The organism is Amycolatopsis sp. NPDC043887 (assembly GCF_056435665.1).
In genome coordinates this window covers 396,237-509,957 of sequence record NZ_JBWKEB010000004.1, presented here as the reverse complement: position 1 = coordinate 509,957, position 113,721 = coordinate 396,237, and the positions used below count along the sequence as shown (strand labels likewise).

Sequence of the window (113,721 nt, the reverse complement as noted above, 5' to 3'; positions counted from 1 at the left end):
GCACTCGGTTCGCTGCTGGCGCGTTTCCCGGACCTTCGCCTCGCGGTCGCGGAAGACGAACTCGACTGGAGCGTCGGGCTGGCGTTCAGCAGGCCGGACGAGCTCCCGCTCGCCTGGTGAAGTCCACAACAGACGGTAAGGGGGAGCACGAATGGATCTCGGGCTCGCAGGCAGGTCGGTCCTCATCACCGGCGGCAGTGGTGGTCTCGGCGGAACGATGGCGCAGGTCTTCGCTGCCGAAGGAGCGCGCGTGGCGCTTACCTATCACCGCAACAAGAATGCCGCGTCAGCGGTTGTCGAGACGGTCGAGAAGGGCGGCGGGCAAGCCTTGGCCTTGCCGTACGACCTCGGTGACGAAGAGTCGATCCGATCGGCGACCGACGCCGTGACCTCCGCCTGGGGCGGTATCGATGTCCTGGTCGTCAACGCGTCGCCGGCTCGAGGGCCGGATGGACACCGCGGCCCTTTCGAGACGGTGCCGGCCGAGCAATGGCGAGCGCAGCTGCGCGAAGAGGTCGAAGGCGCTTTCCATACCGTCCAGGCGGTACTGCCGGGTATGAAGGCCCGTGGCTGGGGCCGGATCGTGCTGATGTCCGCCAGCATCGTCAACCGCGGGATGCGCGGCGAGGAGGCATACGTGGCGAGTAAAGCGGCACTGCATGGGCTGAACCGGACGTTGGCCACCGAGCTGGTGGGTCACGGCATTCTCAGTAACGCCGTGGCGCCCGGGCCGACCGTGACGGCCAATCTGCTGCCGAAGGTGCCCCCGGAGATCCGGGCCACTTTGGCCGGGCTGAGCCCGGCGGAGATCCAGAGTGTGCTCAACGAGCGGATCCCGCACCTGCGGTTCGGTCTACCCGAGGACGTGGCGAACGTGGTGGCGTTCTTGGGTTCCGACGCGAACCGCCACGTGACCGGCAGTGTGGTCAACGTCGCGGGCGGCCATTGACGACGGAGGCCGTGTGGCGGTGTCGCCGTCACACGGCCTCCGTCGTCATTCGCGCTCGGCGGCCAGCTTCTCCAGCACGTGTACCACGTCCGCGGGTGGCGGCCGGAGCCGCGACTCGGTGGCGAGCGCCGCAGCCGATTCACGGTGACCTGACTCCGCGAGCAGCGCGGTGACCGCCTCACGGACCGACTCCGGCTCGGCGTCCTCCTTCGCGATGACCCGCCCGGCGCCGGTAGCGGCCAGTTGCCTCCCATGCAGCGCGTGGTCGGGCAATTGCGGAATCACCAGCTGGGGTACACCGTGGGTCATCGCGGTGAGCGTCGTCCCGGCGCCGCCGTGATGCAGCACCAGATCGCAGGACGGCAGCACCAGGTCCAGTGGTACTCCGGTCAGGACCCGCACGTCGTCGGGTAGCCCGGTGAGGAGCTCCATGTGCTCCTCGGCGATCGCGACGACGATCTCGGCGTCCAGGACAGCCACGGCTTTCGCCATCCGCTCCGCGAGCATTCGCCGCGATTCGAGTTTGGCCATCGTCGTTCCCCACGTCACACAGACCCTCGGTCTCGATCCCCTGTCCGGTATCGAGGACGGAACCGTGCCGGCACCGTTGTACGGGACATAACGGATCTCCTGTGGACGGTATCCGGTGGAGACCTGTAGCCGCGGTGGGCAGGGATCAACGGTCAGCCCGCCGTGGACGTCCACTTCCGGGAGGCCGAGCCGTTCGGCGAGTGGGCCGATCGCGTCCGGCAGGAAGCCGGCCGCCCGCTCCAGAAGATCTACGCCGTAGAGCATGCGCACCGCGGGCACACCGATGGCGGCGGCCGCGAGCGGACCGGCCCAGGTGGTCAGCTCGTAGACGATCACGTCCGGCCGCCATCGTTTGGCTTGCCCGACCAGATCGTCCACCATCGCATCGGCCAGCTCGACCAGCATGTCCAACGCTCGAGGCCTGCCCTGTGGCCGGCCGCCCGGCCGCAGCACGTATTCGCGGACGAATCCCGGCACGTCGACGTCGCGTCCGACCGAAACCGCGTCCAGACCCGCTTGGCGGATCACCGGCATCAAGGCGGGCTGGCTCGCGACTCGCACCTGATGCCCGGCCGCGCGGCAGGCCCAGGCGAGCGGGACCATGGGAAAGAGATGGGACTGCCAAGCCCAGGTGCAGAACAAGATCCGCATTCGCTCACTCCCCGACGATCGCTTCGATCAGGCGAAGCGGCGTTCCGGTCTCGGTGACTCCCCGGTAACGCAGTCCGGCCCGTTCGAACAGCTCGGCGTACTCGTGTGCGGTCCGTTCCCTGCCGTCCATGACCAGCAGCATGTGCAGGTCCATCAGAGCGTCCCAGGGGTTGGCGGGCGGATCGGAGATCAGCTGCTCCAGCAGGATGACCCGGCTGCCCGGTTCGGCTGCCTTCGCCACGTTGCTCAACGCCCGCACACACCTCTCGTCCTCCCACATGTGCAGTACCTGACGGAACAGATAGACGTCGGCCTTCGGCACCGTCACCAGGCAGTCCCCCGCCTCGAGGTCGCATCGGTCCGCGAGCGCGCCGGTACTGAGCACCGGATCCGCGTGCTCGATGGTGTGCGCCCGATCGAAAAGGATTCCGCGCAGGGCGGAGTTCGCCTCCAACAGCGCGCGCAACAACGAGCCGTGTCCGCCACCCACGTCGACCACCGTGTGGGTCTCGGAGAGGTCCAGTGCGCCGATCAGCGCGGGGTGCATGGCGACGGACTGCGCGGCGTAACCGCGCAAAGTGGCCGCGCCTGCCTCGTTGTCATCCTCTGCGAAGTAGCTGAAGAGGTCCTTGCCGTAAGTGGCCCGGAACGCGCATTCGCCGGTGCGAACGCTTTCGTCGAGCTTCGCCCACATCTGCCAGCCCCAGTACGAGCCGGTCAGCATCACGTCCCCGATTCGCACCGGCGCGTCGGAGCGCATGGCCCTGGACGCCTCCGTGTGTTCGTAGCGCCCGGGCCCGAGCTGGCGATAGACACCGTAGGCGGAAAGCGCGCGCATCAGCCTCGACAAGGCGCCCGGATCCGCACCGATCTCGTCCGCCAGCCGATCGACGTGCACCGGCTCGTCGCCGACGAAGTCCGCGATCCGGAGCTTCGCCGCGGCCTGGATCACGCCGCTCGCCCACATGCCCCAGGCCAGCTCCATCACATTCTGGACAGCCGGCGGGCCGAGCACCGGAGCACCGTCGAAGGCTGTCGTCCGCACGGTCTTCAGGTCAACGTCACGCATGATCATCACCTCGGAATCGATCGTCGGATTCCGCCGTCCTTCGCGGACGGCGGACGGTCGTCGGCCGCGGTGGCGGGCACCCCACCCGGCGGGAGCAGGAAACTCATCACGAAACTGGCGAAGAACAACGCCACGCAGACCCAGAGGCAGGCCTCGATCGCCTGCCGGTGATCCCCGGTGCCGGTGAGCGAACCGAAGAAGACCGTGCCGAGCACCGCGATGCTGATCGCCGAACCGACCTGCAGAGCTGTGGTCATCAGCCCGGACGCCGCACCGGCGTCCTGGACGGGGACCTTGCTCAGCACGATGTTCACCAGCGTCGCGCTGACCATGGCCATGCCTGTCCCGAGGACGATCGCGCCAGGCACGAGCGCCCACGGGGTCAACGCCGGCCCCAGGACATGGATCGGGTAGATCACGCCGACCACCCCGGCGATCTTGACCAGTGCCGCGATCGACACCACCCGCCTGCCCAGTCGCGGGGCCAGCCGGATGGACAGCATCGAGCCCGCGATGATGCCCAGCGAGGAGGGGAACAGCGTGAGCCCGGTACGCCAGGACGAATAGCCGAGGCCTTGTTGCAGGTAAAGCGAAAACACGAAGGTGTGGCCAGTACCCGCGAAGAAGATCAACGCGAGCGGAAGCCCCGCGCGCAGGCTGCGATGACGTGACATCCGTGCCGGGATGAGCGGTGTCCCCCCGCTGCGTTCACGGAATCGCTGATGCCACAAGAAGAACAGAAAAATCGGCATCACCGCGGCGAACGAAAGAAATGTCCACAGTGGCCACCCGGTCTCGTGACCTTGTACCAGCGGGTACATCACCGCCACCAGTGCCGCCGTCACCAGCAGCACGCCGACCAGGTCCAGTTTCGGTGCCGTGCCGGATCGCGATTCCGGCATGAGCCGCAGCGCGCCGAGCAGGGCGGCGGCCCCCACCGGAAGATTGATCAGGAAGACCGCACGCCAGCCGAGCCCGGCGATATCGGCCTGGATCAACAGGCCACCGAGCACCGGGCCGGTCATCCCGCCCAATGCCAGCGATATCCCGTACATCGCCAAGGCCCGCGGCCGTTCCGGTGAAGGGAACTCGACCTGGATGAAGCTGAGCACCTGCGGGATCATCATCGCGGCCGCGGCCCCTTGCAGGACACGGGAAACAACCAGCGTTTCCGGGTTCCTCGCCAGGCCGCACAACACCGAGGTGAGCAGAAAGACAGCCATCCCAGCGACAAAGGTCCGCTTCCGGCCGTAGATGTCCCCGACCCGGCCACCGGTGATCAGCAGGACAGCGAACGCCAGGGTGTAACCGGCGGAGGTCCATTGCAGCGTGGCCGGGCCCGCTCCGAGGTCTTCTTCGAACGCCGGCAAGGCGACCGTGACGATGGTCGCGTCGAGCAGATCCATGTAGCAGGCGAGCAACGCGGGAACCAAGGCCGCCCAGCGTCGCGGATGGTGGATCCTAGGGGTGGTACGAAGGTCCAAGGGAGTCATCGGCCGACTTTCCTGAGGCGTCAGCGTGCTGACCGATGCTCAGGGGACGGCCTGGGATCGTGCTGGAACCTCGGTGGACCACCCTCGTCTTCAGCCGGCCAGACCCGCACGGTGTGCGAGGATCGCGGCCTGCACCCGGTTGGTCAGCTTCAGCTTGCTCAGGATGCGGCTGACGTGGGTTTTGACGGTCGCCTCGCTGAGATACAGCCTGTTCGCGACGTCGGCGTTGGCCAGCCCCTCCGCCAGTGCGACGAGAACCTCACGTTCCTTGTCGGTCAGCACGTCCAACTGTTCCAGCGCCTTCGCCTGACGGGACGGCTCACGTTCGGTGAAGGTGTGCAGCAGTCGGCGAGTGATGCTCGGTGCGAGCATGGCATCGCCGGCGGCGACCGCCCGGATCGCGGTGATCATGTCGTCCCCCGCGGAGTCCTTGAGCAGAAAGCCGACGGCGCCGTTGCGGAGTGCGGTCTGCACGTACTCGTCAAGATCGAACGTGGTGAGAACGATGACCCTCGGCGGCCGTGGCAAGGACTGCAGGCGTGCTGTCGCGGCGAGACCGTCGGACTCCGGCATCCGGATGTCGACCAGCGCGACGTCCGGCTGGTGCCGTTCGGCCTCTTCGACGGCCGATATCCCGTCGGACGCCTCGGCCACCACCGACATGTCACCCGCCGCCTCCAGGATGGTGCGCAGCATGGAGCGCACCATCCATTCGTCGTCGACGACCATCACCCGGATCATGAGCCGGTTCCCGTCGATGGAAGCGGAATGACCGCCTCGACCTCGTACCCGCCGTTGAGGGTCGCCCCGCAACTGAGCGTGCCGCCGATCAGCCTGATCCGTTCTTGCAGGCCGATGATCCCGAAGCCCCCGCCAGGGAGAGAGTCCGGAGCAGGCGACGATGGCGGTCTCTGATTGGTGATGATCAGCCGGAACTCCTCCGGACCGTGGATCATGCGGATGCGTGTATCGGCGTTTCTCGCATGCTTGTGCACGTTGGTCAGTGCCTCCTGGGCGACACGGTAGCTTGCCTGTTCGACGATCGAAGGCAGGGGGCGAACCTCTCCGACGGTCTCCACGTCGACCTGGACCCCCGCTGCCCGGGACTGGGCGGCGAGCCCGGCGATGTCCTCGATACGGGGCTGGGGCGACAGTGGCGCGTCACCGACCCGCAACACCTCGAGAACCTGGCGGAGCTCGCTGAGCGCGTCCCGGCCGATGGACCGGATCTTCTTGGTCAGCTGGAGCCTTTCCCGATCCCCCGAGACCTCCGCGGTCGCGGCGTGCAACACGATAAGGCTCACCCGGTGCGCGACCACATCGTGCATGTCGCGGGCGATGCGGGTGCGCTCCTCGGCACGAGCCTGTTCGGCGAGCAGATCGCGTTCGCGTTCGAGCCGGGAAGCGCGTTCGAGCAGGTTGCCGACCAGCTTCCGATGGGTGAAGCTCCACAACCCGAGCAGCGTGGGTGCGAGGCACAGCGCCGTACTGATCGGGACACTCGCATCGAAACCGCCAAGGCGCCAGAACGGGAATCCGACCGTCACCAGTGCGATCGCGGTGATGACGGCCATCATTCGTCGTGACGTCTCGAAAGCCGCCAACGCGTACAGGCCGAAGACCACACCGGCGATCGCCGAGAGCATCGTCCAGCTCGCCAGGCTCACGATCACCAGAAAGACCGGCTTGCGCCTGCGCACCATCGCCGCGGCGCCCGTCAGCAGGGCGAGCGGGATCGAGGCGATCAGCCGGTTGTCGCTGCCGAGGAGAGGAAACCCGAAGTCGGGGGCGAACTGCTGTGGCCCCGACCAGACGAAGGTGCCGATCACGCACGCCAGTGCCACCGCCGAATCGATGATCACGTGACGTCGTTCCGATGGTTTCCACGCCCACCACCGTGGGGTGGAGCTCGGCGAGGTCATTCTCGAAGTCTAGAGGAATGATCAAGTGGAGCCGGAGCATACTGCCCGCTCTCACCTGATCGGTCGCCCTCTGGAGTCAGCTCCCAGTGTTCCGAGATCCCCCAGGAAGACGCTGCGCTGACCCGGCGGCGGTGCGAAGTATCGATCAGGAGGGGACATGTCCGAGGGAGCGCCAGTGGATCCTGCCGGAACGGCGAGGAATCCCACGCTTTGGCAGGCGGGCGTGGTCATCGCGCTGGCCGCGCTGACGATGACCGCCCTGGCCGTCCCGGTGTTGCGGGGAGCACCGCTCTGGATGGCCGACTTCCAGGTTTATCACGAGGTCGCACGAGCGGTATTCGACGGCGTTCCGCTCTACGAGCTGCAAGTCGATACCGCGGCTTTGACAGGAGTCGCGTTCACCTATCCCCCTTTCGCCGCGGTGATGTTCACACCCTTGTCGTGGCTGCCTGCAGGCTTGGGGGAGGTTCTCTGGACGTACACCTGCTTACTCAGTCTCGGTGTGCTTCTTTGGGTTTCGCTCGGTCTCGCGGGGGTCAAAGCGCGAAATCGACGGCTCCGGCTGGTGGCGCTGGGAATGGTCGTCACGCCGCTGCTCACGCCGGTTCTGATGAATCTCATGCTGGGACAGGTCAACATCTTCATCGTTCTTCTCGTACTACTCGACTTCTCGCCGCTGATGCCCGCGAGGTGGCGGGGTCTGCTGATCGGAATCGCCGCCGGGGTGAAACTCACCCCTTTGATCTTCGTGGGCTATCTGCTGTGCACCGGACGGCGGATGAGCGCCTTACGCGCCACGGCTGCCTTCGCTGGTACGATCGCCGTCGGATTTCTCGTCCTGCCCCGGGAATCAGGCGCGTACTGGCTACAGGGCCTGATACTGGACACCGGCAGGGTGACCGATATCAGCGCAGTGGTGAATCAGTCGTTGCCCGGCCTTTTCGCGCGGTTGGCCGGTACCACCACGGCACCTGGCTGGTGGTTGCCGGTCTGCCTGGTGGTCGTCCTGCTCGGCCTGCTCGCCGCGAGGTGGGCTCATGGCCTTGGCCACGACCTGGCAGGCGTGCTGGTGGCGGCGTTCACCGGACTGGCGGTCGCGCCGATCTCGTGGCCCCATCACGCGATTTGGATCGTGCCTGTGCTGGCGTGGCTCTCGGTGGTCACCTGGCGAACGAAGTCCACGGTGCCGAAGTTGCTCTTGGCAGCGGCGACCCTCTGGTGGCTGGTGCCCGTTTACTGGCTGTTGGCACCCGACAAGGCCACTCCTGATCTGACCCCCGGTGACCATTTGCTGCTCGCGCTGACGGGCTATCTAGCGGTGACCGCGCTCGCGGTGGCACTGCTGCCTGTATGGCTCCCCCGCGTTCGAACTGCGTCGTCCGAGCCAAGGATCAATCGATCGATGTAGGCGACGGCGGTATTCGAACTACTTCCGGCCCATAGGTGAAATCACTTCGTGCGACGCGGACACCGCCGCCCCGCTCCTAGATTCGAATCCACAGGCCAACGGACCACGAGACGACTTACGCCTGGGACGAGAACGGAGAGGTGACCAGCATGGACCCCGCGAACAGGACGAGCGCCGATGTCCCGGCACGGCCGGCGATCGCTCCAAGCGGGCCGGGACTGACCACCCGGCAGACGCGAGCGCAGTGGGCGTTCGCCGTGTTCTCGGTCCTCAACGCCGTGGTGATCTTCCCCGGCGAGAACGCCATCCTCCCGCTCATCCAGAGCCTGGGATTCGCGGGCTATCTCCTCGCCGCCGGGATCACGGCCTATTGCGCACTGCGCTCCAGGACCTCGCGGGCGCGCGGAATCTCTATCGTGTTCCACCTGCTGTTCGTCCCTGTGCAGTTCCTTTTCAGCTTCCCCGGCCCGCTTCCGCTCGCCGGGATGGTGTTCTCCGCGGTGATCCTCGGCCTGCTGCGGCCGACTTTTCCGAGGTTGTCACCCGGAAAACGGAAACTCTGGGTGATGCTGCATGTCGGGCTGTCGGTGAGCTGGCTCGGTATCGCGGTGTCCATGGTGGTTCTCAGCACCGTGGGCTACACCACGGAAAACGCCGGATTGCGCCATGGCGCCTACGAATTGATGCACGTCTTCGATCTGTTCATCGTCATTCCGACGATGATGCTGTCCATTATCACCGGCCTGGTGGTCTCCCTGGGCAGTAAATGGGGCCTCGTCAAACACTGGTGGGTGCTGCTCAAGCTCGTGATCGCGCTGGGCATTCCGGCGGTCGCCATCGTGGAAAGCCAGTGGGTCCAGGAACTCGCCGAACGAACCCTCGACCCGGCCGCCGAACCCGGCGCCACAGGACTGACGCTGATGATCTGCATGATCGTCTTCTCCGCCGCGTTGTGGACGGCGACCTACCTGTCCGTCTTCAAACCCGGCGGCAAGACCCGATGGGGGAAAAAGGACATCGAACGCGAACGCGCCATACGGGCGGGCCGGTCGGCGGCCCCGACCGCAGAACGAGCAGCAGGTCAGCGTGTCGGCGGTCCGGAGTACGACGCTGCCGAGCACTATCGAGGAGGAAAGAACTGATGGGGGAACCGAAACCGCCTGCCGCACGAGCCCGCGCGCTCGTGAAGGTCTACGGCCAGGCGAGCGCGAGCGTGACCGCGCTCGACAACGTGAGCCTGGACATCCAGGCTGGGAGATTCACCGCGATCATGGGGCCCTCGGGCTCTGGCAAGTCCACGTTGATGCATTGCCTCGCCGGCCTGGACACCCCTACCAGCGGCCAGGTCTTCGTGGGCGACACCGAGCTGACCGGTCTCGACGACGATCGGCTCACGGTGCTGCGCCGCACAGAACTGGGGTTTATCTTCCAGGCCTTCAACCTGGTGCCCACCCTGTCGGCGCGCGAGAACATCGTGTTGCCTTTGACGATCGCGGGACGGAAACCGGATCCCGGTCACTTCGCCGATCTCGTCACGGCCTTCGGGCTCGCCGAACGGCTCGATCACCGGCCTGGGCAGCTTTCCGGCGGCCAGCAACAGCGGGTCGCCTGTGCGCGCGCGCTGATCACCCGGCCGAAGGTGATCTTCGCAGACGAACCCACCGGAAATCTGGATTCCCGCAGCAGCGGGCAGATCCTGCGATTCCTGCGGAGCGCGGTCGACGAGTTCGGGCAGACCGTCGTGATGGTCACGCATGATCCGCTTGCCGCCGCCTATGCCGATCTAGTCGTCTTCCTCGCCGACGGTGTGTTGCTGGATCGGCTGGAGGCACCGACGGCCGAGCGTGTCCACGCGCGGATGCTCCAGTTCGATCACGGTGCCGGGGCGGGTGCCGTGTCGTCGGCCGCACGGACCATCAGGGCGTTCTGACCATGTGGCGAACCGTATTGGCGACGTTGCGGGGAAACTGGTCCCGCCTGGTACTCACCTTCATCACCGTGCTCTTGGGTGCGACCTTCGTGTCGGGCGCACTGGTCGTGAGCACGAGCCTGTCCGAGGGGCAGCAACCGTTGAGGGACGGTTTGGACGCCTTGGTCACGCCACTGGGCCGTGGTGTGGGCGAAGACGAGGCGCAGCTCAGCCAAGGTGGGCAGAACCGGGTACTGCTCGACGAGGGCCAGCGCGCGACACTGGCCGGGCTTCCCGGCGTCGCCGCCGCGACCGGGGTCGTGGAGGGTTACGCCGCGGTAGCGGGCGCGGACGGCAAGGTACTGGTGTCCCAAGGCTTCGAAGTCAGGATGACCGGGAGCAACTGGACCGGGACGGACCGGATGTCGCTGGTCACCGGCCGTGCCCCGGCCGGGCCGACCGAGGTGGTTCTCGCGGAGTCCGTCGCCACCGATGGCGGTATCGCCGTCGGTGATACGACGACCGTGCTCTACGGCGGCGGGAAACTCCAAGCCGCGGTGGTGGGCGTCTACGACTACCAGCCCCATGGCCGGGAAGCCGGCTCCTCCCCCACCGTGGCGTTCGACACCGCGACGGCGCAGCGGTTGTTGCTGCGCCCAGGGAGCTTCACCAGCGTGGAGGTCACCGCGACGCCCGGAACACCGGAAAGCTCGCTGACGATGGCCGTCTCGGCGGCCATGCCCGCCGGTTTCGCCACCGTCGACCGGGCCGAACTCAACGCCACACTGCGCGCGGCGACTTCGGAGATCACCTCGGCGCTGTCCGCCACCGTGCTGGCCTTCACCGGGATCGCACTGGTCGTCGGGATCACGTTGATCGTGAACACCTTCTCGATGCTGGTGGCTCGTCGCGGGCGTGAGCTGGCGCTGCTGCGGGCGGTCGGCGCGACCCGTCGGCAGGTCCGGCGATCGGTGCTCCTGGAAGCCGCCGTGGTGGGAGTACTCGGTTCGATGACCGGCCTGGTCATCGGCAGCCTGCTGGCCCTTCCGGTGGTGACATACGCGGCGGAGCTGAACCCCGCCTTGGACGGCGGCGTGGTGATCGGCCTACCCGCGGTACTGGGGACGCTCCTGGTCGGGACGGGTACCACGGTGGTGGCGGCCTGGCTGCCGGCGCGTCGTGCGGCGTCGGTACCTCCGGTCGCGGCGCTGGGCGGTGAACAGCTCGAGGAGGAAAAAGGCTCTCGGTGGCTGCTGCGGTCCGGGCTCGCGATGGTGAGCCTTTTACTTCTCCTGCTGATCGTCGCCGCGGTCGGCGAGGGCACCGCGAGCCGGGCGTCCGGCATGCTCGGGGCGCTCGGGCTGTTGCTGAGCGCGGTGATCTGTGCCCGCTGGCTGAGCGGACCGGTCATCGGCCTGCTCAGCAAGCCACTGCGACGCGGGACGCTCGGCGGGATGGCGGTCCGCAACACTTTGCGCAGTCCCCGGCGGACGGCCGCGACAGCGACGGCCTTGACGATCGGCGTGGCCATCGCCATCGGCATCACCATCTTCTCCACGACCATCTCGACGATCAGCGAACGCGATCTCGGTGGCGCCTTCGTCGGCAGGACCGTCGTCACCAACGTCGCCGGCGGTCAGATCGGCGAGGACACCCGGCGGCTGGTGGAGGCGGTGCCGTCCGTGACCGCGGTCAGCACGTTGCGCACCGACCAGGTTCTCCTCGACGGCAAGGAAACTCGCGCAGGCAGCACCGACGTCTCCGCGCTCGGTCGCACCGTCGACGTGAAACTCGAGCAAGGCGGCACCGCGGATCTGACGCGGGGTGTGTTCGTCGCCAAGCCGGTCGCCGAAGAGCGGGGCTGGTCGCTGGGACGGCAGGTCACACTGACGTCGCCCGGCGGTGGCAGCACTCCGGTCGAGATCACCGGGATCTTCACCGAAGCGACCGTCCTGGGCCAGGTCGTGTTGCCACCCGCGCTCGCCGACGTGCATTTTCGGCCGGGCGATGGCAACCCCATGGTGGTGGCGACCGCGCCGGGCACCGACGGCGCCGCTGTGGAAGAAGCCTTGCGACAAGCACTCGCCGCCCGCTCCGATCTCGCCGTCATGAGCGCACCGGAGTACGTGCGCAGCCGTATCAGCGAGGTGGACGTGTACCTCGGTGCCGTTACCGGACTGCTGGGACTGTCCGTGTTGATCGCCTTCCTGGGCATCATCAACACCTTGTCGCTCTCGGTACTGGAGCGTGGACGGGAACTGGGCCTGCTCCGCGCGACCGGGATGACCCGGCGGCAGATCCGCGGGCTCATCCGGGTCGAATCCGTGCTGATCGCCGCGCTGGGCGGGTTGATCGGAGTGGTGGTCGGCGTCGTACTCGGCGCGATGATGCAGAACTTCATCTTGTCGCGAGGAGTCTTCGACCTCGTGGTGCCACCTACGATTCTGCTGGCACTGGCCGGGATCTCGCTGGGTGGCTTGCTGGCCGCCGCGTGGCCGGCCCGCCGGGCGGCACGGGTGAACGTGATACGCGCGATCACCGTCGACTGACGGTGCGTCCGGACGAGTTCGCGTCGCGAACCGAAATCAGTTGAGGAGCGGTCCTGTGACCTATGTGATTACCAGTCCGTGCACCGACGTCAAAGACCGGTCGTGCGTGAACGTGTGCCCTGTCGACTGTATCCACGACTCGGGAGCGCAGATGGTGATCGACCCGGTGGAATGCATCGACTGCGGCGCCTGTGTGCCGGAATGCCCAGTGGAGGCGATCTTCTTCGAGGCCGACGTGCCGGACGGCGAGCGGGAATCATTGGCTCGTGCCGAGTCGTTCTTCGACCAAGGGACCGGATAGCGAAACCGCTTCCGGACGGGCGTTTCGCACGCCCGTCCGGAAGCCGCCGGTTCAATAACGCTCGGCGGTCACCGTCGTCTCCGAGACCCGCACTATCTGCCCATCGGCGTCCACTGCCGTACCGGTTCCATGCGAGGTGAATGTGTCCCCCGACGTAAGCCTTCCTTCGTGGTCCACGTGCACGTCGAAAGCGAACTCGTTGTCGTCGTCGAAGGCCTGCTCGCGGAAGGTGAACCGGAACCCCTCCCTGGTCCGCCTCCATTTTCCGATCCCGGTGGTCTGACTGCCGGTGTTGGTCTGGATGAGCAGCCCTTCGGCGGCGAAGGCGAACAAGCCGCGTTCGTTCCGCGTCCCATCCGCGAAAGTCACTCGCACCGCCCAGGTCCCTTCCGGACTCTGTGGGCGGGTTCTCAGATCAGTGTCGGCTTCCGCCTCTCTCGCCGGCGCCAGATCCTCTTCCTGAGTGGACATATCCCCTCCGCGATCACTGGTGATAATGGTTCGTGCCCCTGCATGGCCCAATTTAGCAAGGCGCCGAGGACTCGGGCGCACTTCAAGGGTTTTTCAGGAACTCGAACCAACCGCCGGAGGAGTGCGTGATTCATTGACGGTTTCGTGTCACCAACGCACCGGCAAACTCGCCAGCGCACGGGCCGTCAGTCCGGTCTTGAGTTCGACCTCCGCCGGCGCCACCGCCAGCCGAAGGGTGCCCGGAATATTGCGCATAAGTGCGTAAAGAGCCTCTTGCATCTCCAGTCTCGCCAGTTGTGCACCGAGGCAGTGATGGATTCCGTAGCCGAAGGCCATATGCGGATTGTGCGACCGAGTCAAATCGACACGGTCCGGCCGGTCGAATACCTCGGTATCGTGGTTGGCCGAGCCGAGCGCGGCCAGTACGGCGTCTCCGGCGCGGATCGTGACGTTGCCCAGCCGAACGTGCTCGAGTGCCACCCTCAGCTGAGTACCGGTCAGCGCGAAAGTGTTGTGCCGCAGCAGTTCTTCTATGGCGCTCGGAACGAGGTCGGGCTGGGCGTACAGTCGCGCCATCTGCTCGGGCAGGCGGAGCAGAGTGAACAGTGCGGTACTCAACGTGCTCGCGGTACTCATATGGCCGACGGTGATCAAGATCAGCGCGAAGCTGACCAACTCGGTTTCGGACAGCTTGTCCTGCTCGTCGCGAGCGGCGATCAGGACGCTGAGCAGGTCGCCGGCCGGGTGAGCGCGCTTTTCCGCGACCAACTCGACGAGGAACCGCTCGATACTCGCTCGCGCCGCCCCCACCTCGTCGCGAGAGTGCGAGGACAGGCTGAAGATCACGTCAGTCCAGCCATGCAGCGTCCCGAAATCCGAATAGGGCACACCGAGCAGTTCGAAGATGACTTTGCTCGGCAGCGCGGCGGTGAACTGCCCGAGCAGGTCGGCGGACCGAGGGCCACTCGCCACCTCGATCATCAGGTCGTTCGCAAGTTCTTCGACCCGGGGCCGCAAAGCCTCGATCCGGCGGGTGGTGAAAGCCGGCGCGACCAGCCGGCGCAGCCTGGTGTGATCGGGCGGGTCCATACCGAGGATGGTTTCCGGGCCAGGACTGGTGTTCCCCATCCGCGGGCCACCTGGCAGTTCGGCGGCCGCGCGGCTGAACCTGGCGTCCGCCAGAACCTTGCGGACGTCCGTGTACCGGGTGACCAGCCAGGCCCGGTCCCCGGACGGCAGGGTCACCTCGGTGACCGGTTGCCGCGCGCGTAACCGGGTGAACTCGGCGGGCAGGGTGAAGTCGGGTGGCTGCGGGAACGGGAACGTGAGCCCGGTGAGTTCCGTGGACATGGCGCACTCCTTTACGAAGGCGGTCAGGCGAGCCCTGCGTGGTCCAGCGCTTCAGCGGCGACACGCAAGATGGACTGTTGTTCCTCGATCGCGCGCGCGAACGGCGACAAGGCCAGTGTGGTCACTCCCGCCTCGGCGTACGCGGTCATCTTTTCCGCGATCCGTTCGCGGGGCCCGAGCAAGGCCGTCGCGTCGATGAACCCGAATGGCACGGCTGCGGCGGCACCTGCGTGATCACCGGCGCCATACCGATCGTGCACCTCATCGGCCTCGTTCGGGTACCCCATGGTTTTCATCAGGCTGTGGTAGAAGCTGTGTTCCTTGCTACCGAGGCTGACGAACCGTGCGATGTAGTGCCGGACGGCGTCCGCCGCCTCGTCCGGCGACCGGCCGACGACGACGGGTACCGAGGGAGCGACCTCGAATCCCTTGTATCGCAGACCCGCCTTGTCCCGCCCCGATCGGATGTGGGGAAGCGATTCGGTGATCCGGTCCGGTGAGCAGAACACACCGAACCAGCCATCGGCGACCTCGCCCGCCAGTTCGAGGCTGCGCGGTCCGATGGCCGCCAGGTAGATCGGTACGGCCGCAGCGTGCGCCGAGCCGAATTGCTGAAAGGGTTCACCTCGTGCATCCGGAAGCGGCAGTTCGTTGAGTTCGCCTCGATATCGCACGGGCTCGTCGTTCAACGCGAGCCGTACGATCTCGATGTACTCCCTGGTACGGCGGAGCGGGCGATCGAATCGGACACCGTGCCATCCCTCGGAGATATGCGCGTTGGAGATTCCGAGCCCCAGCCGGACACGCCCAGGGGCCAAGGTCTCCAAAGTGGACGCCGTCATCGCGGTCATCACTGCCGAACGCGCGGGAATCTGGAGTACACCGGCTGCGAGACCGATCCGTTCGGTTCGCCCGGCCAGCATACCGAGCACGCTGATGGCGTCCGTACGGTAGCCCTCGGGAACGAACGCGACGTCGTAGCCGAGCCGTTCCGCGGCCGACGCCACCGCCGGTGCGCCGTTCGGCGCGATGTTCACCCCGAGCTTCATCGGACTTCCTCCAAACGCGTCAGTGTGATCAGGCGATGGTGACAGCGACTGCGGTGCACGCCAGAGCGAGCATCGCCAGCGCGGTGCGCAGGAAATGCCATCGGCGCCACAGGGGTCGCGGATCATGCCAGTCGTCGGGCATCCGATCCGGATCCAGTTCCCTTGTCTGCCGGTTGATCGGCACGTTGCACCAATGGGAGACCACGGACACTCCGAGCAGCGAGACAGCCGCGCCACCGAATAGGAGAACCGCGGCCGTTCCCGGCATCAATACAGCGAGCACGATTTCGATCAGGGTCGAGCTCAGCACCAGTACGGGCATGGTGGGGTCCCAATTGCGCCCGAGCAGTTTCTGCGCGTAGACGTAGCGGCCGGGCGGCATCGCGATCAACGCGGGCAAGGTACTCAGGGCGACCGCGAACAGCACGCCGGCCACCGTTCCGCTGCCCATCAGGGCAAGCACGCTGAGCAGGTCGGCCACCGTGGCGGGCATCAAGGGACGTCTGGCTTGTCGGCCGAGAGCTGGGAAATGCAGCGCATGGTGCTCCTCTCGAAGGTCTTGGTGAATCCTTCGACCGATCCCGTGTCTCTCGGCCGGGCGAGATAGGGCTTGAGTTTGCGCTCGACCTCGCGCACTCCAGGCTGAGTCGCCATGAATCGCGCGATGTCGGCAAGTTCACCTTCGTATTCGACGAATCGCACCATGATGTCGTTCTCGATGAACACAGCGGTCGACAAGATGCGCCCGACTTCGTTGCCATCGTCGTCGAGCACGACTGGCGAGCCAGTACGTTTGAAGTCGGCGAAGATCTCGGCGATCTGCTCTTCGCAACCGGCCTTGATACCGTATCTGATCGCTGTGATGGGCATTGTGGACTCCTTTGTTCGGGGTCAACTCGCCGACGTGACGGAGACATCGGCCATTCGTTCCAGCAATGAAGTGTCGTGAGTGCCTTCACGAAAGGACGGGTTCCGGATGATCTCGCGAAGCGCGTCCCTCGTCGTGTGGATACCAGGACCACCGATCCGGAACTCGGCCAGCGCGCGGTCCATCCTGGCGAGCGCCTGTGCCCGATCCGGCGCCCACACGATCACCTTGGCCAGCAAGGAATCGTAGTCCGGCGGAACGCGCCAGCCGGGATAGGCATGTGTGTCGACCCGGACGAACGGGCCGGCGGGCGGGGAGAATTCGACGAGCTTGCCGGGGCAGGGGGCGAAGTTCCGGCTGGGGTCCTCCGCGTTGATCCGGCACTCCACCGCGACGCCACGCGGTTTCACGTCTTCTTGCCGAAGGGAGAGCGGCAGGCCCGCCGCGACCAGGATTTGTTCGCGGACGAGATCAATACCGGTCACCATTTCGGTCACCGGATGCTCGACCTGTATACGCGAGTTGACCTCCATGAAGGCCGCCTCTTCACCGGAGACCAGGAACTCGAAGGTGCCCGCGCCGGTGTAGCCGACCGCTCGCGCCCCTCGGGCCGTGGCTTCGGCGAGTATTCCGGACAGCCCTGCGGCCAAGCCGGGTGCGGGGCTCTCTTCGACGAGCTTCTGGTGACGCCGCTGCACCGAGCAGTCCCGCTCGCCGAGGCAAACGACGTTGCCGTGCTCGTCGGCGAGCAGCTGGATCTCGACATGCCTGGCGTTTTCCCAGAAACGTTCCAGGTACACCCGCTCGTCGCCGAACACCGCCCGTGCGGTCGCCCTGGTCGACCGATAGGTCGGCAGCAACTCCGCCCACTCTCGGACGATCGCCATTCCCCGGCCGCCCCCGCCCGCCGATGCTTTGATGATCAACGGCAGGCCGATTCGCCGTGCCTCGGCGAGAACCTCGGCCGACCCGTTCACCGGTTTCGTCGTCCCGGGAAGCAGCGGCAGGCCGGCCTCGCTCATCAGGCGCCTGGCCAAGGACTTGTCCCCCAGCCGGGCCATTACTTCGGGCCGCGGGCCGACGAAGGCGAGCCCGTTACTCACACAGATCTCCGCGAAATCCGGGTCCTCGGACAGAAAACCGTAACCGGGATGAACCGCTTCCGCCCCGGTCCGCAACGCGACCTCGATGAGCGCGGGTGGATACAGATAGCTCTGTTTGGCCGCACCCGGGCCGATCTGGACCGCCTCGTCGGCGGCGAGCACGGCGGCCGACTCCTTGTCGACCGTGGAGTGCGCGACCACCGTGCGGATGCCCATCTCGCGGCAGGTCCGAACCACCCGGAGAGCGATTTCGCCCCGATTGGCCACCAAAAGGGTCTTGAAGACGGGTTCGGTACGCCGATTCCCGATCGGCCGCGGCAGCGAGCTCATTCCGGCACCTCGGGTTCGATGGCGATCAGTGCTTGGTCGTACTCGACCGGCTCGGCGTCGGCGACGAGGATCCGCGTCACCCGCCCCGCTCGGTCCGCGACGATCGGGTTCATCAGCTTCATCGCCTCCACGATCGCCACCTGCCGACCGCGTTCGACCACGTCACCGACGGCCACGAACGGCTTCGCACCGGGTTCCGGCGCGAGGTAGCAGGTGCCGACCACCGGCGTGCGTATCGTCGGAGTTTCGGTCGCAGGTGACGCCGCGGCGGGCTTCGCCGGCTCCACGTCGGAAGGTGGTCGCCCGCCTTCGACGACCGGCCATTCCACATCGATGGTCGCGCTGCCCAGCCGCACCCTCGCGCGCTTCGGCACCCGCTCGGTCGAGGTGACGACCTCGGCCAGGCTGCGGCAGAGGATCTCCATCGCGTCCTCGGCGCCGAGCTTGAGCATTTCGGTCTCGAACCCCAGCACATCCGACAGATCCCGGCTCGCAGTGAACTCGGGATGCCTTTCGATCATTTCACCGTCTCCCTGGTCTTCGGGCGGACCTCGGCCGAGCCGAATCGCCGGAACCTTGCACGCCTCGCCGCCACCAGAGCGTCGCTGTCCCGCCCGTGCAGTTCACGCAGCGCGCAGACCACTGCGTCACGTACGAGCGCGCTGGCAGCCGCCGGATCCCGGTGCGCGCCACCCGGCGGCTCGGGCACCACTCCGTCCACCACCCCCAGGGACAGCAGCGACTTCGCCCCCACCTGCAGCGCCTCGGCGGCGGCGGACACGGCAGGCGTGGCAGAGCTGCGCCAGAGGATGGCGGCACACCCCTCTGGACTGATGACCGAGTACGTGGCGTTCTCGCACAACAGGACGCGGTCCGCGACGGCCAGCGCCAGCGCTCCGCCGCTGCCGCCCTCCCCGGTGATCACGGTGACCACCGGCACCGGGAGCCCGCCCATGACCCGCAGGCATTCGGCGATCGCGTTCGACTGCCCGGTCCGCTCTGCCTCCGGCCCCGGATGTGCGCCAGGGGTGTCGACCAGGGTGACCACCGGTATCCCCAGTTTGGCGGCCAGCCGCATCAAGCGGATCGCCTTGCGGTAGCCGGCCGGGGACGGCATCCCGAAATCTCGCCGCACGAGTTCTTCGGTGGTACGGCCTTTCTGGTGGCCGATCACCATCACCGGCAGGCCGTTGAGCTCGGCCGGCCCGCCCACGATCGCCGGGCTGTCGTGCCCGGCGCGATCCCCGTGCAGTTCGACGAAACCGTCGGTCCAGTTCGCGAGATGATCGAGTGTGGTCGGTCTGCCGAGGACGCGGGCACGCCGGACCACCTCGTCGATGGCCGGAGAAGACAGGGTTTCCGGGTCTCGCAGCACAGGGTCCGGTACACCGTCACTCCAGCCGTCCGCAGGCGGCGCCGCCGCGCCCACCAGGACCGCCAACAGCTGCGGCAGTTCCTTCCGAGGCGAGACGCCGTCGATCAGACCATGCTCGAACAGGAACTCGGCGGTCTGGAACGACTCGGGCAGGCTCTCCCGGATGGTCTGCTCGATGACCCTGCGCCCGGCGAACCCCATCCTCGCGCCTGGTTCGGCGACGATCACATCCGACAAGGTCGCGAACGACGCCGCCACCCCGCCGAAGGTCGGGTCGGTGACAAGGGTGAGGGTCAACAGGCCCGCTTCGTCGAGGGCGGCCATGGCGTTGCTGGTTCTCGCCATCTGCATCAGGGAGAGAGCGCCCTCCTGCATTCGTGCCCCGCCAGACGCGGTGATCACGAGCAGCGGCATCCTGCCTGCCAGCGCGGTTTCCGCGGCGGTCACGATCGCCTCTCCCGCGGCCGAGCCGAGACTGCCGCCGAGGAACCGGAAGTCCATCGCCGCCACGACGAGCGGGCGACCGCTCAACGTCGCCGACACCACCTGGACCGCGTCCTCCAGACCGGTTTCCCGCCGGGCACGGTCCAGCCGTTCGGTGTAGGGCACCAGGTCTGTGAAAGCCAGGGGATCGTGAACCGCCGCCGCAGGTTTCACCGGCCTCGCCGATCCTGGATCCAGTAACGAATCGAGCCGATCACGCACGGTCAGCCTGCTGTGCCAGCCGCAGCCGGGACAGACCTTGGCCGACCGCGCGAAGCGCTTGCCGTACAACAGCATCCGGCACCGTGCGCAGGACACCCACTCGGGTTCCGGCTCCCGCTGTACGCTGTCGGCGGCATCCATGGTGGCCGTCATGAGGTCCTTCCCTCCCTTGAGACCCGGGCCGATGACGGTTCATCGCGGTCATCGGACGGGAGTACGAGTCCGCCCATGCAGCCGCCAAGGGTCCCCAGCGACCACACCAACATCCCGCCTGCCCTGCTCCACGCCCGACGGGATCGTTGTTCCCGCTCGCGGCGCTCGGGTACGGGTGACCGCATGACGGCTCTCCTGCTCAGTAGGTGGCTCGCACCTGGTAGATGTCGAACGGCCTGGACAACCGCGTGTCCCGGAACGGACGCAGCGGTGCGGTCTGGGCCCGGTGCTCCGGTCCACGCTCCCACTCCTCGAAGGCGGTGACATCGCTCCACGAACTGACCACCACGAACCCGCTCGGGTCCGAAGTGGACCGCAGCAGCTCGTTGCCGAGCAGTCCGGGGACGCCGGCCAGCCGGACACTGGCCTCGTGGTAGGCGGCCTCGATCCGGTCCGGCTCCTCGGTCGCGTGGTACAACAGGACCCGCACTCCGCCGCTCACCGCGCTCGTTCCCAGTCGTGAGGAGACTCGGTGCTCGCCGTGCCCGGCAGGTACGCCACCACGCGCATGGTGGTCATCGAGCCGCCGGAGCGGAACGGGTGCAGTTTCCGCCGATGCTCCAGATGGCGGTCGCTGGTCTCGAACTCACGGAACAGCGCCTCGCTCACCCAATCGCTGACGATGTAGTAGACGCCTTCGTCCTCGGACCGGGACAACCACTGTCCGAGGTTGGCGGGGTGGGAGGTCACAGAATCGCCTATCTCCAGCCAAACCCGCTCGAAGTCGCCTTCGGCGCCGGGGTTGATCTGCATCCGCAGCATCACGCGGAAAGCGTCGCCCGTCACGAGATCCCTCCGTCCACCGGGATGACGCCACCGGTTACGTACCTGGCCAGATCGCTGGCCAGGAACCGCACCACGTCGCTGACCTCTTCCGGAGAACCGAGCCTGCCGAGCGAAGTCTTCTCCGAGTAGCGCGTGACCATCGCGTCGCGTTGCTCGGCAGGCAGAGCCTCCAAGGCTTCCGTGTGGATCATGCCCAGCGACAGGACGTTGAACCGGATTCCCTGCGGACCGAACTCCCGCGCCAGTGTGCGGTTCAGGCCGTGCAACGCCGCCTTGGTGGCGGTGTAGTGGGCCCGTAACGGGATGCCGACCTCGATGGACTTCGAGCTGATCCCGATCACCGAGCCGCCGGCGGTGAGTAGCGGCAACGCCTGCTGGACAACCAGGTGTACCGCGGTCAAGTTGGTGTCGACGATGCGCTGCCATTCGGCGACGTCCAGTTCCAGGTACGGGACGTGGCTGATCGCGGCGGCGTTGTTGACCACGATGTCCAGCCTGCCCAACCGCGACTTGCATTCGCCGATCAGATCGGTGACCTGCGCGGGATCAGCGAGGTCCGCGGGCAACACGTGGTGCGCACCGCCGATCTCCTCGAGTGCCCGTTCGAGCGAGGCGGCCGCTTCCTTGTCCTGGCGGAAGCACGTGACGACGTCGACGCCGTCCCTCGCGAGAGCCAGCACGATGCCGCGGCCCACTCCCCGGGTTCCCCCGGTGACGAGCGCCTTCTTGCCTTTCAAACCGAGATCCATCTTCCCCTCCGCGTCCTGATCGGATCGATGATCTTTCACAACAGCAGCCCCACCGCGGCGCAGTTGGCCAGCAGCGCCGACGTCGCCGACACGGTCCGGGCGCGGTTCCAGCCACCCCAATGCCGTCGCGGATCCCTTTCCGCGAAGTCGTCCGGCAGGTTCTCGGGGTCCAACGTGCGAATCCACTTGTTGACAGGGACGTTCTTCGCCAGGGAGATGACGACCGTGCCCGCTGCCAGCAGGCCTGCCGCACCGAACAGCACCTGGGCGCCTGCCGGATCCGCCGTTAGTGCGAGCACCCCATCACCGAGCACCGTGCCGAGGAAGCAGAGGGGCATGAACGGGTCATAGCGTGTCGAGAAGAACCCGTGCGCCTGCACATAGCGCGCGGCGGGCAAGGTATCGAGCAAGGGCCAGCCACCGAGCTGGGTGCCGACCAGCACTCCTGCCGCCAACCCGTTCGCGAGCAGAACCACCGGAATCACGATCTCGAGCACCGCGCACCTCCAGCCGACGTGGTCGGGTCAGCCGACGGCGGCACCGTCGCGTGCGGCCGCTTCCACCTTGTCCTTGATCAACCGCATCTGCACCGGTGTGTTGCCATCCAGTCGCTCACGCATCGCCTCGTCACCGATCGGTGCCTGCGGCTTCATCTCAAAGTCCTGCACCCAGCGCATGCGGACACCCCGCTCGGTCTGGAGGTACTCCCAGAAGATCCACATGTACTTGAATGGACCGGTTTCCACACGCTGAGAACGCACCGTCCTGGTCGCCGCGTCCGGTGTTCTCGCCGAAACCCAGCTCCACACCTTCCCGCTCTCGTCCGGATGCAACGAAAGCCGGAAGATGACGGTCTCGCCACGTCGTTCCAGGATGGTCGCCTCCGAGTACTCACTGAAGAGCCGCGTCCATGATCCGATGTCATTGGTCATTTCCCAGACGAGGTCCATGGGTGCGTCGATGACGATCTCGTTCTCGGTGTGCCCTGCCATTTCAGATCCTCGCCTCCACGAACTGGGCATTGATGAATTCGACGGCCTTCGCCGGCGTGGGCATCTCCGCGATCGCGGAGTCCGGAATCGAAAAGCCGTAGCGGCGCTCCACCTGCCTGGCGAACTCCAGTACGGCGAGCGAGTCGTAGCCGAGTGCACCGAATTCGACATCGGCGATATCACCATTCAGATCGACTTCTTCGTCGACTCCCCCGCTCGCGCGCAGGATCTCTTTCAATTCCTCGAAGGTGAACCTGTCCGTCATCTTCTCGTCCCTTTCACTGTTCACAGCGCCTTGGCCCTGGGGAGATCCGTGAGTACGAGTGCCGCGTTGAAGCCACCGTGACCGCGCGCGAGGACCAACGCGGTACGCACCCTCCCGTCCCGGGGCTGGTTGGTCACCAGATCGAGATCGCAGCCGGGTGCCAGCCGGGCCGAGCCGACCGTGTGCGGGATGACGCCGTCCCTGATCGCGAGCAGCGCCGTGGCCACGTCCAACGATGCGCCTCCGCCGTACAGCCGTCCGGTCAACGTCTTCGGTGCCGTCACCGGCACCCCACGCGAACCGAAGACCGCGCTGATGGCCTGGGCTTCGGAAAGATCATCTGCCCGCACGCCCGCGGCATCGGCGAAAACGACGTCCACCTCCTCCGGATTGACGCGCGCGTCCGCGAGTGCCCGCTCGATCGTGCGCCGTAGTGCCGGCGGCCGTGCCGACCCCGGAGGGGGGTCGAAACCGGCGGCGTGGCCCGCAATCGCACCGTAACCGGATCCCTTGTCACGGTCCTGAGCACTCCGCGCGCTTTCCACGATCAGGATGGCGCCGCCTTCGCCCGGCAAATAGCCGCTCGCTTCGGCATCGAATGGCAGGTAGGCGCGATTTTGATCATCCACAGTGGAGAGCTTCCCGGTCGAAAGCTGAGCGACCAGGCCGTAGGGGCAAAGAGAAGCGTCGGTGCCACCACTGACCACCAGACGAGAACCACCGTGAACGAGTCTGCGGGCCTGGTTCAACGCGTCCAGACCACCCGCCTGTTCACAGCACAGCACGCCGCTGGGACCACGCATGCCGAAACGGATCGAGATCTGTCCCGTGGTCGCCGCGTAAAACCAGGCGATCGACTGATAGGCCCCGACACCCGACGGACCGTCGAGGTACAGGCGCTCCATCTCGTGCTGGCCGAATTCGGTTCCGCCGGACGAGCTCGCGGTGACGACGGCCATCTCGTAGTCAGGAAACTCCGCGGGTCGCACGTCGGCGTCGGCCAGAGCCGCTTCGGCCGCGGCGAGCCCCAGATGTGTCCAGCGGTCCGTCTGTGGGATCAGCCTGCCGGGTACCCGCTCTTCGGCGAGGAAGTTCGGCAGCTGCCCGGCAAATCGGACCGGGTAGTTCGAAGGGTCGAACCGGGTGATCCTGGTGACGCCGGATTTGCCTGCCAGAACCGATTGCCAATGTTCCGCAATGCCGATACCCGTCGGCGCCACCACACCGATACCCGTTATGACCGGGCTGGTGGCCGCACCAGATGCGTTCATCGAAAGACCTTTCCGAATATCGGTCCCGCGTGTTTTCCATCGCTTCTCAAGACTGGTCGACCTGCCTGGAAACTCCCTCCAAGCCCGCTGAACGGCCGAAATCGCGAGGTCTCATCCCGCCGCGGGGTGCGACTCCACGGAGAACTGGGAGATGACCTGCATGGTGGCGTCACGGAAGTAGGCGCCGAAGGCAGCCGGGGTACTCGTGTCCCGTGGCGTCTCGAGATAGGGTGCCAGTTTCTCTTCGATCAGGTGGACACCACGCTGACTCGCCATATGCCCGGCGATCGCGGAGAAGTCACCTTCATAGTGGATCACCCGGACCATCACGTCGTCCTTGATGAACACGGCGGTCCCGAGCAGTCGCCCGGCCCGCCTGTCGTCCGCGTCCCGGAACCGGGGGTCGTCCACTCGCTGGAATGCGGCGAAGATCTCGGCGATTTCGGTCTCATGGCCCGGTTTGACCCGATAGGTGATAGCGGCGTACATCAGATCCCTCCATCCACGTTCAAAGTCGCCCCGCTGATGTAGCGGGACGTGTCTCCGCTGAGGAAGAGCACAGCGCCGGCGACGTCCTCAGGACCGCACAACCTGCCGAGCGCGGTCATCCCGGTGATGCGGTCCACGACGGGTGCGGGCAGGCCCGCACCCGGTTCGGTCTCGGTCAGCCCCGGTGCGACCAGGTTCACGCGAATACCTTGTGGGCCAAGGTCTTTCGCGAGGGCCCTGGTGAATCCCGTCAACGCGGACTTGGAGGCGGAATAATGCACTCCGTTGACCCGGCCGCGCTGTGCCACCGAAGATCCGATGTTCACCACCGCGGCACCGGCCCCCAGCAGGCCCAGCACGGCTTGGGTGACCAGGTAGGCGGCGGTGACATTGTGCTCGAAGACACGGTGCCATTCCTGTTCCGGGAGCTCTTCGAAAGGCGCAGATCCGTCCACACCGACGTTGTTCACCAGAACGTCGAGTCCGCCGAGCGTATCCGCCGCGGCTGTTGCCAGGGCGGCCGCTCCCGCACGCGTGGTGACGTCGGCCTGAACCACTCGATGCCCGGCTCCACGCTCCTTGAGTTCCCGGGCCAGGCTCTGCGCGTCTTCGTCTTCCGTGCGGTGGCCCGCGACGACCGTCGCACCGACGTCGGCGAACGCCAGCACGGTGGCCCGTCCGATTCCTTTGCTGCCTCCGGTCAGCAGCACCCGTTTTCCGGACAATCCCTGATCCACCATCATCTCCTTGACTTATTGAGGGGAAGGGCGAACGTGGCGTGGTCGGCGCGGGGTGGTCGTGAGTGGCGTTTCGGGTTCTAACCCGAAACGCCACTCACGACCTCCGCGCAAAGCGCCCAAAGCGGGCACACGGGGGTGTTTTTGTGTCCCTTGTAGACAGTGGGGACGCGATCAGCCCGGCAGGCCGGGCCTCCAGCACGCAGCATTTGACCTTCCCCTCAACAGGAACCCAGAGGTTCACGAATTCGCGGTGAGTCGCGTCAGGACAAACCGCGTGTCAGTGCGCGGCGCCCCACCCAGAAGGCGACCCCGCAAAGGATCGCGGCCGAGCCGAGAAGCGAGTAGTAGAGCGGTTCCGGCATGACCGTGCTGAGCCGGACCACGCCACTGCCGATGCCGCCGCCCAGACCGGCGAACAGCCACAGCATCCCCAGTGTTCGCCCCAGAAATCCCGCGGGCAGCACGTCCGCCGCGGCGGAGATCGTCACCGCCGCGATGATCACTTCCCCGCACGCGTGCGTCAGATAGACGAGCACCATCCACCAGGGCGAGATCTTGGTGCCGTCGGCGCTCACCAGCGAAGTGGCCACCGACATGACCAGGAAGCCCGCGCCCACAAGAAGCAGGCCGACACTGAACTTGGTGCCGACATTGTGCCGTCCTCCCCAACGTGGCAACGCCGAGGCGATCACCGGCGCCAACAGGAGAATGAACAACGGGGTCGCCGCCTGCAACCAGCTCGCGGGCATGACGAACCCGAGCACCTCGAGGTCGACGTGATCCCTCGCGAACAGGTTCAGGAGTGACGCGGCATGGGCGACGATCATCCAGAACAGCGCGGAACCCAAGTATACGAACAGAAAGAAGGTCAGTCGCCTGCGGTCGTCCGATTCCAGCGCTGGATCGGCTCGTAGCCGGACATAGCAGATGATCGGTGTCACCACGCTGAGCAGCCCGATCAATCCGATCGCCACGACGGCGCTGAGCAGACCAGCGATCGCGAGCCCCGCCAGTACCACCACGATCGCCGGGCACAACAGGGCCAGCCGCCGTATCAGCGTCCGACGCTCCGGCGCGTCGAGCGGCCGGATCGCCGTGGCACCGACGCCGTGGAACTGGGCGGAGGTCACCCGGAGCTGAACCGTGGTGGCCAGGAGCACCAAGGCGATAGCCAAAAAGGCGAGATGCCAGCTGACCCGCTCGCCGAGGTAGCCGGCGATCAACGGTGCGAGCAGCGCCGACACCTGGGAAGCGACGTACATCAGCGAGATGCCGGCCTCCCTGCTCCGGCTGCCACCGAACATCATGTTGATCATCGCCTGGTGGTTCGGCTTGTAGACGGCGCCCCCGATCGCCAGCATGGGCAGCGCCACGGCGGCCGTCCATCCGGCTGGAATGGACAGGAGGAGGTAGCCGACGACATTCACCGCACAGCCCGCGAGCAGCGCGGTCCGGTTGCCGAGCCAGCGGTCACCCACCCAGCCGCCTGCAAGCGACAACATGAACATCAATCCGATCCATGCCCCGAACAAGGCCGCCGCGTCCGCCATGGCGAGGCCGAGGCCCCCACGCTCCGCCGGCGCCGACGCATACAGCACGAGAATCGCCTGCAGACCATAGAAACCGAACCGCTCCATCGCATCGCTCGTGAACAGAGTCACGTACCAGCGAGGCATTCTCCTCACGCCGACCGGTCGGTCGTCCCGCGTCCCGCGCTCGGCCCGTGTGGTGGGCACCGCCGCGTCGTCCACACCCTGTCCCTCCGCCGGAAGCCATGCGAAGAAAGGGATACCGACGAGGCCTGGGGAATCCCTGGGTTCCTGATCCGCCCCGGTGCCCGGCTCCACCACGGCACCAGCCGCGTCTCACACTTCCAGGCCATGGTGTTCCGGACATTCAGTCAGGTAGTGAGGAGCACCATGGCCGAACAACGCACCGCCTTGGTCACCGGAGCCAACCGAGGGCTGGGGCAAGCCGTCGCCGCCGAACTCTCCCGGCGGGGGCTGAGGGTCGTGCCCACCGCACGACAGGCCGGAGGGACGAACGGGGCCCAGGTGCTGGACGTCACCGACGCCGAGAGCGTACGAAGGGCTGCGGAGCAGGTCGGCGCGGTCGATGTACTGATCTGCAACGCGGGTGTCCTGCTCGACGGCGGCACAGATCCGCTGTCCGTGTCGCTGGATCTCGTCGAACGCACCCTGGCGGTGAACCTGCTGGGCGGCTGGCGGGTGGCTCAGATTTTCGTCCCGGGGATGATCAGCAGAGGATGGGGCCGAGTGGTCTTCGTCTCGAGCGGGACCGGAACCTTCGACGGAGGGCTCTTTACCGGCGCACCCGGCTATTCGGTGTCGAAGACAGCGGTCAACGGGCTGACCACGATGCTGGCAGCGCACACGAAGGACACCGGGGTGCTCGTGAACGCGGTGAACCCAGGGCCGACGCGGACCAGGATGATGCCGTCGGCGCGACGATCCGTGAAGGAGTCCGCGGACGACATCGTCCATGCCGCAACGCTTTCCGACGACGGACCTTCCGGGACACTCCTCCGGAACAGACGGCCAGCCCCCTGGTAGCACCCGCGTGTCGAGCGCGACTTCAGATGTTCCCCACCGCCTCTGGGAATCATCGGCTGGTCCGCGAAATCCGATCAGAAGGGACGACCGTGCACCGCACCTTGATCGTGGCGAAGCTGCGGACCGACAATCCACAGCAGATCGCAGCCGCCTTCGCCGAATCCGACGCTACCGAACTGCCGCACATGATCGGTGTGTCACGACGAACGCTGTTCACCTTCCACGACCTGTACTTCCATCTCGTCGAAGCCGACGAGGACATCTCGCCCAGCCTGTACCAAGCCCGCAAACACCCGCTGTACCAGAAACTCAACACCACGCTCGCCGAACTGGTCTCGCCGTACGACCCAGGCTGGCAGGAGCCGAAGGACGCGATGGCCGACCCGATCTACGTATGGACCGCCGAGAAGGGGCAGACCACGTGACGACGACCCAGCCGACGAAGGTGCGCGCCGAGGATGTCGCGTCCAATCGCAAACGCGGTGGTGACATCCGTGTCACCCTGAGTCCGAAGACCGTGGGATCCACCTCGGGTTTCGGCGGCTTGCTGTGGCTGGCCGCCGGTGAGGTGGTCACCGAGCACTACCACCCCTATTCCGAGGAGTTCCTGCACGTCATCACGGGCGATCTTGAGATGAAGTTGGACGGCGAGGCGGTACGGCTCGCCGCAGGGGAATCACTTCTCGTGCCGATCGGCGTGCGTCATCGGCTGGTCAACGTGGGCGAGACCCCGGCACAGGTGGTGTTCCACTTGTCACCACTGGCTCCGAGACCCGACCTCGGCCATGTGGACACCGAAGCACCGGCACATCCGGATCAGCCGGGCCCCGACGTCGGAGCGGCCCGATGAAGAGGACGCCCGTCATCACCGGTATCGGCGTCGTGGCGCCCGGCGCGTTGGGCAGCACCGCGTACTGGGACCTCCTGTCCGGAGGACGGACCGCCACGCGCCCGATCTCTCTGTTCGATGCCGGCGGTTTCCGGTCCCGGATCGCCGCGGAGGCGGACTTCGACCCGGCCGCGGCCGGACTGTCCGCCCAGGAGATCCGGAGGATGGACCGCGCCGCCCAGTTCGCGGTCGTGTCGGCCCGGGAGGCGGTGGGAGACAGCGGGTTGCGCTTGGACGCGCTCGAGCCGGAACGGGTGGCTGTCGCCATCGGCAGCGCGGTCGGCTGCACGATGGGCTTGGAGGAGGAGTACGCCGTGCTGGCCGACGACGGCAGGCGGTGGCTGGTCGATCACACCTATGGCGTTCCTCATCTCTACGGCTACATGGTTCCGAGCACGCTCGCCGTCGAGGTCGCACAGGACGTGGCCGCCGAGGGGCCTGTGGCACTGATCTCGACGGGGTGCACCTCGGGTCTCGACGCCGTCGGGCACGGAGCGGCGTTGATCCGGGAAGGCTCGGCGGACGTGGTGCTCGCGGGTGCCACCGACGCTCCGCTGTCACCGATCACGTCCGCTTGTTTCGACGCGATTCGTGCCACGTCGGCGAACAACGACGACCCTGCTCACGCCTCGCGCCCCTTCGACGCGCATCGGGACGGCTTTGTGCTCGGCGAGGGAGCCGCTGTACTGGTTCTTGAGGACAAGACCGAGGCCCGCCGCCGTGGAGCGCGAATCTATGCCGAGGTATCGGGTTTCGCCAGCCGCAGCAACGCTTTCCACATGACCGGGCTGAAACCCGACGGTGCCGAGATGGCTGAGGCGATCACACATGCGCTCCGGCAGGCCGAAATCGACCCCACCGACGTCGGATATGTCAACGCGCACGGATCCGGCACGAAACAGAATGACCGCCACGAGACCGCCGCGTTCAAACGCAGTCTCGGCGCCCACGCGTATCGAGTCCCGGTGAGCTCTATCAAGTCGATGATCGGACACTCCCTCGGGGCCATCGGCTCTCTCGAATTGGCGGCCTGCGCGCTGGCTTTGGACCATCAGGTCGTTCCTCCGACCGCGAACCTGCACAACGCCGACCCCGAATGCGACCTCGACTACGTGCCGAACACGGCGCGGGAGCACAAGATGGACGTGGTGCTGAGCGTGGGCAGCGGATTCGGAGGCTTCCAGAGCGCCGCCGTCCTGACCAAGGTGTGAAGGCCTCCCCTGAACGAGAACAAGTCGACACCGCGCTGCCACCGCACGGTGACTGCATCGCGGAGTGCGGCGACACTCGACTCGATGTCGAACTCGGCGACCGGACGCGGGCCGCGTCGACCACCACAACAGCCTTGCAGAACACCCCCATTGAAGTATCCGCGCCGCGCCATACATTGCTGCGTGAGGCTGGCTTGCCACCGCTCCCACCTTGGCAGGGCCGGCGAACATCGGCGATTAAGCCTGGATTCCAAGCCAGGCGCCTTATCGACACCAGTGTGGCGGACACGGCACACATAGCGGTCGCCCTGGGCACGCTCACGTTGAGCGACATTTGTCCAAGACCGGATGGTCGGTGACCATGCACCATCCTCGTATGAGTGAGAACGGTGATGAGCATTCGCAGGGGATACACGTGGTGCACGACGGCCCGCGGCAGGCGCCGCCGCTGTTGCTCATCCACGGATCGGGGGCGTCGGGCGCCTTGTGGAGCCCGGTGGTCCCGGCCCTTGCCGGCCACCACCACGTCATCCGGGTCGATCTCCCGGGCTGTGGCCAGTCCCCACCCTCGCCGTCTTACGACGTGCCCGCGCAGGCGAGCGGAGTGGCGGCGGTGCTCGACGAGCTCGGCCGGGGTCCGGTCACCGTTGTCGGGCATTCCAGTGGCGGTTACGTCGCCACCGCCCTCGCCGAACAGCGCCCCGACCTGGTGCGCTCGGTCGCGTTGATCAGCTGCGGCCCGCATCCCGGCGCGCTGCTTCCCCAGCCGTTGATCCTTCGGATCCTGCTGGGCCCGCCGTTCGGCCCGCTGATCTGGCCGAGGCGTTCGGACGCGATGATTCGCAAGGGAATCGGGGCAACGGCCGCTCGCCCGGTGGACGTACCCGACGACGCGGTCGCCGATCTCAAGCAGATCTCGTACCGCACATTCAGGACGATTTTGCGCCGAAACACCGAGTACATCGCCGAGCGCGGTGTGCCCGATCGTCTCGCCGCCCTCACCGTTCCGGTGCTGGCGGTCTTCGGTGCCGCCGACCCTCGCTGGGACCCGGCGTCGGTGCGCCAGTACGAGGTGGTGCCCAACGCTCGGATCGAACTGCTGTCCGGCGTCGGACACCTCCCCACGTTCGAGGCGCCCGAGGCGATCAGCGACCTACTGCTGAGCTGGACCTCGCGGGAACGGACCGTCGACACCCCGCCCAAGGTCCCCGATCCCTAGACTGGTCGTGTGCTGTCGACTGGAACACCGCCGGACTGGAAAGCGGTGGACATCGCGGTTCCGCGCCGGTGGGATCGGCTGCCGGGGATCAGCATGGCCGGGTTCCGCCAGAGTCTCCCCGCTTCCGTGGACATCGCCATGGTCGCGCACCCATCCGTCACCGTGCTCATCGACCTGAGCGAGGGAGAGGGCGTCGTCTGCGACAGCGGCGGCCGGCGCGAGTGCGGCAGTGTCGTCATCGGGCTCATGCCCGGCGATCTGCGGGCAGGTGGCCGCGTGGGCGAATGTCTCCAGATCCGCCTGGAGCCGGACGTGGCGGCCGGGGTGCTCGACGCGGCACCCGATCTCAGCGGGACGATGGCGCCCCTGGCGGACGTCTGGGGTCGCGACGCCGGGCGGATCGAAGACCGGTTGCGTGCCGCCGCGTCATGGGATGAACGGTTCAGGATCGCGGCGGAGGTCGTGGGCCAACGGATGCGCGCCCGCACGCCGGTCGAACCGGGAGTCGCCCACGCCTGGCGGCGGACGCTCACGAGCCGCGGGCGGATACAGGTCGACAGCCTGGCAGGAGAGGTCGGCTGGGACCGCAAGCGCCTGTGGTCCCGCTTCCGGTCCCAGCTCGGAATCAGCCCCAAACGCGCCATCAGACTGGTGCGGTTCGACCACGCCGCCCACCTCCTCGCGGCCGGTCGTACCGCCGCGAGCGTCGCCGCCGAGTGCGGCTACGTCGACCAGTCCCACCTCCACCGCGAGGTCAAGGCGTTCACCGGGCTCACACCCTCGGTCGTGACCGTCGCGCCGTGGCTCGCCATCGACGACGTCGCGTGGCCCGCATCATCACCGACCCGCAACCCTGCAACAGCCGGCGGCGCTGTCCGCCGATGACCGCCGGATACTGATCAAGTTGTTCTGCCGGATGCGGTCACGTCAGGGCTTCCGCAACGACCTCACCACCCGACGCGACGGCGCGGGAAAGTCGCACAACCCACCTTGGTGATCGCGAGCCGCCACGACGGATCCGTGCCCTTCGCCCACGCCGAAGCCCTCGCCTCGACGATCCAGCACAGCACCCTGATCGAGAGCGAAGCGGCGAGCCACTTCATCTGGTCGAGGCGAGACTGGGCGGCGATCAGTGGCAAGATCCACGACTTCCTCGCCACCTGAAACCTCGGTGGGGCGAGACCAGCACCTGGTCCCGCCCCACCTTTCGTGACGAATTACCCGGCCGTCGCGACCTGGTTGTCGGCCGGAAGGAGCTGGTCGAGCAGGTCGTGGAGGGTGACCAGGCCGATCGGCTCGTCTTCGGTGCCTACGAGCGCCAGGTGGTTGCGGGTGTCGCGCATCGTGCTCAACGCCGCGTAGACCGGCGTCTCCGCCGGCAGGGTCAGCACCGGCCGCATCAGGTCCGCCGCGGTCGTCCCGGCGGGCGGGGTCAGCGCGTCGCGGACATGCACCACGCCCACCGTCCGGTCCTGATCCCGTACGACCAGCCGGAGATGGCCGCTCGTCCGCGCGGCCGTCTTGATCTGCTCGGCCGTGCTCTGGGGCGCCACCACCGCGACGTCTTGGATCGGCCGCAGGACCTCGCGCAGCGGGCGGGTGTTGAGTTCCAGCGCGGTGGCCAGCCGGTCATGCCGCCCGGCGTCCAGCGCGCCCGCCTGCGCGGAGTGATCCAGCAGTTGCCGCAGCGCGTCCGGGCCGCGGCCGGCGCTGACCTCGTCGACCGGCTGCACACCGACCCGCCGCAGGCACCAGTTCGCGACGCCGTTCAACCCGACCAGCACCGGGCGGGTCAGCCACATGAACCCGCGCATCGGAATCGCCAGCAGAATCGCGGATTTCTCCGGATGCGCGATCGCCCACGACTTCGGCGCCATCTCACCGACCACCAGGTGCACGAACGTCACCACGATCAGCGACAGCACGAACGCGACCACGTCCGCGGTCACCGCGGGCAGGCCCCACCCCTCCATGACCGGGGTCATCATCTCGTGCACGGCCGGTTTGCTGATCGCACCCAGCGCCAGCGTGCACAACGTGATCCCCAGCTGTGATCCGGCCAGCAGCAACGACAACTCCCGCGCGCTGCGCAACGCGGCACGTGCCGCCACCCCGGTCTCGGCCGCCTGTTCCAGCCGGTTGCGGCGGGCGGCGACCAACGCGAACTCGATCGCGACGAAGAACGCGCTCAAGGCGACGATCAACGCCGATAGGGCCAGCGCCGCCCCTGTGCTCATCCCGGTCATCGGGCCACCTCCTGGGCCTGCAGCAGCCGCAGCGTCACCGTGTGCGGGACATGCCGCTCGACCGAGCGCACGGTGATGACGACCTGCCGATCCGGTTCGTCGTCCTCGGCTCCCGCCGTCCGGGGCAGGTCCACGGTCACGCTCTCACCCGGTTCAGGCAGCCGTCCCAGCGTGGTGATGACCAGCCCGGAGACAGTCTCGTACTCGCCCTCAGGCAGATCGTGCCCCAGTAACCGCTCCACCTCATCGACATGGGTCGCTCCCGGCAACGTCCACCCATCCGCACCGACGGTCGCCTCGTCGGCGCCCGCCGGGTCGTGTTCGTCGGTGATCTCCCCGATGAGTTCCTCGGCGATGTCCTCCAGGGTGATCACCCCGGCCAGCCCGCCGTACTCGTCCACCACGCAGGCGAACTCCTCACCCTCCGCCCGCAACAGCTCCAGCACACTCGGCAGCGGCAGCGATGAGGGCACCATCACCGTCGGACGGGCCACCTCCCGCGCCGGCGCCCCCGCCGCGGCCTCGGTGTCCAACCTGAGCACATCACGCAGGCAGATCACCCCGATCACGTCATCGATGTCCTCTCCGACCACCGGCAACCGGGAATGCCCGCCGGCCATCAGCAAAAGCACCTCGCTGACCGGCTGGTTCGCCGCCACCGTCGTGACCCGCGGCCGCGGAATCATCGCGTGCTCGGCGGTGCGCTCATGCAGATCCAGAGTCCGGTCCAGCAGAGCCGACAACTCCACCGGCAGATCCCCGCTGTCACGCGACTCCGCCACGATGTGCTCCAGATCCCGCGGCGTGGCAGCGTGCTCCACATCGTGCACCGGCTCGATCCGCAACATCTTCAGCAGCAGGTTCGAGGCATGATCGAACAACCGGATCAGCCACCCGAACAGCGCGAGGTACAGCTTCGTGGACCACGCCAGCCAGCGCGCGACCGGCTCCGGCCGCGCGATCGCCAAATTCTTCGGGAACAACTCCCCGAACACCATCTGCACCACGGTGGAGAACAGCAGCGCCAGCACCGTGCCGACCGCGACCCCGACCGCCTGCGGCACACCGACCCCACCCAGCAGCTCACCGATCCCGGCACCGACCAGCGGCTCGGCCACATACCCGACCAACAGGCCGGTCACCGTGATCCCCAGCTGCGCACCCGACAACATGAACGAGGTCCGCCGCGTGATCCCCAAGGCCCGCTCGGCACCCACATCACCGGCAGCCGCCGCGGCCTTCAGCCGAGACCTGTCCACCGCCATATAACCGAACTCCTGAGCGACGAAATAGCCGGTCAGAGCGGTCAGGAGCAGCACCACGACCATCCCGAGCAGGATGGTCAACACCGTCATCATCGCGCCGTCACCACCAGGAAACGGTCACCGGGAGGGCGCGTGCGGCAAACAAGAATCAGCAACTTCGAAGGGCAGCGTCCGATAAGGACGCTGCCCGTACTTCGGGAGGGGTCCATGTTCCTCTCACTTCGGATGTCAGTCGAGTTCGGCCGGCACCCAGTATGACGACTGAGCGTTTTGCGAAGTTCCGCCCCGCATCCGTCGGGGGAGGCGGCGCACCGTGAGGTGAGGCGAAAGGCCCCGTCGCTCGACGGCCATCGTCCCTAGTCCGGGCCGGTACCAGCCCGCATCATCGGAACGAGCCGGGTAAACAGGCGTAGCACTGGGCACCACCGATCTCCCGTCGCGGCGCCATCCACAAAGGACCGGCTCGAGGAGAGGACTCTGATGACTGATGCTGCGAATCGGCCGGTCGTGGTCGGGGTGGATGGATCGGCCTCGGCCGGGCGAGCCGTGCGCTGGGCCGCACGCGAGGCCGTCCGACGTGACACGACGCTGCTGATCGTGCACGTGTGCGCGCTCGTTCCCGTCGCGGTGCCGCACGCGATGGCACTCGGGCCCTACCGGCACGCCCTGGAAGAACAGGGCCGCGAATGGCTCGCGGAGGCTGCCAGCGCAGCCCGCAAGTCAGCACCCGACGTGGTGGTGAGTACGGAAATGACCGGCGGCTGGGCGGCCGAACAGCTGATCGGCCACTCGGCCTCGGCCGATCTGGTGGTACTCGGCTCGCGCGGACTGGGCGGTTTCACCGGGTTGGTGGTCGGGTCGATCGCCGTCGCGGTCGCCACGCACGGGCACTGCCCCGTCGTGGTCGTTCGAGAACCGGCCCCGCACAGCGAACCCCCACAGGACGGCCCGGTCGTGGTCGGCGTCGACGGGTCACCGGCCAATCAGGCGGCGATCCCCTTCGCGTTCCAGGCCGCCTCCTCTCGGAACGTGCCGGTGGTGGCTGTGCACGCCTGGAGCGACCTGCCCATCGCAACGGCCTGGGAACTGACAACGGATTGGCAATCGCTCCAGGAACAAGAGTCGAAATTACTGAGCCAGTGGCTGGCCGAATGCCAGGCACGCTATCCGGATGTGCCGGTCGAGCAGGTCGTGGCCCGCGACCGCCCGGCCCACATTCTGCTCGACCACGCCACAAGCGCCCAACTGGTCGTGGTCGGATCCCGCGGCCGCGGAGGGTTCCGCGGCCTGCTGCTGGGCTCCACCGGTCAAGCCCTGATCCACCACGCTGCCTGCCCAGTGGCGGTTGTCCCACCGCACCGCTAGCCCACTCGTTCTTCGCACGCCGGACATGGTCACGAAGTGTTTGGCAGGCCCGCTCGAATGCCTTCCGTGATGGAGTAACCGAAAGGAAGCGATCCGTGTTTCCCTTTCCCACGTGGAAACTCGCTACGGTGGGCAATGAATCGTGAGGCTGCTCAGGCCGAGTGGAACCGGCCAGGCACGCGGTCTCAGGCGGGCCGACCGGGATCGAGGCGAGCCGTACACCTGCCAGCGGCATGTCGTACTCCCCTGCGGGTTCATTCTCCTGAGTTCACAGGTGCCCGCAGTTCAGCGCCTCCGTGGTCGGGAGCCCAAGCGAAAGGGTGGCTCCGTTGGCCACTACCGACCGTGAATTCGTTGTCGCCGAAGCCGTCCTCAACCTGGTGGACCGCGGAGACGACTTCGACCCGCTGGACATGCTGCATGACCTGACCACGCACGTGGTAGCCCTGCTGCCCATCCGGTCCGCGGGAATCACCCTCCTGGACAAGCACGGCCAGGTCGACTACGTGACCGCGTCCGACGAGATATGCCGCCGGCTCGAGGAAGACCAGATCAAGCTGGGCGAAGGACCCTGCGTGGACAGCACCCGCACCGGGACCGCCCTCGCCCCGACCACCCTGCACCGGTACGGGCCCGCCCCACAGCGCTGGCCCCGGTTCACCCCGCGCGCACTCCGCGCCGGCATCACCAGCGTCGCCGCCGTGCCCTTGCGTGACAACGACACCGTTATCGGTGCCCTCAACCTCATGATCGCGGCCCCCTCGATACCCACCCGCCATGACCTGCGCCTGGCGCAAACGCTGGCCGACACCGCCGTCCTCTGTCTGCGGCAGCGACGCGTCCTGCTCGGCAAAGACGCGATCATCGACCAGCTCCAAACCGCGCTGGACAGCCGCATCGTGATCGAACAAGCCAAAGGGTTTCTCGCGGCACACTGCCAGATCACCGTCGACGAGGCCTTCCTCCGACTACGCAGCCACTCCCGCAACAACCACCACAAACTCAGCGATCTCGCCTCCCAGATCGCCCAAGGAACCATCCCCACCCACTTCGGACCGCCACCCTGACGGACCCGGCCCCTCGATCAGGGTGCCGTGCTGGATCGCCGAGGCAAGTGTCTCTTCCCTACGCTGTCTCGTCGGGCGGTGCGGTCGTTGCGGAAAGCCCTGACCGGATCGCTTCCGGGGGAACAACTCGATCAACATCCGGCGGTCTCCGGCGGACAGCGCCGCCAGAACCCGCGAGGCAGGCGGAACCGCCAGCATGCGCACACCGGAATTCGGGGCTGCGCGCGGGATCGCGCGCACCCCGAACCAGGTGATGCGCTCGGTCGCCGGAGCGACCGCCATGACCGTCCATCGGTGCCGGCGTGCGCGGACGCGCTCCCTTCGGCGGAACACCACGGGGCCTCCGTCGATGTCGATGTCGCCACGTAGACCAAGATTCTCAGCTCAGTGATCTTGTGGCGCTGATGAGCATCGCGGTGTGCACGGCCAAGTACACCGTCCCTGTCCATGCGAGGTCGCGTCATCGGAGTGATGATCTTGGTGCGGGCGGGTGCTCCATCACGGTGATAGTGACGAACAATTCGGTCATGGGCACCAAAGCGGACCACGCGTCGATAGGGTGGTGTCGTCATAATCGACAACGTGTGTGAAGGGATGGCACCAGTGGCTGTTTCCGTGGACCTGGCCAAGCAGTTGGACAAGGCGTACGAGGAGCTCTCAGTATCCGAGGTCCTCGACGCGCCCGTCGCGGCACTGGCAGGGGTCAGCGAAGGCGACGCGGAGAAACTGGCCGCGGCCTTCGGGGTCAAGACGGTGCGCGACCTGGGAACCAACAAGTACTTCAAGCTCGCCGCGACGCTGGCCGAGCTCGACCAGGCCACCAAGTAAGCCCTCGGGCACAGCCGTCCTGACGGGGTGTGGGCGCTTCCAGCCCACACCCCGTCAGCTTTGTCCAGGTCGCCGGGATCGCGCCGGACGGCCGTGCCCGGACTCGACGCGCGGCCGCTGACGGAACAGCCGGTCGCGAAGAAGAGACCAAGCAGGTTTACCCGGGACGTCAATCACTGCCAGTCACCCAGTGCGCTCCTCGCCATCGCTAATGGCTAATCAGCGGGTTCGCGGCTGTCCGGCTAGTAGAAGCAACTCTCAACTTTGACCGCTACAATGCGCAGCTCCATCGAAACCCATCTGTTGTTGTGGCACTGCTGGCCACTGCCTTTCTTCGCCGCTCAGAGCACGTTTTCCAGATAGCGGGAACGCGCCCATTCGACATCGTGAACCACCTCGGCTCCTGGCTCGCCGGGAACACGCTCACCCGCCCGGCCATGAAATGGCTTTGCGGCCACACGATCGCCCGCCTCCACCACCGTCTCAACGCCGAAACCGACCTCGCCTGCGGCATGTGCTACCCGGACCGATGGGCCCTTCTTCACCGGCCAGACACACCAGGACCAGTCCCCTGCCTTTGCCCGCGGACGCCTGAACAGGCTCGGTTTCCGTCGTCGCCATACCGGCAGCATGTCAAAGAGGTGCACAACCGACTGCTTCGGTAAGCGACCCTCCTCGGTGCTGGGAATCTGCGAGGAGCCTGCAAGGCCGGGCCCTTACGTTCTGTCATGTGGTCGCCCACGCGGCCACGCACTGTCGTCTCATCACAGGAGGTCATCCGTTGAAGCGTCTCGCAACCGCCATCCTCATCGGCGCCGCGGCGGTCGCCCTGCCCGCCACCGCCGAAGCGGCACCCGCGTCCGCGCTGATCACCTGCGGTACCCACAGCGAGGACCGGGGCGACCACACGGCCTACTTCTACGGCAACTGCAACAGTGGCGGCAGGGAGGTCGTCGTCCAGGTGTGGATGAATTGGAACGGCGTGCAAGACATCTACCAGCACGACATCTGCGTCGCGCCGCACGAGGTGGGGCATCTCGGGAACTCGCCCAAGGACGCCGCGCCTTCGTACAGCTACTTCGGCAAGAACACCGGCCGGGCCTGCTGACCGGTGCCGCCACGAGCTTAGCCTCGATTCGACTCGGACTTCGGTGACAGTTCGTGGAGATGACCGCGTACGACGTCCGCCATCGGGTCGGCGAGAATGCCGAGCACCGGGAGGGCTTCTTCCCAAGCGTTCCTGGCCTGTTCCGGATCTTCGTCGGCCCTGCGGGCGTACCCCAGGTCTACGAGTGCCGCCGCCAGTTCGAGCTGATCACCGCTTTCGCGCAGTGAGGCCACCGCCTCGTCGAAGGCGGCGAGCGCCTTTTCGGGACGGCCCATACAGCGGTACAACCGGCCGAGATTGGTGAGGGTGACACCTTCTCCCCAGCTGGAGCGAAGTTCACGATGCAGGCGCAGCGCGTCGGTACAGCAGCGCAGCGCCGAGTCATGCTCGGCCAGTACCCGATGGGCGCCGCCCAGGCTGTTCAACGCGACCGCCTCGCCCCAGGTATCCCCGAGCGCGCGCGAGGACTCGACGCAACGATGAAACACCTCGACGGCGTCCTCCGGTGTTCCCGCGGTCACGAGAACCTCGCCGAGGGTGTGCAGGATCGCGCTCTCACGGCGGTGTTCGCCGGTCTCGCGGCACTGTGTCATCGCGTGCCGCAGTGTCCGCTTCGCGTCCTCGCATCGGCCGATCCAGTATTGAAGTGTTCCCAGGGCGTGCAGAATCCGCGTCTGGCCGGGCTGTACGGGTCCGCTCTGTCCGGTGGGCGGGCGACCGGGGCGGAGCAGCTGCACCCAGTCCTCGAGCGACACCCGGCCGTGGTGTGTCGCCGTATCCGTGTTCGGTGTCAGGCTGAGACTCGTCTGATCGACGTGAGACCAGTCGACGAACTCCTCGTAACCGCTGAAGGTACGGACGAGTCCCTTCGGCATGGCGAGGCGGACGCCGGCCCGGTCGCCGGGAAAGAACCGCCGATAAGCCGCCGTCATCGTGTTCACGTAGTACTCCAGCACCCGCGACTGCGCCCGCTTGCGGTCCGGCTGTGACTCGCTCGCGAGTCCCTGTTCGCGCGCATAGGCACGCAGCAGGTCGTGGAACTGGTACCGCTCGGCCTTGACCTGCTGGATCAGGCTCGCGTCGACCAGGGACTCCACGTGCCGGTCGGCGTCGTCAGGTGAGGTGCCGAGAAGCGCGGCCGCCTCGAAGCGATCCACATCCGGACCCAGATGGAGGCCGAGGAGGTGAAAGGCCCGCCGCGAGTCCGGCGGAAGCCGGTGATACGACAGGGCGAACGCCGCGGCGACACTGCGGCTGCCCGAACGCAGCCGCGGCACGATGTCGCGTTGGTCGCTGAGCCTGCGGCGCAGTGCCGTCACCGGGAGGGACCGGGACAGCCGGGCTCCGGCGATCCGGATGGCCAGCGGCAGTTCGCCGCACAACCGAACGGTTTCGGCGATCGCCGCGCGGTCCGACTCGGCGCCGCGGGCGGTCGCGATCCGGGTGAGCAGCTGACCCGCGTCGGCGGGCGAAAGCGGATCAAGGGTGAGCTGGCACGCCCCGTCGAGGTCCAGCAGGCGATGCCGGCCGGTGATCACCACGGCACAGCCCGGTCCGGCCGGGAGCAGGGATTCGACGCGCACGCCGTCTCCCACGTTGTCCAGCACCACGAGCGCCCGCCGCTCGGCAAGGGCGTCGCGCCAGAGCATGGCCCGCGTCTCCGTGTTCTCCGGTATCGCCTCCGCGGGGACGCCGACGGCACGAAGCAATACGTGGAGCGCATCGTGGGCGTCTCGCGGTTGCAGACCCGGCGTGTGCCCGTACAGGTCGATGTAGAACTGCGCGTCGGGGAACCGGTCCGCCAGTGAATGCGCCAGATGGACCGCGAACGCCGTCTTCCCGACCCCGGCCATCCCGTCGACGGCGACCACCACCGGCGACGTCCGGTCGGCGCTCGCCGAACACAGTTCCGAGATGAGGCTCGTCTCGGCATGGCGTCCGGTGAAGTCCGCGACATCGGGCGGCAGTCCGCGCAACCCGGCGGTCCTGGGACCCCACGCTCCGACTTCGTCCCTCGGGGATTCGTCCTGTAGCCGTGGCACCGGGTCGGCCTGCTCCAGCACCCTCCGATGTGCCTGCCGCAGCCGCGCTCCCGGCTCGACCCCCAGTTCCGCCACCAGGAGTTCACGGGTCTGGCGGAACACGTCCAACGCCGCGGCCTGCCTGCCTGACCGGTACAGCGCCACCATGAGCTGCTCGCACAGCGACTCCCGCAGCGGGTGGGCGGTGCGCAACCGCTGCAGTTCGGCGATCACCTCGGCGTGGTTTCCCAGTTCCAGTTCGACCGCGAGGCGTTCCTCCTGCACCGCCAGCCGGGTCTCCGCCAGCGCGTCGGCGTTGGTCCGGGCGAACGGTCCCGGCACTCCCGCGAACGGGCTGCCCCGCCACAGTTTCATCGCGGAGTCGAACTCGACCACGGCTTCCGCCAACCGGCCGGCCGTGACGGCTTCGCGCCCCAGCGCGACATGGTCGTCGAACACGTCGAGGTCGAGTTCACCCGGGTCGACCCGGATCCGGTAGCCGCCCGCTTCCGAGACCAGCCTGTCACCGCGTTCGGCTGCGGCGAAAGCGCGCCGGAGGCGGGACACGTAGGTGCGCATCGTGTCCACGGCCGTGGGCGGCGGCTCCTCGCCCCAGAGGGCATCGACCAGCGATCCCAGTCCGACCACCCGGTTGGCGTTCACCAGCAGCGCGGCCAGCACGGCCTGGGAGCGCGGCCCGCCCAGCTCGATCCGCCCCAGCGTCCCCCACGCCCCCACCGGACCGAGAATCCCGAACCGCACCGCGCCCCCCAAGACACCGCCGAAGACTCCTCTATACCGCAGCCTCGCAGGAACGCACAAATGGATTAACGCGGGCGTGGGGCCGCCAGTGAGATCGAGGTCGCGCTTGCTACCTCCTTTCCATTCCGGTGCAATGCCGCCGTTTTACCGTTGCCGACACGACCGAGGGCTTTTCTCGTCCGAAAGGCGACTCACCTGAATGCCACTGCACATCCATTTCTCGGCCGCCGATCTGGCCCGTGTCACCCTCTCCACCGAGCCGGATCCGTTATGGGAAGTGCTCCTGAGTCTGCATGTCCTGCAAAGCCCGACGGTGGAGCCGCGCCATGAACGCTGGCGCGCGGGGCTGACGCTGAGCCCCGCCATGCGAGCCCTGTTCCACTTGGCGCCACCACGGGGCTATTCACCGGATTTCCTCACACCGGCGGAATCGGCGGTGGGCCTCGAAAGCGGGCTCGCCGCACTGCGGCGCACGCCGCGTCATCGCCTGCGGGCCGAACTCGCGCGGCTCGCCGGGCGCGCGATGCCGTCACGGTGGGCCGCCAGGCTGGCCTCAGGTGACCACGCCGCCCTGACGGACCTCACGCGCGGACTCGCCGACTACCACCGGACGGCGGTGGAGCCATCCTGGACGCGGATCGAGCACCACGTACGTGACGACGCCGCCGCCCGGACGCGGGTCCTGGTGTCGAAGGGGACGGGCGGGCTGCTGGCATCCCTGCATCCGGCGCTCACCTGGCGTGGTGACGCGCTCCGACTGGACGGCGACCACCTCGTCCGGGACCTGTGGCTCGGCGGGCGGGGATTGCGGTTGCTGCCGTCGTTCTTCTGCCACGGACGGCCGACGGTGCTCGCCGACCCCGCCCTGCCACCCGTGCTCGTCTTCCCCGCGACCACACGTCCGGCGCCGGTCACCTGTCCTGCTCCGGCGGGTGTCACGGACGCGAAGCCGCTGGAAGATCTGCTGGGGCCGACCCGCGCCGGGGCGCTCCGTGCCGTCGGCGACGGCTGCACGACGACGGAGCTGGGCCGACGGGCGGGCGTCACCGTCTCCGTGGCCAGCTATCACGCGTCGATCCTGCGCTCCGCCGGGCTGATCACCACCGAGCGGGCCGGACCGGCGGTGCGTCATCGGCTGACCCGCTTGGGAGCGAACCTCCTCGGCCACCGATTCCCGGCGTGAAAAGCGCGGGGCCGCCTCCGCGGTCTTGGAGGCGGCCCCTGGTTCACGCTCAGTCGATGTTCACCTTGTAAATGGTGCAATCGCCGAGCGATTCACTCTGCCACGCGATGAATCGCTTGGCAGGATAGTGCGTCCCGTGGCATTCGTACCAGAAGTATCCGGTGTTCGCTCCCGACTGCCAATGAACGGTGTTGAACGAGCGCGCGAGACTCGACCCGGAGTTCGCGTAACACGTCCAGGAGCCGTTCTTGTTCTTGGCCGCGAAGAAATCCGCCGGGCCCGCACAGGGCCACGCGTCGGTCTGCACCCCGGCCTCGGACGCCCCCGCCGGAGCGGCCGCGATCGAAACCGCGGCGAAAAGCGCCGCGGCACCGGCGACGACCCCCGTCATCCGCCTGCTCGGAACCTTCATTTTCCATCCTTCCCTCGGTTGCCCTTGCCGACCGAACATAACCGGACGGAGAATCCCGATCCAAGCCTTTCCACGACCGTTCAAAAGCAGGCGGAAATCGCCAGCCTCAATGGCGCTGCAAGGAATTTGCCATGTGCGCGTCGTAAGGTTTCGCGAACGCCAGGGAATCATCGTCGTTTTATGAGGAGCTGCTCATGAGGATTCTGGTCACCGGTGCCACCGGTACCGTCGGCCACCGGATCGTGGCCGGCCTGGTCGAGACCGGCCACGAAGTGCGGGCGTTGACCCGCGACCCGGCGAAGGCCGGCTTCCCGCTGGGGGTGGAAGTCGTCCGGGGAGATCTCACCGAGCCCGACAGCGTCGCCGGTGCCCTCGATGGCGTCACCGGTTTGCACCTGACCACCTTCGGGGGCGATGACGGCGCCCCACTGGAAACCGGCCCGCAACTGGTGGAACTCGCCCACCGGACCGGAGTGAACTGCCCTGGACTCTTCTGCTGCCGGTGGAATTCATGGCGGGGATCGGTGGTGCACGAGTCCGACATCGCCGGCGTGGCGGTGGCGGCCCTGACCGGTGACGATCATGCCGGGAAGGCCTATCCGATCACCGGGCCGGAACCGATCACGCCCGAACGGCGCGTCGCTCTGATCGCCGAGGCGATCGGCAGGCCCATCCGGTTCGAGCAGTTGTCCGATGAGCAGGAACGCGCTCGTCTCTCGGCGTTGGGCTGGGGGCCGGACGACGTGGAGTTCGGCATCCAACTCGGCCTGAACCCACCCGAAACGGGTGCCGCGGCCGAGCCGACCGTGCGGGAGGTCACCGGCAGACCACCGCGTTCCTTCGCCCAGTGGGCGGCCGAGAACGCGACCGGTTCCGGTAGCCGCCGGCAATCCGAAGGAGGAAGCGATGAACGCCTTGGGCCCCGCCGACGCGCTGCGGCTCGGTGCGCAGATCCAGGTCTCCAAGACCGTCAGCCGGCTGCTCGGCGGGCTCGGTGACCTGCTCGTACAGGTGGAGCATCCGAAATGGCGGGAAGACCCGTATCCGTTGTACGAGCGGATAAGGGCGAAAGGCCCGCTGTACCGCGGTTTGAGCGGGTCGTGGGCCACGGCTTCCTTCGCGCTGTGCGATCAGGTCCTGCGGGATCGCCGGTTCGGCATGAAGTACGCGGACGGCACGCCCGCGCTCACCGGCGCGCTGGGCATGGTGTCCCAGACCTACCCGGAGAGCTTCCTCGACCTGGATCCACCCGATCACACCCGGCTGCGCAGGCTCGCCGCGCCCGTGTTCAAGCCCGGGCGGGTGGACCACTACCGGCCGACGGTGCAGGCGGCGGTGGACTCACTCCTGGCCAAGGTGGCCGGACAGGAGACCTTCGACCTGGTCAAGGATCTGGCCGCACCGCTCCCGATCACGGTGATCAGTGACCTGCTCGGTATCCCGGCCGCCGAGCGGTCGGTCTTCGCCGAGTACGGCACTTTGATCGGCGAAGGCCTCAGCGGTGTGCACTCGGTCCGGCAAGCCGAACAACTGATCACCGTCGGCGAGGACCTGGTCGTGTTGTTCGACCGGCTGCTTCACGAGCGGACGGCGATTCCCGGTGACGACGTGATCAGCGATCTCGCGGCCGCCGTCGGGGACAAAAGGATGACCGCGCGGGAGCTGCACGGCACCGCGTTGCTGTTGCTGATCGCCGGTTTCGAGACCACGGTCAACCTGATCGGCAACGGCGTCCGGGCGCTGCTGGACCACCCCGGACAGTGGGAGCTGCTGTGCTCCGATCCGAGTCTCGCCGCCGCCGCGGTGGAGGAGGTACTGCGCTACGACCCCCCGGTGCAGGCGTCGCTGAGGATCGCGCACACCGAGGTGGAACTGGCCGGGCGCACGATCAGGCCGGGCCAGTTCGTCGCCGTGCTCCTGGCCGCGGCCAACCGTGATCCGGAGGTGTACGAAAGGCCGGGCGAATTCGACATCACCCGCTCCGGCGCATCGGACCACCTGGCGTTCTCCAGCGGAATACACTATTGCCTCGGCGCCAGGCTGGCGCGTATCGAAGGCGAAATCGTCTTCCGCACCCTCGCGGAGCGAATGCCGCTCCTGCGCCAGGCAGGTCCGCTTCGACGCCGGGAAGGCAATTCCATCCGAGGCCTGAGCCACTTTCCCGTCACGACCTGAGTTCGCTCCTCTCGTCGGCCGGACGGTTGCCGAAATCATCGACGACATTCGGAGGACGCGACCATGGACCGAACCCTGATGAGATCCAAGATCCACCGAGCCCGAGTCACCCAGGCAGGACTATCGGCGTGGACGGCGCCGCCGCCCGGCTGATCGGCGTCGGCGATCTGGTGATCATCATCGCTTACGGGATGGTGCCCGACGTCGAGGTCCGACCCGTCAAGCCGCGCGTCGTGCAGGAAAGCGCGGGCCCGGCCGATACGAGCCCGGCGCGAGGTGACATGGCAAGTTGAGGGTCAGCCAACGAGGAAAGAAGCCGTTTCGTGCCTGATGCGACCACCCGAACCGAGACGGGGGCATCGAGTCTCGGCGCCCGGTCCGCCACGGCGGCGGCCTGTCTGCTCATGGCGGCGCCGGTCTTGCCCGGCGCGCCATGGTTCTCCTTTGCCGTCGCCGCCGGGCTCGTGGCATCCCTGGTGGCGGCCGTGCGGAGCCGCTCGGCGCCAGGCATCCGCGCCGCGACCGTCGCCACTGCCGTCTCGGTCGTGTTCCATGTGACGATCCTGCTGGACTGGCCGCCGGCCGTGCGGATCGCGCTCGCGCTCGTCGTCGTGTTCGGCTTGTCGGCCGGACTCGGCAGGCTCCCGTCGATCTGGACGGCGTTCGGCTGGGTCGAACCGGGCCGCCTGACCTGGCCGCTTGCCGCTTCCGTCGTGGTGCTGATCGTGGGCACCACGGCGGCACTCGTCGTCTGGGCACGGTTCACGGATCCGGTGCTGCCCGGCTACATCGTCGCGGCCAAGGACAGTCCGCTTTGGCAGGTAGCACTCGCCGTCATCGCTTTCTCCCTCTTCAACGCGGCACTGGAAGAGAGCCTGTTCCGGGGTGTGCTGCTCGACGAGATGGCCGCGATCTGGACGGTACGAGCAGCCCTGATCGTGCAGGGTGCCGCGTTCGGTCTGTTCCACTTCAAGGGGTTCCCATCCGGCTGGACCGGAATGGTGATGGCAGGCGTCTGGGGCTACCTTCTCGGCGTCTTGCGTGTGCGGAGTCGCGGGCTCCTGTTGCCGTACATCGCGCACATCGGTGCCGACGCGACCATTGCCGTCATCACGGTGGCCGGCTTGTCGGGCCGACACTTGTAAGCACTGTTCGACTGTCCTGCATTTGTGTTCACAAAACCAGTTGGACTAATTCTGATCGGTCGCATAAGAATATCCCGCCACATACGGTCGAGGGGCGCATAAGTTTTGACAGATGATCACTCCAAGCCGCCGTCGAAAGCCGTGCCGTCATCGGCATGACCAAAGGCATTCTCATGCTCCACCACTGCCTCACCCTCCAAGCCTTCCAGCTTCTGGTCGAGTCCTCGGCAACCGGCGACGGGGCCGACCGGCCCGGTCATTGAGGGGTAAGGCAAACGTGTCGGGTGCGATGGGCGGTCCGCTCATGGCCGCCTTCGATCGTGTCGCGAAAGCCACGTCGACGGCGTAGCGAAGGGCCCCTTCCCTACCTTCAGGGTAGGCAAGGAGGCCTTCACCACCACCTGGGTCGATCACTTTGAACTGACGGTGCGAAAGTGGCTTTCGCAACACGCCACATTTGCCTTACCGACTCAATAGCCGCTGACCGCAGGTATAGTCCGTCGTATGAATACGCATCCCGCGCATGGATGCCACGAACAGGTGCTCGAGTCCCTCGGACACATCACTACCCCACGCCTCACTCAAGATCACTTGAGCGAGGCGTTTGTCTTTGGCCCTCGTCCAGCATCCGACGAGAGAGGTCGCATTCGGGTGCGAGGGTCACTCCCCCGCTGTCGCAGACCACTATCGACCCGCTAGCCCGGAGTTCCGCGGCAACAAGACAGGTGCGCACGTGACCCCGGGCATCGTGATCGTCCAGGTCGCCGAAGTGCGCGGCGATGCGATCGATCAGACGGTCTTCACGACGGTAGATCGTCTTCGGACGTCCGGCGGTGGACTGTCGGGCGCTGGAGTGGCCGTGGCGGCAGCGATAGCCGGGTCGGTCGTGCACCCAGTGCGAGTCCATCCGCCGCGCGCAGACCCCACACCGCACCAACCCGGCGAGAGCGTAACTGCGGATCGCGCCGTCCTTCGCGGCGCGTTCACCCTCGGCTGCGGCGACCCCGAACTCGGCAGCCACCTTCCGGCGCCGGTGGCACTGCACCCGGGAACACCCACGGTGAAACCGATACTCCGCTGATCGGGAACACGTTCCTGAGCGGTGGGCCTCCTTCGGTGGCGCCCGGGCCAACTGTGTCCTGGCCGTCGACCGGAACGACCTGGCAGGCGGTCGCACCGCCCAGCGACAAACCCCGAGAAACACACTGTCGGAAAGCCATCGTCCCGAACAGGCTCACCAACCGCCGTCCGGAAAAACGGTGCGTCACCTTCTTTCACTATTCCAGGGGGCTGTCCGCGTGCTCCTGCCTCAATAACATGAAAGATCGCCGACATTTCCCCGAGTGAGGGATGGCTATGACGACCTCGGAACAGACCTGGCCCTCGACCGACTGCAACGGTATTACGCTGGTCGATCCCGTCGCTCTCACTCTCGCGGGAACAGTGGTGCTACTCGCCCGAAAAGCCGCCACGACGGTCGGTTCGCTGTACTACAACGTACGTGTCTCCGGGACGGATCCCGGTGTTCCCCAGGAATGGGCGGGCTGGAACGAACTGCGGCTCACCGGGAGAACCGCCGGGTCGGCGGACGACCGTCCACTGTTGCGGATCGCCGGCATGGACCTGATCACCGTCGATTCGGCCGCCGCCGCTCCGAAGCCCGCGGACGCGCCTTTCCGGGCCGTCACCGACGGCAGGTACATCTCGTGCTTCCGCCAGTCCGCCACCGGCACTCTCTACATGGATCGCTTCGCGCTCGTGCGGACTCCGCCACAGCGGACCAGCGGCTCGCGTGACGGTGAGAACCAAGGCGGCTGGCGGATGGAGCGGGTGTGGGAGGTGCGGTACCGGCGCAGTGAACGCCGCGACGCACCGGCGGGCCCCGGCGACGAACTCGGCTTCCGCAACATGATCGACGAGCCGTTCCCGGAGCCCACCATCGAACTGTCGGCGCTGTCCGGTATCACCGGCGGCCGTTTCGACGTCGTTCTCGCGCCCACTTCGGACGCCGATGTCCGCCGCTGGCACATCATCGCCGTCACCGGCGAAGTCCTCACCTTCGTCTCGTATCCGCAGAACAGCACGGGCGGCATCGAGGTCGATCCGGCGCTGGCACGTACCTTCACGATCACCCCCACGCTCTGGAATTCGGGAAAGAGCACCCCGTTGACCCCGACCGCCGGTGTCGGCGCGAGCCTGTACGCCGAGCAGGAAAGGACCGGCGCGGAGCCGGGTCTGCCGTCGAGCCTGCGCCGGGCCGTCCGGCTGGGCGTCACCGTCCCGGTCGCCAACGCCGGGGCCGGACTGCCGGGAGCGCTGGCCGTCTACGACTTCGGCGTGCTGCCGGACGGGACCATCCCGACGTTCCCGGCGGGGATCGGCTGTGTGCTGATCGACGGCACACTCAACGGCGGTGGTTTCACTCCGGGCACCGGCGACCACCCCGTCCCAGCCAAGGCGGTGCGCTCGGCCGGTGCCGGCACGGTGAGCGCGGTCCTGCTGGGCACGCCGAGACCGGCCGCCGCACCCGCCGTCCTCGACAGTGCCGACGGGCTCGTGCACTGCTACTTCCCCCAGCCGTCCAGCCCGGCGGGCACCGAAGCTTTCGCGGTAGCCCAGTACGACCCCACGGTGACCAGGACCCGGCTCACGATGCCCTGGAACGCCGACGACCAGACCGGCACGTTCACCCTGATCGCCCGGCGCAGTGGCAGCACGTTCGACGACGTCGTGGCGACCGTGGCGCCCTGCGTCCGTGACGGCGTCACCGCGTCCGACCTCTGCGACGTGACGATCGACTACGGCACCGCCGCCGGCCTGCCGCACGAGAACTGGGGCGGTGTCCCGCGAGACGTCCGGACCATGGTCTCGGTCCTCAACGGAGCGTTCTCCGACGACCCCGCCGACAAGGCGGTCCTGTCCGGAGCCCGGCCGTTCTACGACTTCCTGGGCCACCAACCGTCAGTACGGTTGCCCCTGGCCTCCGCGGGCAGGCTCGTGCTGATCTCCCACCGTCCCGACATGCCGCTCTCCCGGGTCGAGGTCACCGCTGCGGCGAACGGGACCGTGGATCTGATCATGCGCTACACCTCGGACACCGGTGTCACCGCGGTGCAGACCTGGCAGGCGGTGCCGGCAGGCACCGTCAACGCGGCGCCGGTCCTCAACGGTGACGCGGATCCGGCGACCTACCCCTATCACCGGGCCGCGGCCGACACACCCGTCTACGCGCTGAGCACCGGCGGTGGCAGCATCCTGCTCTTCGGCAAGACGACCGGGAACCCGTCGCTGACGATCTCACCCGCGGACGGCGATCCGGCGCACTGCACCATTTCCCTCGTCACCGGCGGGCAGCCCGCCGTGAAACTCGAGAACGTTCCCCGTGACCAGGCGGGTTTCGTCGCGCGGTTGCGTGCCTGGAGCGCGGCCGAAGCGGTGTTCAGCCATATCTCCGCCGATCCGAAACCCGGGCCTGTCGCCGACCAGACCTTCACAACTCCCCTGGATCTGCGCGGTGGCTCGGTGCTGTTCGACGTGCTCCAACCGGCCGACGTGGGAGAGCTCGCCGCCGGGCAGGTCGACGCGGCGAACTGGCAAGGACGTTCGCTGACCCCGGCACCACCGGACACCACCGTCGGCCGGGCGATGATCGCGATGACCGCGCTCCAGCCGGAAAGCGCGCTGTTCGGCCGGGCACCGCTGGCGGTGGACGGAACGAGTACCCGGACGGTGAGCGGCGACAACGGCAAATGGCTGGCCGCGCACCAGGCGAAAGCGCTCGCGCTGAACGGCCGCCAGGCGATGAGCGTCGCGCTCACCAACACCCAGTTGGCGCCGGGACCGGTTTGGACCATGGAATCCTGGATCCGGCCGGAAGGCAGCGACCCGGCCACGGTGATCACCTACGACAACGGGCCGGCGAAGGGGCTGGGCGAACTCACGCCGTCCTACTATCTCGGCGTCGCCGGCCTGCCCACGGTGCGCTTCGGTGCCTTCACCCAGAAGAACAACACCAAAAGCTCCTACCTCGCGGTGCCGTCGAACCCGGCGTTCACGCCCGGCCCCACCGGCTTCACCTGGGAGGCGTGGATCAAACCGGACCAGAAGCCGTGTCCCAAGGCGAACCGGCTCGGCAGCGTCCTGCAGGTCTGCGACGCGAAGAGCAAAAGCAAGCCGCTGCTCAATCTCGGTCTCGACGTCGGGCGCCACCTGTCGCTGGGCTACCGGCCGCAAAGCCACGAGCCGAAGTCGAGCTACCTCACGGCCGGGAATCCCCTGCCCGCCGGTGTTTGGTCGCATGTCGCGGCGACGGGGGCATGGCAGAACGGGACCTGGACGCTGAAGATCTACGTCGGCGCCGTGCTGGTCAACACCGTGCGGAACGTCAAGCTGCAACCACCGTCGAAGTCGACCTCGCCGTCGCTGGCGATCGGCGCGGCGATCGGCCCGCACGTCAGCATGTTCGGCGCGCTGTCGGATGTGCGTCTCTGGTCCTTCGCCAGGACGGCCGCGGAACTGCGCCAGACGAACACCGCGGCGCTGACCGGAAGCGAACCGGGGCTGGAGGGCGCCTGGTCCTTGGCCGAGGGGCACACCACCGCCAAGTCGGTCTTCGCCAACCACGCGACCGCGACCGGGCCCGCGCTCGACGCCCAACTGAAGCTCGCCAAATCCCAAGCGGTCGGCTCCAGCGATGACGACCCGTTCCTCGGCATCGTCGCCGGCGTCGGCGGGACGGCGCCAGTGCGAGCCCGGGCGCGCCTGCGTCCCGGCGAGTGGAACCATGTGGCTGTCAGCTATCAGGCGGCCGGCGCACTGAAACTGAACCTCGCGGGCGCGGCCTCGGCTCCACCGTCCTACGGCGTCTGCCCCGAACCCGGCGACCTCGCGTTCAACGGCCAGTTCAGCATCGACTGCTGGGTGGAGGGAGTGGGCTCCACCGGTCTGCAGCAGACGATCCTCTCGCAGTGGGGAGAGTCCGAAAAGGACCAGTCGTTCCGGCTCGCGCTGGACTCCGACGGGAATCCGTTCTGCACGGCCGGAATCGTCGACCCGGCGAGTGGCGACCGGAGCCGGCTGACCGTGCGGGGCAACGCATTCGTCCTGCGCGGCCCGGCCGTCCACATCGCCGTGACGCTGACTTCGGCTCAGGTCAAGGCGGGTCTGCGGTGCACGCTCACGATCTACGTCAACGGTTTCGAGAACGGAACGGCGCAGACGACACTGAGTGGCGCGAAAACCGTGACGTCCGTCGATTCCTCGGCACCACTGACACTCGGCATCGGCACTCCGCCGTCGAAGGCGGGCCGGGTGGCCTTGGAAGCGCAAGCGCGCTTCACCGGTGCCTTGGGCGGGCTGCGATTTTGGTCGGCAGGCTTGTCGGCGGCCCAGGTGCGGTCGGTGCTGCGGCGCAATCAAGCCGCCGACACCGACCACGGCGTGGTTTCGGCGTGGTGGTTCACCGAAGGTTCCGGCAATGTCGCCGCGGATTCGGTGAACGACAACGACTTCCTGCTGACCGACACGGATCTGTGGGGTGTGCTCCAGAACGTCGGCCGGTACCGGTGCTACCACGACGGCCTGCCGATCGGGTCGGTGCTGCCCGCGGGCGAAGTCGACGGCTATCTCGGGTACGACCAATGCACCTTCGGCGCCTACCAACAGGGCGCGGGAAAGCTCCAGGACACCCTCACCGGATCGCTGGCCGAGGTACGGATCTGGCGCTCCGCGCGCACCCGCTCCCAGATCACGTCCACCCTGTTCCGGAAGCTGAAGGGCGACGAGACCGACCTGGCGGGCTACTGGTCATTGGACAACACCAGCGCGGACCTGACCGGCCGGGGCGCGAACGGGCGTCTCATCGGCGCACCCGGCTATGTCGCCTCCACCGCGCCCGTCGCGAACGAGGGGCCTCAGCTCACCAACGTCTACCAAGGTCCGCGGACCCGATTCCAGCGCCCGCTTTCCGGCAAGGCCGCGGTCGTCGAATACCCGGAGATGGAAACCCACGGGGACGGCACGCCCTACGCGGTGATGCGTCGTGCCTATTTCTTCGAAGACACCGCGCTCACGTTGTCCACCGGCTACGGCATGGGCGAGACGGATCTGGTGTACCTGGGCCAGGTCCAGACCCGGCCCACGCTGATCGGGTACATCGAGGGCGCGCCGCCGGTGCCCAGCGAGAACCTGTCCCGCCCGCTCTACGACAGCCCGTTCGGCTACAACTCCTATCAGGACGCGTCCACGGTCACCGTCCGGTCCGAGGAGAGCACGTCGGTCAAGTTCACGTCGTCGGACTACAAAACCGCGTTGAAAATGGAGATCGACACGAAAGCCGGGGTCGCCGCGAAATGGGCGGACAGCGCGTCCGTGCTGGCGTGGACGCATCTGCTCACCGCCGGTACCGGGAAGATCGGCGCCCGGCACAAGTCGAACCTGGAAATCGCCCGCCAGCGGGACGAAACGTACCTCTCCGCGTGGACCCGCACCACGACGGACACCTTGGGGCTGCGGGGAATGTGGGAACAGGCGCGGCCGGACCGGTCGGACTACCTCAACCCGGTGGTCGGCCGCCGCTACCAGCCGCTGAACCTCGGGTACGCCCTCGTCGAGTCGATGACGGCCGATCTGTACGCGATGCGGCTGCGCTCCACCGGGGCGATGGTCGGCAAGATGGTGCTGCCCGATCTGGACATCCCGCCGGACCGCAACATCATCACCTTCCAGATCGACCCGCGCTATGTGAAGAACGGGACGCTGGACGGGAAGGTCGGCCTGGTCAACGACCCCGACTTCCCGCGCGCCGACGTCGCCAGAGGCAGCTACTTCAAACCGGACGAGGCCTACCGGCTGGCCGCGAAGATAGCGAAGTCCGACGCGGCCATGCGGAGCAGGTACAACCAGTTCAAGGCGGCGAGCCTCGGCGAGAAAGGCAGCGCCGACCTGGACGGGATCAAGGACGAGCAGTTCTACGACTTCGGCAGGGACGTCCCGACCCGCGGCATCGCCAACCGGTACGTCTGGACGGCGTCCGGCGGCCTGCACACCGAAACCGAGCAGTTCTCCGCCACCCACGAACGCGTCTACACGGGATTCAGCGACTACACGCATCTGACCGGCCTCACCGGCGAGATCACCTTCACCGCCCAATACGGTCTGTACGGCGCGATCGACGCGTTGTTCGGCGGACACGTCAAAGTCCAGGTCGGCAAGTCGGAGAACGAGTCGCGAGGCTTCTCACTGGCGGTGACCTGCCCTGGCGATCCGATGCTGCAGGGCTACCACGCGGAGACCGGCTACACCCCGGATTACTGCCCCGGCAAGGTCGACGCCTACCGGTTCATGTCGATCTACCTGCCGCCTTCGGCGGACAATGGCGACACGTTCCACGATCAGGTGATCGACAAGGAATGGCTGACCTCCAGTAGCGACCCGGACGCGGTGGCCCTGCGCAACGTCCAGCTGACCGGGCAGGGCGCGTGGCGGCTGCTGCACCGCGTCACCTACGTCAGCCGGGTACCGCCGCAGTTCGACACCAATCCGGACCAGACGGTCTCCCACGAGCCCGCGCAGGTGATCGACCTGGCCGACAACCCGCTGCTGATCGAACTGGTCGAGGACGAGGTGCCCGCCGAGCACCCCTCCCCCGCAGACATCGGGAACGGGGTGGCGAACGTTCTGGCGCCGCTGGACGGCCACACGGCATCGAAACTCGGCGATCTCGTGCCGTGGTGGGCGGCGTTCCTCGCCGCGACCCGCCTCGCGAAGCCGGATCCCGCGAAAGTGGCGCTGTTGAACCGAATCCTGACCGACACGGTGGCGTACTTCCAAGCCGGATACGCCTCCGGTCTGCTGCCGCGGCCGGAAACGGGCGCCGCGGGCACCTCGTTCCGGTGACCGTGGACTTCGGAGAGTATGAGCGCATCGGTGCCTGTCGGGGCATGAGGTGGGTGCCAGGCCTCGTGATCCCGAGTACATAAACAACCTCACTCGCCCATTCGACACCACCAGCCACGACAACGGCGCCTAGAAACCCCCTACCCTCGGCTCAGCTGAGGAAACGCGACCTTCACACCTTCCCGCGGCCGAAGGCTCAAGGTAGCGGGAAGGTCTCCGAGCTGATTTCCCTCTCACTCCATTCCAAGTTACCCGGACCACGGACAACATGGGCTTCATAGGAGATGTGTTTGAGATCGGCGACGCACCGTCGGGTACGTCCACCGGGCGAGCGGCCGTTGCCCCGATTCCCTTGCGAATTAACGCATCCGAACGCCTCGGCCAGACCGGCTTGTGCCGCACCGGAACCTGGTGCGCCTTCGAGCACGACTGGCTTCATCACGCGTCCGGGAGCGCGGCCCGGGTGTGGTCCAGGTCGGAGAGCAGGGGTCGCCGAGTTGATCGACGCGGTCGAGGACGTCGTCGGCGGTGAAGACCAGGTCACTCGAGCGTCGGCACCGATCGACTTCCTCCCAGGTGATCGGCGTGGACACGACGGGTGGCGGTGTCCCATGCCTCCCAGCTATAGAAGCCACGGTCGGCGGTCAGCAACTCGTCCGGGCGCAAACGCGGGTAGAGACGCTGCGCCAGGGTGTTCTCCCCGACCGCATAGCCGCCGACCTCGCCCGCGGGGCGCGCGTGCGTGCCGCACTCGGCCAAAGCGACCGCACGATGTCGTGACCGACTCGACCCGCCAAGCTGTGATGATAATCATTACCGATTATCTGTTGATAACGATTATCGGGTGCGGTTAGGCTCCGGTGTCCTTCCACCACAGATCGATCGGCGCCCCCATGGTTGTTCGTTCGCGGCCGTCCGCGTCGCCCTCGGGCGTTCGCGACCGGCAGGCGGCACTTGCCCGGTCCCGGCTTCTGCACCGGGGGACGGTCACGGTCCTCGCTGTCGCGATCCTCGTGATGCTGGTCGTATCCGGTTCGGTGGGGACGGTCGAGGTCGGGCTCGCGGACGCGGCGCGGATCGTGGTCGGTCATCTGGTGCCGAACGTGCCGTGGATGTCGGACGGCAGCCTGACCGTGTTGCAGGACCAGGCGGTATGGCAGTTCCGGCTCCCTCGCGCGCTGCTGGCGGGGCTCGCCGGGGCGGGACTGGCGCTGGCCGGGGCGATCATGCAGGTGATCGTGCGCAACCCGCTCGCGGAGCCGTACCTGCTCGGTGTGTCGTCCGGCGCGGGTGTCGGCGCGGTTCTCGTGATCACCTTCGGTTCGGCCGCCGTGGGCGGGCTTCCCCTGGGCGCGGCGGCCTTCGCCGGGGCCTTGGTGGCCAGTGTGTGCGTCGCGCTGGTCGCCCGGCATCGCGGCATCCTGTCGCCGACCAGGATGATCCTTTCCGGTGTCGCCCTCGGTTCCCTGTTCAGCGCGATCACGAGCTATCTGACGCTGACCACTGAGGCGCAGAACGTCTTCAGCGTGCTGTTCTTCTTGCTCGGCAGCGTTTCCTCCGCCTCGATGGCTTCCTTGGCCGTGCCGGCGGTGGCGTTCGCGGCCGCCTGTGTCGTCGTCGGACTGCGGACCAGGGCCATGAACGCGCTGCTGAGCGGCGACGAATCCGCGACCGCACTGGGAGTCGACGTGAACCGGCTCCGTGCCGTGCTTCTCGTGACCGCCGCCCTCCTGACCGGGTCGATCGTGTCGGTCAGCGGCGGCATCGGTTTCGTCGGTCTCGTGATCCCGCATGTGGCGCGGATCCTCGTCGGCTCGGACCATCGCCGGATGCTGCCGGTCGCGGTACTCGGCGGCGCCCTGTTCCTCATAATCGCCGACCTGCTCTCACGCACGGTCGCGGCGCCTGGCGAAATACCGATCGGGATCCTCACCGCGGTCGTGGGCGCGCCGTTCTTCCTGTGGCTGATGCGCCGGGACACGGCCGCGCGGGCGGGGTTCGGCCGATGAAGGTCCATTTCCACGACGTCAGCGCCACGCTGGGCGGTGACCAGGTGCTGCGGAATGTGGACATCGAGGTCCGCTCCGGCCGTTTCCTCGGGCTCGTCGGCCCGAACGGCAGCGGCAAGTCGACCTTGCTGCGCACGCTTTACCGCGCCGTCGCGCCGTCATCGGGCCGCGTGCTGCTGGGCGAGCACGACGTGTGGCGCACCGACCGGCGGACCGTCGCCAGGGCGGTGGCGGTGATGACTCAGGAGACGTCGTCCGAGTTCGACCTGACGGTCCTCGACGTCGTGCTCCTGGGCCGGGTGCCCTTCCAGCGCGGATTCGGCCGCGACACCGAAGGCGACCTCGATCTCGCGTGGACCGCGCTCGACCGGGTCGGCGCCACCGACATCGCCGACCGGCCCATCGGACGGCTGTCGGGCGGGCAGCGGCAGCGGGTGATGCTGGCCCGAGCGCTGGCGGCGGACTCCCCCGTCCTCGTCCTCGACGAACCGACCAACCACCTCGACATCGCCTTTCAGCTGGAGCTCATGCGGATCGCGGCCGGGCTCGATCGCACCATCGTCGCCGCCCTGCACGACCTCAACCTCGCGGCCACCTACTGCGACGACATCGCGGTGCTCGACGCCGGCCGTGTCGTCGCCACCGGAACGCCGGACGCAGCGCTCGCCCCACGCGTCGTGGAAGACGTGTTCGGAGTCGCCGTCGATCAGCTCACCCATCCACGCGACGGCCGGCCGGTGCTGGTCTTCGGCCGTCATGCGGAGACCCGTTCACCTCTCGGCACACCCGGAAAAGAGAACCATGCTTAAAACCCTGTCCTTTGCCGCGTTCGGTGTCGGCATGTCGCTGATCGCGGGTTGCGGTACCTCGGTCACTCCGGCCGCTCCGTCGAACAACGCGAGCACGGCGGTCACCGTGTCCAACTGCGGCCGGGATGTCACCGTCAACGGCGTTCCCCGCGCCGCGGTCGGGCTCAGCCCGTCGCAGACGGAACTGTTGCTGCGGCTGGGTCTCGCGGGCTCGCTGGTCGGCCAAGCACAGACCGCCACCGCACCGCTCCCGGAAGACGTGGCCGGACAGGCCGCCGCCATCCCGGTGCTGAGCGAGTCGGGACCGCCGAGCCGGGAGAAGCTCCTGTCCGCGAAGCCGGACTTCGTCTTCTCCCCCACCACCTACGAGTTCACCGCCGAGAAGGGCTTCGCGAGCCTGGAGCAACTGCGGCAAAGCGGCGTCGCCGCCTATGTCGCCGCGGGCGGATGCGCCGAACGCCGCATGAACGGCACGGTCGAGGATCTCTTCACCGACCTGGAGAACCTCGGCAGGATCTTCGCCGTGCCGGACAAGGCGAAGGCACTGGTCGACCAAGGCCGGGCGGATCTGGCCGCCGTGGACAAGGCCATCACGGGCCGCCCCAAACCCACCGTCGCCCAGGTGTTCCTGGAAGGTGCCACCGTCACCGCGATCGGCGCGGGCATCGAGTACGACATCATCCGCAGGGCGGGCGGCGACAACGTGTTCTCACCGAAGGACCCGCAGTTCGCCAAGTTCTTCGCCGCGCAGATCACCCCCGAGGCGCTCGCCGAGAAGAATCCCGACGCGATCGTGTTCGCCGTCAACGGGGCCGCGCAGAAGCAGGCGAGCATCGATTACCTCACCCGTACTTTCCCCGCCATGACCGCCGTCCGCGAACAGCGCTTGATCGCGATCGACGCCGCCGACACCTATCCGGGCACCCTCGGGAACATCTCGGTGGTGCGGGAGATCGCGCAACGGCTCCACGCGGACGCGTTCACCCGGTGATCCATCGCAGGCTCCTGCGGCTGGCGGGTGTCGTCCTCGCTCCCGTCCTGCTGCTCGCGGTGCTGTCGATACTCGTGTCGGCCTGCTACGTCGGCGGAGCCGTCCTGACGGCATCCGTCCTCACCGATCTCACTCGCGGCGGGGGCTTCGCGACCGTGACACCCGCGATCGCGGCGTTGACCGGTGTCGTCGTGGTGCGCGCGATCCTGCTGTGGGCACGGGAGGTCGCCGCGGCCCGGTTCGGCATCGCCATCCGCACCAGGCTGCGCGGCGAGCTTCTGCGCCGCATCACCCTGCTGGGACCGGCCTGGACGCGGGGAGAGCGCGCGGGGGCGATCACGCACACGGTCGTCGACGGGGTCGAAGCCCTCGACGCCTACTACAGCCGTTATCTGCCGCAGCTGCTCGTGACCTGCCTGGTTCCGGCCGCCGTCGCCGGGTGGCTGTTCACCGTGTCCGTCCCCGCCGCCGCGATCCTCGCGACAGCGGTCCTGTGCGCCGTGGCCGTCCCCCGCTTCTGGGATGCCCGGCTGCTCCGGACGGGCCGAGCCCGGTGGAGCGCCTACGAGAAGCTGGCGGCCGACTATCTGGAGGCGACCCAGTCGATCGCCGTCCTCCGGCTCTTCGGTGCGGGCCGCCGGGCGGGCGAGGCACTCTCCCACCGCGGCGACCGCCTGCACCGGGTCACGATGGCCCAGCTGCGTGTCTCGCTGGTGGAAGCCGGAGTCAGCGCCCTGGCACTGCACCTCGGCCTCGCGGCCACGGTGGTCGTCGCGTGCGCCGGGATCGTCGGCGGTCAGGCGCCCGCGGCGTCGGTGTTCCTGTTCTTGTTGTGCGCCAGGGAATGCTTCCGCCCGGTGCTCGATCTGTCCGCCCACTGGCACGTCGGCTACCAAGGGCTGGGCGCGGTCGAGGGCATCGACGAGATCATGACGGCGCGTCCGCAGGTCGCCGACACCGGCACCCGCACCGAACCCGCTCGGCACGGGGCTCGGCTGCGGCTGCGGGACGTCGGATACCGCTACCCGAACGGCGCGGGCGTTTCCGGCATCAGCTTCGAATGCGCGCCGGGGAACACGACCGGGATCGTGGGCCCGTCGGGCGCCGGGAAGAGCACGATCGCCCGGCTTCTCGTCCGCGAGGCCGACCCGCAGCAGGGGACGATCGAACTCGACGGAACCCCGATCACCGGGTACACCCTCGCCGCTCTCCGCGCGAGCATCGGCGTCGTCGGCCAGCACACCTATCTTTTCCATGACACCGTGGAAGAGAACCTCCGGCTCGCCCGGCCCGGCGCCACGCACGACGAGATCCGCGCCGCCGCCCACGTCGCGGACGCGATCGAGTTCGTCGAAGCACTCCCCCACGGCTTCGCGACGGTCCTCACCGAGAACGGGAGCCAGTTGTCCGGCGGCCAGCGGCAACGCCTCGCCATCGCCAGGGCCGTGCTCGCCGCGCCTCCGGTGCTGCTGCTCGACGAAGCGACCTCGGCCTTGGACGTCGACACCGAGAAACGCGTCCTCACCCGGCTGGCGGAACACTGCGATGGCACCACCCGCGTCGTGATCGCCCACCGCGAGACCGCCCTGCGTGACGCCGGCGCGATCGTCACGATCGAGTCCGGCCGCGTCACCGGGCAGGCGGTCCACTCGTGAGCGGACCGCTCCGGCGGCTGCTGCCGGTCGTCGGCGAGCAGCGGGCCACGTTCGTCTGGACGGTCGCGAGCAACGCGGCCGTCCAGCTCGGTGCGCTGACGACGACCGTGCTCGGCACGTGGCTGGCCGGGCGGGCCGCGGCGACCAGCACCGCGCCACTGGCCATCGTCGCAACCGTCCTGTGCGGCCTGGCCGTGGTGACCGCGGCGATGACCTGGCGCGAGTCCTGGGTCTCCCACGATCTGGCCTACCGGCTGATCGGCACCTTGCGTGCCCGGGTGTTCGACCGGCTCCGCGTGAGCCTGCCCGACCGCCGGAAGCCACGCAGGAGCGGTGATCTCGTGTCCGTCGCCTTCGCCGACATCGACCGTCTCGAATGGCTCTACGCCCACACCGCGGCCCAAGCACTCACCTCGGCCATGATGGTCGCCGCCACCGCGACCCTGTCGCTGCTCGTCACGCCGTGGCTGCTGCTGGCGTGGGTACCGTTCGTCGTCGTGACCGCGGCGCTGCCGTGGCTGTCCGGCCGAGCGGGAACGCGGCAGGGCACCGAACTCACCGAGGCCGCCGCGACCCTCAACGCAGAACTCGTCGACACCGTCCGGGGACTCGGCGAACTCAGCAGTGCGGGAGCCCTGCACCGTCGCACCGCCGCCCTGGAGAAACGGACGAGTGCGCTGACCGCCGTGCAAACGAGGATCGGCTCCCGGGTCGGCTGGGAGCGCGCTGTCACGGACGCGGCTCTGGCGCTCAGCGCGATCGGCGCGCTCGCGGTCTGCGCGGCGAACCTCGACACGATCGACCGCGCGCTCGCACCGGTCGCCATGGTGCTGGCCACCGCGGCACTCGGCCCGATCGCACAGATTTCGGATCTGCTGCGCAACGTCGGCACGTTGCGCGCCGCCGGTACCAGGATCACCGAAATCCTCGACCGGGCACCGGCGGTCCAGGAGCCCCGCGCGCCCCGGCCCCTGCCGTCCCGTGATCGCGCGACCGGGCTCGTCTTCGATCACGTGTCCTTCGGTTACCGCGACGACGCTCCGCCGGTCCTGCGCGACGTGTCGTTCACCGTCCGCCCCGGCGAGAGGGTCGCCCTCACCGGGCCGTCCGGGGCGGGGAAGACCACGTGCGCGCTGCTCGCGACCCGGATGTGGGACCCCGACGCCGGCCGCATCACCCTGGACGGCGTCGACCTCACCGAGCTGACCGACGACGACCTCCGCCGCGCGATCAGCGCCGTTCCCCAGGAACCCGGCCTGCTCACCGGGACGATCGCCACCAACATCCGGCTCGGAAACCCGGATGCCGGCGACACCGAAGTCGAACGAGCCGCGCGGCGGGCGGGGATCCTCGACCCGGGAGCCGGATTCCCCGCCGGACTCGCCACCGTCGTCGGCGAATCCGGTGACGGACTGTCCGGTGGCCAGCGAGCACGAGTCGCCGTCGCCAGGGCGCTGCTGGTGAATCCCCGGATCCTCATCCTCGACGAGGCCACCGCCAACCTCGACCCCGAAGCCGACGAAGCCATCACCGCGGCCCTCGCGTCAGCCGGGAACGACATCGGTGTCCTCGTCATCGCCCACCGCCCCGCCACACTGGCCGGCTGCCACCGGGTAATCGCCTTGCGAGAAGGCGGACGCGGCGGCCGATCGTGAGACGTCACGCGGTTCCCGCCTCCGGCCGTCGCGAGATCATGGCCAATCTCGTTCGCGATCGGTCAAAGGCGGAGGGCTTCCTGTGGCAGGTTCAGCTCAGCGCGGCACTGGCCGGCTCAGCGTCATCGCGATCGCGACCTTCCTCCTCGTCGGGTTGATGCTGTTCTTCGGAGGTCCGGCGACCAGCGTTGCGGGGAAGGACGTCGCCTATATCTCCGGTGACGAGGCGAACGTCCGGCGATGCCCGTCAGTCGAAGGCGAGTCGACCGCGACATACCACCGGGGCCAGCAGCTGATCATCCTCAAGGCCGATGCCACCGGTGGCGAGTCGCATGGTTCGCGGCGATGGCTGGAGATCCGATACGGCGACGAAGTCCGTTACGCGCACTCGTATTTCGTCACCGAAAAGTCGGACTCGCGGGCAGAGACGCTCGAACTCCTGGTTTCCACGGCGGCCGTGCTGGTCGGTATCGCGATACTCGGTCTCACCGGCCGGCGACGAGGCCAGACCTGGGCGGCCATGAAAGAGAAACGACGGACTCCCTTCTCGCGGCAGGGCTGGTCGATGCGGCGGTGACCTTCGTTCTTTCCAGGTCTTTCTCAGCCGCCGAGCGCCTTCACGAGAACAGGTGGCGGAACTGCAGGCACAATTCTTCGAACTGAGGCATACTCTCGAAGGAACCCACGCGGCGGCCGCGCCACCTTTCGTGCCCGCCCGGCCCGCCGAGGAACAGCTTGGCAGTTCTCGGATCTTGCGCTTGGCTCTCCTGGCGACCGCGGTCGCGTGGATCCCGCGGCAGGCACGAACCTCCGGCAACTCCTTCCGCCGATGATCGGCTCACACCCAAGGGAGACGGCTGTACTGTCACTACCGAACTCCGGGACAGTTCTCCCGAACCCGAGAATCCGTGTCGCCGCCTACGTCATCCGCCCGAGACCACAGCCTGAACTCCTGATCTTCGAGCACATCGACGTCCCCGAAGCCGGACAACAAGTCCCTGCCGGAGGAGTGAACTCCAACGAAGACCTCCCGAAGGCAGTGCTGCGGGAAGTCCTTGAGGAAACAGGGTTGGCCGGCGTCACTGTCGTCAAGGCGCTGGCGACCGAGGACAAACCCCATCCAGAGACCGGACAACTCCGTCGCACCACTTACTTTCACCTGCTGGCGCCCAACGACACAGCCGATGACTGGATACACTGTGCCGGGGGAACCGGCAGCGACGCCGGCATGAGGTTCGCCTGCCGGTTCCAGCCGCTTCCCCTTCCGCGTCCGCTGACCGACGACCAGGACATCTGGCTCCGGCTGATGGATCCAGCACTGGCCACGCGGCCGCGATCAGGACGGCACCCAAGATGATCTACACCTGCCGGCTGGGCCGAAGTCTGCTGCGCCGGCGCCGACACGGCCCAAAAGACTCGACGGCGCCTTCAGTCAAGCGGTGCTCAGCAGGACGACAGGTACTTACCGCCCCCGATGAAAGGACAGCCCTGTGAAGGTCCTGGTAGTAGGCGGAACCGGGTTCATCGGACATCACATCGTGCGCGAACTACTGGCACGCGGGCACGACGTCACGGTCCTGGTCCGCACGCCACCCACGAATCTCCCCGCCGCGGTAACGGTCCGACTCGGCGACCTCACCGACCTGTCCGACGAACTACTCGACACGATCGTCGCCGGCCACACGGGCATCGTCATCGCATCGGCCGCCGCCGTCGCCGCACCGCGCGGCGCCGACATCGCCGTGTTCTTCCACGACACCAACGTCGCCCCCGTCGCGAGATTGCTCACCGCCGGATGCCGGGCACAATGCGACCGCGCTGTCATCCTCGGCAGTTTCTACGCCACCCTCCAGCGCGAACAGCCGGCACTCCGCCTGGCCGAACTCAACCCGTACATCGCCAGCAGAATCGAACAAGCCGAGCACGCACGCGCCGCGGTCAACACGGAAACGTCCGTGGCCGTTCTGGAACTCCCCTACGTCGCGGGCACAACCCCCGGCCGGCAATCACCTCTCGCGCCCATGCTGCACAGCCTGTCCATCGGTGACGCAGGCATCTTCGCCTACTCCGGCGCCACCGCCGTGGTCACCGTCACCCAAGTCGCGCGAGCCGCCGTCGCGGCACTGGACCGTCGCGCCAATGGCGACTATCCGATCGTCACCGCGAACCTCGCTTGGGCCGATCTCTTCACCCGCCTCGCAACCGCGAGCGGCCGCCCTCCCCAACGCGTCTGGAAGCTTCACTCACGCGTCATCGAACTCCTGATCCGCTTCGAAGGCATCCGCCGGCGCCGCCAAGGCTTCACCATCGGCTTCCATCCGGCACAGTGGAGCAAACTGCACGCCACCGCCATGATCCTCGACCCGGAAATCGCGCGAACCGAACTGGGCGTCGAGCCCGACGACCTCCACAACGCGCTCCAAGACTCCGCTCCGGACACTTCACCACGAGGTTGACCGCGGGACATCAGCTCAGCCGACGTCAGGACGGCCGGGCGCGTCACCCCTGCCGGCGAGCCTCGGCTGTACCGCGGAGGGCGGATCAACGGGAAGTGCCGCCGCAACCGGCGGTCGAATGACCGGTGACCATGGCCTCCGGACAGCGTCAACCCGTCGCCAGTGCCCGCCGCGACACACTGCCGGCGTGCACCGGTGCGATGAACACGCTGCGAGGCGGCGCCGGTCTCTCGTCATCCGGCAGGTCAAGGGCTTCCAAGCCGTCCTGCCACCGCACCCAGTCCTGGACGCACAAGCCCAGCCAGAACTCCACATCGTCGCAGTCGCGGCGGCGGCAACGGTTTCTGCTGCTATCGATCGTCATAGACCCAAGGAACCCTCCTCCCCCCATTCAGCTCCACACAGTACTGCGACGCCCCGGCCACCCGTTTCGCGACATGCCAACGGGTTGCTATCGAACGACGTCGTCCGGCCGAGTTCCCGGACGCGCGTCCAGGGGCACCGTGAGACAGGTGAGATCCGGTTCGACCTGCTCGGCTTGGGCGCCGGCTCGCCGCATCGCGCGGATCATCGCCGTGTTCGCGTCCTGGGCGATCGCGACGAGTGCCACGCTGTCGTCGGCGCGCGCGAGGGTGATCAGCCGGTCGAGCAAAGCCGTGCCGACGCGGCGGCCTTGCCACTGGTCCTCGACGAGGATGCCGACCTCCGCGCAGCGGCCGCTTCTCCGCAGCGTCGCCACCCCGGTGACCAGACCCGCCCGGGTTTCGGCGAGGAGGGTCCGAGTCCCCTTGTGCCCGAGCAGGCGCTCGATGCCGGTGGCCGGTCACGGCCGTACCGCCGGACGCGGCTCTCTTCGCTACACCGAGCGTGCATCTCGTCGATCGCCGCCCCGTCGCCGGGAGTGGCGGGACGGATCACCACGTCCGCGCCGACCGGCGGCTCCGGTGGCCCCGCGAGGCGGCGGTTGAGGGCGAGGACGGCCTCGTCAGGTGTGTCACGAAAGCCACTTCCGCGGTGCCGAAGGTGGCTTTCGCGACACGCCCCGACATCACGCCACGGTCTGCGTTCGGCTCGTTTGCTCGGCGATCCAGTCCCGGTACACCGTCACATCGGTCCAGATGCCCAGACCGCTGGCGCATTTCGGATCCGCGTCACCATCGCGGCTGGTGGCGCCGACCAGTTCCCACTCACCGGGCCTGCCCTTGATCTGCGGACCGCCGGAGTCGCCGTAGCAGCCCATCGCGTCCGGAGTGTCGGAACCGGTGCAGATCTCCTTGCCCGCGGCGATGGTGCGACAGTCCTCCGCCGGCCTGACCTTGGTGTCCAGTTCCTGGAGGATCTCCGGCGCGCCGCAGTTCTGGTCGGCGCAGTGCTCACCCCAGCCGAGGATCCGGGTCGCCGTTCCCGCGTCGCCCACGGCCTCGGCGATCTTGATCGGCTGCTCGGTCACCGGTTTGTCCAGCCGCACCAACGCGATGTCCTGGCCCAGCGGCTCCTTCCCGGTGAAGTCCGGATGCACGATGATCCGGCTGACCCCGGTCTCGGTGCCCCCGCTGGCGTGCTGCCGCGCCCCGATCCTGGTCCTGATCTGCCCCGGCTGCGCTCCCTGCACGCAGTGCGCCGCGGTCACCACCCAGTCCTCACTGATCAGCGAGCCGCCGCAGAAGTGCCTCCCGCCCTGCTGCAACGACACCATGAACGAGTAATCCTCGGTGGCGTCGTGCCCGCCGATGACGTAGGGCGTCGGCCCGTCAGCCGCCGCGGCGATCCCCGGTACCAGCACCGCTCCCGCCGTGGCCAACCCGATCATCAGTACGCCTGTTTTGCGAAGCATTATCGTGAACTCCCCGAAGACGACGAATTGCTGACAGTCGTCACGCTATGGGGTGATGATCACGACTGGATCGGCTCATCGGCCGGGTGCACATCGGCCGAATGGCCGACCCAGCGTGACGCCGCATCCGAGCAGCGACCCGATGAGTGGACACCTGTCGGCGAACTCGCCGATCGCCGCGGCGAGGCCGACGCACCGGCCGACCTCCGTCTTTTCCACGCGCGTCAGATGGACCACCGTCGGGGGGCCGGGATCTACCGGCGGACAGTGAGTCACCACTCCGGACTCGGCCCGGCGAGAGGACGCCGAACGGATCGTGCCCCACCTTGGCACCGCGGTGCCATCACACCCGGACAGTGGCCACCGGCCTTCGCCACCGGCGGCAGGTCAGCGGTGGAAACCCATTCACGACGGATCACGACTCCCTCATCCTGGGGACGCTGTTCCTTGCCCCCATGACCTTCGGTCGAAGCGACGGCTGCCTCGACGTCCACACAGGACTTGGCGAGTTCAGGAGCCACACCTGGCCTGATCGTCCTCGACGCTTCGCGTTCCACCGCCGTTGTCGGTCGATTTCACGGCGCCTCGCAATTCAGCCACGGTTCTCGATCCAGAACATCGCCAGGCTGATCACGGCGCCGCCGGCCGCCGTCGCCGCTCCGCGGACGAAACACCGCCGCACCAGTTCGCCGAATGGCAAGTCTTTTCGACCGGATCGCCGCGCCCGCCGTCGCGACCGTCGCTCTTCTGTCATTTCGCCGACGATTCGACGCTTCATTTGCTGGCTCCTCGAACATTGCCGCGTTCCTCCAGGGGAATACGATGCGATGACGGCCGGGTGCGCCATGCGCTTCGCGCTGCAGAAGTTCAAGTCGGTGCGGAGCTCGACTGCCGATTTCGTCGACCGGCTGTTGGCTCATCATCGCCGCGGAGTCACCGTACGGACGGACTCCGATGCCGATTCTCGGGGGCAAGACGAAACGGCGGAAAGGATTTCGCAGGCTGTCCTTCCAGTGATGATTCCAGGTGTGTGCAACTTGGCTGTCGAAGCCATGCTGAAGTTCGAAGAGCTCGCCGAGGACGACGGCGTGGAGTACGCCGTCTTCACCCTGTACCTCTTCTTCCTCGTCGCCTTGTCCTTCAGCTACGTGGCGGATCTGTACAGGATCACCTTGGCCGCGGGCGAATCGACCCGGGAGCTGACGGCCGAAGAAGCACATACTTTGTTTCGAGTCCGCAGTCGCCGGTGCGGGCGTCGCGAAGATCGCCGTGGAGATCGCTGAGGCCTTGCTCATCGACGAACTCGTCCAGCACCTCAGTGAACGAGGATGACGAACAGCCCCGACCTGGCTCCGACGACACCGAAGAGCACCTCGGCGCCCGGCTCACCCGTTCAGCAAAGATCGGGGACGACGAACGTGCTGTCTTCGACCTTGACGTGCCCGGCTTCGACGAGGTCGGCGGCACGGGCGAGAAACGCGGTGAGCGACGGCGCTTTCGGCTCGTCGAGCTCAGGGACGTTGGGACGGAACACGACCTGACCGCGGGTGCCACGTTCGCCGGGATCCAGGTCCAGGAAGTGGCAATCGCCCTGGAACGCGAGGAACGGCAGCCAGGATTCCGACCACACCGTCCACCGGTAGCAGGAAGGTTGCCCGACGGGCGTGGCCATGTCGCCGACCACGTCGGTCAGCATCCGGTGCATCTCGACGATCTCGTCGATGGTCAGGAAATGCTGGAAGTTGAGCGGGCCGTTCAACTCGTCGGGGTCGTCCTGGCCCGCCGACACGCTCAGCAGGGCGCACAGTTCGGGCGGCAGGACAAGCCCGGTCTCGGTGGCGAGCCGGTCGAGGTCGCGTTCGGTCGCGCCGGGCAGGAACGGCGCGGCGCCGGGTAGTTCCCGCTCGATCAGACTTCGTAACCGTGCGAACTCGCGGGCGGTCTGGTTCATGACGGCCAGTATTACGCAAGCACCGGTCTCTGCGGCCGCACGAACACCTGGATGACCTTGTTCGGGTCCGCCCAGTAGTCTCCAGCGGACAGTGCGACAGAGGGAGTTATCGTGGCCAGCCATTTCGAGGCGATCGGGATCGGCGTCACCAGTCAGGACGAGTTCGGGGAACTGGTGGTCTCCTCGATCAGCGCGGGCACGGCCCGGCAGATCGACAAGAAGACCAGCGAACATGTCTGGACCGACCCTTCCGGCGCCCGGCTGGTCGCGCAGGTTCGCAAGGGCGAGATCGACTTCCTTCTGCCCTGCCTGGCCGGCACGACGACGGCGGTACCGGTGCGCGACGTTCGCCTCGTCGACGCCGAGACCGCGATGCTCGACCTCCTCGACGGCGTCGCCGGGGAGATGATCTGCCCCATCGCGGTCGAGCTGGAAGACCGGGCGGTCCTCGCCAACGCCGGCGGGCGGCTCGAGTCCGGCTCCCTGGTGCTGGCGGCTCTCGCCGAAGACGTCACCGTGCACGCCGACGCCGATGCCTACGCGGCCTCCCAGGACGACGACGGACTGAAATTCGCAGCCGACCACTTCATCCCGTCCGGCACCTTCGCGCCCGAGGAGCCCTCGCCCGACTGGACGCCGTCCGCCCACGCGCTGTTCGCCTGCGAGGTCGTCGAGGCCGAAACTCCCGTGAATACGGTCACCGGCAAGGCATTTCATCGGATCCGGGTCCGCACCATCGCCGCGATCGAGCTCGACGTCGCCATCGCGGCCACCGAACTGGAGCAGCCGCCCGCACGCGGCAACATCGTGACGGGAACCTTCTTCCTGACCGGAAGGTTGGGACTACAGCCTGCCGACACCGAGGAAAAACGGCGCCGCTGGTTCCGGCGGTAGCCCTCGAGGGCGGGCGCTAGGCCGACCGTTCGCGGCGATAGTGACGAGCGGCCTTCGCCCGGTTGCCACAGGTTTCCATGGAGCACCATCGCCTGGTGCCGTTGCGGGTCGTGTCGTCGAAGTACAGCGTGCACACCGGATACGCCGAGCATCGCTTGATCCGTTCCGGGCGCGTGCGAAGCAGGGTCAAGTAGCCGTATGCCGCGAGCCATGCCGGTCGCCAGGCCGCTTCCTCGACCTCGACCACTTCTTCGGGGCCGCCTTGCCGCAGCTCCGGCCGCAAACGTCCGCGCGCCAGGACCTCGTTCAGCGCGCGTTCGGCGGAAACGCCGGGGCTTTCGAGCACCTCGCGCAGGACGGAACGCGTGTGACGCAACGGTTCCTCCGCTCCCGGCACATCCGGGAGGCCTCGCTCGGCCAGCCAGGCGCCCACCCCGCCGGGTTCGTCGAAGACGTCCCGCTGCTCACCACGGTCGGGCCACGTGGTGTTCAGCAGGTCCAGGGCGATCGGCTCGCCGACCAAGGGGCGTTGCAGCACAGCGTCATCCTACCCTCCGTCAGCCGCTTGACAGGTTAGGTCGCCCATGCTTACCTCTAACCGTTCAAACGTATTTAGACAGTTAGAGCAAGGAGCACCTGACATGCCCGAAGCAACCCGGTCCGCCGACGAGGTCTTTCACCGCACGGCGACCATCGACGGCCGCAGCGTGTTCTACCGGGAAGCCGGCGACCCCACCGCGCCCACCGTGCTGCTGCTGCACGGTTTCCCCACGTCGTCGCACATGTTCCGCACGTTGATCCCCGCGCTGGCCGACCGCTATCACGTCATCGCCCCCGACCACATCGGCTTCGGGTACTCGGACGCCCCGCCCGTCGATCGGTTCGACTATTCGTTCGAGAACCTGACCGCGATCACCATGGGGCTCATCGACGCGCTCGGCCTGGACCGTTTCGCCCTCTACATCCAGGACTACGGGGCACCCATCGGGCTCCGCATCGCGAGCCGTCATCCGGAGCGGGTCAGCGCACTGCTGGTGCAGTCCGGCAACGCCTACGTCGACGGCTTCACACCGTTCTGGGATGTGCTGTTCGCGCACGCCAAGGACCGCGAAACCCACGAAGAAGCCGTGCGCGAACTCCTGGAGCCCGCGGCGACCCGCTGGCAGTACACCCACGGTGTCCCCGCCGACCGGCTGGACCGGCTCACCCCGGACACCTGGACCCTCGACCAGGCCCTGCTCGACCGCCCCGGCAACAAGGAGGTGCAACTGCAGCTGTTCTGGGACTACCAGTTCAATCTCGACGTCTACCCGGCCTTCCAGCAGTACTTCCGCGACCACCGTCCGCCGACGCTCATCACCTGGGGCGAGCACGACGAGATCTTCGGCGCCGACGGAGCCCGCGCGTTCCTTCGAGACCTGCCCGACGCCGAACTGCACCTTCTCGACGCCGGGCATTTCGCCCTCGAAACGCACGGCCCGGAGATCGCCACCCTGATCCGGGACTTCCTCGACCGCACCTCGCGCTGACCGCCCGGCGCCGCCGTATCCTCAAGGCGAGGCGGAGGTGGGAAGTGACGGACGAACAGCTGCTCATCGAATTCGCGCTGACCCGCATGGACCATCCCGAACTCGACCTCGAGGAAGTGGCGACGCTGACCGTCCGGCGCCTTGGTGAGGACCGGATGCTGGACTTCGCCGGACGCACCCTCGTCAGCCGCGGCGAACTACGCGGAGCCGCGTTCCCGGCCGCGGTCGAACACGTGCTCCGCGTGGTCCTCACCTTGCGCGGCCCGGACGACTGACCGGCAGGTCAGGAGATCTTGCGCCGGTAGGTGATCGTGGCGAAGAAGTACGCGACGACGAGAAGACCGGCACACCAGGCCAGAGCGATCCAGATGCCGTCGCCGACCGGTTGCCGGCCGAACAGGGCACGGATGGCGTTGACGATCGACGTCACCGGCTGATGCTCCGCGAAGGCGCGCACGGGGCCCGGCATGGTGGCGGTGGGCACGAACGCCGAGCTGAGGAAGGGCAGGAAGATGAGCGGGTAGGAGAACGCGCTCGCCCCGTCGACGGATTTCGCGGACAGGCCGGGGATGACGGCCAGCCACGTCAGCGCCAGGGTGAACAGCAGCAGGATGCCGGCGACCGCGAACCAGGTCAGCACACCCGCCCCCGAACGGAAGCCCATGAGCAGGGCGACGCCCACGACGATGACCAGCGAGAGCAGATTGGCGGCCAGCGAGGTCAGTACGTGCGCCCACAACACGCCCGAGCGCGCGATGGGCAGCGATGGGAATCGCTCGAAGATCCCGCTCTTCATATCGGTGAAGAGCCGGAGCGCGGTGTAGGCGACACCCGACGCGACCGTGATCAGCAGGATGCCGGGCAGCATGTGGTTCACATACGAATCCGTCCCCGTTTCGATCGCGCCGCCGAAGACGTAGACGAACATCAGCATCATGGCGACCGGCATCATCGCGGTCGTGATGATGGTGTCCATGCTCCACGTGACATGTTTCATCGAGCGTCCCAACAGGACGGTCGTGTCACCGAAGAAATGTTCGCTCATCGTCTTCTCCCCTACTTGCCCGCGCCGACGATGGCCAGGAAGACGTCCTCGAGAGACGGCTGTTTCTCGACGTATTCGACCTCGGCGGGCGGGAGCAGCCGCTTCAGTTCGGCGAGCGTGCCGTTCACGATGATCCGTCCTTTGTGGAGGATCGCGATCCGGTCGGCGAGCTGTTCGGCCTCGTCCAGGAAGATCACCGGCGGATTCCCGATGAGGCTCATGGCGATGTCCAGCCGACGGCGCATCCCGCCCGAATACGTCGACACCTTCCGCGTGCCCGCGTCGGTCAGCGAAAACCGGGCCAGCAGATCGTCCGCGATCTTGCCTGATGCTTTCCCGCACGTTCGCCGGTCGCGTGGCGACATCCCAGCCATCGACACTCGCCTTCCCCGCGTCCGCCTTGAGCAACGTGGACAGGATTCTCACGACGGTGGTCTTGCCGGCCCCGCTGGAGCCGAGAAGGGCGAAGATGCTACCCCTCGCCACCTCGAAATCCACGCCCCGTAAGACATGCAGGGCCCACACCGAACCGCCCCGAGAGCGGTACTAGGCCTTACTTCCCGGCCATGCCGGATCGCCCGTCGAGGGACTCCTGATAGACGTCCGCGTAAGTGGGTGTGTCCTTGATCAGCTCGTCACAGAAGGCGGCGACGTCTTCACCGATGAGCTCCAGCACTCCCTTTCCGGACGCGGCTCCTTCCTCGAAGAAGTCCACGATCCCGGGCAGCAGGGGCCCGTCGGCCAGGTCGACCGGTCCCACCTTGAAAAGGTACTTCTGCATCTCCTTGTAGACGATCCGATAGTCCGGCGGGAGCGCCTTGACCCGCGCCACGTGCGCACGCCACTGCTTCTTGCCCTCGATGATGTCCTGGATGCCCACGTCAGCCTCCCAGCTGCTTCAGTTTCCTGGCGACGTTCCTGTTCAGCTGCTGACGCCAGCGGTCGCGATAGCCACGGCCACGCTCCCCGCCTGCCAGCGCCGCGCAGAAGCCCTCGATGTCGTCACCCAGCACCTCGCGCGCACTCTGCCCGTCCGCCGCCGTTTCCTCGAGCAACCCCAACGCGCCATCGAGGATCGGCATCAGATTCCGGCCGGTGAAGTCCGAATAGGACGAAAGATGCCCGGCGATCTGTTCCCACGCCGCCCGATGGTCGGCGGGCAAGGCCCCGACCCGGACCTCGAAGGCCTTCCATTCCCTGGTGAGATCGCCGCCCGTGATGGTGTCCCAGAACTTCATTTCCCGCCCTCCTTGAGCTTGTCGATCCGCGACGTGACGTACTCCCACTTCGCCCAGAACCTCGCGAGCTCCTCGCGCCCCGCGTCGTTGAGCGCGTAGAACTTACGCGGCGGCCCCTGCTCGGACGGCCGTTTCGTCACCTGGACCAGTCCGTTCTTCTCCAGCCGCAACAGGATCGCGTACACCGTCCCCTCGACCACTTCCGCGAAACCGAGCTCGTTCAACCGGCGCGTGATGGCGTACCCGTAGGTCTCCTCACCACCGACGATCTCCAGCACGCAACCCTCGAGCGTGCCCTTCAGCATCTCGGTCAGACCGTCCATCGCGCCCCTCTTCGACTCCCAGTAGTCAGTGTCACTGACTACCACTACAAAGTATCACAGAGTACTGGGGTCGCGGCGGAAGGCGGCCCTATAGTCACCGGGCCGCCTTCCCGTGTGCTTCGCGAAAAGCGCCGCGAACGTCCCCGGATCCCGATACCCGACGGCGGCGCAGATTCCGGCGACCGTCCGATCCGTCGTTTCGAGGAGATGCCGGGCGCGCCGGACACGTGAGGAATGCAGGTATTCGAGCGGCGTCTGTCCGGCCTCCTCCGCGAAGCGCCGCAGCAACGTCCGGGTGCTGACGTTGAAACGTCCGGCCAAGGCGGCGAGGTCGTAACGAACGGTCAGGTTCTGGTCCAGCCATCGCATGACCCGACGGGAAAACGCGTTGCCGGGCTGCGGCAGGAGGCGCGTGTCGACGTACGGCGTCTGCGACGACCGCGCGTCGTCCACCAGTGCCACCCGTGCCGTCGTCCGTGCCACTTCGGCGCCGCTGTGCTCACGGATCAGTTCGAGCGCGAAGTCGTACATGGCGCTGAACGCCGCCGTCGTAGTGACTCCCCTGTCGGTCACGACGAGACGCTCGGGCCGGACTTCGGTTTCGGGGCACCGCTGAGCCAGTTCGTCCGCGAAGAGCCATGAGGTGGTGGCGCGGCGATGGTCGAGCAGCCCGGCCGCGGCCAGCAGGAACGCGCCGACGCAGAGCGAGACGACGACGTCGCCCGCGGCGGCGTGCGACCGGATCGCTTCGATCTCCGGTGCGAGGTTCGCGATCTTCGCGTCGATGTCCTGTCCCGGCGTGAGCTCGAATCCCGGGACGACGAGGACGTCGACTTCACGCAGCGGCGAGACGGTCACCACGACACCGCCCGACGCCGAGACCCTGCGACGAGGGGAAACGACGAAAACCTCATATCCGGCGTGGTCCGGACCCGCGACGTGCGTGGCCATCGTCAGGAGATCGGGAACACCGAACACCTCGGACGCGAAGCAGCCAGGGTAGGCGAGGACTCCCACTCGCAGCATGTGGCGAGATTACCCCGATATCCGGCGATCTGGCCTATCCCTCCGAAGACCGCGCCGGTCGAAGCTTTCGCCATGCGTGGACACCTGGACGATGCCATCACCGACTTCTCACACCGGCTCGTGGAGGTGGACGGCGTGACGAAGACCGTTCACGTCGCGGGATCCGGGCCCGGAGTGGTACTGATGCCGGAAATGCCCGGCATCAGTCCTGACGTCCTTCGGTTCGCGCGGTGGGCGCGAGACGCCGGCTTCACCGTCTACGTTCCCTCGCTCTTCGGGCGCGACGGCGCCTATCCCATCGCGGAGGCGGGCGAGGAGGTGGTCCGCCGCGCTTGTGTCAGCGCCGAATTCCGCGCGTTCGCCGGAGGCGGCACCAGCCCCGTCACGCGGTGGCTGCGGGGGCTCGCGCGGATCGCCCACGCCGAATGCGGCGGTCCCGGGGTCGGCGCGATCGGCCTGTGCTTCACCGGCAACTTCGCCCTCACCATGGCGCTCGAACCCGCCGTCATCGCCCCCGTGGTCAACCACCCTTCGCTACCCCTGGACGACCCGGGCGCGCTCGAACTCGCCGAAGAGGACGCGATCGAGGTCCGGGACCGGATCGCGCGCGACGGCCTGAAGGTGCTCGCCTATCGCTTCGACGGCGACCGCTGGTGCACCGGACAGCGGTTCGCCGCCTACCGGGCACTCCTCGGTGACGCTTTCGACGGCCGGGTGCTGCCGGACAGCGCCGCGAACACCGACCCTCCCCCGTTTTTCCGTGACCTGGTGGGCACGCCGCACAGCGTCGTCACCGCCCATTTCGTCGACTCCGCCGGGAATCCCACACTGCGCGCGAGGGACGAGATCCTCGCCTTCCTCGCCGACCGGCTGACGACCCGGTAGAACGGTGAGGCGACGAGATCGGCCGAGAGGAGAACGCCATGTCCGAGCCGCGCCGAGCCCACGTCTCCGACCACAGCGCGATCGTCGACCGAGTCCAGCGGTGGTGGGGCGACTCGCACACCCCCGCCCAGGCCCGCGAACTTTCCCTGCTTGTCCCCAAGCTGTTCCTGCAGTTCTTCTCCGGCACGAGCCTGGTCTTGGAGGACGAAACCGGAATCAGGGCGTTCCTCGTCGGCTTCCACTCCCCCGACGACGACGCCGGGGCGTACATCCATTTCGTGGGTGTGGACCCCGAACTTCGCGGGCAGGGGACGGCCCGCCGCCTGTACACGACATTCTTCCAGCGCGCCGCCGAGGCGGGCCGCACGGAAGTCCGTGCGATCACCTCGCCGGGGAACGCCGGATCCATCGCCTTTCATCGCGCCATGGGGTTCACCCTCGAACCAGGGGATCGAGAGGTCGGCGGTCTCCCCGTGCACAGCGACTACGACGGTCCCGGCCAGGACAGGGTTTGCTTCTTCAGGAGAATCGCCTAGAACAGACTTACAGGACAGCGCCTAGCCGTAGATGGAGGCCGCCCATTCCGGATGGTCGATGAACGGGTTGCGGTTGTGCTGGAACTGGTCGTGGATGACCTGGTTACGGCGCTGCTCGGTGGCGTCGGGCGGGTCCTGGGTGTGCCAGCTCAGCAGGACCGAGATCCGGCCGATGTGGGGTTTGGACCCGTTGTCGACGGCGTCGTTGGGTTCGAGGTCGGGGAAACCGTCGGTGCCGTCGTACCGGACGCCCATGTACAGGATCATGCGGGCCACGTCGCCCTTGACCGCGTCGCGCGGCTCGAACGAGTCGTCATCGGTCAGGCTCCCGGGCGCTTCCTCGACCGGAGAACCACCGGCGTCGAAGTCCTTGCTCCCGCGCGTGCTGTTGACCGACGCGTCTTCCGCGCGCAGGTGGTGCAAGTCGGTACCGGGCCCGACCGCCGTGCCGAAGTCACCGTGCGACTTGGCCCAGACGTGTTCCCGGTTCCAGTCGTCGACTCCCCCGCCGTTGGCCGTCTTCGCCTGCGAGCGGCCGCTGTAGAGCAGTACGACGTTCGCCTTGTCGGCCGGATCCTCGTCGGCGGCCCTGATCCCGTCCCACACCTGTTCGTACGTCAGCTTGGTGTTGGTACTGATGATCTTGTGCAACGCCGCCTTGAGCTCGGGGCCGGTCTTGCCGAGTGCGTCCTGGTAGTAGTCGTCACCGGACGGACCCGCGAGGGTCGGCGACGCGAAGGCGATCCCCGCCGCGACACCGAGCGCGAGTACGACAGAGATTCGGCGGGCTGGCCGCATGGACAGTTCCTCTCCCCAGAGGCGCCGGCCCGGATCGTCGTCTGCTCCGCCACAACCCCGGCAACGCACTAGTCGTACAGTTGGAAAAATACTGTCATGAGTGTCAAGGGGCGACACCAGGTGACATCCGCGGTCGGCCACGCGACAATCGTCGTCCTGACTCACTGGAGGGCCCTGTGGCTGAGCTGAGCGAGCAGATCCGCGACTGGGTCGCGGCACCGAGGTTCTGGCACCTGGCCACGGTGAACCTGGACGGTTCCCCCCAGGTTTCCGCCATGTGGATCGACCTCGAAGGCGACCACATCGTGTTCAACACCGCCGTCGGCCGGGTAAAGGAGGAGAACCTGCGCCGCGAGCCTCGGGTGTCGTTGTCCTGCCTGGACAACGAGAATCCCTACGACCGGGTCGTGATCCACGGCCGGGTCGTCGAGTTCGTCGAAGGCGTCGAGGCGGATCGGTGCATCGACCGGCTGGCGAAGAAGTACGTCGGAACCGACCGTTTCGAATGGCGGGTCCCGGAAGAACGGCGGGTCAAGGTCCTCGTCGAGCCGACCCGCGCTCGCCATGTCGTCGGCGTCGAACCTTTCCGGCGCGGACATCAGCCGTAGGACACCCGGTCACGACGCAGTTCTGTCCATTTCGGACACACAGTCGCCGGAACTCCGCGAACGAAACGGTGCTCTCGCGAGTGACGTCGTTCTCGATCGTCACGGTAGCCTTGGTCGCGTCGAGCAGGACGTTGAGGTCATGGTCGACCTCCGGCCGGAAAGATATCGCTTCGAGACCCGAACGGCGCAACCGAGGGAATGGCCCACTACGTCCACGTCACATGAGATGGATCGCGGTGTGCCTTCTACTGGTCGTGGCGGGATGCGGTGTGGGCACGGGCAAAGGACAGGTGGAGCTCGAGACCTTCACGGCACTCGGCTCAGCCCGCGGGCTGGCGGGCTTGGAACCCGCGGAGCTGGGAACGGCCGACGCACAGGATCTCCAGCGAACCCTGGAGCGCGCCAAGATCTCGAACCTGGACGAAGTCCGTGCCGCCTTGTCGTTCGCGTCGCCGGCCGACCGGCGCGGCTTCGCCTTCGTCGTGCCCGGTTGCGCCGAGGACGGCGCGGAACTGACCGTCGAAGGCGATACGTTGAACGTCAACCTCACCGGCGGGGAAAACGTCAACTGCGCTACGGCGAACTACTTCCTCACCGTTTTTTCCGTCGAACGTGACTCGATCCCGGCGACACCGAAGTTGTCGACGATGCGCCGTTAGCCCGTGTCCTGTGAGCCTGTTCGAGGATGATGACGCGATGGCGAGTTCGGCCTGAAAGCAGGCGGCGCTTCTGGCGTAGGCCTCGGCATCGAAGCCGGGCGGTCCGGTCATCGCGTTGCCGCAAGAACTTTGGCGCGCCGGCAAGCTGGAGCTTGCCCATGGCGTGCAACAGTCCTTGCGGGTGATTCGGATGGCTACCGCCGGATTGGGGCAATTCCTGGCGGAGATCGAGTCTCGTGGTGCGAAAGACTCGTACGGCTATGGCCGCACGGCCAACTGGTTCGCCGATATGGCGGGGTTGTCGGTCGGTGAAGCGCGTGCGGTGGTGAACCGGGCCGTCGCGGTGAACCCCACCCGCGCGTTGGACGGCACCGAGGTTCCGCCTGTGGCTCCCGCGACCGCCGTAATGGCGGCAGAGGGGTTGGTCGGGATGAGCGGATCGAGCAGATCCTGGAGATCTTGAAGAAACTCCCCGCCGACACCTCTGCTGAGGACCGTGCCAGTGCGGAGAAAGTCCTGGCCGACCTCGCCCGGGATGCCGGTCCCGTCAGCTCGCCGAGGCCGAAGCGAACCTGCTGGGCTGGCTGGACCCCGACGGCAACGAACCGAAGGATCCCGAGCCCAAGGAGCCGCGCCAGGAAATCACCCTGGAGCGCCGCAAGGACGGGTTCTGGAAGCTGACCGGGCTGCTCGATGACGAGACCGGTGCCCGCACCGCCGCCGCGTTGGAGGCGTATGCCCAGCCGCGGCCGGTGGACGAGTTCGGGCAAGCCGATCTGCGAATGAAATGCGAACGCCTGGGAGACGCCTGGGCCGACATCCTCGACCTCGCCATCGCCTGCCCCGACCAACCCGGCACCAGCGGCTACCGCACGTTGCTGCACGTCACCATCGGACTCGACGAACTGAAATCCGGCCTCGGCACCGCGTGCCTCGATTTCGTCGGGACGATGACCGCGCGGGAAGCCCGGCTGGCTGCCTGCGATTGCCTGATGTTGCCGGTCGTGATGAGCGCCGCGGGCGAACCCTTGGATGTGGGGCGGCTCAGACGCTTCGTCACCCCAGGCCAGCGGCGTGCGTTGAACATCCGCGATGGGGGCTGTGCGTTCCCCGGCGTTCTGTCATCGGAAGCCGAAGAACTGCCACGCACACCACATTCATCACTGGGCAGACGGAGGACCCACCGATCTCCGGAATCTGGTGCTGCTGTGCGGTTTCCATCACCGGCTGATTCATCACGGTGACTGGGAAGTCCGCATGGCCGCCGACGACCCACCGGAGTTCATCCCACCCCAATACCGCGATCCGTTCCGAAACCTCGGCGCAATACCTCCACCACGTCTGACCACCGAGGAGGCCGCCAGTCGCACCGGCGACGGCCCTCTCGCCCCATCACCGTCATCCTGGAACCTCAATCCGCGTCCTGATACGCCACGGTGGAATCAGGCAGGACAAGGGCGGTGTGCTCGGGTCGCCCGCCGTCCGGCGGCAAGGTGCTGAGACCACGGAGCCGGCTGTCCCGTCGCGCGAGGGCTTCGGCGGTGACCGGGAAGAGTGCCGCGTCGCCGACGCCTACCTGCGCCTGGTTCAGTTCGACGAATTCCCGCGTTTCCCTTTCGTAGGCGTCGAAAGCCCCGGTGGTGGCGAGCGACCTCGCCAGCATGTAGGCACCGACGAGCGCGAGGCTGGTGCCTTGTCCTGTCAGGAAAGACGGCGCGTAGGCGGCATCGCCGACCAACCCGACGCGGCCGCTGGACCAGCGTGGCTGGTGGATCTGGCTGACGGTGTCGAAGAACAGGTCGTCCGCGTCGCGCATGGCGCCGAGCATGGCCGGGATTTCCCAGCCGTCGCGGGCGAAGGTCGTCGCGATGAGGTCTCGCCACGCTTGGGGATCGCGGAGGATCTCGTACGGCGGTTCGGGACGGGCGGCGACCAGGAAACCGTGGAGCTGGTCGCTTCCCTTGACCGCGTACAGCGCCGCCCCTCGGCCGGGCGCGTTCCAGAGCACACCTTCCCGCGACAGGCCGAATTCGTTGGGCATGGTGAAGCCGGCGAAGCAGTATCCCAAATAGCGGCGATAGTGCTGCTCGGGACCGAAAACGAGTTCCCTGGTGCGAGAGTGCAGTCCGTCGGCTCCCACCACCAGGTCGAAACCGCGCCGCGCTCCACTGCGGAAGGTGACATCGACACCGTCCTCGTGCTCGCTGAGCGTCTCGATCGAGTCGCCGAAGACGTACTCCACGTCGTCGCGCGTGGCTCCGTACAGGATTTCCGCCAGATCGCCGCGTCGCACCTCGACGTCGCGCCCTTCGACCCCGCCGGTCACCGTCTCCGGATGTACCGACGCCACCTCGCCGCCGTCGGCGCCGACGAAGGTCAGCAAACGGGTCTCGATATGCGCTTCTTGAAGCTGTGGCAGGATTCCCATGCGGCTGGCCACCTCCAAGGCGGTGCCGCGGACGTCGATCGGATATCCGCCGCCGCGCAGTCCGCCCGCCTTTTCCACCACCGTCACGGAAAATCCGTGACGTCGCAGCCAGAACGCGACGGCGGGGCCTGCGATGCTCGCTCCAGAGACCAGAACAGTGCCTTTCACGGTGTTCATTTCCTTTCTCCGTTTCCGTCAGAGAGAAGCCAGTGACGGGGTTTTGGTGCTGGAGCGCGACTTTCGCACCAGCATGACGACGAGGACGGCGGCGATCGCGAAGGCGACGGACGCGATGGTGACGTAGGTGAAGACACCCGTTCCCGAGTTCACCGTCTCGCCGCCGACGGACACGGCTGTCGACTTGAGCACCGCGGCGCCCACGAAGTCCAGCACCACCGATCCGATCGCGACGACGACCATGACCAGGCTGGAGACGATGCCCTGCCGTTCGGCCGGCGCGAGGCCGCCCGCCAGGTTGAAGCCGGAGGTCCCCAGCGCGCCGACCGTGAAACCCAGCAGGAAAGCGAAGAACACCGCGACGGGGAACTGCGAAACACCGACGAACATCCCGAGGGTGGCCACGGTTCCGAGCGCGATTCCGCCGGCCAGGGTCATCGCCGGCCCGACTCGGGTGGCGAGCATCCCGGCCACCGGGCCGCCGATCATGACGCCGATACCGGGTGCCGCGAGAAGCAGCGCCAGCGTTCCCTGACCTGCCAGGCCGTACCCGAGCCCTTGGTCCGCTGAGACATCGCTGACCAGCGGGATGAGCTGGAGCATGCTCTGGTACGAACCGGTGCCGAGGACGAGCACCAGCAACGTGAGCGCCAAAGGCGCACCGATAAGCCGGACGTCGATCAGCGAATCGGGCTTCCGGCTCGAGACGAGGAACCACCTGGACAAGGCCGCGGCACCGCCGGCGAGCAGGACCACCGGGCCGAGTCCGAGCCAGCCGAACTCCGAGCCGAGGCTGACGTAGCCGAGCACTCCGGCAAGGCCACCGCCGAGGAGCAGCGCCCCTCCGGCGTCGATCCTGCCCGGGGTCTTGAGCACGGATTCGGAAAGGACGGCGCGGACGCAGATCGCCATCGCGATCGCGACGACGGCCGACACGAGGAACAAGATCTGAAAACCGAACTCCGCGGCCAGTTTCTCGGTGAGGAAACGGGAACCGATGTTGAGCACCGCGGACCCGGAGGTCACGATGCCCACCACGATCATGGCGATCCGCGGTGCGCAGATCTCACGGACGATCGCGACCGAAAGGAACAAGGCGGCCACGGCCGCCCCTTGCAACAGGCGCCCGGGCACGAAGACCCAGAGACTTGGTGCGACCGCGCAGACGAGCGCGCCCGCGCAGCTGAGCAGCAAGGTCAGCACGAGCACCTTGCGTTTGCCGTGCACGTCGGCGCTCTTGCCGAGCAACGGCGCCCACATCACGCCCGCCAGCATGGCGCTGGCGTTGAGCCAGGCCGTCTGATCGGTGCCGAAGTGGTCGAGCATCTCCGGAAGGACGAGCAGCGGTGCGGTGATGGCCGTGTCGACCATGAAGTTGACGAGCACCAGCACCGCCACGAGGCCGATGAGCCGTCCGTTCCATCTTGTGTGTGGTCCTGCGCCGATCCTGCTCTCCTGCATGAAGGACTCCTTGTGCGGGATTCAGGGAAAGGCGGATCCCCCGCCTCAAAAACTACACTACACGGTGCAGTTTTCTGTGGCTGAGAATACGATGAGAACATGGCGACCCCGAGAGCTACCGCACGGACACCGGGCCGTCGGCTGCAGGCCGAGACCAAACGAACGGCGATCCTTGACGCCGCCGAGGCGTTGTTCGTGTCGGACGGCTACGAACTCACCAGCGTCGACGCGATCTCGGCACGGGCCGGAGTGTCCAAACGCACCGTCTACGACCACTTCGGTGACAAGCAGACCCTCTTCCGCGGCGTGCTCGGCCGCGCCAACGAAGCCGTGGTCGCGACCGTGCGCAAGGCGATCGACGAAGAACTCTCCGACGACCGCGACGTCCGCGACGCCTTGCTCGGTTTCGCGCGGCGGGTGACGACGGGGATGTTCCCGACTTCGGACTACGCGACGTTCCGGCGGTTGAGTTCGCAGGCCCCGGTGGCGCCTCGACTGCCTGAAGCGGCACGGGACGAACCCGAACGGATGATGGAGGAACGGTTCGCGAAGTTCGCGGTGGACGGCAAGCTCCGGCTGACCGACCCGCGGCGCGCCATGCAGCACTTCGTCGCCCTGACCATGCGTCTGGTCCTCGACGTGACCGACGAGGACCAGACGGGCGCAGTGGGCGAGCCGGAGGTCCTCGCGATCCTCGCCGACGGGGTGGACGTGTTCCTGCGCGCCTACGGCTGACGTCCTGTCACCCTTGAGAGCTACGCGCAGGTGCACTCCGCATGGTGACGATTCCCGGCCGCGTGATCCGTAGCGTGCCGGGTGAATCGTTCCCCTGTACCAGGAGTTCACCATGTCCCGTAAGGCATCCGCTCTGATCGCACTGTGCTGCGCCGTCGCAGGCGTGGCACTGTCGGCCTGCGACGAAGCCACGGAAGCGGAACCGGAGGCGCCCGCGAGCAGCAGCGCCGCCACACAGGATCGAGCCGCGTTCACCGGAACGCAGAAGATCAAGGTCGGCGAGCGTGCGGTGAACGTTTCGTGCGCCGGTGAGCCGGCCGATGGGCGGCCGGTCGTCGTCCTGCTGCACGGCGGGGGCGACGACGTCACAAAGCTGGCCGGACTCCAGAACACGCTGGCCGCGCGGCGACCGGGAGATACCAGACCGGGCCGAACAGCCGCCGCCACTGCTCCGAGACCCGCCGAAGGGAGACCACGAAGCGGATCTTATTCCGAACGGGTGAATCGCCCGTATGCCACTCGACCGGATCAGCGTGATGTTACGGACGTAACATGACAATGTGACTGGTGAACCTCGCGATCGCGGCTGGCTGGTGATCAGCGTGTCCACCGCCGCCGCCCCGGACTCGCTGCGTGTCCAGGTCTGGCGCAAACTCCGCTCCCTCGGCGCCCTTTACCTGCAGCAATCGGTGTGCCTGCTCCCCGCGCGAGCGGAGGTGGCGCGGGAGGTACTGCGTCTCGTCGACCGGGTCCGCCGTCAAGGCGGGACGGCGCGCGTGCTGCCGATGGAGTTCACCGACCCAGCCGAGGAACAGGCGGTGATCGCCGAACTGAACGAGGCCCGCGACGCCGAGTACGCCGAAGTCCTCGATCGGCTTCCCGAGCTGCGGCGGGAACTCGCGGACGAACAGGCCCGCGGCAACGCCACCTACGCGGAAGTCGAAGAATCCGAAGCCGACTTGAACCGGTTCCGCGGCTGGCTCGGCAAGATCACCGCCCGCGACTATTTCGCCGCTCCGGGCGGTCAGGCGGCCCGCGACTCCGTCGAACAGGCCGCGGTCGAACTCGCCGCCTTCGAGGAAGCCGCTCTGCGCGCCGAAGCCCCCGCACCTGGGCCGCGATGACCGGGTCGTTCTGGTGGGATCTGCTGCTCGGCCTCGGCGGCGCGCTGCTCGTGACCTGGCTCGCGCTCGTCGTGACGCTCGTTCTCGCCCGGCCGCGTGGCGGACTGCTCCGCGAGGCGCTGCGGCTGCTACCCGACGTGCTGCGGCTGATCCGCCGCCTGGCCGCGGACGGGACGCTGCCGCGTGGCGTCCGGATCAGACTCACGCTGCTGCTGGTCTACCTCGCCCTGCCCCTCGATCTCGTCCCCGATTTCATCCCCGTCCTGGGCTATGCCGACGACGCCATCATCGTCACGGTCGTCCTGCGCGGCGTCGTCCGCCGCGCCGGGCTCGACGCCGTCCGCGCGCACTGGCCCGGCACCGAAGACGGTTTCGACGCGCTCGCCCGCCTGATCGGTTTCCCCGCCGCCACGGGCTGATCGCGGCACGACCCACCCGGCACTTGCGTGCGTTTCCGGCAGACGCGTAACAACTTTCGGCCTTCTCGCGGCATACCGGAGAGCCGTCTTGTTCCGGCCGGTCCCCGCGCGGAGGAGTTCGTGTGCTGAGTTCCCGTCGTTTCCCGTTCCCCCGAAGATCACGGCGCGCGCTGGCGGTGGGCGTGGTCGGCCCGCTGATCGGCGCGCTCGCGGTCGGTCTCGTCACCGTCGCCCCCGCCGAAGCCGCGGTACCCGCCGGGTTCACCGACACGGTGGCGATCGGCGGGCTCAGCTCGCCGACCGCCACCGCGTTCGCGCCGGACGGACGGGTGTTCGTCGCCGAAAAGAGCGGTCTGGTCAAGGTCTTCGACTCGCTCGCCGACACGACGGCGACGGTGTTCGCCGACCTCCGTCCGCAGACACAGGACTTCTGGGATCGCGGCCTGCTCGGGCTCGCCGTCGACCCCGCTTTTCCCGCCAGGCCGTACGTCTACGTCTCGTACACCCTCGACGCGGAGCCCGGCGGGACCGCGCCGCGATGGGGTGACACCTGCCCGACCCCGCCCGGCGCCACGGACAAGGGATGCGTCGTGACCGGCCGGGTCTCCCAGCTGACGATGGGTTCGGCCGGCACGGCCGTCAGCGAAAAGCCTCTGGTCACGGGGTGGTGCCAGCAGTTCCCCAGCCACTCGGTCGGTGCGCTCGCCTTCGGGCCGGACGGTGCCCTGTACGCGGGCGGCGGTGACGGCGCCAGCTTCACCTTCACCGACTACGGCCAGGCCGGGAACCCGTGCGCCGATCCGCCCTCGCCTGCCGGGACGAACCTCGCGCCGCCGACCGCCGAGGGCGGCGCGCTGCGTTCGCAGTCGCCACGGCGCCCTGCCGGGCAGCCGGTCCTGCTCAACGGAACGGTGCTGCGCATCGACCCGGACACCGGCGAAGGCGTCCCCGGCAACCCCTTCGCGAACAGCGCCGACGCCAACGCCCGGCGCGTGATCGCCTACGGCGCTCGCAACCAGTTCCGGTTCGGCTTCCGGCCGGGCACCGGCGAGCTCTGGGCGGGTGACGTCGGCTGGGACACCTGGGAGGAGATCAACCGCGTCGCCGACGTCGGTGACGGCGTGGCGGAGAACTTCGGCTGGCCCTGTTTCGAAGGCAACGCCAGGCAGGCAGGCTACGACGGCGCGAACCTCGACCGCTGCGAGTCCCTGTACTCCTCCGGCGGGCACTCCGTGCCCTACTACGCCTACAACCACCGCGCCAAGGTGGTGGCGAGCGACCCCTGCCCCACCGGAGGCTCGTCGATCAGCGGCATCGCGTTCGAATCCGGCAGCAACTACCCCGCCGACTACTCCGGCGCGTTGTTCTTCTCCGACTCGTCCCGTGGGTGCATCTGGGCCATGCAGGCCGTCGACGGCCAGCCGAGCCCAAGCCGTCTCGTACCGTTCGTGACCGGCGTCAACGTCCCGGTGCAGGTGCTCACCGGACCGGGCGGCGACCTGTTCTACGTCGCGCTGGGCAGCGGCGAACTCCGCCGCGTGAGCCATCCGGGCGGCACCAACCGGCCGCCTTCCGCGGCGTCCACGGCGAATCCGACGAGCGGACCGGCTCCGCTGACCGTGCGGTTCGACGGCACGTCCTCCACCGACCCGGACGCCGGGGACACCCTGTCCTACGCCTGGGATCTCGACGCGGACGGCGCGTACGACGACTCGTCGGACTCCGTCCCCACCTGGACCTACACCGCGGCCGCCGCCGTCGATGCCGGATTGCGGGTGACGGACTCCCACGGCGCGAGCGCGACCACGACGGTGCGGGTGACCGTCGGCAACCCGGAGGGCCTCGACCCGGTGCCGGTCATCGACAGCCCGGCAAGCACGCTGACCTGGTCCGTCGGCCAGAGCGTGTCCTTCTCCGGCCGCGCCGTCGACGCCCAGGACGGACAGCTCCCGGCGGCGGCGCTCTCGTGGCGGCTCGCGATCCGGCACTGCGCGACCAACGGCACCTGCCATACGCACAACGTCCAGGACTTCCCCGGCGCCGCGGCAGGCTCGTTCGTCGCACCGGACCACGACTACCCGTCGTACCTGCGGCTGACCCTCATCGCGACCGACTCGACCGGCCGGACCGGCAGCAAGACCGTCGACCTCCAGCCCCAGACGGTGTCGCTGAGCTTCACCTCCAGTCCCAACCAGGCGATGCTCACCGTCGGCGGCACGCAGCAGCGCACACCGTTCTCCCGGACGGTGATCGCCGGCTCCACCAACTCGATCAGCGCGGACAGCCCGCAGAATCTGCCGCCGCTCAACCTGAAGTACGCCTTCACCGGCTGGGCGCACGGCGGTGCGCGGACGCAGAACATCATCGCGCCGGGTACATCCACGACCTACCAGGCGAAGTACCGGCTCTGCTGGCTGTTGCAACCCTGCTGAAGTCCAAGACGGCGGGTTCGCGTGTCACGCGAACCCGCCACAGCATGCTTTTCCTTGTCGCGGAACACCTTTCGCCACAACCGTAAGATCCTCGAAAGGGTCGGAACCCCCTCCGGGAACACCTCGTCGGATCGCCGATCCAGATCCGCACGAAGGGTGGATCCGATGACCTATCCAGGCCTGCCCGACCAGCAGAACACCCAGTCTTCGACCGTCAAGCCCGGTGTGGCCATCGGGATCCTGGTCGCGGTGATCGCGCTGGTCGCCTTCTGCGTCACCGGTTTCGCCGCGCCCGGTTTCCTGCTCCGCAAAGGGCCCGGGATCTCGTTGCCCGCCCCGCTCAGCAGCCCGACGACCAGCTCTTCACCCACGAGCACCACGGAAAGCCCGACCAGCACCAGGGTCAGCCGTCCGAGCCGCCAGCGGATCACCATCACCAGGCGCCCGGCTCCGCCGCCGGAGAAGGGCATTCAGGTGATCGCGGATTTCCTCGCCGAGATCGCCGCGGGGGACAAGCCGGCGGCGATCGCGCTCGCTTGCGAGGCGCAGAAGAGGTTCATGGACGACAAGATCGATTCTCTTCTCCCGCTGGGTTCCCGCGTTCAGATGACGACCACCGGCGGGACGGCCAAGTTCGTCTTGGCCGACGTCGCCGGAGTCGTCAAAGGACGGTCCGCCAGGGGCACCGTGATCGCGGACCGCACGGAGGACGGCGGCTTCTGCATCACGACGTTCAGCATTCGCGACGCGCGCTGAACGTGACCTCAGTCGAGACAGAACTCATTGCCCTCGATGTCCTGCATCACGATGCAGGACTCGTTCTCCCCGTCGGCGAGCATGACCCGCTCGCAGACCGCACCGAGCGCCTCCAAGCGGGTGCGTTCGGCCTGGAGGGCGGCGAGACGCTCTTCCCCCACGAGCCCGGTGCCCGCCCGCACGCAGAGATGCACCCGGTTCTTGACGACCTTGCCTTCGGGGACACGCTGGAAGTACAGCCGCGGGCCCACCCCGGTGGGGTCGCTGCAGGCGAAGCTGGCGTCCTGTTTCTCGGGCGGCAGCGTGCGGGTGTGGTCGTCCCAGGTGGCGAACCCCTCCGGCGGCGACGGCACGACGTACCCCAGCACCTCGCACCAGAAACGGGCGAGACGCTCGGGTTTCGCGCAGTCGAAAGTGACCTGGACCTGTTTCACCGACACCATCAGACCACCCTAGTCGCTGTCGAACCGATCAAACCCGCGGCGCGCAGATCGGCCCAGACCTGTGCGGGCACCTCCGCGGCGAAGGACTCCACGTTGCGTCGTACCTCTTCGGCGGACCGCATCCCGACCGCGATGCCGGCGACGGCCGGGTGCTGGAGCGGGAAGGCCATGGCCGCTTGGGGAAGCGTCACGCCGTGCGCCTCGCACACGTCGGCGATCCGGTTCGCCCGCTCCACGACTTCCGGTGATGCGGTCTCGTAGTCGAAGCGCGCTCCCGCAACCGGCCTCGGCACGGCGAGCAGCCCGGAGTTGAAGACCGACGCCGCGATCACCGAGACACCGCGTTCCTCGCACGCGGGCAGGAAGGTGTCGAGAGCGCTGTGCTCGAGCAGCGTGTGGCGGCCGGACTGCATGATCACGTCGACATCGGTCTCCTCGACCAAAGTGGTCAGCATGGCCGTGTCGTACATACCGGCGCCGATCGCGCCGACGATCCCTTCCGACCGCAGTTCCGCGAGGGCTGGGTAGCCGTCGCGCATCGCGTCGTCGAAGTACTCCTCGGCGTCGTGCAGGTACAGCACGTCGATCCGGTCCAGGCCCATCCGCTCCAGGGAATCCTCGACGCTGCGCCGGATCCCGTCGCGCGTGAAGTCGCGTACCCGGCGATGCGTCGCGGGGACGTGGAAGCCCGCCGGATCCCTTTGCCCATCCGCATCCTGGGGTACCAGCAGGCGGCCGACCTTCGTCGACAGGACGAAGGAATCACGCGGCCGCGAGCGCAGGAACTCGCCGATGCGGCGTTCGGAATGCCCGATCCCGTAATGCGGTGACGTGTCGTAGTACCGGATCCCGCCGTCCCAGGCCGCGGCCAGCGCCCCCGCCGCGGTCTCGTCGTCCAGTGGCGCGAACAAGCCGCCGAGCGGCCCGCCGCCGAAACCCAGCCGCGTCACCTCGACATCGGTGCGCCCGAGTCGCCTCGTCTCCATAACAGGCCCCCTTGATCAGGTCGGCGACCACGGTGCCATATCCGAGCGATCCGGTCTCGCGATTTATTCGCCGCCGACGAGCCACTCCGCGCACGCGACGACCTCGAAGCCCCGGCTCGGGAACACCTTGTCGACGAAGAAGCCGTGTATCTCCGAATCGCCGTCGGCGCAACCGTCGCGCAGCACGGTCACGTGATAGCCGCGGTCCGCCGCGTCGTAGGCCGTCGCGGCCACCATGGCGCTGGTCGCGACTCCGGCGATCGCGACCGTGTCGACGCCCCTGGCGCGGAGCACCAGATCGAGATCGGTGCCGGCGAACGCGCTGGCACGGCGTTTCAGCACGACCACGTCCTCGTCGGCGACCGGCAGATCGATCTCCGTCCCGGCCGAACCCTCGTGGAAGGTGTCCCCCACCTCGTGGAACGTCTTGAACAGCGCGTTCCCGGGCGGCAGGTCGGCCCCGTTGCCGCGGAGTGCGAAGTGGACGAACACGACGAGCGCGCCGCCCGCACGCGCACGCGGCAGCAGACTCTTGATCGGCGGCAGGACTGTTCCGGTGAACGGGTAATTCCCCGTGATACCTCGCTGGAGGTCACCGATGATCAGCGCGGTGGTCATGCACGGAAGCTACCCGATCGTCCGTATACAACCGGCCGCGCGACTGGCTAGCCTCCGGCGGGTGAGGATCAAGAGTGTGCTGCTCGCCGTCCTGGTGACCGCCGGAATCGTGATTCCCCCGCCCGCCGTCGCCACGGCGGACCCGTCGGCTTGGGTGGCGCCGCTGAGCACGCGCGGCCGCTACATCGTCGACGCGGCGGGCGACCGGTTCAAGCTGAAGGCCGCCAACTGGCACGGCGCGAGCGGTACGTGGACCGGCTCGGGCGACGTGAACGATCCGGCCGCGCACCACGCCGGTGAGATCGCCTACCAGACTCCGCTCGGGCTGGACCGGGCCTCGATCGACACGATCATCGACGGGCTGGCGGAGCTGGGCCTGAACAGCGTCCGGCTTCCCTTCTCCAACGCGATGATCCACGACACCAGGCCGGTCCCCGACCTCCCGGCGAACCCGGAGTTGCGCGGCCTCACTCCGCTGCGGGTCTACGACCGCGTCGTCGCGCGGCTGACCACGCGCGGGTTCGCGGTGATCCTCAACAACCACACCACGACCTCCCGCTGGTGCTGTGGCCTCGACGGCAACGAGCGCTGGAACACCGCGCAGACCGAACAGCAGTGGCAGGACGACTGGCTGTTCATGGCGCGCCGCTACGCCGCGAACAAACGGGTGGCCGGCGCCGATCTGTACAACGAGGTCCGCCGCAACGTCTTCGACGATCCCAATTGGGGCTGGGGAAACGGCACGGACTGGCAGCGCGCGAGCCAGCGGGTGGCCGACCGCATCCTGACCGAGGCCAATCCCGACCTGCTGCTCATCGTCGAGGGCATCAACTGGACCGGCCTGCCCGTGGACGGCCTTCCCCACGGAAGGCCGACGCTGGAGCCTGCCCGCACGCTCTCGCATACGCTCGTGGACTCCGGGAAACTGGTCTACGCCGCACACTTCTACGGGTACACCGGTCCGAACCATTCCGGGGCGACCGGCACCGGCGAGACCCACGACCCGCGCTACCGCGACCTCTCGCCGCAGGAACTCCGTGATGTCCTTTACCGGCAGGCGTTCTTCGTCTCGGCGGAGACCGGCAAGCACTACACCGCGCCGCTCTGGATCAGTGAGTTCGGCGAAGGACGTCACACCACAGACGCGGCGAGCCGAGCCTGGTTCGAAAACTTCGTCGGCTACCTCGCGGAGACCGACACCGACTTCGCCTACTGGCCCGCTGTCGGCTTCCACGAAGGCAGCACGGGCAACGGCTGGTCCTTGCTCTCGTGGGACGCGGCCGGCCGACGCGTCGACGTGCTCGACGGCACGGACTGGCGTGGCCCCGCGTGGCGACGGCTGGTGAACGCGCCATCCCGCTCCGGACGGATCCCCGAGACCGAACGCTGGTCGATGCTGAACCTCGACTACGCGGATTTCCAGGCCTCGCGCAAGGTTCGCGCGATGACGGACTGGAATCCGGGCGCGCGCAAGGGAGCCTGTCCCGACGGCCAGCGCCTCACCGGTCTTTCCCATACCGGGAACCGGGGCCTCTGCACCGGCAGGCTCGCCGCCCCGGCGGGTTACGTCGTGGTCCGCGGGGAGACCTATGTGGACATCGACTGGGCGTCCGGCTACACCAAGGTGCAGTGCCCGCCCGATCACGCCGCGGTCGGCTACAGCGTCACCGGCGCGGCGTTCTCCGCACTCCTGTGCGGCGGATCCACCACTCCGCTCGGCCGGACCGGCCGGACCGTCTGGTTCGACCGCGGTGACAACCGGCCGTCCGGGAGCCCCGGCGGCGACTTCGCGTCGGGCCACTACAAGGGCCAATGCGCTCCGGGCGAATACGTCGCCGGTGTCGCGTACACCGGGCGCGTCGGCTCGAATCGCACTCCCGACGCGCTGCTCTGCCGCGCCTGACGCGTTCAGGCTACGAAGATGCAGAACGGATGCCCCGCCGGATCCGCGTAGACGCGCAAGGGTTCTTCCGGGTCTTCGCTGCGGTCGTACCGGAGCCGCCCGCCGAGTTCGAGGACGCGGGTGTGCTGCGCCTCGAGCTCCTCGACCGAGTCCACGGTCAGGTCCAGGCGCAGTTGCTGAGGCACCGGTTCGGCGTCCGGCCAGCTCGCTTCGTCCAGCCGGTCGACCTGCTGGAACGTCCACACCAGCAGGCGCCGGTAGAACTCCGCCAGCCCACGGGCGTCCGTGCAGTCCAAGACCACCTGACGGAACTTCGGACCCGTTTTCCGGTCAACCAAGCCGATCACCTCCATCACGCCGATCGAGTACCGCGAGAACCGTTTCACACCAACGAATGTTCTCCTGTTCGAACGCGATCCCGCGGGCGAGGGTCAGATACGGCCCGACACGGGGAGCGGTGGCGAGGAACTCCGCTTCGGCGGACTCGCCGAGCAGACGCTCACGAAGGCGCTCGAAGCGTTTGAGCTTCGTCTCGGCGATGGCCTTCCTGTCCGCGACGGCGCGCCGGACCTCCTTGTCGTCACCTGCCTCGAGGGCTTGGACCTGGACCAGCAGCTCGTCGCGGATCGCGGTCGGCTTCGGCACCCGGGTGGTGAATGCGGCGAGCTCGGCCGCGCCCGCGTCGGTCAAGGAGAAGAGCCGCTTGTTGGGACGCCGTCGCTGTTCGACGACTCGCGCCGCCACCAGGCCCTGCGACTCCATTTTGTCCAGTTCGCGGTAGAGCTGCTGTGGTGTCGCGGTCCAGAAGTTGGCGACCGACGCGTTGAAGCTCTTCGCCAGGTCGTAGCCCGAGGACTCGCCGTCCAGGAGCGTCGCGAGGATCGCGTTCCGCAGCGCCATGGCGTGATGATAGTGCCACGCGGATTAGTCGCAAAGTTGATTAGTCACTTTGATGGACAGTGGCGCGATGATCACCTACGCTCGGCGGCATCTACTCAACAAGTTGACTATGAGGAGATCGCCATGCTCACGTTCCGTGAAGCAGTCGAAGCGAAGGACGCCGCCGCGCTCGAGGCATTGCTCGCCGACGACGTGGTCTTCACCAGTCCGGTGGCGTTCAAGCCCTACCAGGGGAAGGCGATCACCGCGGCGATCCTGCGCGGCGTGCTGCGCGTGTTCGAGGACTTCCGCTACGTCCGCGAGATCCACGACGACGCGCACCATGTTTACGAGTTCGAAGCGACGGTCGACGGGCTGAAGATCAACGGCTGCGACCTCCTGACCTTCGGCGCCGACGGCAAGATCACCGATTTCAAGGTGATGGTCCGGCCGCTGCGCGCGGCCGAGGCGCTCGCGGCACGGATGGGCGCCCAGTTCGAGACCATCAAGGCGGACGCGCTCGGCTGAGGCTTCCCGCACTTGGGCCAAGAGCGGCGATCACGCGCGGCGTCCTGCCGTCGCACTGCCCAGCCGCCACTTCTCAACTGTCCACAAGGGACACTTTTCGCGATATGAGCGCCCGATTGGAGTACTTTGCGGGGATTGGGGCGAGGTCGTGAGCGATAAAGAGGGTTATTGAGAGGAAGGGCAAACGTGGCGTGATCGAATCCTGTCACGCGGGCCGTCTTCGCCGGCTTCGTGATGAGATCGCCGCCCTGGGCAACAGGGTTCCGGACTGACTTGCCGGCCGACTCCGGCGTGAAGTGTCCACCTGGGACGCTTCACGCCGATTGTGCGCCCGATTGATGTCCTGATGTCCGCTTCTTGCCGGGGTCGTGAGTGGCAAAGACGGTTAGAACGATCATTGCCGCTCACGACCCCCGCACAAAGCACCCAAATCGGGCACGCGGGGGTGCCTTTGTGTCCCTTGTGGACAGTGGGGTCGCGATCAGCTCGGCAGGCCGTGCCTCCAGCACGCAGCACGCCACATTTGACCTTCCCCTCAATAACCCAATGTCACGCAGCTTAAGTTGATCTTGGGCGAGGTTGACGGGTGTGGTGAAGGGTCCCTTCGCTGCGTCTGATGTGACGAAGGGGCGTCTTCGGCCCTGGTCGTGGGTCGGGTTGGTCGTGAGTGGCGTTTCGGGTTCTAACCCGAAACGCCACTCACGACCCCGCGCACATTCGCCCGAATCGCCCGATTTAAACACTTCGCCTCGAACGGGCGTCCCTTGTGGACGGCGCGTCACGACTGCCGTCGCACCATCTCGGCGATCCAGACGGGAGCGAACGGCGACGTGCAGTTCGGCGGGGTCGGATAGTCCTTGAGCACTTCGAGGCGCTCCCCGATGCCGATCGCCCGGGCACGTTGCTCCGCGTGCTCGATCCCGATCTGCGCCAGGCAGTGGTTCATCGCCCACTGCAGGCGATCCGGCGCGGTCTTCATCTCCGCTTCGATGACGTCGAGCAGCCGGGCGAGGTCGAGGCTCTCGGGCTTCTTCGCCACGCGTTCGGTCGTCAGGGCCCAGCCGGCGCTCGCGACCACGGGGTCCGGATCGGCCGACCACGCCAGGCGCAGCTCTTCGGCGTGCGGGCTCTTCTTGACCACATAGTTCACGAGCCAGTCGTGCACCTTCGGGGTACGCGCCTCACGCACCATGCGGTCCAGCTCGGCGCGGTCGAACGCCTTCGGGCGGCAGATCAGGAGCGCGAGCAGTTTCGCCGCCGTGTCGTCCGTTTCCCACAGCTGGCGCGCGAGCTCCTGCTGGGTTTTCAGCCGCTTCGCGAGCGCACGCAGCTTGCCGAGGTTCACCCCGTGGTCGTCGCCATGCTTCTCGTTCACCTGCCGTGCGCGCGGGTCCTCGAGCGCGGCCAGTTCGGCCATCACCACGGCTGTCGTCATCTCGGCCTCCCGACGTTCAGCCTACGAGGCGTGCCGGGTGGAGGAGCCGGTCGGGAACGGGGAAACCGCTCGCCGGCAGGGTGCCGATCGCCCGGTCGCCGAACTCGCGCCGACGAGATGCACCCCGACCTCGGCCAGGTGGTGGTCGGTGAAGCCCGGGCGTGACGGCCTGCCGGGCACCGCTCACCCGGCGTACCGAGTCACGGGGCTGCTACGGTTGACCCGTCGCGGTTCAGACACCAGCCGCCGGATCCCTTCTTCCGGGTTCGGCCTGTCCACCGGGCAGCGGCCGGCCCCCGTACCGGCAAGGAGTCAACTTGACCGACTACCGCGCTCCCGCTTCTCATCCAGCACCTTCGACTCGGAGATTCGTTTCCTCTCTCGACATTTCGATCACCGCTTCCGCCGATGACACGGTGGTCACCGTATCCGGTGAGATCGACCTCGGTGTCTCGGACGACCTGCGACGGGCGCTGGACGAGGAACTCCGATTCAAGCCGTCGGCGCTGATCGCCGATCTGTCCGCGGTCAGCTTCTGCGATTCGTCCGGCTTCACCGTTCTCGTCCAGATCCGGGCGAAGGCCGAGGAAGCAGGCGTCCCGTTCATCATGGTCACCCAGGAACGGGCCTTGCTGCGTCCGATGGCGCTGCTCGGCCTCGACGCCGTCTTCACCGTGCACCCGACCCTCGATTCGGCACGGGACATGCTCACTCGCTGACCGGCTGCCATGATGGGCGGTTGTGACGAGTGACAAGGGTTCGGGCTTCCGTATCGGCGGCCGTCCACTGGCGGAACGGCTGACCGAAGTCCTGCCATCGCTCGCGAAGACGGTGCTGGCCGAGATCGTCTCCCGGATCCCGGAGTACGGCCTGCTCCCCGCCGAGGAACTCAGCGGCGACATCACGCAGGTGATCGAGCAGAACCTGCGCTCGTTCATCGACACCCTGCGCACCGGGTCCACACCGGCACGCGAGGAGCTCGACTTCCTCCGCGAGTCGGCGGCCCGGCGCGCGGAGGAAGGCATCCCGCTCGACGTCGTGCTCACCGCGTACCACATCGGCATCCAGGTGGTCTGGGCGTCACTGACGCCGGACGCGCGTCCGGAAGAGGTCGCCGACGTCCTGGCCGTCAACGCGCTGACCCTGCGTTACCTGGAGGTGGTCACGCCCGCGGTCGGCGCCGGGTACCTCGATGAGCGACAGACGATGTTCGACGACGAGCGGTCGGCGCGGCACACCGTGCTTTCCGCGCTGCTCGACGGCGAACCCGCGGAGGTCGCGGCGGGACAGGCCGGACTGCGGCTGCCGCCGTGCTACCTCGTCCTCGCGGCGTCGGTCGGGGCACATCCGGACGAGGAGATCGACGGGGTCGACCCGCTGGTCGCCGGGCGACGAAAGCTCCGGCGGCTGCGGGTCGAACTCGAGCGCCAGATCCGGGACACCGTCCTGACCTCGCTCACTCCCGAAGGCGGCATCGCCTTGCTACCGCACGAAACCCCGGCCGGCGAACTGTCCACTCGCGACTGGGCCCGGCTGGAACGTGTCCTCGTCGACGTCGCCAGGACGGCGGGTGCCGAGGTCATCGCCGGGGTGGCCGCCGCTAAACCGGCCGAGGTGCCCGACGCGGCGAAGCTCGCGCAGGACGTGCTCGCGGTCGCCATCGGAGCCGGACGGCCGCCGGGCCTGTACCGCCTCGACGACGTCCTGCTCGAATACCAGTTTTCCCGTCCCGGACCCGCACTCGACCGGCTGGCCTCCAGGCTGGCGCCGCTCGACGGCAACGAGGAGCTCCTGCTGACGCTGGACACCTTCCTCCGCCGGGGAGGGCGACGGCAGACCGCCACGGCCCTGCACATCCACCCCAACACGGTCGACTACCGGCTGCGCCGGATCGCGGACCTCACCGGGCTGGATCCCACGAGGCTCGAACACGTCGCCCTGGTGAGCGCGGCGCTCGCCGCTCGCGCGACCCGAGGCCGTTCTTGAGCCTCTTGTGACACGTCACCAACGACCCTACAAAACGTGAAGGTCCTCGCTGTCGCGGAGGTCGAGCAGCCGACGGGCGGAACGGCACTCACCAGGGAAGATGAAGAGGAGCGTGTGCGTTTCCTCGGCGAGCAGATGCGCTCGTTCGAGCACCCGCATGCCGGTCGTGCCGAAGAACTCGAGTTCGGACAGGTTGAGGATCACCTTGGTACCGCAGCCGTTGAGCCGCTGGCTCAGCATGTCCCACAGCCTCGGCGCGGTGCCGAGATCGACCTCGCCGTTCGCCTTGACCACGGCGGTCCCCGTCGTCGGCCTGCTCACGTGCAGTCGGAGACGTCCCCGACATTCCTCGAGCGCCCGCGGTGCGCGGGAGGCTGAGACTGCGCGCTTGCGGTCAAACGCGCGGGGCGTCGACAGGGAAGTCATATATGGAAGTACCCAGGCGCGTCACCAGGTGAAACCGGCCTACCCCTTCGCGATCTCCTTGTTCACGCCGCTCGGGCCTTCGTACTCCCGGTCGGGAAGGTTCCGCAGCAGGTCGAGCGTCCGGTCGTCGGCGCCGTTGCCCTCGGCGGCCCGGACGAGATCGTCCCTGCCCGCCGGGTAGTCGACGCCCGAGAGGCACTTCTGGATTTCGATCGGGTTCGCGTCGCTCACGGTTTCTCCTCGCTTCCGATGGATTGTCCACTCCGCGTACCCGGCGAGCGACCGGGGAAACGCCGCGCTTGAAGGCCGGGGAAAGCGGGTATCACCAGCGCGTCGGAGGTGATGTTCCATGTCCGCTGCACAGACTGGCACCGGGCCGGTCGTGACCGGTTTCGACGGGTCGCCCGAAGCACGCCGCGCCGTCCGCTGGGCGGTCGCCGAGGCGAAGACCCGCGGCCTCGGCCTGGTCCTCGCGTACTGCACCCATGACCGGCTTCCCCCACCCGGCTCGGACCCTGTCGCGACGCCGCTGAACGAAGCGGTTCCCCAGGCCGCCGACGAAGCGGCCGACGTGGAACCTGCCCGTCGGCAACTCGCTTCGATGGCTGAAGCCCTTAAGCGCTCCGACCCCGGGCTCGACGTCCGCACGGTCGTCCGCGGCGGCATTCCGGAGGAGGTCCTGACCTCGGTCGCGGACGAGGTGGACGCGGCAATGATCGTTCTGGGGGAATCCCACACCGGGTTGTTCACCAGGGCGGTCCTCGGCTCGACCGAATCCGGCGTGACCAAGACCGCCGGCCGTCCCGTCGTGGTGGTGCGCGGGGACGAGCCGCCGCGGGGCGGACCGGTGATCCTCGGTACCGACGGCTCCGCACAGAGCGCTCAGGCGGCGGGGTTCGCGTTCGACTTCGCGGCTCGTCACGGGCTCACCGTGCACGCCGTCCACGTCGCGCGGATGCCGATCTGGGGGCCCGCGAGCGAACCCCTGCTCGGCGGTCCGGTACTTGACCCGGCGCCCGGCCTTCCCCAGGAGGTCGCCGACGAACTCGTCGCCCGGCAGCTCGAACCGTGGCGGGAGCGCTATCCGGACGTCGCCGTGGAGACGGTGCACGGCGTCGGTCCCGCCGCGCAGGCGCTGACCGTGCAGTCCAGTGAGGCCGCGCTGCTGGTGCTCGGCCGGAGCGATCACGGCGATCTCCGGCGCCTGCTGCTGGGATCGGTCAGTGACGACGCGTTGCATCACGCGCACTGCCCGGTGGCGGTGGTCCGCGCCCAGCCGGTCGGCTGAGCACCGAGTGTCACGAAGAGGTCAGTTCTCCGAGTGTTCGCTGGGAAACTCGCAGTTCAGCGGCCAGCAAGAGGCCGCCCGTACGAGCCTGCGCGAGCGCGTAGCCGACCTCGGAGACCTTGTCCCAAGCCTGCCGCGGCGTGTCACCCGCACCCACCCGGCCGGCCAGGAGGCTCTCTTCGAGCTGTTCCTGCAAGCCCGGCAGGACGTTGGCGAGGTCGTCGGCGAGCCGCTGCAACGCCCCGATGGTGCGGCAGAGGTCGGCGGGCGAGGCGGACTCGTCGTCCCGCAGCCTGGTGTACAGGCGGCGCACGACCGTCCCGGCCTGTGCGGCCAGCAGGTACGGCGGCTCTTCCGACTTCGGACTCATGCCCTGAAGTACCCCGTCCACGACCTGCGAAAACAAGTTTGTGCCGAACGAGCCGGGGGTATCAGCGGCTGTGAACAAGGACGTACTCACCTTCGGAGTCGAGGAAGAATTCTTCGTAGTGGACCGGGCCGGTCACCTTTCCCCGACAGGCGGCGCCGTCGTCGACGCCGCGGACGAAGAACAGGGCGAACTCCAGCAGGAGCTCACCCGCTCCCAGGCCGAATCGGCCACCGGCATCTGCACGACCCATGACGAGGCGGAGCGACAGCTGTCGACGATGCGGGCGGAACTGGCCGAGGCCGCCGCCCGGCGGAGCTGCCGCCTGCTGCCCAGCGGCAGCGCACCGCTCGCGGAGACGGCCTTGCCCGCCATCACCCCGAATCCGCGTTACGAACGGATGTCCGAACATTTCGGGGCGACCGCCCGGACGTCGCACACCTGCGGCTGTCACGTCCACATCGCCGTCCCCGACCGGGAAACCGGGATCCGGGTGATCAACCGCGTCCGGCCCTTCCTGCCCGCGCTGCTGACCGTGACCGCCAATTCCGCGATCTGCGACGGGTACGACACCGGGTACGCCAGCTGGCGGTATCAGCAGTGGAACCGCTGGCCCTCGGCAGGCTCGCCGCCGCTGTTCACCTCGCTGGACCACTACGAAAGCGTCGTCGACGCCTGGCTCCGGGCGGGCGCCATCCTCGATCGCGCGATGGTCTATTGGGACGTGCGGCTTTCCGAGAAGCAGCCGACCGTGGAGTTCCGGCTCGGCGACGTCGCGGCCACGGCCGGCGAAGCGGTCCTGTTCGGGGTGCTGATCCGCGGGCTGGTCGGCACGATCCTCGCGACGGAGGAGCACCCGCCGAACCTGTCCAACGAGGTCCTTCGGGCGCAGATCTGGCGCGCGTCGCGGGAAGGACTCTCCGGCCGCTGCCCGCATTTCCGGACCGGCGACCTCGCCCCGGCGAGCGACGTGCTCGACGAGGTCGTCACCTTCACGGCCGGTGCCCTCGAAGAGACGGGTGACCGCGATTTCGTCCGCGACGGCTGCGCCCGGCTCGTCGCCGAAGGCAGCGGGGCGGACCGGCAACGGGCCCGGTTCGAGAAACGGCAACGCGCGGAGGACGTCGTGGACCTCCTCGCAGTCCGCCCCGAACTCGCGTGATTGGAGCCGTAACTCGCGTGCTTGGAGGCGGAACTCACGAGTTACGGCTGTACGCACGCGTGTTACGGCTCCAATCACGCGAGTTACGGCGTCAGGTCCGGCCCAGTTCCGGCGGGCGGCGCAAGGGGCCCCAGTCCGCGTCGTGCCGGGCCCTGTCCCGCAACAGATCGCGAGCTTCGCCGAGGACGGCGGTGGAGATCCTTCCGACCGGTTCGGGGTCGGTCAGCAGAGGCTCGTTGTCCGGACCGGAGCCCACGATCCGGCCCGCCAGTACCCAGGGCTTGGTCTCGCGACGGCGTTCGTGCCGGAGGTGGCAGTAGTCGTAAAGCCGCCTGGCCAGCCAGAGTTCGAGTGGCTGATCGCACCACCATGGTTCGGGATCGAGAGGGTTCACCGAGAGTCCCGGCAGTTCCGCGCCGGTGAGTTCGTCCCGGCTCGTGCCGGGGCGATGTTCGGGAGTCGGCGCCCACCGGACGTACAGGCCTTGCCACCGCCGGACCAGCGCGGCGAGTTCCCCCAGTGATTCCAGCTGCTGCATCGGGCGCTCCTGTGCGACGGGTGGACACGGTGACCGGCGCGCCGGCGTCCCTGCCCCGCCGGGGTTGCCCACGCCGGTCCACCTCACGGCCGGCGGACGTACAACCTCGCTGCGCCGGCCGTTGCCTTCCGGTTACCCGCTCTTCACGCGGCTACACCGATTTCACCAGAGCCCGGTCCACGAGATGCGCGATCTCCTCCAGCGCCAGCCTCGCTTCCGGGATCGAGGCCAGCATCCACGCGTGGATCATGCCCTCGTACTCGTGATAGCTCAGCGGTACACCTTGCTCGGTGCACAACGTGTGGAGGCGCCGGGCGTCGGAAAGAAGGACGTCCTTGGTTCCGATGTAGACGGTCAGCGCCCCGAGCCCCGAAAGGTCGCCGAACACCGGGCTGAGCCTGGGATCGGTACGCGGCAACTGGCCACTGTAGAGCCTGGCGGCCTCGGTGAGGCCGGTGAGCGCGAGATACGGGTCGCGCTCGTCCAGCGCGGGTTGCGCCGGATGGCTCATCGTCAGGTCCAGCCACGGCGACAACAGGACCGTCTCCTTGGGCACCGGCCTGTCTTCGTCCCGCAGCGCCTTGGTGAGGGCGAGCGCGACCCCCGCACCGGCGGAGTCCCCCATCACGATCTGCTCCTCCGGGTCGACTCCCGTGGAGAACTCGTCGTACGCGCGACGGACGAACGCTATGGTCTCGGGGCACTGGTGCTCCGGGGCCAGCGGGTAGATCGGCACGGTGACCGAGCAGCCGGCGCGGTCGATCAGCCGTCCGAAGAACCGCCAGTGATCGTGCTGGATCTGGTGCACATAGGCACCACCGTGGAAGTACAGCACTTTCCTGCCGTCCCCGCGGACGCGCGGCTTGATGGTATAGCAGGGTCGTCCGTCCACTTCGGACCGGCTGACGTCGAACCGGCGCCTGATCGAGCGGATCGGCCCCCGATCCCCCTTCGCCTGGCTGCTTTCGATGCTCCGCCGGAAGCGGTCGAGGTCGGCGTAGGTGCGCTTCCGGCCAGTGAGGCGCAGCCACGCGAGCAGCGACTTCGCCGGAAGACTCAGCTTAGACTTGATCACGAGGAACCGTCCGATACCAGTTGCGGGAGAACGTCCTTCGCTCCCCTTCGTATGCGTCGAGCTGTGCGTCGATCACGAACTCGGTGGGAGTGCAGGACACCCGGGTGCGGGTTTCGGACCTCGCTTCCCAGTCACCGCGGGCGAAGGTCATCGACCAGGCCGTCTCCGCCACCGGGGAACAGAAGTCGTCGGCCACCCACGAGTAGCGTTCGAAGACGTTCCTGGTGACGTCGAGATCGATGTCGTCGAACCGCACCTTGCCCTCGTTCTTGACGATGTCGAGCGCGGACCGGTAGTCGATCAGGTCCCGGGAGACGGTCCAGCGCTGCTCAGCGGGCTCGATCTGGGTCGCGGGCAACGGTTCGGTCCCTTCGGGTTCGCCGAACGGCCGTGCCGGGACCTCGTCCGCCTCCGCCATCGGCCGCACCGGCAGTGTGAGCGTGCTCCGTCCTGTGTGGACGGTCACCATCGCCGGTTCCGGTGGCGGCCACGCCAGCGGCCAGTAGGACGACGAGATCGACAGCCGGATGCGGTGCCCGGCGGGGAACGCCTGTGCGACGGCGTTGAGCTCGACGCGCACCCGGTACCGCTTGCCCGGTTCGAGCGGCTCCGGCTCGTCGTGCCCGTCCCGGTGGGTCAGGTTCAGCAGCCCGTAGGTCACGCGCGTGGCCCTGCCGTCCGGGGCGACGTCGGACAGCCGGACGGCGACCTGTGCCACCGGTTTGTCCGCGGAGACCTCCAGGTCCACCACCGGTGAGCCGAGGATTTCACACGGCTCGGTGAGTTCGTCGGTGTCGAAGACGAGCGAGCCGCCGTCCTCCTCCCGCTGGTCGTACGGAAGGTCGGGTGGAGCGCTGTAGGAAGCCCACTTCCCGGCGAACTGGCCGACCGAAAGCGGCGACTCCACCGACAGGTTCTCCACCGGGACCTCCTCGCCAGGACGGGCGATCCGGTGCCGGGCGAGCCGGTGCTCGGACGGGCGCACATGCGGCGAAGGCCAGGTCGGCTCGCCCACCCAGCGGCCGGGACGGTCCTCGTACGAAGTCGACGGTGGCACGCTGTCCTGCATCCAGGTCTGGAGCATCGGCCCGTCCATGACACCGTTCTCGACGTCCTTCAGCCAGTGGTCCCACCAGCGGACCAGTTCCTGCAGATACCCGATGGCGGGGCCGGGCCGTCCGAGATGCGGATACTTGTGGGACCACGGCCCGATCAGCCCGCGCCGGGGCACGTCGAGATTCGACAGCAGCCGCGAGACCGCGTTCGAGTACCCGTCCGCCCAGCCGCTGGAGGCGAGGACCGGCACCTGGACGTCGCTGTAGTTCTCGCAGACCGACGCGTGCCGCCAGTAGTCGTCCCGGCGCTGGTGGCTCAGCCATTCACCGGCCCAGAGGCTGCAATTCTCCAGCCGTTCGTGCCACAGCTCGCGCCACCGCTCACCCGCCAACGCGGGGTCGGGCGGCAACGTGGCGTAGGCGAACATCGTGGAGGCTTCGGCGACGTTGTCCGAGAGCAGGCAACCGCCCATGTAGTGCATGTCGTCGGAGTAGCGGTCGTCGGTGAACGACGAGATCGCGATCGCGGTCAGGCTCGGCGGTTTGCGCGCCGCCACCTGCAACGCCGCGAACCCGCCCCACGAGATCCCCATCATGCCGGTCCGGCCGGAGCACCACGGCTGCGCGGCGATCCACTCCAGGACGTCCTCCGCGTCGAGTTGCTCCCGTTCGAGGTACTCGTCGGCGAGAACGCCCTCCGACTCCCCCGAGCCGCGGATGTCGACGCGGACACAGGCGTAGCCGTGCCCCGCGAGGTACGGATGGTGCACGGAGTCCCGCACCGAGGTCAGGTCGCGGTGGCGGTACGGGATGTACTCCAGGATCGCGGGGACCGGCTCACCGTCCGAAGCGACCGGCCGCCAGATCCGGGCCGACAGCCGGACGCCGTCGGAGACCGGGATCCAGACGTGGTCCTCCTCGGCGATCTCGTACGGCAGCGAAGCCACCGTCCGCATGGGCTATCCCTCCTCGAAGTCGAACCGCAGCGCCTCGACGCACCGGCGGTACTTGCTCTCCATCTCCCGTTCGGTCTGCGCCGCGACGAAGACATGCGCGAGCTCGTAGCTGTAGCTGTCCTGTTCGGGCAGATCGGAGAGCCGGATCCCCTTTTCGGCCACCGGCTCGATCTTCACCCCGGGGATCTCCGCCTCCAGGTCCGCGATCTCGCCGCGGGTGGGCACCCGGGTGACCAGCCCGTCGCGGAAGCGGCGGTAGTACCACTTGCCCGCGATCCGGTAGTCGCCCCGGTTCCGCCGCGTCCGGGGATCCTGGCCGAGGCCCAGCTGGACCATGATCTGGTGGTTCGCCACGCCGTCGACGTATTCGAACAACTCCGCGTGGGACTGCGAATGCCGCGGGTTGATCTCCAGCAGGCAGGCCTGCCCGGATTCGGGGTGGCAGAAGAACTCGATGCTGAACGTGGCGTTGTCGAAGCCGATCTGCTCCATCACGCGGGCGGAGATCTCCTTCATCCGCTCGACGGCGTCCTCGGGCAGCTGCGACGGGTACTGATGCCGCTGGAACGAGGCGGTATCGGGGTAATTGATCGAATCGAGGACACCGTAGACCGTGACCTGTCCTTTGTAGACATAGCCTTCGGTCGCGGCCTGGACGCCGTTGAGCTCACCTTCCGCGAGGCACGCCGCTCCACCGGCGTCGGCCACCTCGGCGGGGAGGTCGACCGTGGCGAGCACACGCTCGAAGGGCTTGCCGACCCTGTCGACACCCGCCCGGATCTCGGCGACCGCCTTGTCGAACTCGTCTTCGTCGGCGACGTGGAAGGCCAGCTCCGACGAGAAGGACTTCACTGGCTTGAGCCACATGGGGTAGCCGACGCCCTCCGGCGGCCGGGGATCGTCCTCATCCAGGTCGACGATGCCGAACGCCGGCACCTCGTCGATCACCTTCGACTGTTCGAGGCGGCTCCAGTACTTGTGCTCGCACTTCAGCACGGCCTCGAGCGAAACACCGGGAAGACCGTACTTTTCGCACAGCATGGCGACCATCGTCGAGGACGGGAAATCCCAGTAGCTGACGATCGCGTCGACAGAGCCGTCGAAGGTGTCCAACTGCGCCACCGCCTTCTCCACGAGTTCCACGATCGGAATCTCGCCGTGCTGGAGTTCCCCGGGCGACAGCAAGGCATGGAAGCGATACCGGTCGGCACCGGGGATTCGTCTCAGCACCTCGTCATTGCCGTCGTTGAGACCGATGACGAAGATGTTCTTTTCCTCTGGGGGCCTGGAGGATGTGGTCATAGGGCAGTGCTACCCGCTCCGAAGTTCCGGAAAACCCTGGTTTGCCCCCGTGGTCACCTGGGAATCCGGCCGTCATGACGGAGTTGCCCGGAACGCGTTCACTGTGGCTCGACACCGCGCCCGCTCCCGACCGCACCGGAACGCCGTTGCCGCCGGAGATCGACGTCGCCGTGCTCGGCGGCGGTATCGCCGGACTCACGACGGCGTACCGGCTGGCCAGGGCCGGGCGCTCGGTCCTGGTGCTGGAAGCCGGCCGCCTCGCGGCGGGGGTTTCCGGCCACACCACGGCGAAGATCAGCGCCCAGCACGGGCTCAAGTACGCCACGCTGGCCAAGACCAAGGGCTCCGAAGCCGCCGCGACGTACGCGTACACGCAGGCGGCCGCGTTGGACTGGATCGCCGCGGCCACGGCCGAACTCGGCATCGACTGCGGGTTCACCCGCGCCGCCAGTTTCGTCTACACGACCCACCCCGGAACCGTCGAAAGCCTCGAACGTGAGGCGGAAGCGGCCGCCGAGGCCGGTCTCCCGGCCTCCTATGTCACCGAGGTCGATCTCGACGTACCCGCCCTCGGCGCGGTGAAGTTCGCGTCGCAGGCGCATTTCCACCCGCGCCAATGGTTGCTCGCCCTGGCAGGCGAGATCGAACGCGCGGGAGGGACGATCGTCGAGGGCGTTCGCGCGGAAGGCGTCGACGAACTCGGCGGCACCACGGTGCGCACCAGTTCCGGCGACGTCCGGGCGGGCGAGGTCGTGGTGACGACCCATTACCCCGTGTTCGACCGCGGCCTGTTCTTCGCCCGGCTCGACCTGGTCCGCGATCTGGTGGTCGCCGGGCCGGTCGAAGGCAACCGGCCGCCGGAAGGGATGTACCTCGACGCGGACACTCACCACTCCGTGCGGAGCTACCTCAAGGACGGTGTCCCGTACGCGGTCGTCGGCGGCGAGCACTACCGTGTCGGCGGCTCCGTCGACGTCGAAAGCCGCTACGAACGGCTGGCGAGCTGGGCGAGCGAGCACGCGGCCGTGCACCGGGTCACCCACCGGTGGTCCGCTCATGACCTGTCCACTTTGGACTCCGTGCCGTACGTCGGGCGTTATCACCCGGCGAGCCGCCATCTCTGGGTCGCCACCGGGTTCGGCCAGTGGGGCATGACCGGCGGCACCGCGGCCGGGCTGCTGCTCGCGGATCTCCTCACCGGACACGAAAACCCGTCCGCGGGTCTGTACGACCCGAACCGCTTCGACCTCCGGTCCGCGATCTCGTCCGTGGAGAACAACGCCACCGTGGCGAAGTTCCTGGTCTGCGACCATCTCAGCGCGCTGCGCGAACCCGCCTCCGTGGACGAAATCCTGCCCGGTGAGGCGAAGGTGACCCGTGACGGTGGTGAACTCGTCGCCGCCTACCGCGATCCGGGCGGCGAACTGCACGCCGTCGGCGCCCACTGCACCCATCTGGGCTGCCTCGTCGCGTTCAACAACGCGGAGAAGACCTGGGACTGCCCTTGCCACGGTTCGCGGTTCGGCCTGGACGGGTCGGTGCTCCAGGGGCCGGCCGTGCGGGCGCTGCCGAAGAAGCGGGAGCGCTGATGACCGGTATCGGTATCGAAGAGGAGTTCCTGCTGGTCGATCCCCGGACCGGGGTGAGCTGTCCCCGGGCCGGGGCGGTGCTCGAACGGCACCGGATCTGCTGTCCGCTGCCGGACGGCGCCGCGGTCCACCGCGAACTGCGGCCGACCCAGATCGAGGCCGCCACGGGTGTCTGCGAAACCGCCGACGAGCTGTACGAGCACCTGACCGCCGGGCGCCGCACGCTCGCCGAAGCGGCCGCGGGCGAGGATTGCGCCATCATCGCCGCCGGCACTCCCCCGCGTCCCTCACCCGAGCGCGACTGCGGTGCCGACGACCGGTTCGGCAAGGTCGACGCGCTGTACGCGGGCGTGGTCAAGGCGTACGAGGCCTGTGGATGTCACGTGCACGTCGGCGTGCCCGACCGGGAGACTGCGGTCGCCGTCGTCAACCACCTGGGTGAATGGCTGCCCACGTTGCTGGCGCTGTCGGGCAACTCGCCCTTCGAGGACGGCCGCGACACCGGTTACGAGAGCTGGCGGATGGTCGAGCAGAGCCGTTTCCCCGGCTCGGGCGTCGCACCGTACTTCGCCGACGCCGCCGCCTACGAGGAGCAGGTCGGACGGCTGGTGGACTGCGGTGTCCTCGTGGACGAGAACCAGACCTTCTGGCTCGCGAGGCCGTCCGCGCGGTGGCCGACGGTCGAGGTCCGCGCCGCCGACACCGCGTCCACCGTGGACGAGGCCGTCTTGCAGGGGCTGCTGACCCGCGCGCTGGTGCGCACCGCTCTCACCGAGCTGGACCACGGGGTGGAGGCCACTCCGCTTGATCCGCAGATCGCCGCCGCCGCGCTGTGGGCGGCCGCGCGCCACGGACTTTCGGGACCGGCCGTCGACCCGGTGGCAGGAAAGCCGGTCCCCGTGGGCGACCGGGTCGCCGCGCTGCTGGCGCATACCAAGCAGGCACTGGAGGACACCGGCGACGCGGAACTCGTCCGCACCCTGCTCGGGCAACTGGAGCGGGAGGGCACCGGCGCCGAACGACAGCGCCGGGCCGCCGCCGACGGAGAGGTCGCGGTCTTGCGGATGCTGACCGAAGAGACGGTTCCGCACGGCTAGATCGGGTACTCCCGGGGCATGACGACGATCGACCGTGCGGTGGCCGCGAGGCTGCCCGAGATCCGCGGCCCGCTCTCGGCCGCCGTGGTGGACACCCTGGCGGGCGGACGCCGTGACGACTTCGACCTCGAGGCGGCGACCGACGCCGACCCGTTCGGCGAGGACCTGCAATTGGCCCTGTACGTCTGCTACGAGCTGCACTACCAGGGCTTCGACGGTGTCGACTCCGAATGGGAATGGGACTCCCGCCTGCTGGGCTTCCGATCCGTCCTGGAGCACGCGTTCCTCGACGGGATCCGCGCCGCCGTCCCCGGCGGGGACGACGTAAGCGGGCTGCTGGACGAATTGCTCGTCGAACCGGTCGACGGCGGCGGCGTTTCGCACTTCCTGCGTGACGAGGGCGAATGGTGGCACGTCGAGGAGTACTTCGCGCATCGGTCGATCTATCACCTCAAAGAGGCGGACCCCCACGCCTGGGTGATTCCCCGGCTGCGCGGCAGGGCCAAGGCGGCGCTGGTCGCGGTGGAGTTCGACGAGTTCGGCGGCGGGCGGGCCGAGCAGGCGCATTCCCGCCTGTTCGCGGATCTGCTGACCGCGGCGGGCCTGTCCTCCGGGTACCTCGCCTACCTCGACCACGTCCCGGCCCAGATGCTCGCGACGGTGAACATGATGTCGCTGTTCGGCCTGCACCGAAGCCTGCGCGGTGCGCTCGTCGGGCACTTCGCCACCGCCGAGATCACCACCGCGCCCGCCGCCAGGCGGCTGGACCAGGCCTTGGAACGCCTCGGCGGGCCGGCCGAATGCCGGTACTTCTACACCGAGCACATCGAGGCCGACGCGGTGCACGAACAGGTGCTGCGGCACGACGTCGTCGGCGACTTGCTCGACCGCGAACCGGAACTGGCGGCGGACATCGCGCTCGGCATCCAGGCCACCGATCTTCTGGAGGGCCGGCTGACCAGGCACCTGCTCGACGCGTGGTCAGCCGGGGAGAGCTCACTCCTGAGGCCGCTGCACCCCTTGCCGTGAACGGCGGCGGTGGCTGGTGTCGCAGAACGGGTAGCGCTTGCTGCGGCGGCAAGCGCAGAGGGCGACCACGAAGCGATCCGAGGTCACCGTCTCGCCGTCTTCGGTGACGATCTCGACCGGCCCCTCCACCAGGAGGGGCCCGCCGGGTTCGATCCGGACCCTGGTCTCACGGCCGGTCGGCACGGATCACCACCAGTTCCTCGTGCCGCTGCTCGGCGCCGATCAGGCCCGCCGCTTCGAGGAAGGCCGCCCGTGCCCGCATGACGGGCCCGAAGGGGATCGACCGGGTGGCGACCACCGAAGGCGTCATTCCCGCCGCCCGCAGCTGCTCCAGCGACTTGTCGGGTCCGGCGACCGCGGAATGGACCATCATCAGGTAACCGCCCGGCGCCACCAGGGACGACGCCCCGGCGCACACCTGGTCGAGCACGATCCGGCCGTCCGGCCCGGCGTCCCACGCCCGCGCGGCCCCGGCCGCGGGCACCGGGGACGGGACATACGGCGGGTTCGCCAGCACGACGTCGAACGGCCCACCGCGCGCCGCTTCGGCCAGGCCGCCCCGAAGCGGCCGGACCGGGAGCCGGCGCAGCCGCGCATTGACCCAGACCGCGGCCAGCGCCCGCCGGGAGATGTCCACCGCGGTCACGGACCCCGCGCCGTGCGCCGCGGCCGCCAGCGCGAGAGCGCCGGTCCCGGTACAGAGGTCGAGAACTCTTGCCGCGGCGGGCATTCCTGACGTGCTCAACGCGCTCGCCAGCATCCAGGTGTCGTGTTGCGGGTGGTACACCCCCGGGAGTCGCAGCAGCCGTGGCCGCGCCGGGGCAAGTGGAATCGCTGCTGCGTTGGAGATCGCGGTCATGTCCCCTCCGGGTTCGCCGATGTTGCTCCCGGCTACCCCGGCCGCACGGTGCCAAACGTCCACAATGGCCTGCGACCGGAGGGTTGGACGCGCTCGGAACGGGGTAGCCGCAGGAAAATGACCGAAGGAGGCCCCGATGGAGAGAAAGGCCGACACCGGCGAGAAACGGGACGAGGAAGACCGCGAGGAGGTCCGAGGGGAGCAGGGCACGTCATCCGGTGATCCCCACGACGACACCGACCCGCAATCCGGCTGAGCCGGTGCGCGGAACTCCCCGGCTCGCCCGGCCGGGGGAGTTTCACGGCGTCTCCACGGGGTATCCGACGGGTCTTCTGGCGAAACGGAGGCGTTTCCGATGAATCCGCGTACGACAGGCTTTCTTCTGCGACCGGCGGTGCTGATCATCGCACTGGTCCATCTCGTCTTGGGGGTGCTCGGCTTCTTCTTCCTTCCCGAAGCGAACCAGGCGGGCGAGAACACACTGTGGATCTTCAGCGCGACCGGGATGCTCGACGTCATCCGCACCGTGCTCGGCGTGCTCGGCCTGGTCGCGGTGCTCAAGCCGTCCGCGATCCCGGCCTACTGCTGGCTGGCTTTCGTGGCCTTCGCGGGTTTGACCGCGTTCGGGGTGCTCTCGGCGGGGACCGACACGTCCGGTGACGCCGTCAACTTCAGCTGGGCCGACAACACCCTCCACGCGCTGACCTCGCTCGCGGCACTCGCGGTGGGCATCGCCGCCACGCGTGTTTCCCAGCGGAAGCAAAGTGAGGCAAGGGAAAAGGTTTAGTCCGTCCACAACCGGCAACCTGGCGGGTATGACGAAAAAGGCCCCGCTCCGGATCCTCCTGTGGCACGTCCACGGGTCCTGGACCGAATCCTTCGTGCAGGGCGGCCATCGTTACTACCTGCCGCTGCTCGCCGAGGGCGGGCCTTGGGGACGCGGCCTCAGCGGCCGTGACTGGCCCTCCGCCGAGGAGATCCCGGTCGACGAGCTGAAAGACCTCGACGTCGATGTCGTCGTTCTCCAGCGGCCCGAGGAGATCCAGCTGGCGGCGCGGTGGCTGCGCCGCCGCCCCGGCAAGGAAGTACCCGCCGTCTACGTCGAGCACAACACGCCCCGGGAACACGCGGCGACCACCCGGCACCCACTGGCCGAGCGGGACGACATCCCGCTGATCCACGTGACCCACTTCAACGAATTGATGTGGGACTCCGGTCTCGCACCCACGGTGGTCGTCCCGCACGGGATCCCCGACCCGGGTGAGCGCTACACCGGGGAACTCCCCCACGGCGCGGCCCTGATCAACGAACCGGCGAGGCGTGGGCGGATCACCGGAACGGATCTGCTGCCCGCTTTCGCGGAGATCGCGCCGGTCGACGTGTACGGGATCGGCAGCGAAGATCTCGAAGGCCGTCACCCCGCGCTCCATCCAGGCGGCGACCTGCGCAGCCGGGAACTGCACGCCGAGGTCGCCCGGCGCCGCGTCCACCTGCACACCGCCCGGTGGACCTCGCTGGGGCTCTCGTTGCTCGAAGCGATGCACCTCGGCATGCCGGTCGTCGCGCTGGCGACCACCGAAGCCGTTCTCGCGGTCCCGCCCGACGCAGGCGCCGTCTCGACGGATGTCGAAGTGCTGGCGAGGGCCTACCGCGAATTGATCCATGAACCAGATTTCGCCGTACTGGCAGGGAAATCCGCGCGCGAGTTCGCGTTGAGCCACTACGGGCTCGACGCGTTCCTCGAACGCTGGGACGCCCTGCTGACCGAGGTGACCGCTTGACCACGCCGACCGCGGCGGGAAGGAGTCCCCGATGAGGATCGCGATGGTTTCCGAACACGCCAGCCCGCTCGTCGCGCTCGGCGGAGCCGACGCCGGGGGCCAGAACGTCCACGTCGCCGAACTCTCCGCCGCGCTGAGCAGGCGGGGCCACGACGTCACCGTCTACACGCGCCGCGAGAACCGGCGCGTCGCCGCGACGGTCGAGACGCCGGACGGCTACCGCGTCGTCCACGTCCCGGCGGGCCCGGCGAGGAAGCTGCCGAAGGACGAACTGCTGCCGTATATGGGAGAGTTCGGCCGGGTGCTGCGCTCCCGCTGGGCCAAGGACCGGCCGGACGTCGTCCACGCGCATTTCTGGATGTCCGGCCTGGCTTCGATTCTCGCGGCGAAGGATCTCGGTATCCCGGTGACCCAGACCTTTCACGCGCTGGGTGTGGTGAAACGGCGCTATCAGGGCAAAAAGGACACGAGTCCGCCCGACCGGAGCCGGCTCGAACGGATGATCGCCAAACAGGCCGACAGGGTGATCGCGACCTGTTCGGACGAGGTCTTCGAACTCGTGCGGATGGGCCTGCCGCGCTCACGCGCCTCGGTCGTCCCCTGTGGAGTGGACTTGACCGAGTTCACCCCGGACGGCGAGTGCGCTCCCCGCACGGCTCGGCAGCGGATCGTCAGCGTCGGCAGGCTGGTGCCGCGCAAGGGTTTCGACCTCGCCATCGCCGCGCTGCCCTCGCTCCCGGACACGGAACTGGTCATCGCGGGCGGCCCGGACTCGGGCCCGCTCGCCGAGGCTCCGGAAGTGCGGCGGCTCCAGGCGATCGCCGATCGGGCCGGCGTCGCCGACCGCGTGCACATGCCGGGGCTGGTGTCCCGCGAGAACATGCCCGCGCTCCTGCGTTCCGCCGACGCGGCGGTCTGCACACCTTGGTACGAACCGTTCGGCATCGTGCCGCTGGAGGCGATGGCTTGCGGTGTCCCGGTCGTGGCGACCGCCGTCGGCGGGCTGACCGACACCGTCGTCGACGGCGTCACGGGCCTGCTGGTCCCGCCTCGCAGCCCGAAGGACTTGGCGGGAGCGTTGCGACGGCTCCTCGGTGACTCTTCGGCGCGCGAGTCGTTCGGGATCGCCGGGACCGACCGGGTGCGGGCACGGTACTCGTGGGACCGGGTGGCCGCGGACACCTTGCGCGCTTATGGGCGCGTTGTGAGCGAGGAGACGGAAGTGGCGGCGGCTGCCGCTTCGCCTTCCTGACCCGCCGTGCGGTGACCGAGTTGTTTCGTCCGTGATCGGTGCCGCGTGCGTTCCCTCGGAGCCTGGATCCCGCACCTGCTGTCCCGGAAGTGGCTTTCGCGACGCCGACCGGAAGGTGTGTGGAAACAGAGACACTGAACGTCTCTATTTCCACACACCCGTCACACTGGGTCACTCAGCTGGATCTTTGCGGTGCGCTGAGTCGTCCTCGTCCGTCTTCTCACCCCACATACCGTCGCGCGACCGAGTTCCGCTGCGACTCCTCCAGCAGCACCAGCCCGCGCTCCACTCCGGCCGGAACCACCGCCCGCTCCCGCAGCACCCACGGGATCCCCCGCACCGCTTCCGCCACCGCCGCGAACGTGGCCCGGTCGAAGGGCGCAGAACGCAGCACCGCGGCCATCCGGCGCACGATGCTGCCGAGCGGACGCCGCAACCACAGCGTCCACAACGTGTTCCGGATGCCGAGCTGCCGTCGCCGCCGCGGATCGCGGACGGCCGAGGGGGCGTGGTGGATCACCATCTCCTCGTCCCAGCACATCCACCAGCCCTTGGCCGCGAGGTCGAGGGCGAACAGCTCTTCCTCTCCCCCGAGCCACATGCGGTCGGAGAAGCCGCCGACGTCGTGGAAGGCGCGGACGCGGACGGCCGAGAGGCCCGCCATGACGCCCAGCAGCGCCGGCCCGGGCAGCCAGTCCGGGCCGGGGACCGGGGAGTGTCGCAGTTCCGGGGTGATCGGGTCCTCGGTCAGCGCAGGCTCCACCAGGCACCGCCCGGTCACCACACCGAGTCCGGGGTAGGCATCGAGCTGCTCGACGGCGCGCCGCAGAGACCCCGGCTGCCACCGGGTGTCGTCGTCGCAGAACGCGACATACGGCGTCTCCACCTCGCGGACGGCGAGATTGCGCGCGACGGCGCCGAGGTTCCGCGGCGAGCGGATCACCCGGATCGACGGGAACCGTTCTTCGACGGCGTCCGCCGTGCCGTCGCCGGAAGCGTTGTCCACCACCACGATCGGCGCCGCGTCGGGCAGCGCGGTCATCGAGTCGAGGGTCTCCAGCAGTTGCGCGCGCCGGTTGTGCGTGATCACCACGACCGTGATCCGGTCCGTCACTTCATCCTCCATGTGCGTGTTCCAGAACGCGGATGCGGCGCTCCACCGAAGCGGGCAGCCGTTGCCGGTCGGCGAGCGCGCGGGGCAGCCGCCGGAGCACTCCGGCGAGCGCGCCGAGCACGTGTGGTTCCCGGAGAACCCTGGCCAGCGCACGAAATCCTTCGGCAAGACAGCGGCGCACGGGCCGTCTCATCACCGTGATCAGCATCCGGTTGCGGAGTTCGGCACGCTCACGCCACGACGGCGACGGCCGCATCGGCGACGGGTGGTGATGCGCCCGCACGTCCTCCGCGTAGCAGAGCCACCAGCCGCGCGCCGCCAGGTCGTAGGACAGCAGCCGCTCCTCGGCACCGAAATGCAGCAGCGGATGGAAACCCGCGGCCTGCAGATAGGCGGTCCGCCGGACGACCGCGGAGCAGGCGAGGAACCCGAGCACGGCCGGTCCGGGAAGCCCATCAGGTCTGCCGAGGGGGCTGGCGGCCATCAGCGAGACGACCGGGTCCTCTCGTTCTTCCTCCCCTACCAGGGTTTTCGCGGCGAGGAGGCCGACGTCGTCGTGAGCGTCGAGGATGCGCTCGGCCTCGGCGAGCGCATCCTCGGCCCACCAGGAATCGTCGTCACTGAAGGCGACATAAGGCGTCCGCGCCACGGCGACCCCGAGATTCCGCGCGGACACGCCGATGTTGCGCGGCAACCGGACGACTCGCACGCACGGGA

At 67.9% G+C, this 113,721-nt stretch carries 117 protein-coding genes and 2 pseudogenes (2 of these 119 running past the window's edge); 60 read left to right on the top strand and 59 right to left on the bottom strand.

Features of this window, described 5'->3' with window-relative positions:
• Both AC069H_RS14285 and AC069H_RS14280 read left to right on the top strand, forming a co-directional pair.
• On the top strand, positions 1–120 hold the 3' portion of the coding sequence (locus AC069H_RS14285; RefSeq protein ID WP_478232543.1) for a cytochrome P450. Its footprint begins 1,077 nt before the window's first position; the window shows 120 of its 1,197 coding nt (coding positions 1,078–1,197); its start codon lies off the left edge, out of view; it ends in the stop codon at positions 118–120.
• A gap of 31 nt (positions 121–151) precedes the next feature.
• The gene (locus tag AC069H_RS14280; protein WP_478232542.1) at positions 152–949 is read left to right on the top strand and encodes an SDR family NAD(P)-dependent oxidoreductase; all 798 of its coding nucleotides are present in this window, start codon (positions 152–154) and stop codon (positions 947–949) included.
• Positions 950–994: 45 nt separating this feature from the next.
• Here AC069H_RS14280 and AC069H_RS14275 read toward each other — a convergent pair whose 3' ends face one another.
• From AC069H_RS14275 to AC069H_RS14255, 5 genes are all read right to left on the bottom strand, one after another.
• A complete protein-coding gene (locus tag AC069H_RS14275; protein WP_478232541.1) occupies positions 995–2,131 on the bottom strand; it encodes a nucleotide disphospho-sugar-binding domain-containing protein in 1,137 nt (378 codons plus the stop codon).
• A gap of 4 nt (positions 2,132–2,135) precedes the next feature.
• Positions 2,136–3,200 (bottom strand): methyltransferase, encoded by a 1,065-nt coding sequence (locus AC069H_RS14270; protein WP_478232540.1) that lies wholly within the window; start codon positions 3,198–3,200, stop codon positions 2,136–2,138.
• 5 nt (positions 3,201–3,205) lie between these two features.
• The gene (locus AC069H_RS14265) at positions 3,206–4,633 is read right to left on the bottom strand and encodes an MFS transporter (protein ID WP_478232539.1); all 1,428 of its coding nucleotides are present in this window, start codon (positions 4,631–4,633) and stop codon (positions 3,206–3,208) included.
• 150 nt (positions 4,634–4,783) lie between these two features.
• Positions 4,784–5,434, bottom strand: coding sequence for a response regulator transcription factor (locus AC069H_RS14260; protein WP_340682671.1), 651 nt, complete (start codon positions 5,432–5,434; stop codon positions 4,784–4,786).
• Positions 5,431–6,555 carry a sensor histidine kinase gene (locus tag AC069H_RS14255; RefSeq protein WP_478230549.1) on the bottom strand — a complete coding sequence of 375 codons (1,125 nt, stop codon included), beginning with the start codon at positions 6,553–6,555 and terminating at the stop codon, positions 5,431–5,433. The genes AC069H_RS14260 and AC069H_RS14255 overlap by 4 nt, the downstream gene beginning before the upstream one ends.
• A 235-nt stretch (positions 6,556–6,790) precedes the next feature.
• Between AC069H_RS14255 and AC069H_RS14250 the strand changes: the two genes are divergently transcribed.
• The 5 genes from AC069H_RS14250 (at position 6,791) to AC069H_RS14230 (ending at position 12,782) form a co-directional block, all read left to right on the top strand.
• Complete coding sequence (locus AC069H_RS14250) at positions 6,791–8,023, top strand: glycosyltransferase 87 family protein (RefSeq protein ID WP_478232538.1); 1,233 nt, start codon at positions 6,791–6,793, stop codon at positions 8,021–8,023.
• 149 nt (positions 8,024–8,172) lie between these two features.
• A complete protein-coding gene (locus AC069H_RS14245) occupies positions 8,173–9,165 on the top strand; it encodes a hypothetical protein (RefSeq protein WP_478230547.1) in 993 nt (330 codons plus the stop codon).
• On the top strand, positions 9,165–9,953 hold the full coding sequence (locus tag AC069H_RS14240; protein WP_478230546.1) for an ABC transporter ATP-binding protein: 789 nt from the start codon (positions 9,165–9,167) through the stop codon (positions 9,951–9,953). Before AC069H_RS14245 ends, AC069H_RS14240 begins: the two co-directional genes overlap by 1 nt.
• 2 nt (positions 9,954–9,955) lie before the next feature.
• Positions 9,956–12,481, top strand: coding sequence for an FtsX-like permease family protein (locus tag AC069H_RS14235; RefSeq protein WP_478232537.1), 2,526 nt, complete (start codon positions 9,956–9,958; stop codon positions 12,479–12,481).
• 151 nt (positions 12,482–12,632) lie between these two features.
• On the top strand, positions 12,633–12,782 hold the full coding sequence (locus AC069H_RS14230; protein ID WP_478232536.1) for a 4Fe-4S dicluster domain-containing protein: 150 nt from the start codon (positions 12,633–12,635) through the stop codon (positions 12,780–12,782).
• 51 nt (positions 12,783–12,833) lie between these two features.
• Here the strand turns inward: AC069H_RS14230 and AC069H_RS14225 are convergent, their stop codons facing one another.
• The 18 genes from AC069H_RS14225 to AC069H_RS14140 form a co-directional block, all read right to left on the bottom strand.
• On the bottom strand, positions 12,834–13,157 hold the full coding sequence (locus AC069H_RS14225) for a hypothetical protein (RefSeq protein WP_478232535.1): 324 nt from the start codon (positions 13,155–13,157) through the stop codon (positions 12,834–12,836).
• A gap of 243 nt (positions 13,158–13,400) precedes the next feature.
• The gene (locus tag AC069H_RS14220; protein ID WP_478232534.1) at positions 13,401–14,603 is read right to left on the bottom strand and encodes a cytochrome P450; all 1,203 of its coding nucleotides are present in this window, start codon (positions 14,601–14,603) and stop codon (positions 13,401–13,403) included.
• A gap of 23 nt (positions 14,604–14,626) precedes the next feature.
• Positions 14,627–15,652: an LLM class flavin-dependent oxidoreductase gene (locus tag AC069H_RS14215; protein ID WP_478232533.1), complete on the bottom strand. Its 1,026-nt coding sequence runs from the start codon at positions 15,650–15,652 to the stop codon at positions 14,627–14,629.
• Between the two features lie 28 nt (positions 15,653–15,680).
• Entirely contained in the window at positions 15,681–16,145 is a 465-nt protein-coding gene (locus AC069H_RS14210; RefSeq protein WP_478232532.1) for an anthrone oxygenase family protein, read from the bottom strand.
• Positions 16,145–16,522, bottom strand: coding sequence for a SchA/CurD-like domain-containing protein (locus tag AC069H_RS14205; protein ID WP_340682682.1), 378 nt, complete (start codon positions 16,520–16,522; stop codon positions 16,145–16,147). The genes AC069H_RS14210 and AC069H_RS14205 overlap by 1 nt, the downstream gene beginning before the upstream one ends.
• A gap of 21 nt (positions 16,523–16,543) precedes the next feature.
• The gene (locus AC069H_RS14200) at positions 16,544–17,953 is read right to left on the bottom strand and encodes an acetyl-CoA carboxylase biotin carboxylase subunit (protein WP_478232531.1); all 1,410 of its coding nucleotides are present in this window, start codon (positions 17,951–17,953) and stop codon (positions 16,544–16,546) included.
• Positions 17,950–18,474 (bottom strand): acetyl-CoA carboxylase biotin carboxyl carrier protein, encoded by a 525-nt coding sequence (locus tag AC069H_RS14195; protein WP_478230537.1) that lies wholly within the window; start codon positions 18,472–18,474, stop codon positions 17,950–17,952. The genes AC069H_RS14200 and AC069H_RS14195 overlap by 4 nt, the downstream gene beginning before the upstream one ends.
• Entirely contained in the window at positions 18,471–20,186 is a 1,716-nt protein-coding gene (accD, locus tag AC069H_RS14190; RefSeq protein ID WP_478230536.1) for an acetyl-CoA carboxylase, carboxyltransferase subunit beta, read from the bottom strand. Before accD ends, AC069H_RS14195 begins: the two co-directional genes overlap by 4 nt.
• A 199-nt stretch (positions 20,187–20,385) precedes the next feature.
• Entirely contained in the window at positions 20,386–20,688 is a 303-nt protein-coding gene (locus tag AC069H_RS14185) for an antibiotic biosynthesis monooxygenase family protein (RefSeq protein ID WP_478232530.1), read from the bottom strand.
• A complete protein-coding gene (locus AC069H_RS14180; protein ID WP_478230535.1) occupies positions 20,685–21,032 on the bottom strand; it encodes an antibiotic biosynthesis monooxygenase family protein in 348 nt (115 codons plus the stop codon). Before AC069H_RS14180 ends, AC069H_RS14185 begins: the two co-directional genes overlap by 4 nt.
• The gene (locus AC069H_RS14175) at positions 21,029–21,781 is read right to left on the bottom strand and encodes an SDR family NAD(P)-dependent oxidoreductase (RefSeq protein ID WP_478232529.1); all 753 of its coding nucleotides are present in this window, start codon (positions 21,779–21,781) and stop codon (positions 21,029–21,031) included. Before AC069H_RS14175 ends, AC069H_RS14180 begins: the two co-directional genes overlap by 4 nt.
• 35 nt (positions 21,782–21,816) lie before the next feature.
• Positions 21,817–22,278 carry an anthrone oxygenase family protein gene (locus AC069H_RS14170; RefSeq protein WP_478232528.1) on the bottom strand — a complete coding sequence of 154 codons (462 nt, stop codon included), beginning with the start codon at positions 22,276–22,278 and terminating at the stop codon, positions 21,817–21,819.
• Between the two features lie 27 nt (positions 22,279–22,305).
• Entirely contained in the window at positions 22,306–22,773 is a 468-nt protein-coding gene (locus AC069H_RS14165; protein WP_478232527.1) for an SRPBCC family protein, read from the bottom strand.
• Position 22,774: 1 nt separating this feature from the next.
• Positions 22,775–23,038: an acyl carrier protein gene (locus AC069H_RS14160; protein WP_478232526.1), complete on the bottom strand. Its 264-nt coding sequence runs from the start codon at positions 23,036–23,038 to the stop codon at positions 22,775–22,777.
• 20 nt (positions 23,039–23,058) lie between these two features.
• Positions 23,059–24,309, bottom strand: a complete 1,251-nt coding sequence (locus AC069H_RS14155) for a ketosynthase chain-length factor (RefSeq protein WP_478232525.1) — start codon at positions 24,307–24,309, stop codon at positions 23,059–23,061.
• Between the two features lie 111 nt (positions 24,310–24,420).
• Positions 24,421–24,798 (bottom strand): SchA/CurD-like domain-containing protein, encoded by a 378-nt coding sequence (locus AC069H_RS14150; protein ID WP_478232524.1) that lies wholly within the window; start codon positions 24,796–24,798, stop codon positions 24,421–24,423.
• Positions 24,798–25,541: an SDR family NAD(P)-dependent oxidoreductase gene (locus AC069H_RS14145; protein ID WP_478232523.1), complete on the bottom strand. Its 744-nt coding sequence runs from the start codon at positions 25,539–25,541 to the stop codon at positions 24,798–24,800. The genes AC069H_RS14150 and AC069H_RS14145 overlap by 1 nt, the downstream gene beginning before the upstream one ends.
• A gap of 257 nt (positions 25,542–25,798) precedes the next feature.
• Positions 25,799–27,289, bottom strand: coding sequence for a peptide MFS transporter (locus AC069H_RS14140; protein WP_478232522.1), 1,491 nt, complete (start codon positions 27,287–27,289; stop codon positions 25,799–25,801).
• Positions 27,290–27,457: 168 nt separating this feature from the next.
• Here AC069H_RS14140 and AC069H_RS14135 point away from each other — a divergent pair, with 168 nt between their 5' ends.
• From AC069H_RS14135 to AC069H_RS14105, 7 genes are all read left to right on the top strand, one after another.
• The gene (locus tag AC069H_RS14135) at positions 27,458–28,111 is read left to right on the top strand and encodes an SDR family NAD(P)-dependent oxidoreductase (protein WP_478232521.1); all 654 of its coding nucleotides are present in this window, start codon (positions 27,458–27,460) and stop codon (positions 28,109–28,111) included.
• An 89-nt stretch (positions 28,112–28,200) separates the two neighbouring features.
• Positions 28,201–28,536: a TcmI family type II polyketide cyclase gene (locus AC069H_RS14130; protein WP_478232520.1), complete on the top strand. Its 336-nt coding sequence runs from the start codon at positions 28,201–28,203 to the stop codon at positions 28,534–28,536.
• A complete protein-coding gene (locus AC069H_RS14125; protein WP_478230814.1) occupies positions 28,533–28,961 on the top strand; it encodes a cupin domain-containing protein in 429 nt (142 codons plus the stop codon). Before AC069H_RS14130 ends, AC069H_RS14125 begins: the two co-directional genes overlap by 4 nt.
• Positions 28,958–30,211 (top strand): beta-ketoacyl-[acyl-carrier-protein] synthase family protein, encoded by a 1,254-nt coding sequence (locus AC069H_RS14120; RefSeq protein WP_478230815.1) that lies wholly within the window; start codon positions 28,958–28,960, stop codon positions 30,209–30,211. The genes AC069H_RS14125 and AC069H_RS14120 overlap by 4 nt, the downstream gene beginning before the upstream one ends.
• A 376-nt stretch (positions 30,212–30,587) precedes the next feature.
• Entirely contained in the window at positions 30,588–31,430 is an 843-nt protein-coding gene (locus tag AC069H_RS14115) for an alpha/beta fold hydrolase (protein ID WP_478230816.1), read from the top strand.
• Positions 31,431–31,439: 9 nt separating this feature from the next.
• Positions 31,440–32,315: a helix-turn-helix domain-containing protein gene (locus AC069H_RS14110; RefSeq protein ID WP_478232519.1), complete on the top strand. Its 876-nt coding sequence runs from the start codon at positions 31,440–31,442 to the stop codon at positions 32,313–32,315.
• A 24-nt stretch (positions 32,316–32,339) separates the two neighbouring features.
• On the top strand, positions 32,340–32,594 hold the full coding sequence (locus tag AC069H_RS14105; RefSeq protein WP_478232578.1) for an alpha/beta fold hydrolase: 255 nt from the start codon (positions 32,340–32,342) through the stop codon (positions 32,592–32,594).
• Positions 32,595–32,647: 53 nt separating this feature from the next.
• Here the strand turns inward: AC069H_RS14105 and AC069H_RS14100 are convergent, their stop codons facing one another.
• Positions 32,648–33,676, bottom strand: coding sequence for a hemolysin family protein (locus AC069H_RS14100; protein ID WP_478232518.1), 1,029 nt, complete (start codon positions 33,674–33,676; stop codon positions 32,648–32,650).
• A complete protein-coding gene (locus tag AC069H_RS14095; RefSeq protein WP_478232517.1) occupies positions 33,673–35,034 on the bottom strand; it encodes a hemolysin family protein in 1,362 nt (453 codons plus the stop codon). The genes AC069H_RS14100 and AC069H_RS14095 overlap by 4 nt, the downstream gene beginning before the upstream one ends.
• Positions 35,035–35,421: 387 nt before the next feature.
• Between AC069H_RS14095 and AC069H_RS14090 the strand changes: the two genes are divergently transcribed.
• The 4 genes from AC069H_RS14090 (at position 35,422) to AC069H_RS14075 (ending at position 39,309) form a co-directional block, all read left to right on the top strand.
• On the top strand, positions 35,422–36,306 hold the full coding sequence (locus AC069H_RS14090) for a universal stress protein (protein WP_478232516.1): 885 nt from the start codon (positions 35,422–35,424) through the stop codon (positions 36,304–36,306).
• A gap of 329 nt (positions 36,307–36,635) precedes the next feature.
• The gene (locus tag AC069H_RS14085; RefSeq protein ID WP_478232515.1) at positions 36,636–37,373 is read left to right on the top strand and encodes an ANTAR domain-containing protein; all 738 of its coding nucleotides are present in this window, start codon (positions 36,636–36,638) and stop codon (positions 37,371–37,373) included.
• Between the two features lie 603 nt (positions 37,374–37,976).
• A complete protein-coding gene (locus AC069H_RS14080) occupies positions 37,977–38,201 on the top strand; it encodes a hypothetical protein (RefSeq protein WP_478229002.1) in 225 nt (74 codons plus the stop codon).
• 781 nt (positions 38,202–38,982) lie between these two features.
• The gene (locus AC069H_RS14075; protein WP_478232514.1) at positions 38,983–39,309 is read left to right on the top strand and encodes a hypothetical protein; all 327 of its coding nucleotides are present in this window, start codon (positions 38,983–38,985) and stop codon (positions 39,307–39,309) included.
• A gap of 17 nt (positions 39,310–39,326) precedes the next feature.
• Here AC069H_RS14075 and AC069H_RS14070 read toward each other — a convergent pair whose 3' ends face one another.
• On the bottom strand, positions 39,327–42,092 hold the full coding sequence (locus tag AC069H_RS14070) for an AfsR/SARP family transcriptional regulator (protein ID WP_478232513.1): 2,766 nt from the start codon (positions 42,090–42,092) through the stop codon (positions 39,327–39,329).
• 199 nt (positions 42,093–42,291) lie between these two features.
• Here AC069H_RS14070 and AC069H_RS14065 point away from each other — a divergent pair, with 199 nt between their 5' ends.
• Positions 42,292–43,275, top strand: a complete 984-nt coding sequence (locus tag AC069H_RS14065; RefSeq protein ID WP_478232512.1) for an ArsR/SmtB family transcription factor — start codon at positions 42,292–42,294, stop codon at positions 43,273–43,275.
• A gap of 49 nt (positions 43,276–43,324) precedes the next feature.
• Here AC069H_RS14065 and AC069H_RS14060 read toward each other — a convergent pair whose 3' ends face one another.
• Entirely contained in the window at positions 43,325–43,687 is a 363-nt protein-coding gene (locus AC069H_RS14060; RefSeq protein ID WP_478228997.1) for a hypothetical protein, read from the bottom strand.
• Between the two features lie 194 nt (positions 43,688–43,881).
• On the opposite strand from AC069H_RS14060, the gene AC069H_RS14055 reads away from it, so the two are divergent.
• The 5 genes from AC069H_RS14055 to AC069H_RS14035 all read left to right on the top strand — a co-directional run bounded on the left by AC069H_RS14055 (position 43,882) and on the right by AC069H_RS14035 (position 47,270).
• Positions 43,882–44,685, top strand: coding sequence for an NmrA family NAD(P)-binding protein (locus AC069H_RS14055; protein ID WP_478232511.1), 804 nt, complete (start codon positions 43,882–43,884; stop codon positions 44,683–44,685).
• Positions 44,594–45,862 carry a cytochrome P450 gene (locus AC069H_RS14050; protein WP_478232510.1) on the top strand — a complete coding sequence of 423 codons (1,269 nt, stop codon included), beginning with the start codon at positions 44,594–44,596 and terminating at the stop codon, positions 45,860–45,862. Before AC069H_RS14055 ends, AC069H_RS14050 begins: the two co-directional genes overlap by 92 nt.
• Before the next feature lie 128 nt (positions 45,863–45,990).
• Positions 45,991–46,155: an aspartate 1-decarboxylase gene (locus AC069H_RS14045; protein WP_478232509.1), complete on the top strand. Its 165-nt coding sequence runs from the start codon at positions 45,991–45,993 to the stop codon at positions 46,153–46,155.
• Between the two features lie 30 nt (positions 46,156–46,185).
• Positions 46,186–47,007, top strand: a complete 822-nt coding sequence (locus AC069H_RS14040) for a CPBP family intramembrane glutamic endopeptidase (RefSeq protein ID WP_478232508.1) — start codon at positions 46,186–46,188, stop codon at positions 47,005–47,007.
• Between the two features lie 155 nt (positions 47,008–47,162).
• Positions 47,163–47,270: a hypothetical protein gene (locus AC069H_RS14035; RefSeq protein ID WP_478232507.1), complete on the top strand. Its 108-nt coding sequence runs from the start codon at positions 47,163–47,165 to the stop codon at positions 47,268–47,270.
• Between the two features lie 314 nt (positions 47,271–47,584).
• On the opposite strand, the gene AC069H_RS14030 is transcribed toward AC069H_RS14035, so the two are convergent.
• Positions 47,585–47,914: a hypothetical protein gene (locus AC069H_RS14030; protein ID WP_478232577.1), complete on the bottom strand. Its 330-nt coding sequence runs from the start codon at positions 47,912–47,914 to the stop codon at positions 47,585–47,587.
• A 449-nt stretch (positions 47,915–48,363) separates the two neighbouring features.
• Between AC069H_RS14030 and AC069H_RS14025 the strand changes: the two genes are divergently transcribed.
• From AC069H_RS14025 to AC069H_RS13985, 9 genes are all read left to right on the top strand, one after another.
• The gene (locus AC069H_RS14025) at positions 48,364–54,903 is read left to right on the top strand and encodes a LamG domain-containing protein (protein WP_478232506.1); all 6,540 of its coding nucleotides are present in this window, start codon (positions 48,364–48,366) and stop codon (positions 54,901–54,903) included.
• Positions 54,904–55,796: 893 nt separating this feature from the next.
• Positions 55,797–56,912, top strand: a complete 1,116-nt coding sequence (locus AC069H_RS14020; protein WP_478232505.1) for a FecCD family ABC transporter permease — start codon at positions 55,797–55,799, stop codon at positions 56,910–56,912.
• The gene (locus tag AC069H_RS14015) at positions 56,909–57,721 is read left to right on the top strand and encodes an ABC transporter ATP-binding protein (protein WP_478232504.1); all 813 of its coding nucleotides are present in this window, start codon (positions 56,909–56,911) and stop codon (positions 57,719–57,721) included. The genes AC069H_RS14020 and AC069H_RS14015 overlap by 4 nt, the downstream gene beginning before the upstream one ends.
• Complete coding sequence (locus tag AC069H_RS14010; protein ID WP_478232503.1) at positions 57,714–58,712, top strand: ABC transporter substrate-binding protein; 999 nt, start codon at positions 57,714–57,716, stop codon at positions 58,710–58,712. Before AC069H_RS14015 ends, AC069H_RS14010 begins: the two co-directional genes overlap by 8 nt.
• Positions 58,709–60,367 carry an ABC transporter ATP-binding protein/permease gene (locus tag AC069H_RS14005; protein WP_478232502.1) on the top strand — a complete coding sequence of 553 codons (1,659 nt, stop codon included), beginning with the start codon at positions 58,709–58,711 and terminating at the stop codon, positions 60,365–60,367. Before AC069H_RS14010 ends, AC069H_RS14005 begins: the two co-directional genes overlap by 4 nt.
• Positions 60,364–62,022 (top strand): ABC transporter ATP-binding protein, encoded by a 1,659-nt coding sequence (locus AC069H_RS14000; RefSeq protein WP_478232501.1) that lies wholly within the window; start codon positions 60,364–60,366, stop codon positions 62,020–62,022. Before AC069H_RS14005 ends, AC069H_RS14000 begins: the two co-directional genes overlap by 4 nt.
• A gap of 82 nt (positions 62,023–62,104) precedes the next feature.
• Positions 62,105–62,599, top strand: a complete 495-nt coding sequence (locus AC069H_RS13995) for an SH3 domain-containing protein (RefSeq protein ID WP_478232500.1) — start codon at positions 62,105–62,107, stop codon at positions 62,597–62,599.
• Between the two features lie 207 nt (positions 62,600–62,806).
• Positions 62,807–63,379: an NUDIX hydrolase gene (locus AC069H_RS13990; RefSeq protein ID WP_478232499.1), complete on the top strand. Its 573-nt coding sequence runs from the start codon at positions 62,807–62,809 to the stop codon at positions 63,377–63,379.
• A 133-nt stretch (positions 63,380–63,512) separates the two neighbouring features.
• Entirely contained in the window at positions 63,513–64,478 is a 966-nt protein-coding gene (locus AC069H_RS13985; protein ID WP_478232498.1) for an NAD-dependent epimerase/dehydratase family protein, read from the top strand.
• Positions 64,479–64,626: 148 nt separating this feature from the next.
• Here AC069H_RS13985 and AC069H_RS13980 read toward each other — a convergent pair whose 3' ends face one another.
• The 3 genes from AC069H_RS13980 to AC069H_RS13970 all read right to left on the bottom strand — a co-directional run bounded on the left by AC069H_RS13980 (position 64,627) and on the right by AC069H_RS13970 (position 66,312).
• The gene (locus AC069H_RS13980) at positions 64,627–64,842 is read right to left on the bottom strand and encodes a hypothetical protein (RefSeq protein ID WP_478228965.1); all 216 of its coding nucleotides are present in this window, start codon (positions 64,840–64,842) and stop codon (positions 64,627–64,629) included.
• Between the two features lie 87 nt (positions 64,843–64,929).
• Entirely contained in the window at positions 64,930–65,229 is a 300-nt protein-coding gene (locus AC069H_RS13975) for an N-acetyltransferase family protein (RefSeq protein WP_478232576.1), read from the bottom strand.
• A gap of 297 nt (positions 65,230–65,526) precedes the next feature.
• Positions 65,527–66,312, bottom strand: coding sequence for a S1 family peptidase (locus AC069H_RS13970; RefSeq protein ID WP_478232497.1), 786 nt, complete (start codon positions 66,310–66,312; stop codon positions 65,527–65,529).
• A gap of 356 nt (positions 66,313–66,668) precedes the next feature.
• On the opposite strand from AC069H_RS13970, the gene AC069H_RS13965 reads away from it, so the two are divergent.
• On the top strand, positions 66,669–67,595 hold the full coding sequence (locus tag AC069H_RS13965; protein WP_478232496.1) for a hypothetical protein: 927 nt from the start codon (positions 66,669–66,671) through the stop codon (positions 67,593–67,595).
• Between the two features lie 110 nt (positions 67,596–67,705).
• On the opposite strand, the gene AC069H_RS13960 is transcribed toward AC069H_RS13965, so the two are convergent.
• Positions 67,706–68,263 (bottom strand): SMI1/KNR4 family protein, encoded by a 558-nt coding sequence (locus AC069H_RS13960; protein ID WP_478232495.1) that lies wholly within the window; start codon positions 68,261–68,263, stop codon positions 67,706–67,708.
• Between the two features lie 111 nt (positions 68,264–68,374).
• Between AC069H_RS13960 and AC069H_RS13955 the strand changes: the two genes are divergently transcribed.
• On the top strand, positions 68,375–69,157 hold the full coding sequence (locus tag AC069H_RS13955; RefSeq protein WP_478232494.1) for a hypothetical protein: 783 nt from the start codon (positions 68,375–68,377) through the stop codon (positions 69,155–69,157).
• Between the two features lie 16 nt (positions 69,158–69,173).
• Here AC069H_RS13955 and AC069H_RS13950 read toward each other — a convergent pair whose 3' ends face one another.
• The gene (locus tag AC069H_RS13950; RefSeq protein ID WP_478228959.1) at positions 69,174–69,695 is read right to left on the bottom strand and encodes a CGNR zinc finger domain-containing protein; all 522 of its coding nucleotides are present in this window, start codon (positions 69,693–69,695) and stop codon (positions 69,174–69,176) included.
• A 103-nt stretch (positions 69,696–69,798) separates the two neighbouring features.
• Here AC069H_RS13950 and AC069H_RS13945 point away from each other — a divergent pair, with 103 nt between their 5' ends.
• Positions 69,799–70,686, top strand: a complete 888-nt coding sequence (locus AC069H_RS13945; RefSeq protein ID WP_478232493.1) for an alpha/beta fold hydrolase — start codon at positions 69,799–69,801, stop codon at positions 70,684–70,686.
• A 44-nt stretch (positions 70,687–70,730) separates the two neighbouring features.
• Positions 70,731–70,961, top strand: a complete 231-nt coding sequence (locus tag AC069H_RS13940; protein ID WP_340682811.1) for a hypothetical protein — start codon at positions 70,731–70,733, stop codon at positions 70,959–70,961.
• Positions 70,962–70,969: 8 nt separating this feature from the next.
• Here AC069H_RS13940 and AC069H_RS13935 read toward each other — a convergent pair whose 3' ends face one another.
• The 6 genes and pseudogenes from AC069H_RS13935 to AC069H_RS13910 form a co-directional block, all read right to left on the bottom strand.
• Entirely contained in the window at positions 70,970–71,731 is a 762-nt protein-coding gene (locus AC069H_RS13935; RefSeq protein WP_478232492.1) for an ABC transporter permease, read from the bottom strand.
• Positions 71,732–71,742: 11 nt separating this feature from the next.
• Positions 71,743–72,256, bottom strand: a pseudogene (locus AC069H_RS13930) (ATP-binding cassette domain-containing protein).
• Positions 72,257–72,284: 28 nt separating this feature from the next.
• A complete protein-coding gene (locus AC069H_RS13925; protein ID WP_478228957.1) occupies positions 72,285–72,611 on the bottom strand; it encodes a DUF1048 domain-containing protein in 327 nt (108 codons plus the stop codon).
• Between the two features lies 1 nt (position 72,612).
• On the bottom strand, positions 72,613–72,969 hold the full coding sequence (locus tag AC069H_RS13920; RefSeq protein WP_478228956.1) for a DUF1048 domain-containing protein: 357 nt from the start codon (positions 72,967–72,969) through the stop codon (positions 72,613–72,615).
• The gene (locus AC069H_RS13915; RefSeq protein ID WP_340682815.1) at positions 72,966–73,292 is read right to left on the bottom strand and encodes a PadR family transcriptional regulator; all 327 of its coding nucleotides are present in this window, start codon (positions 73,290–73,292) and stop codon (positions 72,966–72,968) included. Before AC069H_RS13915 ends, AC069H_RS13920 begins: the two co-directional genes overlap by 4 nt.
• 54 nt (positions 73,293–73,346) lie before the next feature.
• The gene (locus AC069H_RS13910; RefSeq protein WP_340682816.1) at positions 73,347–74,318 is read right to left on the bottom strand and encodes a GlxA family transcriptional regulator; all 972 of its coding nucleotides are present in this window, start codon (positions 74,316–74,318) and stop codon (positions 73,347–73,349) included.
• A 135-nt stretch (positions 74,319–74,453) separates the two neighbouring features.
• Here AC069H_RS13910 and AC069H_RS13905 point away from each other — a divergent pair, with 135 nt between their 5' ends.
• A complete protein-coding gene (locus AC069H_RS13905) occupies positions 74,454–75,203 on the top strand; it encodes a dienelactone hydrolase family protein (protein WP_478232491.1) in 750 nt (249 codons plus the stop codon).
• 38 nt (positions 75,204–75,241) lie between these two features.
• Positions 75,242–75,739, top strand: a complete 498-nt coding sequence (locus tag AC069H_RS13900; RefSeq protein WP_478232490.1) for an N-acetyltransferase family protein — start codon at positions 75,242–75,244, stop codon at positions 75,737–75,739.
• A 21-nt stretch (positions 75,740–75,760) separates the two neighbouring features.
• Here AC069H_RS13900 and AC069H_RS13895 read toward each other — a convergent pair whose 3' ends face one another.
• Entirely contained in the window at positions 75,761–76,537 is a 777-nt protein-coding gene (locus tag AC069H_RS13895) for an endonuclease I family protein (RefSeq protein WP_478232489.1), read from the bottom strand.
• Positions 76,538–76,713: 176 nt separating this feature from the next.
• Here AC069H_RS13895 and AC069H_RS13890 point away from each other — a divergent pair, with 176 nt between their 5' ends.
• The 3 genes and pseudogenes from AC069H_RS13890 (at position 76,714) to AC069H_RS13880 (ending at position 79,149) form a co-directional block, all read left to right on the top strand.
• Positions 76,714–77,145 carry a PPOX class F420-dependent oxidoreductase gene (locus tag AC069H_RS13890; protein WP_478232488.1) on the top strand — a complete coding sequence of 144 codons (432 nt, stop codon included), beginning with the start codon at positions 76,714–76,716 and terminating at the stop codon, positions 77,143–77,145.
• Between the two features lie 290 nt (positions 77,146–77,435).
• Positions 77,436–77,804: a hypothetical protein gene (locus AC069H_RS13885; protein WP_478232487.1), complete on the top strand. Its 369-nt coding sequence runs from the start codon at positions 77,436–77,438 to the stop codon at positions 77,802–77,804.
• 109 nt (positions 77,805–77,913) lie between these two features.
• Positions 77,914–79,149 (top strand): annotated as a pseudogene (locus AC069H_RS13880) (HNH endonuclease signature motif containing protein).
• Positions 79,150–79,215: 66 nt separating this feature from the next.
• Here AC069H_RS13880 and AC069H_RS13875 read toward each other — a convergent pair.
• Both AC069H_RS13875 and AC069H_RS13870 read right to left on the bottom strand, forming a co-directional pair.
• Positions 79,216–80,409, bottom strand: a complete 1,194-nt coding sequence (locus AC069H_RS13875) for an FAD-dependent monooxygenase (protein ID WP_478232486.1) — start codon at positions 80,407–80,409, stop codon at positions 79,216–79,218.
• Between the two features lie 18 nt (positions 80,410–80,427).
• Positions 80,428–81,870 (bottom strand): MFS transporter, encoded by a 1,443-nt coding sequence (locus AC069H_RS13870; protein ID WP_478232485.1) that lies wholly within the window; start codon positions 81,868–81,870, stop codon positions 80,428–80,430.
• Positions 81,871–81,969: 99 nt separating this feature from the next.
• Here AC069H_RS13870 and AC069H_RS13865 point away from each other — a divergent pair, with 99 nt between their 5' ends.
• The 6 genes from AC069H_RS13865 to AC069H_RS13840 all read left to right on the top strand — a co-directional run bounded on the left by AC069H_RS13865 (position 81,970) and on the right by AC069H_RS13840 (position 87,336).
• Positions 81,970–82,605: a TetR/AcrR family transcriptional regulator gene (locus AC069H_RS13865; protein ID WP_478228950.1), complete on the top strand. Its 636-nt coding sequence runs from the start codon at positions 81,970–81,972 to the stop codon at positions 82,603–82,605.
• Positions 82,606–82,717: 112 nt separating this feature from the next.
• Complete coding sequence (locus AC069H_RS13860; RefSeq protein WP_478232484.1) at positions 82,718–83,161, top strand: hypothetical protein; 444 nt, start codon at positions 82,718–82,720, stop codon at positions 83,159–83,161.
• Positions 83,162–83,165: 4 nt separating this feature from the next.
• Positions 83,166–83,729, top strand: a complete 564-nt coding sequence (locus AC069H_RS13855; protein WP_478228948.1) for a Chromate resistance protein ChrB — start codon at positions 83,166–83,168, stop codon at positions 83,727–83,729.
• Entirely contained in the window at positions 83,726–84,148 is a 423-nt protein-coding gene (locus AC069H_RS13850; RefSeq protein WP_478232483.1) for a YkvA family protein, read from the top strand. Before AC069H_RS13855 ends, AC069H_RS13850 begins: the two co-directional genes overlap by 4 nt.
• 122 nt (positions 84,149–84,270) lie before the next feature.
• Entirely contained in the window at positions 84,271–86,580 is a 2,310-nt protein-coding gene (locus tag AC069H_RS13845) for a PQQ-dependent sugar dehydrogenase (RefSeq protein WP_478232482.1), read from the top strand.
• A 165-nt stretch (positions 86,581–86,745) separates the two neighbouring features.
• Complete coding sequence (locus AC069H_RS13840) at positions 86,746–87,336, top strand: hypothetical protein (protein WP_478232481.1); 591 nt, start codon at positions 86,746–86,748, stop codon at positions 87,334–87,336.
• A gap of 8 nt (positions 87,337–87,344) precedes the next feature.
• On the opposite strand, the gene AC069H_RS13835 is transcribed toward AC069H_RS13840, so the two are convergent.
• The 3 genes from AC069H_RS13835 to AC069H_RS13825 all read right to left on the bottom strand — a co-directional run bounded on the left by AC069H_RS13835 (position 87,345) and on the right by AC069H_RS13825 (position 89,383).
• Positions 87,345–87,779: a VOC family protein gene (locus AC069H_RS13835; protein WP_478228944.1), complete on the bottom strand. Its 435-nt coding sequence runs from the start codon at positions 87,777–87,779 to the stop codon at positions 87,345–87,347.
• Positions 87,779–88,765 (bottom strand): aldo/keto reductase, encoded by a 987-nt coding sequence (locus AC069H_RS13830; RefSeq protein ID WP_478232480.1) that lies wholly within the window; start codon positions 88,763–88,765, stop codon positions 87,779–87,781. The genes AC069H_RS13835 and AC069H_RS13830 overlap by 1 nt, the downstream gene beginning before the upstream one ends.
• 63 nt (positions 88,766–88,828) lie before the next feature.
• Positions 88,829–89,383 (bottom strand): cysteine hydrolase family protein, encoded by a 555-nt coding sequence (locus tag AC069H_RS13825; protein ID WP_478232479.1) that lies wholly within the window; start codon positions 89,381–89,383, stop codon positions 88,829–88,831.
• Positions 89,384–89,444: 61 nt separating this feature from the next.
• Here AC069H_RS13825 and AC069H_RS13820 point away from each other — a divergent pair, with 61 nt between their 5' ends.
• Positions 89,445–91,286 (top strand): glycoside hydrolase family 5 protein, encoded by a 1,842-nt coding sequence (locus AC069H_RS13820; RefSeq protein WP_478232478.1) that lies wholly within the window; start codon positions 89,445–89,447, stop codon positions 91,284–91,286.
• A 5-nt stretch (positions 91,287–91,291) separates the two neighbouring features.
• Here the strand turns inward: AC069H_RS13820 and AC069H_RS13815 are convergent, their stop codons facing one another.
• Both AC069H_RS13815 and AC069H_RS13810 read right to left on the bottom strand, forming a co-directional pair.
• Positions 91,292–91,639, bottom strand: coding sequence for a VOC family protein (locus AC069H_RS13815; protein WP_478232575.1), 348 nt, complete (start codon positions 91,637–91,639; stop codon positions 91,292–91,294).
• Positions 91,617–92,186 carry a PadR family transcriptional regulator gene (locus AC069H_RS13810; RefSeq protein WP_478228941.1) on the bottom strand — a complete coding sequence of 190 codons (570 nt, stop codon included), beginning with the start codon at positions 92,184–92,186 and terminating at the stop codon, positions 91,617–91,619. Before AC069H_RS13810 ends, AC069H_RS13815 begins: the two co-directional genes overlap by 23 nt.
• A 123-nt stretch (positions 92,187–92,309) precedes the next feature.
• Between AC069H_RS13810 and AC069H_RS13805 the strand changes: the two genes are divergently transcribed.
• Positions 92,310–92,693 carry a nuclear transport factor 2 family protein gene (locus tag AC069H_RS13805; protein ID WP_478232477.1) on the top strand — a complete coding sequence of 128 codons (384 nt, stop codon included), beginning with the start codon at positions 92,310–92,312 and terminating at the stop codon, positions 92,691–92,693.
• Between the two features lie 778 nt (positions 92,694–93,471).
• Here AC069H_RS13805 and AC069H_RS13800 read toward each other — a convergent pair.
• A complete protein-coding gene (locus AC069H_RS13800; RefSeq protein ID WP_478232476.1) occupies positions 93,472–94,128 on the bottom strand; it encodes a DNA alkylation repair protein in 657 nt (218 codons plus the stop codon).
• Between the two features lie 317 nt (positions 94,129–94,445).
• Here AC069H_RS13800 and AC069H_RS13795 point away from each other — a divergent pair, with 317 nt between their 5' ends.
• Together AC069H_RS13795 and AC069H_RS13790 are read left to right on the top strand one after the other, a co-directional pair.
• Complete coding sequence (locus AC069H_RS13795; RefSeq protein ID WP_478232475.1) at positions 94,446–94,847, top strand: STAS domain-containing protein; 402 nt, start codon at positions 94,446–94,448, stop codon at positions 94,845–94,847.
• A gap of 22 nt (positions 94,848–94,869) precedes the next feature.
• Complete coding sequence (locus AC069H_RS13790; protein WP_478232474.1) at positions 94,870–96,114, top strand: PucR family transcriptional regulator; 1,245 nt, start codon at positions 94,870–94,872, stop codon at positions 96,112–96,114.
• Positions 96,115–96,141: 27 nt separating this feature from the next.
• Here the strand turns inward: AC069H_RS13790 and AC069H_RS13785 are convergent, their stop codons facing one another.
• Positions 96,142–96,435 carry an STAS domain-containing protein gene (locus AC069H_RS13785; protein WP_478232473.1) on the bottom strand — a complete coding sequence of 98 codons (294 nt, stop codon included), beginning with the start codon at positions 96,433–96,435 and terminating at the stop codon, positions 96,142–96,144.
• Positions 96,436–96,579: 144 nt separating this feature from the next.
• On the bottom strand, positions 96,580–96,771 hold the full coding sequence (locus AC069H_RS13780; protein ID WP_478228935.1) for a DUF2795 domain-containing protein: 192 nt from the start codon (positions 96,769–96,771) through the stop codon (positions 96,580–96,582).
• Positions 96,772–96,889: 118 nt separating this feature from the next.
• Here AC069H_RS13780 and AC069H_RS13775 point away from each other — a divergent pair, with 118 nt between their 5' ends.
• On the top strand, positions 96,890–97,828 hold the full coding sequence (locus AC069H_RS13775) for a universal stress protein (RefSeq protein ID WP_478232472.1): 939 nt from the start codon (positions 96,890–96,892) through the stop codon (positions 97,826–97,828).
• 10 nt (positions 97,829–97,838) lie between these two features.
• On the opposite strand, the gene AC069H_RS13770 is transcribed toward AC069H_RS13775, so the two are convergent.
• Positions 97,839–98,198, bottom strand: coding sequence for a hypothetical protein (locus AC069H_RS13770; protein WP_478232471.1), 360 nt, complete (start codon positions 98,196–98,198; stop codon positions 97,839–97,841).
• Positions 98,199–98,268: 70 nt separating this feature from the next.
• Here AC069H_RS13770 and AC069H_RS13765 point away from each other — a divergent pair, with 70 nt between their 5' ends.
• Complete coding sequence (locus tag AC069H_RS13765) at positions 98,269–99,357, top strand: carboxylate-amine ligase (RefSeq protein ID WP_478232470.1); 1,089 nt, start codon at positions 98,269–98,271, stop codon at positions 99,355–99,357.
• A 91-nt stretch (positions 99,358–99,448) separates the two neighbouring features.
• On the opposite strand, the gene AC069H_RS13760 is transcribed toward AC069H_RS13765, so the two are convergent.
• The 4 genes from AC069H_RS13760 to AC069H_RS13745 form a co-directional block, all read right to left on the bottom strand.
• The gene (locus AC069H_RS13760) at positions 99,449–99,895 is read right to left on the bottom strand and encodes a DUF6098 family protein (protein WP_478232469.1); all 447 of its coding nucleotides are present in this window, start codon (positions 99,893–99,895) and stop codon (positions 99,449–99,451) included.
• Between the two features lie 151 nt (positions 99,896–100,046).
• Entirely contained in the window at positions 100,047–100,970 is a 924-nt protein-coding gene (locus AC069H_RS13755; protein ID WP_478232468.1) for an alpha/beta hydrolase, read from the bottom strand.
• On the bottom strand, positions 100,957–102,981 hold the full coding sequence (locus tag AC069H_RS13750; RefSeq protein ID WP_478232467.1) for a CocE/NonD family hydrolase: 2,025 nt from the start codon (positions 102,979–102,981) through the stop codon (positions 100,957–100,959). Before AC069H_RS13750 ends, AC069H_RS13755 begins: the two co-directional genes overlap by 14 nt.
• A 3-nt stretch (positions 102,982–102,984) precedes the next feature.
• A complete protein-coding gene (locus AC069H_RS13745; protein WP_478232466.1) occupies positions 102,985–104,283 on the bottom strand; it encodes an ATP-grasp domain-containing protein in 1,299 nt (432 codons plus the stop codon).
• Between the two features lie 74 nt (positions 104,284–104,357).
• On the opposite strand from AC069H_RS13745, the gene AC069H_RS13740 reads away from it, so the two are divergent.
• The 3 genes from AC069H_RS13740 to AC069H_RS13730 are packed head-to-tail and all read left to right on the top strand — an operon-like array spanning position 104,358 to position 107,998.
• Positions 104,358–105,872 (top strand): FAD-dependent oxidoreductase, encoded by a 1,515-nt coding sequence (locus AC069H_RS13740; RefSeq protein ID WP_478232465.1) that lies wholly within the window; start codon positions 104,358–104,360, stop codon positions 105,870–105,872.
• A complete protein-coding gene (locus AC069H_RS13735; protein WP_478232464.1) occupies positions 105,872–106,969 on the top strand; it encodes a carboxylate-amine ligase in 1,098 nt (365 codons plus the stop codon). Before AC069H_RS13740 ends, AC069H_RS13735 begins: the two co-directional genes overlap by 1 nt.
• Positions 106,970–106,987: 18 nt before the next feature.
• Positions 106,988–107,998: an iron-containing redox enzyme family protein gene (locus AC069H_RS13730; protein ID WP_478228925.1), complete on the top strand. Its 1,011-nt coding sequence runs from the start codon at positions 106,988–106,990 to the stop codon at positions 107,996–107,998.
• On the opposite strand, the gene AC069H_RS13725 is transcribed toward AC069H_RS13730, so the two are convergent.
• Complete coding sequence (locus tag AC069H_RS13725; RefSeq protein WP_034322975.1) at positions 107,966–108,181, bottom strand: CDGSH iron-sulfur domain-containing protein; 216 nt, start codon at positions 108,179–108,181, stop codon at positions 107,966–107,968. The two genes, AC069H_RS13730 and AC069H_RS13725, sit on opposite strands and share 33 nt — an antisense overlap.
• Positions 108,165–108,857 (bottom strand): methyltransferase, encoded by a 693-nt coding sequence (locus AC069H_RS13720; RefSeq protein ID WP_478232463.1) that lies wholly within the window; start codon positions 108,855–108,857, stop codon positions 108,165–108,167. The genes AC069H_RS13725 and AC069H_RS13720 overlap by 17 nt, the downstream gene beginning before the upstream one ends.
• Positions 108,858–109,212: 355 nt before the next feature.
• Between AC069H_RS13720 and AC069H_RS13715 the strand changes: the two genes are divergently transcribed.
• Genes AC069H_RS13715 through AC069H_RS13705 form a run of 3 tightly spaced genes read left to right on the top strand, consistent with a single transcriptional unit; the run spans position 109,213 to position 111,890 of the window.
• A complete protein-coding gene (locus AC069H_RS13715; protein WP_478232462.1) occupies positions 109,213–109,644 on the top strand; it encodes a DUF4383 domain-containing protein in 432 nt (143 codons plus the stop codon).
• 28 nt (positions 109,645–109,672) lie between these two features.
• The gene (locus AC069H_RS13710) at positions 109,673–110,638 is read left to right on the top strand and encodes a glycosyltransferase (RefSeq protein WP_478232461.1); all 966 of its coding nucleotides are present in this window, start codon (positions 109,673–109,675) and stop codon (positions 110,636–110,638) included.
• A gap of 31 nt (positions 110,639–110,669) precedes the next feature.
• A complete protein-coding gene (locus tag AC069H_RS13705; protein ID WP_478232460.1) occupies positions 110,670–111,890 on the top strand; it encodes a glycosyltransferase in 1,221 nt (406 codons plus the stop codon).
• Positions 111,891–112,110: 220 nt separating this feature from the next.
• Here AC069H_RS13705 and AC069H_RS13700 read toward each other — a convergent pair whose 3' ends face one another.
• Both AC069H_RS13700 and AC069H_RS13695 read right to left on the bottom strand, forming a co-directional pair.
• Positions 112,111–113,016 (bottom strand): glycosyltransferase family 2 protein, encoded by a 906-nt coding sequence (locus AC069H_RS13700; RefSeq protein WP_478228920.1) that lies wholly within the window; start codon positions 113,014–113,016, stop codon positions 112,111–112,113.
• Positions 113,006–113,721: the 3' portion of a glycosyltransferase family 2 protein gene (locus tag AC069H_RS13695; protein WP_478232459.1), read on the bottom strand. Its footprint extends 157 nt past the window's final position; 716 of the gene's 873 nt are visible here — the last part of the coding sequence; its start codon lies beyond the right edge, outside the window; its stop codon occupies positions 113,006–113,008. The genes AC069H_RS13700 and AC069H_RS13695 overlap by 11 nt, the downstream gene beginning before the upstream one ends.

Coding starts and splice junctions, on each gene's coding strand:
- AC069H_RS13960 (WP_478232495.1), bottom strand. CDS start 68,263: ATGAACCAGACCGCCCGCGAGTTCGCACGGTTACGAAGTCTGATCGAG.
- AC069H_RS13865 (WP_478228950.1), top strand. CDS start 81,970: ATGGCGACCCCGAGAGCTACCGCACGGACACCGGGCCGTCGGCTGCAG.
- AC069H_RS14215 (WP_478232533.1), bottom strand. CDS start 15,652: ATGAAGCTCGGGGTGAACATCGCGCCGAACGGCGCACCGGCGGTGGCG.
- AC069H_RS14115 (WP_478230816.1), top strand. CDS start 30,588: ATGAGTGAGAACGGTGATGAGCATTCGCAGGGGATACACGTGGTGCAC.
- AC069H_RS13875 (WP_478232486.1), bottom strand. CDS start 80,409: ATGAACACCGTGAAAGGCACTGTTCTGGTCTCTGGAGCGAGCATCGCA.
- AC069H_RS13900 (WP_478232490.1), top strand. CDS start 75,242: ATGTCCGAGCCGCGCCGAGCCCACGTCTCCGACCACAGCGCGATCGTC.
- AC069H_RS13710 (WP_478232461.1), top strand. CDS start 109,673: ATGACGAAAAAGGCCCCGCTCCGGATCCTCCTGTGGCACGTCCACGGG.
- AC069H_RS14010 (WP_478232503.1), top strand. CDS start 57,714: ATGCTTAAAACCCTGTCCTTTGCCGCGTTCGGTGTCGGCATGTCGCTG.
- AC069H_RS13825 (WP_478232479.1), bottom strand. CDS start 89,383: ATGACCACCGCGCTGATCATCGGTGACCTCCAGCGAGGTATCACGGGG.
- AC069H_RS14245 (WP_478230547.1), top strand. CDS start 8,173: ATGGACCCCGCGAACAGGACGAGCGCCGATGTCCCGGCACGGCCGGCG.
- AC069H_RS13770 (WP_478232471.1), bottom strand. CDS start 98,198: ATGAGTCCGAAGTCGGAAGAGCCGCCGTACCTGCTGGCCGCACAGGCC.
- AC069H_RS13800 (WP_478232476.1), bottom strand. CDS start 94,128: ATGACGACAGCCGTGGTGATGGCCGAACTGGCCGCGCTCGAGGACCCG.
- AC069H_RS13980 (WP_478228965.1), bottom strand. CDS start 64,842: ATGACGATCGATAGCAGCAGAAACCGTTGCCGCCGCCGCGACTGCGAC.
- AC069H_RS13705 (WP_478232460.1), top strand. CDS start 110,670: ATGAGGATCGCGATGGTTTCCGAACACGCCAGCCCGCTCGTCGCGCTC.
- AC069H_RS14275 (WP_478232541.1), bottom strand. CDS start 2,131: ATGCGGATCTTGTTCTGCACCTGGGCTTGGCAGTCCCATCTCTTTCCC.
- AC069H_RS13945 (WP_478232493.1), top strand. CDS start 69,799: ATGCCCGAAGCAACCCGGTCCGCCGACGAGGTCTTTCACCGCACGGCG.
- AC069H_RS14175 (WP_478232529.1), bottom strand. CDS start 21,781: ATGGATCTCGGTTTGAAAGGCAAGAAGGCGCTCGTCACCGGGGGAACC.
- AC069H_RS14165 (WP_478232527.1), bottom strand. CDS start 22,773: ATGGCAGGGCACACCGAGAACGAGATCGTCATCGACGCACCCATGGAC.
- AC069H_RS14205 (WP_340682682.1), bottom strand. CDS start 16,522: ATGCCCATCACAGCGATCAGATACGGTATCAAGGCCGGTTGCGAAGAG.
- AC069H_RS13750 (WP_478232467.1), bottom strand. CDS start 102,981: ATGCGGACGGTGGCTTCGCTGCCGTACGAGATCGCCGAGGAGGACCAC.
- AC069H_RS13760 (WP_478232469.1), bottom strand. CDS start 99,895: ATGCAGCAGCTGGAATCACTGGGGGAACTCGCCGCGCTGGTCCGGCGG.
- AC069H_RS13915 (WP_340682815.1), bottom strand. CDS start 73,292: ATGGACGGTCTGACCGAGATGCTGAAGGGCACGCTCGAGGGTTGCGTG.
- AC069H_RS14280 (WP_478232542.1), top strand. CDS start 152: ATGGATCTCGGGCTCGCAGGCAGGTCGGTCCTCATCACCGGCGGCAGT.
- AC069H_RS14025 (WP_478232506.1), top strand. CDS start 48,364: ATGACGACCTCGGAACAGACCTGGCCCTCGACCGACTGCAACGGTATT.
- AC069H_RS14270 (WP_478232540.1), bottom strand. CDS start 3,200: ATGCGTGACGTTGACCTGAAGACCGTGCGGACGACAGCCTTCGACGGT.
- AC069H_RS13850 (WP_478232483.1), top strand. CDS start 83,726: ATGACCGGGTCGTTCTGGTGGGATCTGCTGCTCGGCCTCGGCGGCGCG.
- AC069H_RS14210 (WP_478232532.1), bottom strand. CDS start 16,145: ATGCCCGCCACGGTGGCCGACCTGCTCAGCGTGCTTGCCCTGATGGGC.
- AC069H_RS13775 (WP_478232472.1), top strand. CDS start 96,890: ATGTCCGCTGCACAGACTGGCACCGGGCCGGTCGTGACCGGTTTCGAC.
- AC069H_RS13720 (WP_478232463.1), bottom strand. CDS start 108,857: ATGACCGCGATCTCCAACGCAGCAGCGATTCCACTTGCCCCGGCGCGG.
- AC069H_RS14135 (WP_478232521.1), top strand. CDS start 27,458: ATGGCCGAACAACGCACCGCCTTGGTCACCGGAGCCAACCGAGGGCTG.
- AC069H_RS13860 (WP_478232484.1), top strand. CDS start 82,718: ATGTCCCGTAAGGCATCCGCTCTGATCGCACTGTGCTGCGCCGTCGCA.
- AC069H_RS14220 (WP_478232534.1), bottom strand. CDS start 14,603: ATGTCCACGGAACTCACCGGGCTCACGTTCCCGTTCCCGCAGCCACCC.
- AC069H_RS13870 (WP_478232485.1), bottom strand. CDS start 81,870: ATGCAGGAGAGCAGGATCGGCGCAGGACCACACACAAGATGGAACGGA.
- AC069H_RS13715 (WP_478232462.1), top strand. CDS start 109,213: ATGAATCCGCGTACGACAGGCTTTCTTCTGCGACCGGCGGTGCTGATC.
- AC069H_RS14015 (WP_478232504.1), top strand. CDS start 56,909: ATGAAGGTCCATTTCCACGACGTCAGCGCCACGCTGGGCGGTGACCAG.
- AC069H_RS14150 (WP_478232524.1), bottom strand. CDS start 24,798: ATGTACGCCGCTATCACCTATCGGGTCAAACCGGGCCATGAGACCGAA.
- AC069H_RS14060 (WP_478228997.1), bottom strand. CDS start 43,687: ATGAAGGTTCCGAGCAGGCGGATGACGGGGGTCGTCGCCGGTGCCGCG.
- AC069H_RS13935 (WP_478232492.1), bottom strand. CDS start 71,731: ATGAGCGAACATTTCTTCGGTGACACGACCGTCCTGTTGGGACGCTCG.
- AC069H_RS14100 (WP_478232518.1), bottom strand. CDS start 33,676: ATGACCGGGATGAGCACAGGGGCGGCGCTGGCCCTATCGGCGTTGATC.
- AC069H_RS14095 (WP_478232517.1), bottom strand. CDS start 35,034: ATGATGACGGTGTTGACCATCCTGCTCGGGATGGTCGTGGTGCTGCTC.
- AC069H_RS14195 (WP_478230537.1), bottom strand. CDS start 18,474: ATGATCGAAAGGCATCCCGAGTTCACTGCGAGCCGGGATCTGTCGGAT.
- AC069H_RS13805 (WP_478232477.1), top strand. CDS start 92,310: ATGCTCACGTTCCGTGAAGCAGTCGAAGCGAAGGACGCCGCCGCGCTC.
- AC069H_RS14235 (WP_478232537.1), top strand. CDS start 9,956: ATGTGGCGAACCGTATTGGCGACGTTGCGGGGAAACTGGTCCCGCCTG.
- AC069H_RS13745 (WP_478232466.1), bottom strand. CDS start 104,283: ATGACCACATCCTCCAGGCCCCCAGAGGAAAAGAACATCTTCGTCATC.
- AC069H_RS13830 (WP_478232480.1), bottom strand. CDS start 88,765: ATGGAGACGAGGCGACTCGGGCGCACCGATGTCGAGGTGACGCGGCTG.
- AC069H_RS14230 (WP_478232536.1), top strand. CDS start 12,633: ATGGTGATCGACCCGGTGGAATGCATCGACTGCGGCGCCTGTGTGCCG.
- AC069H_RS13970 (WP_478232497.1), bottom strand. CDS start 66,312: ATGCTTCGCAAAACAGGCGTACTGATGATCGGGTTGGCCACGGCGGGA.
- AC069H_RS14030 (WP_478232577.1), bottom strand. CDS start 47,914: ATGGACTCGCACTGGGTGCACGACCGACCCGGCTATCGCTGCCGCCAC.
- AC069H_RS13840 (WP_478232481.1), top strand. CDS start 86,746: ATGACCTATCCAGGCCTGCCCGACCAGCAGAACACCCAGTCTTCGACC.
- AC069H_RS13810 (WP_478228941.1), bottom strand. CDS start 92,186: ATGGCGCTGCGGAACGCGATCCTCGCGACGCTCCTGGACGGCGAGTCC.
- AC069H_RS14050 (WP_478232510.1), top strand. CDS start 44,594: ATGAACGCCTTGGGCCCCGCCGACGCGCTGCGGCTCGGTGCGCAGATC.
- AC069H_RS14200 (WP_478232531.1), bottom strand. CDS start 17,953: ATGAGCTCGCTGCCGCGGCCGATCGGGAATCGGCGTACCGAACCCGTC.
- AC069H_RS14090 (WP_478232516.1), top strand. CDS start 35,422: ATGACTGATGCTGCGAATCGGCCGGTCGTGGTCGGGGTGGATGGATCG.
- AC069H_RS13835 (WP_478228944.1), bottom strand. CDS start 87,779: ATGGTGTCGGTGAAACAGGTCCAGGTCACTTTCGACTGCGCGAAACCC.
- AC069H_RS14160 (WP_478232526.1), bottom strand. CDS start 23,038: ATGACGGACAGGTTCACCTTCGAGGAATTGAAAGAGATCCTGCGCGCG.
- AC069H_RS13740 (WP_478232465.1), top strand. CDS start 104,358: ATGACGGAGTTGCCCGGAACGCGTTCACTGTGGCTCGACACCGCGCCC.
- AC069H_RS14065 (WP_478232512.1), top strand. CDS start 42,292: ATGCCACTGCACATCCATTTCTCGGCCGCCGATCTGGCCCGTGTCACC.
- AC069H_RS13700 (WP_478228920.1), bottom strand. CDS start 113,016: ATGGAGGATGAAGTGACGGACCGGATCACGGTCGTGGTGATCACGCAC.
- AC069H_RS14155 (WP_478232525.1), bottom strand. CDS start 24,309: ATGAACGCATCTGGTGCGGCCACCAGCCCGGTCATAACGGGTATCGGT.
- AC069H_RS13895 (WP_478232489.1), bottom strand. CDS start 76,537: ATGCGGCCAGCCCGCCGAATCTCTGTCGTACTCGCGCTCGGTGTCGCG.
- AC069H_RS14240 (WP_478230546.1), top strand. CDS start 9,165: ATGGGGGAACCGAAACCGCCTGCCGCACGAGCCCGCGCGCTCGTGAAG.
- AC069H_RS14035 (WP_478232507.1), top strand. CDS start 47,163: ATGACCAAAGGCATTCTCATGCTCCACCACTGCCTCACCCTCCAAGCC.
- AC069H_RS14020 (WP_478232505.1), top strand. CDS start 55,797: ATGGTTGTTCGTTCGCGGCCGTCCGCGTCGCCCTCGGGCGTTCGCGAC.
- AC069H_RS13815 (WP_478232575.1), bottom strand. CDS start 91,639: ATGGAGGTGATCGGCTTGGTTGACCGGAAAACGGGTCCGAAGTTCCGT.
- AC069H_RS14260 (WP_340682671.1), bottom strand. CDS start 5,434: ATGATCCGGGTGATGGTCGTCGACGACGAATGGATGGTGCGCTCCATG.
- AC069H_RS14120 (WP_478230815.1), top strand. CDS start 28,958: ATGAAGAGGACGCCCGTCATCACCGGTATCGGCGTCGTGGCGCCCGGC.
- accD (WP_478230536.1), bottom strand. CDS start 20,186: ATGACGGCCACCATGGATGCCGCCGACAGCGTACAGCGGGAGCCGGAA.
- AC069H_RS13910 (WP_340682816.1), bottom strand. CDS start 74,318: ATGCTGCGAGTGGGAGTCCTCGCCTACCCTGGCTGCTTCGCGTCCGAG.
- AC069H_RS13735 (WP_478232464.1), top strand. CDS start 105,872: ATGACCGGTATCGGTATCGAAGAGGAGTTCCTGCTGGTCGATCCCCGG.
- AC069H_RS13730 (WP_478228925.1), top strand. CDS start 106,988: ATGACGACGATCGACCGTGCGGTGGCCGCGAGGCTGCCCGAGATCCGC.
- AC069H_RS14055 (WP_478232511.1), top strand. CDS start 43,882: ATGAGGATTCTGGTCACCGGTGCCACCGGTACCGTCGGCCACCGGATC.
- AC069H_RS14145 (WP_478232523.1), bottom strand. CDS start 25,541: ATGATGGTGGATCAGGGATTGTCCGGAAAACGGGTGCTGCTGACCGGA.
- AC069H_RS13920 (WP_478228956.1), bottom strand. CDS start 72,969: ATGAAGTTCTGGGACACCATCACGGGCGGCGATCTCACCAGGGAATGG.